105 protein-coding genes (1 of these 105 running past the window's edge) are annotated in these 115343 nt (G+C 48.1%); 47 read left to right on the top strand and 58 right to left on the bottom strand.

From position 1 onward, the window contains the following. Nucleotides 1-169: 169 nt before the first annotated feature. Both MAQ5080_RS02025 and MAQ5080_RS02030 read right to left on the bottom strand, forming a co-directional pair. Complete coding sequence (locus MAQ5080_RS02025) at nucleotides 170-403, bottom strand: hypothetical protein (RefSeq protein WP_067205554.1); 234 nt, start codon at nucleotides 401-403, stop codon at nucleotides 170-172. Continuing rightward, nucleotides 403-1485, bottom strand: coding sequence for a DUF2066 domain-containing protein (locus MAQ5080_RS02030; RefSeq protein WP_082860994.1), 1083 nt, complete (start codon nucleotides 1483-1485; stop codon nucleotides 403-405). The genes MAQ5080_RS02025 and MAQ5080_RS02030 overlap by 1 nt, the downstream gene beginning before the upstream one ends. A gap of 120 nt (nucleotides 1486-1605) precedes the next feature. Between MAQ5080_RS02030 and purM the strand changes: the two genes are divergently transcribed. The 3 genes from purM to MAQ5080_RS02045 are packed head-to-tail and all read left to right on the top strand — an operon-like array spanning nucleotide 1606 to nucleotide 4125. Further along, nucleotides 1606-2661: a phosphoribosylformylglycinamidine cyclo-ligase gene (gene purM / locus MAQ5080_RS02035; RefSeq protein ID WP_067205552.1), complete on the top strand. Its 1056-nt coding sequence runs from the start codon at nucleotides 1606-1608 to the stop codon at nucleotides 2659-2661. Further along, nucleotides 2658-3317 carry a phosphoribosylglycinamide formyltransferase gene (purN, locus tag MAQ5080_RS02040; RefSeq protein ID WP_067205549.1) on the top strand — a complete coding sequence of 220 codons (660 nt, stop codon included), beginning with the start codon at nucleotides 2658-2660 and terminating at the stop codon, nucleotides 3315-3317. Before purM ends, purN begins: the two co-directional genes overlap by 4 nt. Nucleotides 3318-3327: 10 nt before the next feature. Then, complete coding sequence (locus tag MAQ5080_RS02045; protein ID WP_067205547.1) at nucleotides 3328-4125, top strand: DUF3108 domain-containing protein; 798 nt, start codon at nucleotides 3328-3330, stop codon at nucleotides 4123-4125. A gap of 11 nt (nucleotides 4126-4136) precedes the next feature. Here the strand turns inward: MAQ5080_RS02045 and mobA are convergent, their stop codons facing one another. The 4 genes from mobA to MAQ5080_RS02065 form a co-directional block, all read right to left on the bottom strand. Beyond that, nucleotides 4137-4718: a molybdenum cofactor guanylyltransferase gene (gene mobA / locus MAQ5080_RS02050; protein ID WP_067205545.1), complete on the bottom strand. Its 582-nt coding sequence runs from the start codon at nucleotides 4716-4718 to the stop codon at nucleotides 4137-4139. 205 nt (nucleotides 4719-4923) lie between these two features. Further along, nucleotides 4924-5514, bottom strand: a complete 591-nt coding sequence (locus MAQ5080_RS02055; protein WP_231870770.1) for a helix-turn-helix transcriptional regulator — start codon at nucleotides 5512-5514, stop codon at nucleotides 4924-4926. Between the two features lie 189 nt (nucleotides 5515-5703). Next, nucleotides 5704-7047, bottom strand: coding sequence for an HlyD family type I secretion periplasmic adaptor subunit (locus MAQ5080_RS02060; RefSeq protein ID WP_231870769.1), 1344 nt, complete (start codon nucleotides 7045-7047; stop codon nucleotides 5704-5706). After that, a complete protein-coding gene (locus MAQ5080_RS02065) occupies nucleotides 7047-9461 on the bottom strand; it encodes a type I secretion system permease/ATPase (protein ID WP_082860997.1) in 2415 nt (804 codons plus the stop codon). Before MAQ5080_RS02065 ends, MAQ5080_RS02060 begins: the two co-directional genes overlap by 1 nt. A gap of 255 nt (nucleotides 9462-9716) precedes the next feature. Between MAQ5080_RS02065 and MAQ5080_RS02070 the strand changes: the two genes are divergently transcribed. Continuing rightward, nucleotides 9717-10067 (top strand): hypothetical protein, encoded by a 351-nt coding sequence (locus MAQ5080_RS02070; protein ID WP_067205542.1) that lies wholly within the window; start codon nucleotides 9717-9719, stop codon nucleotides 10065-10067. An 18-nt stretch (nucleotides 10068-10085) separates the two neighbouring features. On the opposite strand, the gene MAQ5080_RS02075 is transcribed toward MAQ5080_RS02070, so the two are convergent. From MAQ5080_RS02075 to MAQ5080_RS02095, 5 genes are read right to left on the bottom strand one after another with little or no spacing between them, the layout of a single operon-like run. Further along, nucleotides 10086-12038, bottom strand: a complete 1953-nt coding sequence (locus MAQ5080_RS02075; RefSeq protein ID WP_067205541.1) for a bifunctional diguanylate cyclase/phosphodiesterase — start codon at nucleotides 12036-12038, stop codon at nucleotides 10086-10088. A 10-nt stretch (nucleotides 12039-12048) separates the two neighbouring features. Beyond that, complete coding sequence (locus tag MAQ5080_RS02080; RefSeq protein WP_067205538.1) at nucleotides 12049-12744, bottom strand: transglutaminase-like cysteine peptidase; 696 nt, start codon at nucleotides 12742-12744, stop codon at nucleotides 12049-12051. Between the two features lie 4 nt (nucleotides 12745-12748). Next, nucleotides 12749-13045 carry a DUF1244 domain-containing protein gene (locus MAQ5080_RS02085; RefSeq protein WP_067205535.1) on the bottom strand — a complete coding sequence of 99 codons (297 nt, stop codon included), beginning with the start codon at nucleotides 13043-13045 and terminating at the stop codon, nucleotides 12749-12751. An 11-nt stretch (nucleotides 13046-13056) separates the two neighbouring features. Beyond that, the gene (locus MAQ5080_RS02090; RefSeq protein WP_067205532.1) at nucleotides 13057-13662 is read right to left on the bottom strand and encodes a tRNA-uridine aminocarboxypropyltransferase; all 606 of its coding nucleotides are present in this window, start codon (nucleotides 13660-13662) and stop codon (nucleotides 13057-13059) included. Next, on the bottom strand, nucleotides 13659-14384 hold the full coding sequence (locus MAQ5080_RS02095; RefSeq protein WP_067205529.1) for a pyridoxine 5'-phosphate synthase: 726 nt from the start codon (nucleotides 14382-14384) through the stop codon (nucleotides 13659-13661). The genes MAQ5080_RS02090 and MAQ5080_RS02095 overlap by 4 nt, the downstream gene beginning before the upstream one ends. Nucleotides 14385-14515: 131 nt before the next feature. Here MAQ5080_RS02095 and MAQ5080_RS02100 point away from each other — a divergent pair, with 131 nt between their 5' ends. Together MAQ5080_RS02100 and MAQ5080_RS02105 are read left to right on the top strand one after the other, a co-directional pair. Continuing rightward, nucleotides 14516-15190 (top strand): DNA-3-methyladenine glycosylase I, encoded by a 675-nt coding sequence (locus tag MAQ5080_RS02100; protein ID WP_067205525.1) that lies wholly within the window; start codon nucleotides 14516-14518, stop codon nucleotides 15188-15190. 10 nt (nucleotides 15191-15200) lie between these two features. Then, nucleotides 15201-15845: a DsbA family oxidoreductase gene (locus tag MAQ5080_RS02105; protein WP_067205522.1), complete on the top strand. Its 645-nt coding sequence runs from the start codon at nucleotides 15201-15203 to the stop codon at nucleotides 15843-15845. Between the two features lie 13 nt (nucleotides 15846-15858). On the opposite strand, the gene MAQ5080_RS02110 is transcribed toward MAQ5080_RS02105, so the two are convergent. After that, complete coding sequence (locus MAQ5080_RS02110; protein WP_082860996.1) at nucleotides 15859-17187, bottom strand: IS4 family transposase; 1329 nt, start codon at nucleotides 17185-17187, stop codon at nucleotides 15859-15861. Between the two features lie 240 nt (nucleotides 17188-17427). On the opposite strand from MAQ5080_RS02110, the gene MAQ5080_RS02115 reads away from it, so the two are divergent. Further along, entirely contained in the window at nucleotides 17428-17625 is a 198-nt protein-coding gene (locus MAQ5080_RS02115; protein WP_067205518.1) for a (2Fe-2S)-binding protein, read from the top strand. Here the strand turns inward: MAQ5080_RS02115 and bfr (MAQ5080_RS02120) are convergent. From bfr (MAQ5080_RS02120) to parC, 3 genes are all read right to left on the bottom strand, one after another. Further along, nucleotides 17622-18104, bottom strand: coding sequence for a bacterioferritin (gene bfr / locus MAQ5080_RS02120; RefSeq protein ID WP_067205516.1), 483 nt, complete (start codon nucleotides 18102-18104; stop codon nucleotides 17622-17624). The two genes, MAQ5080_RS02115 and bfr (MAQ5080_RS02120), sit on opposite strands and share 4 nt — an antisense overlap. 12 nt (nucleotides 18105-18116) lie before the next feature. Next, nucleotides 18117-18584, bottom strand: a complete 468-nt coding sequence (gene bfr, locus MAQ5080_RS02125) for a bacterioferritin (RefSeq protein WP_067205515.1) — start codon at nucleotides 18582-18584, stop codon at nucleotides 18117-18119. Between the two features lie 77 nt (nucleotides 18585-18661). After that, nucleotides 18662-20932 (bottom strand): DNA topoisomerase IV subunit A, encoded by a 2271-nt coding sequence (parC, locus tag MAQ5080_RS02130; RefSeq protein WP_067205512.1) that lies wholly within the window; start codon nucleotides 20930-20932, stop codon nucleotides 18662-18664. Between the two features lie 188 nt (nucleotides 20933-21120). Here parC and MAQ5080_RS02135 point away from each other — a divergent pair, with 188 nt between their 5' ends. Then, a complete protein-coding gene (locus MAQ5080_RS02135; protein WP_067205509.1) occupies nucleotides 21121-21795 on the top strand; it encodes a hypothetical protein in 675 nt (224 codons plus the stop codon). Between the two features lies 1 nt (nucleotide 21796). Here the strand turns inward: MAQ5080_RS02135 and MAQ5080_RS02140 are convergent, their stop codons facing one another. The 13 genes from MAQ5080_RS02140 to MAQ5080_RS02200 form a co-directional block, all read right to left on the bottom strand. Further along, nucleotides 21797-22675, bottom strand: coding sequence for a GNAT family N-acetyltransferase (locus MAQ5080_RS02140; RefSeq protein ID WP_082860992.1), 879 nt, complete (start codon nucleotides 22673-22675; stop codon nucleotides 21797-21799). A gap of 321 nt (nucleotides 22676-22996) precedes the next feature. Then, nucleotides 22997-23956: a lipoyl synthase gene (lipA, locus tag MAQ5080_RS02145; protein ID WP_067205505.1), complete on the bottom strand. Its 960-nt coding sequence runs from the start codon at nucleotides 23954-23956 to the stop codon at nucleotides 22997-22999. 6 nt (nucleotides 23957-23962) lie between these two features. Then, a complete protein-coding gene (gene lipB, locus MAQ5080_RS02150) occupies nucleotides 23963-24601 on the bottom strand; it encodes a lipoyl(octanoyl) transferase LipB (protein ID WP_067205502.1) in 639 nt (212 codons plus the stop codon). Nucleotides 24602-24604: 3 nt separating this feature from the next. Continuing rightward, entirely contained in the window at nucleotides 24605-24910 is a 306-nt protein-coding gene (locus tag MAQ5080_RS17465; RefSeq protein ID WP_067205498.1) for a YbeD family protein, read from the bottom strand. Between the two features lie 20 nt (nucleotides 24911-24930). Then, nucleotides 24931-26079: a D-alanyl-D-alanine carboxypeptidase family protein gene (locus MAQ5080_RS02160; RefSeq protein ID WP_067205494.1), complete on the bottom strand. Its 1149-nt coding sequence runs from the start codon at nucleotides 26077-26079 to the stop codon at nucleotides 24931-24933. 83 nt (nucleotides 26080-26162) lie between these two features. Continuing rightward, nucleotides 26163-27104: a septal ring lytic transglycosylase RlpA family protein gene (locus tag MAQ5080_RS02165; RefSeq protein ID WP_067205491.1), complete on the bottom strand. Its 942-nt coding sequence runs from the start codon at nucleotides 27102-27104 to the stop codon at nucleotides 26163-26165. Then, nucleotides 27091-28062, bottom strand: a complete 972-nt coding sequence (mltB, locus tag MAQ5080_RS02170) for a lytic murein transglycosylase B (RefSeq protein ID WP_231870767.1) — start codon at nucleotides 28060-28062, stop codon at nucleotides 27091-27093. The genes MAQ5080_RS02165 and mltB overlap by 14 nt, the downstream gene beginning before the upstream one ends. A gap of 56 nt (nucleotides 28063-28118) precedes the next feature. Then, nucleotides 28119-29240 (bottom strand): rod shape-determining protein RodA, encoded by a 1122-nt coding sequence (gene rodA, locus MAQ5080_RS02175; protein WP_067205485.1) that lies wholly within the window; start codon nucleotides 29238-29240, stop codon nucleotides 28119-28121. After that, nucleotides 29237-31114 (bottom strand): penicillin-binding protein 2, encoded by a 1878-nt coding sequence (gene mrdA / locus MAQ5080_RS02180; RefSeq protein ID WP_067205482.1) that lies wholly within the window; start codon nucleotides 31112-31114, stop codon nucleotides 29237-29239. The genes rodA and mrdA overlap by 4 nt, the downstream gene beginning before the upstream one ends. Before the next feature lie 9 nt (nucleotides 31115-31123). Continuing rightward, nucleotides 31124-31591 carry a 23S rRNA (pseudouridine(1915)-N(3))-methyltransferase RlmH gene (rlmH, locus tag MAQ5080_RS02185; RefSeq protein ID WP_067205479.1) on the bottom strand — a complete coding sequence of 156 codons (468 nt, stop codon included), beginning with the start codon at nucleotides 31589-31591 and terminating at the stop codon, nucleotides 31124-31126. 9 nt (nucleotides 31592-31600) lie between these two features. Next, on the bottom strand, nucleotides 31601-31954 hold the full coding sequence (gene rsfS / locus MAQ5080_RS02190; RefSeq protein WP_067205477.1) for a ribosome silencing factor: 354 nt from the start codon (nucleotides 31952-31954) through the stop codon (nucleotides 31601-31603). Between the two features lie 14 nt (nucleotides 31955-31968). Next, entirely contained in the window at nucleotides 31969-32631 is a 663-nt protein-coding gene (gene nadD / locus MAQ5080_RS02195) for a nicotinate-nucleotide adenylyltransferase (protein WP_231870766.1), read from the bottom strand. Continuing rightward, nucleotides 32621-33877, bottom strand: a complete 1257-nt coding sequence (locus tag MAQ5080_RS02200; protein ID WP_067205473.1) for a glutamate-5-semialdehyde dehydrogenase — start codon at nucleotides 33875-33877, stop codon at nucleotides 32621-32623. The genes nadD and MAQ5080_RS02200 overlap by 11 nt, the downstream gene beginning before the upstream one ends. 132 nt (nucleotides 33878-34009) lie before the next feature. Here MAQ5080_RS02200 and tsaA point away from each other — a divergent pair, with 132 nt between their 5' ends. Then, nucleotides 34010-34750, top strand: a complete 741-nt coding sequence (tsaA, locus tag MAQ5080_RS02205) for a tRNA (N6-threonylcarbamoyladenosine(37)-N6)-methyltransferase TrmO (RefSeq protein ID WP_067205470.1) — start codon at nucleotides 34010-34012, stop codon at nucleotides 34748-34750. Beyond that, nucleotides 34728-34988: a hypothetical protein gene (locus tag MAQ5080_RS02210; RefSeq protein ID WP_067205467.1), complete on the top strand. Its 261-nt coding sequence runs from the start codon at nucleotides 34728-34730 to the stop codon at nucleotides 34986-34988. Before tsaA ends, MAQ5080_RS02210 begins: the two co-directional genes overlap by 23 nt. A 144-nt stretch (nucleotides 34989-35132) precedes the next feature. Here MAQ5080_RS02210 and rpsA read toward each other — a convergent pair whose 3' ends face one another. The 6 genes from rpsA to gyrA all read right to left on the bottom strand — a co-directional run bounded on the left by rpsA (nucleotide 35133) and on the right by gyrA (nucleotide 44902). After that, nucleotides 35133-36815: a 30S ribosomal protein S1 gene (rpsA, locus tag MAQ5080_RS02215; protein ID WP_067205465.1), complete on the bottom strand. Its 1683-nt coding sequence runs from the start codon at nucleotides 36813-36815 to the stop codon at nucleotides 35133-35135. 157 nt (nucleotides 36816-36972) lie between these two features. Next, nucleotides 36973-37662: a (d)CMP kinase gene (gene cmk / locus MAQ5080_RS02220; RefSeq protein WP_067205461.1), complete on the bottom strand. Its 690-nt coding sequence runs from the start codon at nucleotides 37660-37662 to the stop codon at nucleotides 36973-36975. 15 nt (nucleotides 37663-37677) lie between these two features. Further along, nucleotides 37678-39882 carry a carboxyvinyltransferase gene (locus MAQ5080_RS02225; RefSeq protein ID WP_067205458.1) on the bottom strand — a complete coding sequence of 735 codons (2205 nt, stop codon included), beginning with the start codon at nucleotides 39880-39882 and terminating at the stop codon, nucleotides 37678-37680. 33 nt (nucleotides 39883-39915) lie between these two features. Beyond that, nucleotides 39916-41037: a prephenate dehydratase gene (gene pheA, locus MAQ5080_RS02230; RefSeq protein WP_067205455.1), complete on the bottom strand. Its 1122-nt coding sequence runs from the start codon at nucleotides 41035-41037 to the stop codon at nucleotides 39916-39918. A 22-nt stretch (nucleotides 41038-41059) separates the two neighbouring features. Next, a complete protein-coding gene (gene serC, locus MAQ5080_RS02235) occupies nucleotides 41060-42142 on the bottom strand; it encodes a 3-phosphoserine/phosphohydroxythreonine transaminase (protein ID WP_067205452.1) in 1083 nt (360 codons plus the stop codon). 72 nt (nucleotides 42143-42214) lie between these two features. Further along, nucleotides 42215-44902, bottom strand: coding sequence for a DNA gyrase subunit A (gene gyrA, locus MAQ5080_RS02240; protein ID WP_067205449.1), 2688 nt, complete (start codon nucleotides 44900-44902; stop codon nucleotides 42215-42217). Nucleotides 44903-45239: 337 nt separating this feature from the next. Between gyrA and ubiG the strand changes: the two genes are divergently transcribed. The 3 genes from ubiG to MAQ5080_RS02255 all read left to right on the top strand — a co-directional run bounded on the left by ubiG (nucleotide 45240) and on the right by MAQ5080_RS02255 (nucleotide 49623). Beyond that, nucleotides 45240-45968: a bifunctional 2-polyprenyl-6-hydroxyphenol methylase/3-demethylubiquinol 3-O-methyltransferase UbiG gene (ubiG, locus tag MAQ5080_RS02245; protein WP_067205446.1), complete on the top strand. Its 729-nt coding sequence runs from the start codon at nucleotides 45240-45242 to the stop codon at nucleotides 45966-45968. Between the two features lie 10 nt (nucleotides 45969-45978). Beyond that, nucleotides 45979-46725 (top strand): YciK family oxidoreductase, encoded by a 747-nt coding sequence (locus MAQ5080_RS02250; RefSeq protein WP_067205443.1) that lies wholly within the window; start codon nucleotides 45979-45981, stop codon nucleotides 46723-46725. A gap of 141 nt (nucleotides 46726-46866) precedes the next feature. Then, nucleotides 46867-49623 (top strand): insulinase family protein, encoded by a 2757-nt coding sequence (locus MAQ5080_RS02255; protein ID WP_197464547.1) that lies wholly within the window; start codon nucleotides 46867-46869, stop codon nucleotides 49621-49623. 24 nt (nucleotides 49624-49647) lie between these two features. On the opposite strand, the gene MAQ5080_RS02260 is transcribed toward MAQ5080_RS02255, so the two are convergent. Together MAQ5080_RS02260 and fabV are read right to left on the bottom strand one after the other, a co-directional pair. After that, a complete protein-coding gene (locus MAQ5080_RS02260; RefSeq protein WP_067205438.1) occupies nucleotides 49648-50247 on the bottom strand; it encodes a hypothetical protein in 600 nt (199 codons plus the stop codon). Between the two features lie 97 nt (nucleotides 50248-50344). Further along, nucleotides 50345-51547 carry an enoyl-ACP reductase FabV gene (fabV, locus tag MAQ5080_RS02265; protein WP_067205435.1) on the bottom strand — a complete coding sequence of 401 codons (1203 nt, stop codon included), beginning with the start codon at nucleotides 51545-51547 and terminating at the stop codon, nucleotides 50345-50347. 143 nt (nucleotides 51548-51690) lie between these two features. Between fabV and MAQ5080_RS02270 the strand changes: the two genes are divergently transcribed. Continuing rightward, complete coding sequence (locus tag MAQ5080_RS02270; protein WP_067205432.1) at nucleotides 51691-52932, top strand: glycosyltransferase family 4 protein; 1242 nt, start codon at nucleotides 51691-51693, stop codon at nucleotides 52930-52932. Here the strand turns inward: MAQ5080_RS02270 and MAQ5080_RS02275 are convergent. Genes MAQ5080_RS02275 through MAQ5080_RS02285 form a run of 3 tightly spaced genes read right to left on the bottom strand, consistent with a single transcriptional unit; the run spans nucleotide 52929 to nucleotide 54111 of the window. Next, the gene (locus MAQ5080_RS02275) at nucleotides 52929-53144 is read right to left on the bottom strand and encodes a DUF1289 domain-containing protein (protein WP_067205429.1); all 216 of its coding nucleotides are present in this window, start codon (nucleotides 53142-53144) and stop codon (nucleotides 52929-52931) included. The genes MAQ5080_RS02270 and MAQ5080_RS02275 overlap by 4 nt on opposite strands. A gap of 1 nt (nucleotide 53145) precedes the next feature. Beyond that, nucleotides 53146-53340, bottom strand: coding sequence for an oxidoreductase-like domain-containing protein (locus tag MAQ5080_RS02280; protein WP_067205600.1), 195 nt, complete (start codon nucleotides 53338-53340; stop codon nucleotides 53146-53148). Between the two features lie 54 nt (nucleotides 53341-53394). Next, nucleotides 53395-54111, bottom strand: a complete 717-nt coding sequence (locus tag MAQ5080_RS02285; protein ID WP_067205426.1) for a YebC/PmpR family DNA-binding transcriptional regulator — start codon at nucleotides 54109-54111, stop codon at nucleotides 53395-53397. A 265-nt stretch (nucleotides 54112-54376) separates the two neighbouring features. On the opposite strand from MAQ5080_RS02285, the gene MAQ5080_RS02290 reads away from it, so the two are divergent. The 8 genes from MAQ5080_RS02290 to MAQ5080_RS02325 all read left to right on the top strand — a co-directional run bounded on the left by MAQ5080_RS02290 (nucleotide 54377) and on the right by MAQ5080_RS02325 (nucleotide 63473). After that, nucleotides 54377-56161 (top strand): SulP family inorganic anion transporter, encoded by a 1785-nt coding sequence (locus MAQ5080_RS02290; protein WP_067205423.1) that lies wholly within the window; start codon nucleotides 54377-54379, stop codon nucleotides 56159-56161. A 118-nt stretch (nucleotides 56162-56279) separates the two neighbouring features. Further along, nucleotides 56280-57686: an ATP-binding protein gene (locus tag MAQ5080_RS02295; RefSeq protein WP_067205421.1), complete on the top strand. Its 1407-nt coding sequence runs from the start codon at nucleotides 56280-56282 to the stop codon at nucleotides 57684-57686. 16 nt (nucleotides 57687-57702) lie between these two features. Then, entirely contained in the window at nucleotides 57703-58380 is a 678-nt protein-coding gene (locus MAQ5080_RS02300) for a response regulator (protein WP_067205418.1), read from the top strand. Nucleotides 58381-58429: 49 nt separating this feature from the next. Then, nucleotides 58430-59380, top strand: a complete 951-nt coding sequence (locus MAQ5080_RS02305; RefSeq protein ID WP_067205416.1) for an AEC family transporter — start codon at nucleotides 58430-58432, stop codon at nucleotides 59378-59380. Between the two features lie 94 nt (nucleotides 59381-59474). Continuing rightward, nucleotides 59475-60350: a hypothetical protein gene (locus MAQ5080_RS02310; protein WP_067205413.1), complete on the top strand. Its 876-nt coding sequence runs from the start codon at nucleotides 59475-59477 to the stop codon at nucleotides 60348-60350. Nucleotides 60351-60363: 13 nt separating this feature from the next. Continuing rightward, nucleotides 60364-60897: a flavodoxin FldB gene (gene fldB, locus MAQ5080_RS02315; RefSeq protein ID WP_067205411.1), complete on the top strand. Its 534-nt coding sequence runs from the start codon at nucleotides 60364-60366 to the stop codon at nucleotides 60895-60897. A gap of 216 nt (nucleotides 60898-61113) precedes the next feature. Next, entirely contained in the window at nucleotides 61114-61428 is a 315-nt protein-coding gene (locus tag MAQ5080_RS02320; protein WP_067205408.1) for a DUF3301 domain-containing protein, read from the top strand. Between the two features lie 155 nt (nucleotides 61429-61583). Then, nucleotides 61584-63473, top strand: a complete 1890-nt coding sequence (locus tag MAQ5080_RS02325; protein ID WP_067205405.1) for a methyl-accepting chemotaxis protein — start codon at nucleotides 61584-61586, stop codon at nucleotides 63471-63473. A gap of 67 nt (nucleotides 63474-63540) precedes the next feature. Here MAQ5080_RS02325 and gltX read toward each other — a convergent pair whose 3' ends face one another. Then, on the bottom strand, nucleotides 63541-65022 hold the full coding sequence (gene gltX / locus MAQ5080_RS02330; protein ID WP_067205402.1) for a glutamate--tRNA ligase: 1482 nt from the start codon (nucleotides 65020-65022) through the stop codon (nucleotides 63541-63543). A 147-nt stretch (nucleotides 65023-65169) separates the two neighbouring features. Continuing rightward, nucleotides 65170-65958, bottom strand: a complete 789-nt coding sequence (xni, locus tag MAQ5080_RS02335; protein ID WP_067205399.1) for a flap endonuclease Xni — start codon at nucleotides 65956-65958, stop codon at nucleotides 65170-65172. Between the two features lie 109 nt (nucleotides 65959-66067). On the opposite strand from xni, the gene MAQ5080_RS02340 reads away from it, so the two are divergent. Both MAQ5080_RS02340 and MAQ5080_RS02345 read left to right on the top strand, forming a co-directional pair. After that, nucleotides 66068-67321 (top strand): hypothetical protein, encoded by a 1254-nt coding sequence (locus tag MAQ5080_RS02340; protein WP_067205396.1) that lies wholly within the window; start codon nucleotides 66068-66070, stop codon nucleotides 67319-67321. 204 nt (nucleotides 67322-67525) lie between these two features. After that, complete coding sequence (locus MAQ5080_RS02345; RefSeq protein ID WP_067205393.1) at nucleotides 67526-68842, top strand: TolC family outer membrane protein; 1317 nt, start codon at nucleotides 67526-67528, stop codon at nucleotides 68840-68842. A 78-nt stretch (nucleotides 68843-68920) separates the two neighbouring features. On the opposite strand, the gene MAQ5080_RS02350 is transcribed toward MAQ5080_RS02345, so the two are convergent. Next, complete coding sequence (locus MAQ5080_RS02350; protein ID WP_067205389.1) at nucleotides 68921-70222, bottom strand: M18 family aminopeptidase; 1302 nt, start codon at nucleotides 70220-70222, stop codon at nucleotides 68921-68923. A gap of 123 nt (nucleotides 70223-70345) precedes the next feature. On the opposite strand from MAQ5080_RS02350, the gene MAQ5080_RS02355 reads away from it, so the two are divergent. Continuing rightward, nucleotides 70346-72364 (top strand): carboxy terminal-processing peptidase, encoded by a 2019-nt coding sequence (locus tag MAQ5080_RS02355; protein ID WP_067205385.1) that lies wholly within the window; start codon nucleotides 70346-70348, stop codon nucleotides 72362-72364. 35 nt (nucleotides 72365-72399) lie between these two features. Here MAQ5080_RS02355 and MAQ5080_RS02360 read toward each other — a convergent pair whose 3' ends face one another. After that, complete coding sequence (locus MAQ5080_RS02360) at nucleotides 72400-72609, bottom strand: DUF2788 domain-containing protein (RefSeq protein ID WP_067205381.1); 210 nt, start codon at nucleotides 72607-72609, stop codon at nucleotides 72400-72402. A 34-nt stretch (nucleotides 72610-72643) separates the two neighbouring features. Between MAQ5080_RS02360 and ybfE the strand changes: the two genes are divergently transcribed. The 4 genes from ybfE to MAQ5080_RS02380 all read left to right on the top strand — a co-directional run bounded on the left by ybfE (nucleotide 72644) and on the right by MAQ5080_RS02380 (nucleotide 75731). Continuing rightward, nucleotides 72644-72934, top strand: a complete 291-nt coding sequence (gene ybfE, locus MAQ5080_RS02365; RefSeq protein ID WP_067205377.1) for a LexA regulated protein — start codon at nucleotides 72644-72646, stop codon at nucleotides 72932-72934. A gap of 6 nt (nucleotides 72935-72940) precedes the next feature. Further along, entirely contained in the window at nucleotides 72941-73519 is a 579-nt protein-coding gene (locus tag MAQ5080_RS02370) for a thymidine kinase (protein ID WP_067205374.1), read from the top strand. Nucleotides 73520-73522: 3 nt separating this feature from the next. After that, entirely contained in the window at nucleotides 73523-74425 is a 903-nt protein-coding gene (locus MAQ5080_RS02375) for a recombination-associated protein RdgC (protein WP_067205371.1), read from the top strand. A gap of 145 nt (nucleotides 74426-74570) precedes the next feature. Then, nucleotides 74571-75731, top strand: a complete 1161-nt coding sequence (locus MAQ5080_RS02380; protein WP_067205368.1) for a cation diffusion facilitator family transporter — start codon at nucleotides 74571-74573, stop codon at nucleotides 75729-75731. On the opposite strand, the gene MAQ5080_RS02385 is transcribed toward MAQ5080_RS02380, so the two are convergent. Next, nucleotides 75728-77038, bottom strand: coding sequence for a DNA recombination protein RmuC (locus MAQ5080_RS02385; protein ID WP_067205364.1), 1311 nt, complete (start codon nucleotides 77036-77038; stop codon nucleotides 75728-75730). The two genes, MAQ5080_RS02380 and MAQ5080_RS02385, sit on opposite strands and share 4 nt — an antisense overlap. A 70-nt stretch (nucleotides 77039-77108) precedes the next feature. Between MAQ5080_RS02385 and MAQ5080_RS02390 the strand changes: the two genes are divergently transcribed. Genes MAQ5080_RS02390 through MAQ5080_RS02400 form a run of 3 tightly spaced genes read left to right on the top strand, consistent with a single transcriptional unit; the run spans nucleotide 77109 to nucleotide 81187 of the window. Continuing rightward, nucleotides 77109-77726, top strand: a complete 618-nt coding sequence (locus MAQ5080_RS02390) for a YigZ family protein (RefSeq protein WP_067205361.1) — start codon at nucleotides 77109-77111, stop codon at nucleotides 77724-77726. A gap of 2 nt (nucleotides 77727-77728) precedes the next feature. Then, a complete protein-coding gene (gene rapA, locus MAQ5080_RS02395; RefSeq protein ID WP_067205359.1) occupies nucleotides 77729-80560 on the top strand; it encodes an RNA polymerase-associated protein RapA in 2832 nt (943 codons plus the stop codon). Nucleotides 80561-80569: 9 nt separating this feature from the next. Beyond that, on the top strand, nucleotides 80570-81187 hold the full coding sequence (locus MAQ5080_RS02400) for an RluA family pseudouridine synthase (protein WP_067205357.1): 618 nt from the start codon (nucleotides 80570-80572) through the stop codon (nucleotides 81185-81187). A 27-nt stretch (nucleotides 81188-81214) separates the two neighbouring features. Here the strand turns inward: MAQ5080_RS02400 and MAQ5080_RS02405 are convergent, their stop codons facing one another. Beyond that, entirely contained in the window at nucleotides 81215-81505 is a 291-nt protein-coding gene (locus MAQ5080_RS02405) for a cysteine-rich CWC family protein (RefSeq protein WP_067205354.1), read from the bottom strand. 187 nt (nucleotides 81506-81692) lie between these two features. Between MAQ5080_RS02405 and MAQ5080_RS02410 the strand changes: the two genes are divergently transcribed. Continuing rightward, nucleotides 81693-83054: a GGDEF domain-containing protein gene (locus MAQ5080_RS02410; RefSeq protein ID WP_067205351.1), complete on the top strand. Its 1362-nt coding sequence runs from the start codon at nucleotides 81693-81695 to the stop codon at nucleotides 83052-83054. Nucleotides 83055-83121: 67 nt separating this feature from the next. On the opposite strand, the gene MAQ5080_RS02415 is transcribed toward MAQ5080_RS02410, so the two are convergent. The 3 genes from MAQ5080_RS02415 to MAQ5080_RS02425 all read right to left on the bottom strand — a co-directional run bounded on the left by MAQ5080_RS02415 (nucleotide 83122) and on the right by MAQ5080_RS02425 (nucleotide 84999). Then, complete coding sequence (locus tag MAQ5080_RS02415; protein WP_067205348.1) at nucleotides 83122-83775, bottom strand: peroxiredoxin; 654 nt, start codon at nucleotides 83773-83775, stop codon at nucleotides 83122-83124. Nucleotides 83776-83959: 184 nt separating this feature from the next. Next, nucleotides 83960-84607, bottom strand: a complete 648-nt coding sequence (locus MAQ5080_RS02420) for a DUF2959 domain-containing protein (protein ID WP_067205344.1) — start codon at nucleotides 84605-84607, stop codon at nucleotides 83960-83962. A gap of 152 nt (nucleotides 84608-84759) precedes the next feature. Then, on the bottom strand, nucleotides 84760-84999 hold the full coding sequence (locus MAQ5080_RS02425) for a hypothetical protein (protein WP_067205341.1): 240 nt from the start codon (nucleotides 84997-84999) through the stop codon (nucleotides 84760-84762). Nucleotides 85000-85200: 201 nt separating this feature from the next. Here MAQ5080_RS02425 and MAQ5080_RS02430 point away from each other — a divergent pair, with 201 nt between their 5' ends. Beyond that, nucleotides 85201-85683: an NYN domain-containing protein gene (locus MAQ5080_RS02430; RefSeq protein ID WP_067205596.1), complete on the top strand. Its 483-nt coding sequence runs from the start codon at nucleotides 85201-85203 to the stop codon at nucleotides 85681-85683. A 126-nt stretch (nucleotides 85684-85809) separates the two neighbouring features. Continuing rightward, nucleotides 85810-86127, top strand: a complete 318-nt coding sequence (locus MAQ5080_RS02435; protein ID WP_197464545.1) for a cupin domain-containing protein — start codon at nucleotides 85810-85812, stop codon at nucleotides 86125-86127. Nucleotides 86128-86137: 10 nt separating this feature from the next. Here MAQ5080_RS02435 and MAQ5080_RS02440 read toward each other — a convergent pair whose 3' ends face one another. The 3 genes from MAQ5080_RS02440 to MAQ5080_RS02450 form a co-directional block, all read right to left on the bottom strand. Continuing rightward, complete coding sequence (locus MAQ5080_RS02440) at nucleotides 86138-86410, bottom strand: hypothetical protein (RefSeq protein WP_067205338.1); 273 nt, start codon at nucleotides 86408-86410, stop codon at nucleotides 86138-86140. 90 nt (nucleotides 86411-86500) lie between these two features. Further along, complete coding sequence (locus MAQ5080_RS02445) at nucleotides 86501-87421, bottom strand: histone deacetylase family protein (RefSeq protein WP_067205336.1); 921 nt, start codon at nucleotides 87419-87421, stop codon at nucleotides 86501-86503. Nucleotides 87422-87463: 42 nt separating this feature from the next. Then, nucleotides 87464-88570: an HD domain-containing phosphohydrolase gene (locus MAQ5080_RS02450; RefSeq protein ID WP_067205333.1), complete on the bottom strand. Its 1107-nt coding sequence runs from the start codon at nucleotides 88568-88570 to the stop codon at nucleotides 87464-87466. Nucleotides 88571-88698: 128 nt separating this feature from the next. On the opposite strand from MAQ5080_RS02450, the gene MAQ5080_RS02455 reads away from it, so the two are divergent. Further along, nucleotides 88699-89160 carry an EVE domain-containing protein gene (locus MAQ5080_RS02455; protein ID WP_067205330.1) on the top strand — a complete coding sequence of 154 codons (462 nt, stop codon included), beginning with the start codon at nucleotides 88699-88701 and terminating at the stop codon, nucleotides 89158-89160. 16 nt (nucleotides 89161-89176) lie between these two features. Here MAQ5080_RS02455 and MAQ5080_RS02460 read toward each other — a convergent pair whose 3' ends face one another. After that, a complete protein-coding gene (locus tag MAQ5080_RS02460; protein ID WP_067205328.1) occupies nucleotides 89177-89869 on the bottom strand; it encodes a hypothetical protein in 693 nt (230 codons plus the stop codon). A 188-nt stretch (nucleotides 89870-90057) separates the two neighbouring features. Between MAQ5080_RS02460 and miaB the strand changes: the two genes are divergently transcribed. The 5 genes from miaB to lnt are packed head-to-tail and all read left to right on the top strand — an operon-like array spanning nucleotide 90058 to nucleotide 95377. Continuing rightward, nucleotides 90058-91416 (top strand): tRNA (N6-isopentenyl adenosine(37)-C2)-methylthiotransferase MiaB, encoded by a 1359-nt coding sequence (miaB, locus tag MAQ5080_RS02465; protein ID WP_067205590.1) that lies wholly within the window; start codon nucleotides 90058-90060, stop codon nucleotides 91414-91416. Nucleotides 91417-91424: 8 nt separating this feature from the next. After that, the gene (locus MAQ5080_RS02470) at nucleotides 91425-92474 is read left to right on the top strand and encodes a PhoH family protein (protein WP_067205325.1); all 1050 of its coding nucleotides are present in this window, start codon (nucleotides 91425-91427) and stop codon (nucleotides 92472-92474) included. A gap of 2 nt (nucleotides 92475-92476) precedes the next feature. Beyond that, entirely contained in the window at nucleotides 92477-92938 is a 462-nt protein-coding gene (gene ybeY, locus MAQ5080_RS02475; protein WP_067205321.1) for an rRNA maturation RNase YbeY, read from the top strand. A gap of 11 nt (nucleotides 92939-92949) precedes the next feature. Next, the gene (locus tag MAQ5080_RS02480; protein WP_067205317.1) at nucleotides 92950-93816 is read left to right on the top strand and encodes a CorC family transporter; all 867 of its coding nucleotides are present in this window, start codon (nucleotides 92950-92952) and stop codon (nucleotides 93814-93816) included. A gap of 1 nt (nucleotide 93817) precedes the next feature. Continuing rightward, entirely contained in the window at nucleotides 93818-95377 is a 1560-nt protein-coding gene (gene lnt / locus MAQ5080_RS02485; RefSeq protein WP_082860991.1) for an apolipoprotein N-acyltransferase, read from the top strand. 140 nt (nucleotides 95378-95517) lie between these two features. On the opposite strand, the gene MAQ5080_RS02490 is transcribed toward lnt, so the two are convergent. Further along, nucleotides 95518-95925, bottom strand: coding sequence for a hypothetical protein (locus tag MAQ5080_RS02490; protein WP_067205314.1), 408 nt, complete (start codon nucleotides 95923-95925; stop codon nucleotides 95518-95520). 159 nt (nucleotides 95926-96084) lie between these two features. Here MAQ5080_RS02490 and leuS point away from each other — a divergent pair, with 159 nt between their 5' ends. From leuS to MAQ5080_RS02510, 4 genes are all read left to right on the top strand, one after another. Further along, nucleotides 96085-98532 (top strand): leucine--tRNA ligase, encoded by a 2448-nt coding sequence (leuS, locus tag MAQ5080_RS02495; RefSeq protein ID WP_067205311.1) that lies wholly within the window; start codon nucleotides 96085-96087, stop codon nucleotides 98530-98532. Between the two features lie 47 nt (nucleotides 98533-98579). Beyond that, nucleotides 98580-99089 carry an LPS-assembly lipoprotein LptE gene (locus tag MAQ5080_RS02500; RefSeq protein ID WP_067205308.1) on the top strand — a complete coding sequence of 170 codons (510 nt, stop codon included), beginning with the start codon at nucleotides 98580-98582 and terminating at the stop codon, nucleotides 99087-99089. 2 nt (nucleotides 99090-99091) lie between these two features. After that, entirely contained in the window at nucleotides 99092-100117 is a 1026-nt protein-coding gene (holA, locus tag MAQ5080_RS02505) for a DNA polymerase III subunit delta (RefSeq protein ID WP_067205305.1), read from the top strand. 125 nt (nucleotides 100118-100242) lie between these two features. Further along, a complete protein-coding gene (locus MAQ5080_RS02510) occupies nucleotides 100243-102258 on the top strand; it encodes a methyl-accepting chemotaxis protein (RefSeq protein WP_067205303.1) in 2016 nt (671 codons plus the stop codon). A 69-nt stretch (nucleotides 102259-102327) separates the two neighbouring features. Here the strand turns inward: MAQ5080_RS02510 and MAQ5080_RS02515 are convergent, their stop codons facing one another. Genes MAQ5080_RS02515 through MAQ5080_RS02525 form a run of 3 tightly spaced genes read right to left on the bottom strand, consistent with a single transcriptional unit; the run spans nucleotide 102328 to nucleotide 107098 of the window. Beyond that, nucleotides 102328-103851: a SpoVR family protein gene (locus MAQ5080_RS02515; protein WP_067205300.1), complete on the bottom strand. Its 1524-nt coding sequence runs from the start codon at nucleotides 103849-103851 to the stop codon at nucleotides 102328-102330. Beyond that, on the bottom strand, nucleotides 103835-105127 hold the full coding sequence (locus MAQ5080_RS02520; protein ID WP_067205297.1) for a YeaH/YhbH family protein: 1293 nt from the start codon (nucleotides 105125-105127) through the stop codon (nucleotides 103835-103837). Before MAQ5080_RS02520 ends, MAQ5080_RS02515 begins: the two co-directional genes overlap by 17 nt. A gap of 48 nt (nucleotides 105128-105175) precedes the next feature. After that, nucleotides 105176-107098, bottom strand: coding sequence for a PrkA family serine protein kinase (locus MAQ5080_RS02525; RefSeq protein ID WP_067205294.1), 1923 nt, complete (start codon nucleotides 107096-107098; stop codon nucleotides 105176-105178). A gap of 520 nt (nucleotides 107099-107618) precedes the next feature. Here MAQ5080_RS02525 and MAQ5080_RS02530 point away from each other — a divergent pair. Beyond that, nucleotides 107619-110270 (top strand): cyclic nucleotide-binding domain-containing protein, encoded by a 2652-nt coding sequence (locus MAQ5080_RS02530; protein WP_231870765.1) that lies wholly within the window; start codon nucleotides 107619-107621, stop codon nucleotides 110268-110270. Nucleotides 110271-110346: 76 nt separating this feature from the next. Here MAQ5080_RS02530 and MAQ5080_RS02535 read toward each other — a convergent pair whose 3' ends face one another. Further along, nucleotides 110347-112962, bottom strand: coding sequence for a sensor domain-containing protein (locus MAQ5080_RS02535; RefSeq protein ID WP_067205288.1), 2616 nt, complete (start codon nucleotides 112960-112962; stop codon nucleotides 110347-110349). Between the two features lie 345 nt (nucleotides 112963-113307). Between MAQ5080_RS02535 and dapA the strand changes: the two genes are divergently transcribed. Further along, a complete protein-coding gene (dapA, locus tag MAQ5080_RS02540) occupies nucleotides 113308-114180 on the top strand; it encodes a 4-hydroxy-tetrahydrodipicolinate synthase (protein WP_067205285.1) in 873 nt (290 codons plus the stop codon). A 71-nt stretch (nucleotides 114181-114251) separates the two neighbouring features. Here the strand turns inward: dapA and MAQ5080_RS02545 are convergent, their stop codons facing one another. Next, nucleotides 114252-115343 carry the 3' portion of an NAD+ synthase gene (locus MAQ5080_RS02545; protein WP_067205282.1) on the bottom strand. Its footprint extends 546 nt past the window's final position, so the window shows 1092 of its 1638 coding nt (coding positions 547-1638); its start codon lies beyond the right edge, outside the window — the gene reads right to left on this strand; its stop codon occupies nucleotides 114252-114254.

Raw genomic sequence — 115343 nt, forward strand, 5'->3', positions numbered from 1 at the left:
TCAGGGATATGTAATTTGTTTTTGGAACAAAAGAAAGCGAGGCCTAATAGGCCCCGCATGGTAAAGCAATCAAAGACAAGATATCCGGTATCTCGTAATGCTGTTTCGCTTAAGTGAACAGCATTAGGCCATAGGCCGCTTTTTTTGTTTCAAAACAATCACCGGATGATTATTCTTCGTCGTCTTCAAACACTAATTCAGTGATAATTTTAGTGCCACACTTGACGCACTCACCTTCAATCCAAGTACGATCACCCGCCTCAAACTCTTGCGGATTCTTCATACCCAAATCCATTTCCATACATTCGTTACACCAAGTCTGCTGTAAGAAGTCTTGCTGTTCTTCGACTGGGCGCGCAAAGAAGTCCTTTAGTACTGGCTTTACTTCGGCTGCATTGGTCATCAGTTATTACCTTCACCTATATATTGATATTCAACAATGCTCGCAGGGACCGTATTCATGCCCGTTAAAGGCTTAGCCACTAACATACTGTTTAAAGCGACACTGTTTCGAAATTTGTCAGCCGTACCATTAATTAGTACATTGAACTCGACTTGGCCGTCGACAATGTTGCGCAATTGAATCTGCTGGACAACACCAATCGAAGCAAGATAGTTTTTCAACGTCGCCATGGCACGGTAACTTTGTACGCCGTCCACTTTAACAGACAGTGCGCTCTGACCAGACATTTTAGTCGAAGCGTATCGATCAGACAAAATCGCAGAGAGTCGCATAAGCACCTGACGCAAGGCATCCGCCTGAGTCGCTCCTGAGCCAGACACCGTTCGTGACGACTGACCTGGCGACAACAGCATACTGTCGACCACAGTCCCCCCCTGAGAATCACGCACTCGAACCGCCAATACCGCATCGGTTTGATAGCGTTGACTGGCCTGTAAAATATCGCCTTCAAAAAAGCCCCATAGGGCACTGCTATTTAAAGCATTACGATCCACATTGTCTAACAATGGCGCATACACCGGCAAACCGTACTGTTGGGCATCGTTAAACAGCGAAGACAACGCATTGGATGAATTGTTCGCCCCTAACATTTGCCTAGAACCAGAACCTTCTTCCACCATCCACACTAGGATACTGGGGCGATCTGCTCCCCAAACAGGTAAATTCTGCTCAAATAAGAAGCGATCCACCGACTCCTGGTAAAAGCTAACGCTCACCTCTTTGAGCGCCTCAACGCCCTCTGCCCCCGCTCTAACATCCGCCACATCTCGCACTGAGTGTTGCGCCACCCAACTGCCTGAGGCACGCTGAGCACTGTTTAGCACCGAGTTAGATAACTGAGCCTCCTGTCCAGATACACGCACCAAGACATCCTTGATGGCTTGACTGAATGCTTGCTCTAATAAGCGTTGATCTCCAAGACTGGCCGGCACTTGCACCACCGACGAATATAAGTTGGATACCGGCACTGCAAAACTAAATGAGGACAACAACAGTAGCCACATATAGAAAATACGCTTCAAAACAATCCCCTTACTTATCGTATTTGCTCTATTCTACTGTCTTCTATGCAAAGAACCATAGCCCTTATTTTCCACTGTGTTAAAATGCCGTTTTTCCCACACCATGATAAGGCTTAGGCAATGACCGAATCGAAAAAAACCTCGATTAGTTACAAAGACGCAGGCGTAGACATTAACGCAGGCAACGAACTTGTTGAGCGCATTAAAGGCGTTAGTAAAAAAACACGCCGCCCTGAAGTACTCGGTGGACTTGGTGGCTTTGGCGCCCTAACTCGTCTACCACAGAAGTACAAAAACCCAGTTCTAGTATCAGGAACTGACGGCGTGGGTACTAAATTGCGTTTGGCAATGGATCTAAACAAGCATGACACAATCGGTATCGATCTAGTGGCAATGTGTGTAAACGATCTAGTTGTTGCGGGTGCTGAGCCACTACTTTTCCTAGACTACTACGCAACCGGCAAACTGGACGTAGATGTTGCGGCTGACGTTGTAACCGGTATCGGTGAAGGCTGTCTACAATCTGGCTGTGCCCTAGTTGGCGGTGAAACGGCTGAAATGCCGGGTATGTACCACGATGGTGACTACGATCTAGCAGGCTTCTGTGTTGGCGTGGTTGAAGAAGATCAAATCATCGATGGCAGCCAAGTAGAATCTGGTAACACGCTTATTGCACTAGGCTCATCTGGCCCACACTCAAACGGCTACTCTTTGATCCGTAAGATTCTAGAAGTTAGCGGCGCGAAGCTTGATGAAGAAGTCGACGGTGTTGCACTGAAAGATGCCCTACTAGCACCGACTAAAATTTACGTTAAATCCATCCTTAAATTGATGGAATCAGTCAACGTAAAAGCATTGTCTCACATCACTGGTGGCGGCTTGCTAGAAAACATCCCACGTGTATTGCCAGAAGGCGCAGCAGCTTACATTGACGCTGCCAGCTGGACTCGCCCAGCTATCTTTGACTGGCTACAAGAGCAAGGCAACGTTGAGCAAGAAGAAATGTACCGCGTACTGAACTGTGGTGTTGGTATGGTACTAGCGATTGACGCTGCTGACGTAGACAATGCACTTGCTATCCTAAAAGCGGAAGGTGAGAATGCTTGGGTGATCGGTGAAATTCGTGACAAAACAGGCAAAGAGGTTGTAATCTCTGACCTTGAGGCGTCTGCATGAGTTTTCCAGTCGTTGTTTTAATTTCAGGCAGCGGCAGCAATTTGCAGGCTTTGATTGATCAAAGCCTGCAAGGTAATCTCGATATTGATATTAAAGCTGTGATCAGCAACAAAGCGTCTGCCTTCGGATTGGAGCGCGCGGCGAAAGCTGGTATCGCAAGTCATGCATTGGATCATAAGCAGTTTGAGAGTCGCGAAGCGTTCGATCATGCGCTTATGGAACTGATTGACCAGTATCAGCCTAAGCTGGTTGTACTTGCAGGCTTTATGCGTATTCTTACGGAAGACTTTACGCGTCACTACGAAGGCCGAATGCTTAACATTCACCCTTCACTGTTACCAAAGTACAAAGGATTAAACACTCACCAGCGTGCGATTGACGCCGGTGAAGCGGAACATGGTGTGTCCGTTCATTTTGTTACTTCGGAACTGGATGCTGGCTCTGTGGTCTTACAAGCAAACACCGAAATATCGTCAGATGAAACTGCTGACTCGCTGGCTCAGAAAGTTCACGCGCTGGAGCACATCATTTATCCCCTAAGCGTTAAATGGTTCAGCTCCGGTCGATTAACTTTTCAACATGGTCAAGCCGTTCTAGACGGTGAGGCTTTACCCGAGTCAGGTGTGCGTTATACAACGGAATTAAACGAACACTAGGAAATTTAAGATGGGTATTATCAAAAAGATTGTCGCCATTGCACTTATCTCACAGATAATACCCTCTTACACTGCTTTCGCTGCTCATGGCACCTCTACCATCCAACCCTATGCTTCTGATCAAAACGCCGCAGACCTGACCGCCAGTGACGCTCAAGAACACACTGCTGAGACTTTTTTTACGCCCTATCGCGCCGTCTACAGCACAGTGTATAAAAAAGGCATTACTCTGAAAGTGGAAGGCAAGCAAACTCTAACGGCAACGGCTGAAGGAGACTATCGGTTTGATTTTGTGGTCGACACCCTACTTGCTAGCTTAAAAGAATCCAGTCAATTCTCACTTCAAGGGGATAGCCTGCGCCCTACCAGGTACCATTATTCCTCACGTATTATTGGCAAGCGCAAAGATGTCACTGTGACCTTCGATTGGGAGGCGATGACCGCCGTCAATCACGTTAAGGGCGGGCCATGGACAATGCCCATTAATGACATCAGCCTGGACAGACTCACACTTCAGTTACAGCTACGACAAGACCTCAAAAGCCATAGAGAGCAGTTAAGCTATGACATTGCCGACGGCGGCCAACTCAAACGCTACAGTTTTGAAAAGCGCGATCACGAACTGATCAAAACCAAGCTCGGTCAGCTCGACACCATCAAGGTTGTGCGTACAGACAACCTATCTGATAAGCGCCATCAATTCTTTTGGTTCGCTCCCGCATATGACTATTTGCTGGTTAAAATGGAGCATTTCGAGAAAGGCGAGTCCTATACTCTCAACCTTGATAAGATCGCCGAGCTACCTTAAGCTCGACGTCATTAGGGCGCAAGCTGGTCAAGGTAGTTTATATTTACCAGTTCCTCATCATGCTCCCAATACACCGCCTGTCTACCAATTTGCTTATAGAAACTCATCACGCCAAAATGCTCAGTTTGAGCTAAAAAGATAGGCAGTGACTGCTTTAATGCCGCTACGGGTAGCACTGCATGCAGTGGTTGAGGTCCCGATTCTGTTTCAATAAAATGAATCAACTCGGGCGCTTGCTCAGCCGCTTGCAGCAAACATTTCAAAGCCTCGGCAGAAAAACGCGGCGTATCACAGGGCAGCAATAAAAGATGACTGGTAGTCAGTCGGTCTAATATCGCAAACAAGCCACCAAGTGGACCAATGCCCTGCCATGGAGCCACATCCGTCACCACCGTATTAGATAACGTTTGGTAAACGACGAGGCTACGATTGGCACTGATAAATTGCTGTTGTGACACAGGCTTGACCAGTGCCATCATAATTTCAATTAAGGTACGCCCTGCATAGAGTTGTAAGCCTTTATCAACCCCTCCCATACGCTGCGCTTCACCACCGGCCAGCACTAATGCTGTCACATCAAACTTATCGCTCATGAACTAATGTCGTTTCCCTATCAGTAACAAAACCCTATGCTTCGCCGAGAGCATAGGGCAACAGAAGCACTATGTTACCTCATAAACTAAAAAAGCACCTACGGCACTCAAGCCGTAGATGCTTTTTTGTTACAGGCGTTAATTACATCAGCAACACTGAAAAGCGCCCCGACTTAAGGAGATGTCGGCCGCATTGAAACAACCATTAGTGAGATATGGATTGCGCTTCCTGATCTAAATGGCCACGTTGAACCAATAAAGCCAAGGAGATACGGTCTTTAATATGCAACTTTTTGAAGATCGCCGTTAGATGGGCCTTGATAGTGCGCTCAGTGACATCTAAGTGACGCGCAATCTCTTTGTTTGAAACGCCCTTGGCAACCCAATTGACCACATCAAGCTCTCGTTCTGACAGCAGCTCTGCACCTGTGAACGTCTGCGGCGCATCGGTCGCTGCGGACTGCTGGGAGGAGCTTTGAATCAACTGCTGAATCAGCTCCTTTCCACCCCAAATCTCACCAGAGTTGATCACAGATAACACAAGCCCCAGCTGCTCTTTAGCAATATAAGGCGAGCATTGCCCATTGACCCCCATTGAAAGCATGCGAATGGCGGCGGACTGACTACGAAGAAACGGGAAAGCAATGATCTTAAGATCAGGAAACTGCTCGCGTAGCTGAACCACCTGCTCAACTTGACGCGAAAACTCATCGTTATCTAAGTAGACAAAGCAGTACTCAAAGGAGTCCTGTTCTAATTGTTCAACGGTTCCTTTGAAGTCAAAGCTCTGCGCCAAAAGTGTTCCTGATGGAGAAACTTTTTTCCAATGTTCGAAGACTGACCCATTTGCATTCCAGCACAATACTTTCAAGATCGGCTCCTTATAGTCTAACGACACTCAATTGACCTTTGATTATATTAGTGAGACGTAATACCAGTTGTTAACTTTTGTAAAAAACGACTTCCCTAGATCAAGACTTTGTAATTATCTCTCACGCAAGGCATTCTGACGTGCCTTAAAAATAGGCTTGAGTATATAGTCTAAAATGGTCTTTTTGCCGGTAATAATATCAACGGTCGACTGCATACCTGGAATAATCGAGAGCGGTGAATCGACAGGCCCTAGATAGCTTTTCTCGGTACGGACCCTAACGACATAAAAGCTATTCCCTTCTTCATCTAGAATAGTATCCGCAGAGATATTTTCCACCTTAGCTTCCAAGCCGCCATAGATAGAAAAGTCATACGCGGTCAGTTTCACAACCGCAGGCAGCTCTGGCTTAATAAAGCCAATGTCCTCAGGACGAATTTTAGCCTCAATCAGTAAAGAATCTTCTACCGGCACGATTTCCATCAAGCTCATACCTGGCTTAATCACACCGCCGACCGTATTGATTTGCACCTGCTTGACGATGCCTTTTACGGGAGAGCGCACCAGAGTCCGGTCCACCTTATCTTCAAGAGACACACTGGCTTCTCTTAGCTGATCCAGCTGCGAGCGTACTTCCGTCAGCTGCTCCTGTGCTTCGGCACGAAACTTAGCCGTACTCTCCGCCAATTTGGTGCGCGCTTCCTCTAAAGCAGACTGTGCTCTTGGTAACGCTAACCGAGTGGCCTGCAAATCCCCTTGCAATTGGTTAACCTGACGTTCTAACTGCAGCAACTCCACACGTGATACAGCCCCTCGCTCAAAGGCGGGGCGTGTCAGCCGCAATTCTTCATTGGCTAATTCATAGCTGTCTTGGAAGTTACCCAACTTGGCACGCTGCTCAACGATTTCTTGTTGTCGTTGTGCGATCTGTTGTTCGAAAATGGCTTGGTTTGCCTGTAACGAGGTTAATCGATTGCGGTACAAGTCCATCTCACGGTTAATCACATCCGGGTAATCTTGTTGAATAAACTCCGCAAAAGACGGCTCTTTGCTATTCGCCTCGGCTTCTAAACGGGCTGCACGAGCCATCAAATTGGCACGCTCTACTTGCCTTTCACGTAACGAGGACACCGCCTCCGTGTTCTCGATGGTCATCAACAGGGCGCCTTGAGCAACCACTTGACCCACCTTGACGTTAATCTCCTTAACGATACCCCCTTCCAAGTTTTGAATAACCTGAACTTGGCTTGAAGGAATGACTTTGCCCTGCCCCACCGTCACTTCATCCACGGCGGTATAATTGGCCCAAACCAAAGCACAGATAAGGAAGGCGAATACTCCCCAAAGAATAATTCGACCTCCTTGTGGAGCCTTCAACATAATGGCAGCGTTACGGTCGGTGAGAAACTCCAAGTCTGCCTGATCAACTTTCTTGCGTTCGTTACTTCTAGACATCATTAGCTCACTTTTAACTTACCTTGACGCAGTGCTTCGAACACATGCTCTTTCGGCCCATCTGCGACGATTCGACCACTGTCCATAACAATCAAGCGATCGACTAGATCTAGCATGGACGACTTATGGGTGATCAAAATCAGGGTTTTATCCTGCATGATTTTCGCTAAACGGCGGCGCATACGGGTCTCAGTGGTGTTATCCATGGACGCGGTTGGCTCATCCAATATCAGGATACTCGGGTCAAATAATAGCGCTCGAGCAATCGCAACGCTTTGACGCTGACCACCTGACAAATGATGGCCGCGCTCACCGACTATGCTGTCTAAGCCTGCGGCGCGCAGGTTGGCAAACTCAGACACACCAGACAGATCCGCTGCGCGCACAATCGCCTGATCATCAACAAAGGGCACGCCAAAAGAAATATTGTCTTTGATAGAGCCATAAAACAGCGTCACATCTTGTGATACAGCACCGATATTACGCCTGAGATCCACGGGATTGATCTGTCTTAAGTCAATGCCATCGATACGGACTGAGCCCTCTTTGGGTTCGTATAAGCCCATCATCAGCTTACCCAGCGTGGTCTTACCAGAGCCAATACGACCAATAATGGCGACTTTATCACCGGTTTTAATTTTTAAATTAATAGCAGAGACCGCATTCTGATCTTGGTCTGGGTAACTAAACGCCACGTTTTCAAATTCAAAGCTGCCATCAAATCGATCGCGGTGAACAAACTTCACATCGTCCGGCTGCTCTACCGGTGAAGCCATAATCGAATTGATGCCATCAAAAGCAGATTTGGCATGATTATAACGCGCCGCTAACGCGGCAAACTGCGCCATCGGCGCTAACGCTCGGCCGGTTAACATCACGCAAGCCACCAGAGCCCCCATGCTCATTTCTCGCTCTGAGATCATGTAAACACCGAACACAACCATGGCAACAGTCGTCATCTGTTGCGCCACCATGGCAAAAGAGGAACAGGACTGAGCCAACTGGCGAGTTTTAAGCCCCCAATCAGCAATGTTGCCAACTGCCTGCTCCCAGTTCTGTTGCAACGCTCCCTGAGCATTATTCAATTTGACACTTTCAGCATTTGATAAGCTTTCGATCAGCACGGCGTTCTTTTGCACCGCCGTTTTTTGCCCTTCCTCGATTGAGCGCTTCAAAGGCTTTTGAATCGCGAACGAATACACCAGCACAGCGACAATCGTGACGATAGGAATCAGCCCCAAAGGGCCGCCAATCATATAAATCACTGCAACGATTAAGAACATAAACGGAATATCGACTAGCGTCGTGATCGATGCGGAAGTGATAAAATCTCGAATGCTGTCAAAATCCTGTAGATTCTTGGCAAATCCCCCCACTGAGCGGGGACGCGATGCCATGGTGATATTATTGACCCGCGAAAAGATATTAGAAGAAATCAAAATATCGGATTTCTTGCCTGCAATATCGATAAAGTAAGCCCGTAATATGCGTAGCAAGAAGTCAAAGAAATAGACCACACTGACGCCAGCGGCCAACACCCACAGTGTTTCGAAAGCGTTGTTTGGTACCACGCGATCGTAAACATTCATGACAAACAGCGGGCTGGCGAGCGCAAATACGTTGATCAAAAGCGATGCGATAAAGACATCACGATAAATGCGCCATGAGGCCGATAAGGTTCCCCAAAACCAGTGCTTATGACTCTCTTGCTCGGCCTCGAAGCCTGAGCGTTTATCAAAACGGAATTGTGGGCGAATAAAAAAGCAGTATCCAGAATATTGCGCCTCAAGCTCCGCTAAGGACATGGTCACTTCACCTGCCCCAGATTCTGGCATCAGCAAGGTCACACTGTCCGCTTGCGTATCGATACGTAACAGAACGCAGGCATTCTTGCCCTTTAGTAATAGCACCAAGGGCATCAGCTCCTGCGCTATTTTGTTAAGTGGTCGTTTTACAAAACGTGAAACAAAACCTATGCGATTGGCCGCCCGGGTAAAAATGGACGGTGTCATGCCCTCGGCAGAAGTTGGCAAGCCAGACAAAATCCCTTCGGCGGTGTAGGGGTTATTGTAGTGTTTCGAAAGCAGCACCAAGCAGTCTAATAAGGGATCAACACTCTCCAATTGGTCAGAGTAATCTTCCCAAGAAGAACCATCGCGCTGCTTACTTTTGTTTTCTGGCGCCGAATCAGGCTCTGACGGCCTATGCTGATTAGATGACGTTGTATGAGAGTCGTTTGTCAGGTCTTCGCTCGAAGAAGACTCTGTTGCGGCAGCTGCCGGCTTTGGAGAAGTGGTTTGTGCAGTGGATTTATGAACACTCGGCTGCGGTGTTTTTCCCGGCGTTCGATTGGTCGACGTTTTACCTTCAGTAGGCTGAGCAGCCGTTTGATGCGGCCTTGCTGAGCTTGGAGTCATGTCACCTTGGTCATCACTCTTTGCGTTCGCTTGATCACTTTCAGAATGTAACCAACGCTTTGTATTTTCCTTAATGCGCTCTTCTTGAGACACGTTTTGATCCCTATCGCTTGTACTCTTATTTTTCCGAAATAATGGCATAAAGAGCGGCTCTCATAAAGAATCTATATTCAGCACACTGAACTAGATAAAAGATAACATAAATATAATACTATGATTTACAATCGACCAATGCGTAACACAGAGGAATGAAGCATGCTCTATGCAAAAGTCAACGAACAGGGCGATATTGTCGATGTTGCCCCTTATCAAGATCACGACTACACAGTATTAGTGTCGCCCAACGATCCGCACGTGGCGGAGATTCTGGCGCAAACACTGGACCATGATTCGTCCCAAGAGCTGCTGACCTCCTCCGACCAAGAGATGATGCGTGTGCTAGAAGATTTGATTGATCTTCTTACTGAGAAACACTTAATTCATTTCACTGAACTGCCCATGGCCGCACAAAAGAAACTGTTAAGCCGAAAATTCGTACGTGGTATACACAATGGCAATAATGAAATCTTGATTGGTGATATCCGCGCCGATGACGCTTTAATTTAAAGCGTCATCGTAATCACTCTACTCTTCAAATGCTACTGGTCGGCCCACGCCATAACCTTGCACACCACTGATATCAAAGCGCTGTAACACTTCCACCTGCTTATCGGTTTCCACACCCGTTGCAATCACATCGATATTCAAGCTGTTAAACATCTTACACAGGGTATGCATAAAGAAAGATTCAGAATCTTTGCCAATCGCCAATTTGGTGTAAGACGGATCAACTTTGACATAATCTGGCATCAAAGTTTGTAAATATTGGAAAGCGGAAAACTGCTTACCCACATTATCAATACCAAACTTCACTTGATGTCGCTTCAGCGTTTGCACCAACAAAAACGCATGGTCTTCGGCCGCCAACACGCTTTGTTCTGAGACTTCAAAAGCCAGCTTTTGTTTCACCTTATCAGGCAGACTTTGCAACACCTTGTCCAGCCAGCTCACAAAAGCAATCTTGGCATAAGCCGAGGTAGACAAGTTCACTACAAACGGGCCAGTTTGATCGGTGGTTTGCACCGTCTCGATGACATTCTTAATAATGACTTGGTCGACTTGCTCACCGAGATCAAATTGTTCTGCCAAGGCAATAAAATAACCTGCGTGATATTGCTTACCTTCAAATTCTAAACTGGCAAATAATTCTTGCTGTAACAATTTGTTACGGTCATTTGCCGCGGCAACGGGTTGGCGACGAAGGACAAAACTGCGATGCTCAATGGCATACTCCAACATCTCTTTCCAAGCAATCCGGCCGATGGCCATTTGCTGACCGGTTTCAGAGTCAAACACTTTAAACTCATTGGCCCCTGCTTGCTTGGCAGCACGTAACGCCGCATCCGCTTGCGCCATGGCGCTGGAACGAGTGACCGAGGCATCCATCACTACGGCACCGATGTTGGCCACCGCGTCCGAATAACTGATGCGTGATCCGGCCAGTTCATGCAGATCGAGCATGATGCCCGACACTAGCTCTTTTAAGCGTGCTAATTCAATATTTGGCACCAAGGCGACAAAATCCGCGCCACTTAAACGCGCTAAGGTAGCATTCGGAAAACTGGTCAGGTGAGTTTCCAAGACACCGGCGGCACTGCGAATAAAGTTATCGGCCGCTTCGTAGCCCATTTCGTTATTGATTTTAGCCAAGTCAATCAAGCTGACTAACATCAGGCCATCATACGTGCGCTCTGTCTCTGAAAAGTGTGCCGCGGCCTGGCTTTCAAAAAAGTTACGGTTACCCAAACCACTGACGGGGTCTTTAAAGGCTTTCGCCTGTAGCCACTGGGCCGTCTGAGCCTCCGCTGCAAACTCACGTTCGAGCTTGGCCGCCATGCGGTTCATAGACTCCACTACAGACTTCAGTTCACGGGTTTTGGGGAGCTTTTCCATCTGCACAAAACGACGCTGTTGGATGGCTTCGGCTTGCTTTTCCACTTCAGATAATGGTTTAAACAACCAGCGCAACAACAAACCGCCGATTAAAATGGCCACCGAGCCAATAGCAAGAAAGGAAAGCAATAAGTCACGACTTGCTAACCAGAGTTGGTAGTAACCGTATCCTGCGCTCCCCGTAATGTAGACCTGACCGAGCTCATTCCAACCGTTGGAAATCACCGCATTGGCGGTCGGCACTTCAAAGTCGATGGCATTGATAAACCAATTCGGCACTCCCGAGATCTTAGTCACATTAGAACGCGTAATGTCGGCATCTGTAGCGTAGGCATGAACCCGCACTTCGGAGAAATAGCCACTATCAAACACAGCATTCACGTAACTTTCTACGGACACATAGTCTTCAAGTGCCATATAGTCTGATACCTGCATACTCAGTGAGGTGGCAGAGTCCTGTGTCGTCGAATGCAGCTGTTCAATCAAATAACTCTTGGTCGTTTGGAAATTAATCGCCATAACCACCATAAGCATCAGAGACAGCAGAAAAACAATAGTAAGTAGTAATTGTCGAAAGAGTGTCACAGTATGTCTCCTAGCCCTCTAAATCCGTTAATCGGTTATTTAAGTCAGTCCACAGACTTAAACGAGATGAACCACCCACAAGCTGACCACGGCCTTTTTCTTTGGCCAGCCATAAGTTCTCAGCATTAAATGAATAGATCGGCAACAAATCGTTGCGCTGAATCGCAGGTTTAATTGTTTTATCTAGATTATCCAGCAGCACTGGCACTGATGTCGGCGTGTGGTAATAGGCCAATACCATATGATGCTGATTGAGTCGCAAGGCTTTGACGTACACTAGCCTAAGCTTTTCGTCCGGTACACCAAGCTCTCTTAAGGCAAAATATTTGGCAATGGTAAAGTCTTCACAGTCACCACCGCCACTGCCAAGAAATTCAATTGGTGTCGCCCAATAGTCATTTTTGCCCCAATGATCGATGTCGTTAACGAACTGCAACATGTTAAAAAAGCCATTAACATTTTGTAACTGCTGCTCTATTGGTAAGCCTCTGGATTCTTCAACGGTGCGACGCCACGCCATGATGCGCAGCTCGGCCCGCGGGCCATATTGAGCACCTATCCGCTTTGCCAGAGTGACATATTTTTGAGAAATATCGGCGACAAGCCAAGGAGAGGCTCCCACGGTAACTAACAAAAGCGTGAACACCAGCCCGTAATAGAACCAGTGATGTACTCTCTGCCAGATCCATGGAAGCGTATTGAGCATGGGATTACTCGGCTGGGGCGTTTTTAGCAAATTCAGCTAATTTTTCAGCACTGGCTTCGGCTTGATATTTGGCTTTCCAATCCGCATAAGGCTCTTTATAAACCACCTCACGGGCTTGTTCATAATCCATTTCAACACCGCGCTCTTGCGCCGCTGCCGCATACCATTTACTCAAACAGTTACGACAGAAACCCGCTAAGTTCATTAGGTCAATGTTTTGCACATCTTTGCGTTCGTCTAAATGTTCTACCAAACGACGAAACGCAGCCGCTTGAACTTCTAACTCTGTTTGCTTATCCATGAAAACCTCCATTAAGAGCGATGCTTATGCTCTTCTGGTTGCTTAGACCATTGTAGTGCAATTACGTCACTAAAAAAGTCTCTAATGTTTGAAATTTGTGCGTTGCCGCAGCACTCTAAGGCGTACACTGCCGCTTCTAAGGTAGATAACGCCTCGGCATTAGGAGATTTGCGAATCTCATATTGCGAACGCGGTGCGTGGGTAAACTTACCCTGCTTAAAACACCCCAGGCGCTCCTCGAGCCAGAGCATTTTCTTTGCCTTAGGCCAAGTACCGTCCAGTAAAATCAGATGCTTAATGGCGGCTATCTTCGCTTGGCTAAGTGACTCCACTGCTAGGGCCTGCTCACCAGGAAATAGCAGCAACGCCTGCTCAGGGTCGACCGCGTCCATAAAGGCAGACAACTGCTCTGGCTCAGCAAACGACACAATTCGAGTCTTGTCGTAACATAAGGCAAATAAACGTGCGCTGTTTTTCGCATGCTTTGCCTCATGTTTATCTTGCAGTACCCACACGGTGACGTCACCAGTCACAGGCGCTATCAAATGACAGACACACTGCCCTGTAGGATATCCACAGTGGGCACATAGTGAGCGTTTGACTGGGGGCTGGCTCAAGCCATTTGCCCCAAGTATTTCTTCACCACATTGTCCCAGCCGAACTCTAATGCTTCGACCGTCAAGGCATGGCCAATAGACACTTCAGTAATGCGCTTGTCAGCACATAGTAAACCGACATTCTCGAGGTCTAGGTCATGGCCAGCGTTCACACCTAAACCTGCCTCCAGTGCAGCTTGTGCCGCTTCTTGGTAGGTAACGTTGACCTCATCACGTTGCTCTGTGTGGTAGGCATTGGCATACGCCTCAGTGTACAGTTCAACACGATCTGCCCCCACGCTTTTCGCCAGGGCCATGTTGTCGGCCACTGGATCCATAAACAGCACCACACGAATGCCTTTCTCTTGAAGTTTAGCAATCACTGGACGCAATGCATCTTGATCTCGGCCAATGTTCCAGCCATGGTCAGAAGTCAGTTGATTGGGATCGTCTGGTACCAAAGTACACTGCTCTGGCTCAACCTCGAGTACCACTTCCAAGAATTTTTCATCGGGGAAACCTTCAATATTCAACTCACGACCAGGGTACTGTTTCAGCAGCTCCTTTAAATCATAAGCATCTTGATAAGTAGCATGACGTTGGTCCGGACGTGGGTGAATGGTAATACCGAAGGCACCAAGCTCAAGCGTGCGTTGTGCCATGGTCAACATATTTGGGTAATCACGGCCACGTGAGTTACGCAACAGGCCAATCTTATTCAGGTTTACACTTAGGTGGGTCATGGTACTTCCTATCAGTAAATTTACCCCTAAAGTATACGCGATCCCCCCCTAGAACTTTAAGAATTAAATTTGACGGATCAACTGCATAGCCCGAGCTATGTTACAATTGCGACTTACTTAAGGAGCTTATTGTGACCTACGAACCTTTTGACCATATTTATCAGCGAGCGGTCACACGCTTTAATAGCGAGTCACTGCTACAAGCCAGCCTAGCCACACCTAAATCGCACCAAGCATTAGCGGCGATAAGTGACGACCGCTGGCTCGCAGCGTTTACCCAGAAAGTGTTTCAGTCCGGCATGAATTGGCAGGTGGTGCGCAATAAGTGGCCCAACTTTGAAAGCGCTTTCTTTGGCTTTGACATCGAAAAGATGCTCTTAATCCACGATGAAATGTGGGAAGAGAAAGCCAAAGACCCAAGTATTATTCGCCACCTAGGTAAAGTCATGACGATTCGCGATAACGCCATCATGATGGCAGAAGTACAAGCCAAGCATGGCAGCTTCGCCAACTTCGTCGCTGAGTTCCCTAGCGATAATATTATCGAGCTTTGGCAGTATTTGAAAAAGCATGGCGCTCGCTTAGGTGGCAACACTGGGGCCTACACCTTGCGCATTATGGGCAAAGATACCTTTCTTCTTAGTAAAGACGTAGAAGGTTACCTACGTCACCAGAACATCATCAGCACTGGGCGCGATACGCAAGCCGCCCTAAAAGCCGCCCAACACGCCTTTAATCATTGGCACGAACAATCCGGCTTGCCTTACTGTCAGATCAGTCAGTGCATTGCCTACAGCGTTAATTAACGGAGACATTATGGCCGACCTAACCATCGATATCGTTGCAGATCCCGTATGCCCTTGGTGCTACCTGGGCTACACTCGCTTGAAAGCCGCTATGGAGCATTTAGGCGATGATTTCCGCTTTGATATCCACTGGCTTCCTTTTGAATTGCACCCTGAGGTACCCGCGGCAGGCGTACCACGCTCACAGTATCTGGGACAAAAGTTTGGCAGCCAAGAAAAGTTAAACGAAGTCACTCACGCCCTACAGAACGTCGGCATTGAAGCTGGTGTTGAATTTAACTTTTCTGATAAGGACGTGATCCCGAATACGAAACTGGCCCATCAGTTTATTGCGCAAGCCAGCCGTATGAGCCTAGCCACACCTATGATGACAGCGCTGTTTTATGCTTACTTCAGCAAAGGCGAGAACATCGGTGATCAGGACATTCTTGTGCGTATTGCCAAGGAAGTAGGCTTACAAGAAGAAGACATTGAAGATGCTCTCTCGCGCGAAGCCGAGCTATTGGTGGAAGAGAAAATGGAGCGCCTAGCCAAACTGCAAATTCAATCGGTTCCCACTTACATCATCAACGAGAAGTTTTTGGTACAAGGGGCGCACCCACCTGAAACCTTCGCTGAAATACTGACCGATATCACCAAAGAAGATGGCGCCTAAGGCGTAATGCTGTTCACTTAAGTGAAACAGCATTGCGAGATACCGGATATCTTGTCTTTGATTGCTTTACCATGCGGGGCCTATTAGGCCTCGCTTTCTTTTGATCCAAAAACAAATTACATATCCCTGACCTTAGGTCCTTAAGTCGCATTCCTGTCTTTGATTCTGGCTTAGCTGCTGCCATCACAATTAGATTCGAAGCAATATAAGTAAAGGCCATTTTAAAACGTATCTCACTTGCGCGCTGACCATGTGCCGCCGCGGCATGACTCGCTTCTCGGCGCACAACATTATAAGCCAACAACATTCCCCACATTTCCTGGTAGATTAAGTCGACCGTTTTACTGCGTAACGTAATCGCGTTATTAAGCATCGAGGATTTGATATCACGGAACCCTAACTCAATTTCCCAGCGTTGCTGATACAACAGAGCTATTTGGTCGGCTGCGTAGTCACTATGAGGAAGAGAAGTCAGTACAGTTTTGGCCTTTCCTTGAACTTCATAAGTAACGGCTCGTACATCCCAGTATGCTGGCAACTCTGGGTTCTTTTTACGAGCTTGAGGTGAGACGGTCATACGCCATAAAGCATCTCCGTCACCGTATTCTTCAACAACTTCGTACACAGCATTGCTGCGCTTAGGTATCAACCAATGCCGCTCATTGCCTCCATTCATTAAGGTATGCATTAGATTAGCACTCCAGAAGTTCCGATCTAGCAGAGTGATACTGCGATCAGGAATCTTATCTAACATGGCTTCTGCCAGAGGTGTTTCTGCTGTTCGATAGTTGCCCACTTGAGCATCTAAAATGACATGGGAATGAGTATTCATCAGTGCAACACAACGCAGTAGCGGATAAGCACTTTGTTTTACGGTTGCATTGCTAGCACTTCCAAAATGCTCTTGCAGATCTGGCGTGTCCGGCGTACGGAAAACAACGCCATCAATAGCGAACACTTGCAACCCTTGCCAATCATCCTTAGTAAATCGTTCATTAGCCCAGTGCTCACCAGTGCGCTGAAAAAGCCATTGCATTGGATTAGACCCTAGGCGTTGCCTTGCTTGAGATATCCCGCTTTTAGCGATTAGTTGTTCAGAAGATAGCCCTTCAGAGCAGATATTTAATCGTCTAGCCACTTCCTCAATCGACTCATCTCGAAAAAGAGCCATCCCTAGCACTAACCATAGAACTTGATCTTCAGGTAAGCGTCGACGCCTGAAAGTCGCTTTTGAAGAGAGTGTCAGTGCGGACTCAATCCATTCGACCGGTATGTTTTGAGTGAACGTTGAGTGATTTGAGAAGGAATGAAGTTCATCGATACTAAGTAAGAGCTGCTGAATAGACACAAAAAAATCCGATTAAGAATGCTTAATCGGATTTTCTGGGGCTATTCAATTAAATTCAACACTTAAGTGAACAGCATTACGCCTAAGGCGCCATCTTCGTTTCACTTTAGTAAAGACTTATTTATTAGAAAAAATCTATTAAAGATAATACTTAAATAAATAATATTTTGTTGATAACCATTATCACTCCACATAAAATCGATCTCAAATAGAATTGAGAGTGATTTTCATTTTATGTACGTTTGTCTTTGTAGTGCCGTATCCGATAAAGCCATTAAAAAATCCATCGCCAATGGTGCCACCACCATGCGTGAACTTTACAGTGAGCATAATCTGGGAAACCAGTGCGGGAAATGCTGTAAGGATGTGAAGGGGATTTTAAACGAGGAGTTGCTGAAACTAGCAGACGAACTCCTCGTTCAAGTAGCTTAGTCGATGGACGACTCGCCCATTTGTGACTGTAGGTAGTTTTGCAGGCCTGCAGTCTGAATCAGACTCTGTTGTGTCTCTAACCAATCAATCTGCTCTTCTTGCTCGTCTTGGATCTTCTCCAACACATCACGACTGATAAAGTCTTTTTTGGCTTCACAGATTTTGATACCCGCTTGCAAATCTGGCAAAGTCGCCATTTCAAACACTAGGTTTGAATCGATCATCTCTTGGGCATCCTCACCAATGCGCAAACGACCTAGGTCCTGCAGGTTCGGTAGCCCTTCTAAAAATAAAATACGCTCAATCAAGCGATCGGCATTTTTCATCTTCTGGATAGAGGTTTTGTAATCCGCTTTATCCAACAGTTCAAAACCTTGGTCTTTAAACATGCGTGCATGCAAGAAGTATTGGTTAATGCCTACTAATTCGTTTGCTAGTACCTTGTTCAGACTAGCGACTACGTCGCGATCACCTTTCATGACAACTCCTGCTTACATTTGCGATTGAATGTAGTTTTGCTCGCCAATGGTATCCATCAGACGTAGCTGTTTTTCTAACCAGTAAACGTGATCTTCTTCTGTATCAAACAGTAGTTTCTCAAGCATTTCACGAGTTTGGTAATCGCCTTCTTGTTCACACGTCGCGATCACATCACGTACCGCTTCCACCACCTCAAGCTCTAGAGTCAGGTCGTTTTGCATAATAGAACGCACATCCGTTCCGACTAGCAAATCACGGCGTTTCGTTAGACAAGGCGTACCTTCCAAAAACAGAATACGTTTGATCAACCAATCACAGTGATCTTTTTCTTCGTCCATTTCATGGTTTAAGCGCTCATACAGTTTGCTCAATCCCATGTCTTCATACATACGAGAGTGAATAAAGTATTGATCGATTGCCGCTAATTCGTTTTCCAATAGCGCATTCATGCTATCAATGACTTTCTGACTACCTTTCATCGGGGTATTCCTCTTTTTTTAGTGGCTACTAATAACGTAGCATGAAAATATTTCTGTGCGAGTCGTAGGCTGACAAATTACGACTCGCTTGGCTTCCCTTCACCCACTTTCACTTCTAGCTGATCAATACGCTGGAAGCCACGTGGAAGTTTCAAGCCGCGGCGGCCACGTTCGCCAATGTAGTCCGCTAGCTCCTTCTCGGTAAACGAAGTGAAGCGTTTGCCGCTATGCGCCAACAGCAGATCTTCGGGTTGAACCGATGCCATGGCACAGACCCACTCTTCACGATCTTTGGCACGGGCCGCAGAGATGCTGAGCATCTTGTTCCCCTTACCTTTGGCCATCTGCGGTAATGATGCCACATTAAAGGCCAACATTCGTCCCTCGTTTGAGACAACGATGGCACGGGCCGTTTCAGGATCTGAAACCTTCACCGGTGGCAATACTTGCGCATTAGCCGGCAAGCTTAAGGTCGCTTTACCGGCCTTATTCTTGGCATGCAAATCCTCAAGCTTCGAGACAAAGCCATAGCCTGCATCCGAGCCAATCAGGTAATAAGCCTCATCATGATCCAACACTGCGGCAACGATATGCGTGTCTTTCTCTAAGCTGATACGCCCTGTGATTGGCTCCCCCTGGCCACGAGCCGAGGGCAATGTATGGGCTTTCACAGAATACGTTCGGCCATTGGAGGCAAACAGTACTAAGGTCTGATTCGAACGCCCTTTGGTAGACAAGAAGAACTCATCACCAGACTTATAGCTCAAACCACGCTCATCGATGTCATGGCCTTTGGCGGCACGAATCCAGCCTTGTTTCGACAAAACCACCGTGATTGGGTCATTGGACAATAGATCTTCTTCGCTGAACGCTTGCGCCTCTTTACGCTCAATGATGGGCGTACGACGCTCATCGCCGAAATCATTGATGGCTTCTTCGATCTCACCAATGATCAGCTTCTTAAGCTTGGCATCGGATGCCAAGTAAGCTTCGAGCTGCTGACGCTCTTTCTCCAGCTCGTCTTGTTCTGCGCGGATACGCATTTCTTCAAGCTTGGCTAAGTGACGTAATTTCAGTTCTAGAATCGCTTCGGCTTGGGTATCGGTCAGCTTGAAGCGCTCCATCAATACCGGCTTTGGCTTATCCTCATTACGAATGATCTCAATCACTTCATCAATATTGAGGAAGGCTATCAATAAACCTTCCAGAATATGTAGGCGCTTTAGTACCTTATCTAAGCGGAACTGTAGACGCTTACGCACCACACCGATACGGAAACGTAGCCACTCACTGATAAAGGCGGTCAATGGCTTCACTTGCGGTAAACCATCTAAGCCAATCACGTTCATATTAACGCGGTAGGACTTCTCCAAATCTGTGGTAGCGAATAAGTGTGTCATCACACTTTCAACATCGACACGGTTCGATTTCGGCACAATCACCAGTCGCGTTGGGTTCTCATGATCGGACTCATCGCGTAAATCCACCACCATTGGCAGTTTCTTGGCCTGCATTTGCGCTGCAACCTGCTCCAGCACCTTGCTACCAGAGACCTGATGCGGCAGCTCATATACCACGATCTCGCCTTCTTCGACCTGATAGCGGGCACGGGCTTTGACTTGACCTTTACCGGTTTCATACAACTTACGGATATCGCTACGTGGCGTAATGATTTCACCGCCCGTTGGGAAATCTGGACCTTGTACATATTCTAAAAGGTCATCCAGCTCCGCCTTAGGGTGTTTGAGCATATGAATACAGGCTTGGCCGACTTCACGTAGGTTATGAGGTGGGATATCAGTGGCCATCCCCACGGCAATGCCTGTGGTGCCATTGAGCAACAAATTTGGCAAGCGAGCAGGCAGCACGGCAGGCTCTTCTAGGGTGCCATCAAAATTTGGCACCCAATCGACTGTGCCCTGATTCACTTCTTTTAACAGGACGTCGGCATATTTAGATAAGCGCGACTCGGTATAACGCATCGCGGCAAAGGATTTCGGGTCATCCGGCGCCCCCCAGTTCCCTTGACCATCTACCAATGGGTAACGGTAAGAAAACGGCTGCGCCATCAGCACCATGGCTTCATAACAAGCACTGTCACCATGGGGATGAAATTTACCCAATACATCCCCGACAGTACGCGCAGATTTCTTATATTTCGCCGTGGCTTTTAGCCCCAGTTCACTCATGGCATAGACAATACGGCGCTGTACCGGCTTCAACCCATCGCCGATATGCGGTAACGCTCGATCCAGAATGACGTACATGGAGTAATTAAGATAAGCTTTCTCAGTGTAATCTTTGAGAGAAAGCGTTTCATTGGCTTCAAAGCTAGTCGTGTCACTCAAAAGCGTTGTCCTTTCTTAAACAGGGAGTCAGGCAAAAAGCCTAAGCATATCGATAACTTAAATATTGCCACCTACTATAATCAGGCACCTTTTGGCCTGCAACCGTTGACCGGTGGGAAATCCAGATTAGTCGTTTTTTTCTTTCCGATGTAAACTGAATAGTATCATTGACAAGGCAGGGCGCCCTCATGAAAACCATGCTTGGACAAGATAGCTGGCAACATATTGTTCATCATTCCGATATTATGCGTGTATACGAAGTACAACTGTCGATGAATGAGCATGCCAATCACAACTTCTGTTTCCCATTCGACAGTTTACTGACGGTGACCGATGGTCAGGTCTTTGTCGAATCGCCGTTCGAGGAAAGCAGCCTAAAAGCCAATCAGGCGTTGTGGTTAAGCCATAATCAAGCGATTCGCTGCGTCGCGGTAACCCCTGTGGTACGACTGTTTGTCGTGGTATTCATCGGCCAAACGAAACGCCAGCAACAAAGGTTTGAGCGTTTTGCCAGTGGTACGGAACATAAGCATGAGTGCTCCAATGGCGTTACCCATTGGCGCGTCGACAATAAAGACCTGGGCAAGGTTGAGTGGGTGATGTTGCCCGCGCATTATTCTGAGCCAAGCTACTATGTTAAAGAATCAGAACAGTTCTTTTTACCGCTCAATTATGACCAATCGCTTTATGTGACCTATGATCATGAACACATGGAGCCCGTCGCTCAAAGCGGATTAGTCATCCCCCAAAACCAGTCTCATAGCCTTTTGAACGTCGCTAATAAGCCCATTACCTATTTGAGTATCACCTCACCCTACCCTCACCTTAGTCGCATTCTAAAGCTGAAACCCAATCCAGCTTAGGCTAACGCAATGTCAATGCGGTTAAGATATGGTCTTCCCATTGGCCATTAATTTTAAGGTAGTTGCGCGCCACGCCCTCTTTCTCGAAGTTTAAACGCGCTAAGACAGCCGCACTTTTATGATTACGCGACATATAACAGGCCTGGATACGATCAATATTTAACTCTTTAGACACATACTCAATACCGGCTTGCAGACATTCCTGCATATAGCCTTGGCCTTGAAGGTCCTGTGCTAGGCTGTACCCTAGAAAACACGACTGCGACACGCCCCGCGCAAACTGCGAATAATTACTGTAGGCCAACATGCGCTCCTGTTTTGGATCAAGCAGACACAGCACGCAACCACGGTCTTCAAGAAAATCACGACGCATTTCTTTAATGCGTAAGCGGCATGTTTCTTCACTGTAGAAATCTTCGCTACGTAGAGGTTCCCACACCGCCAGGTGTTCACGCTGCTCATTGACGTAGGTTTTAAGCAAGGAAACATCTTCAAGCTCCAGCAGCTTTAAAACGCCTCGAGGGGTTTTAATCACTGGAAAGCGCGCGCTATCACGCCAACTTTGATGGTTCACAACGACTTTCTCCTTATGCACTTCCATCAACTTCAAGCTGAATCGTTCGAACCAAAACTGACTGCCAATCGACAAGGTTCGGGTCATCATAGAGTGTGTCATCCAAGCCTCTGCTTGCGACTTTTCACGCCAGTAAAAGGCCAATCTTGAGGCTTCTTCCGCCACCCACTCGTGGTACAAGAATCCCTCTTGCTCTGCGGCCAATTCAATGACTTTTTCAGTCATTACGCGGTACATGACATCGTCGAGCAAGGTCGATGTATCAATGCAAACTGCGTAATATGGGGTCGCAAATTCATGCTCCATTTAGATTTCCCTTAGCGTTTTACTAAATAATGAGAACAGACTCATTTTGATCGCCTATACTATAACAGGCTGGGATTACGGATAGTGAGCTAACTCTCAGCGAGGCTGACACCTAACATGTTTTTTGTGCCAGTCTGAAAAAAACATAGAACGATGTTCAATCATGCATGCGGCGCTTTTCTCCCCTTAGCGTCGGATATGGATAGCTTATTCGCCCGCCTTTCCAGAACAAAGGTGGGCTTTTTTATGAGCGCTCAATCATTGGGCATAAAAAAAGCGAGGCGCTTAGTGCTACCTCGCTTTTATTCGTACTAGTTCAGCTTAGGAAACGCGCTCACCATGGGCTTGCTTGTCTGCATGGTACGAAGAGCGTACCAGAGGACCACAGGCCGCGTGTTTGAAGCCAAGCTCTTTCGCTACTTGCTCGTAGCGTTCAAACTCTTCTGGATGGACGAAGCGATCCATTGGGAAGTGGTGCTTAGACGGCTGTAGGTATTGACCAATGGTCAACATGTCGACATTGTGGGCACGCAGATCTTTCATAACTTCTACGATTTCCTCAAAGGTCTCACCCATGCCTACCATTAAGCCTGATTTGGTTGGCACATCAGGGCAACGTTCTTTGAACTTCTTCAAAAGATCCAATGACCACTGGTAATCCGAGCCTGGGCGTACTTGACGGTACAAACGTGGAATCGACTCTAGGTTGTGGTTAAACACATCTGGTGGCGCAATTTGTAGGATATCCAACGCCACATCCATACGACCACGGAAGTCAGGAACCAAGGTCTCAATTTCGATGCTTGGGCTCTCGGCACGGGTCTCACGAATACAATCGACAAAGTGCTGCGCACCACCGTCACGTAGGTCATCACGGTCAACCGAGGTAATCACAACGTACTTCAAGCGCATATCGCGAATCGCCACCGCCAATTCTTTCGGCTCATCAGGGCTTAGCGCATTGGGACGGCCATGGGCCACGTCACAGAATGGACAACGGCGAGTACAGATGTCGCCCATGATCATAAAGGTTGCCGTACCGTTAGAGAAACATTCACCTAAGTTCGGGCAGTTGGCTTCTTCACAGACAGACGCCAATTTATGCTCACGCAGTGTGCTCTTAATACGAGCTATTTCTGGCGATGCCGGCATGCGCACACGTAACCAGTCTGGTTTACGCGGAATTTCTTCGGTTGGCACTACTTTGACAGGAATACGTGCCATTTTGTCGGCACCACGAAGTTTTTCACCCTGTACAACTCGCTTTTGCTGAGTAGTCATTATTATTCACCCTTGTTGGATAATCGGATGAGAATATCCGAGACGTTCAGCCAATACGTTTGCTAGCTGAACTTTAACTTGCGCCATATTGGTATTAGGCTGCAAGCGCTTCATATCAATCATCTGTAGACCTTGATAGCCACACGGATTAATGCGTAAAAATGGGGACAGATCCATATCAACGTTCAGAGCCACGCCATGAAATGAGCAACCTCTTCGTACGCGCAAGCCTAGCGAGGAGATTTTCATGCCCTTGACGTAAACACCTGGCGCATCTGGCTTTGGATAAGACTCAATACCGTGTTGCTGACACACATCTACGATTGAGTTTTCAATCAGCGTAACCAGATCACGTACACCTATGCCCAAACGCTTAAGGTCAATCATGATGTAAGCAATCAATTGGCCTGGACCATGATAGGTCACTTGGCCACCACGATCAGCTTGCACTACTGGGATATCACCTGCGTCCAGCAAATGCTCTTCTTTACCCGCTTGGCCTTGAGTAAAGACCGATGGGTGTTCCAATAGCCAAATTTGATCGGGATCTTCTTTGGTTCGCGCTTGGGTGAAGTTTTTCATCTCCTCCCAAGTCGATTCATAAGGCACCACGCCAAGATCGCGGCACAAGATAGTTTCTGGCATCGGTTACATAACCATTTTAACCGCTTCAACCACCATCAGGTCTTTGTGCAAGCGAGCCAGTTGGTCTTCACTTTCAGCATTGATACGGAAGCTAAAGCTGACAAAGCGTCCTTTGGAGGACACATTTTTGTTGATCGATGATTCATCGAAGTCAGGTGCGTGCTTAAGCACGCACTCAACTACTTGGATATGGATGTCATCAGCGTCCATCGCCACAACTTTAATCAGGTAGTTGGCGCAAGGAAACTCGATTTTAGGGGCATCTGGCGCATCCTTGGCAACAACACCTTGTTTGTTAATTAAAGTCATATTTTTTCAATTACCGTATTTTAAAACAAGTTCATAAAGAACAATTTTACTTTGTCGAATAGGCGCTTAAAGAAGCCACCCTCTGCAACAGATTCTAGGGCCACCACATCGCGCTCCAGCAAGATGTTTTCTGGTGTGCCAACAATAATCTTACCTAGCACATCACCGGCATTAATTGGGGCTTCAATCTCAGACTTCAACTCTAGTGAAGCAGGAATAGAATCTGCATTCTGACGCGGCATGGTCACCAACACGTCTTCAACAAAGCCAACTTGTACCGTGTCCGCAGCACCACCCCAAACACGAGCATTACTCAACACTTGGCCTGTGCTGTACAGCTTACGAGTTTCGTAGTAACGGAAACCGTAGTTCAACAGCTTTTGCGTTTCAGAAGCACGCGCTTCAGCGGAGCTTGTGCCCATTACGACGGCAATCAAACGTGTGCCGTTACGTACCGCAGACGCAGCCAAACAGTAGCCTGCCGCTTCCGTATGACCGGTTTTAAGGCCATCGACGGTATTGTCACGCCACAATAACTTGTTACGGTTTGGCTGACGAATATCGTTGTAGGTAAAGTATTTCTCAGAGTACATTTTGTAGTTTTCTGGGAAATGAAGAATCGTTGCTCGAGACAACAGCGCAATGTCGTAGGCGCTGGAGTAATGGCCTTCAGCCGGGAACCCCGTTGAGTTAACAAAATGAGAGTTGTTCATACCCAACAGTTTGGCATGCTGATTCATCAGATCAGCAAATGCACCTTCACCACCAGCAATGTGTTCCGCCACGGCCACACTAGAATCGTTACCTGATTGGATGATGATGCCACGCATTAGGTCTTCAAGGCGTACTTGGGTGCCTTCACGAATAAACATACGTGAGCCTTCCATGCGCCATGCTTTTTCACTAATGGTCACTTTATCGTCAAACGTAATATTGCCTTTTGCCAATTCAAATTCAGCAATGTAAGCGGTCATCAGTTTGGTTAAACTCGCCGGTGGTAGCTCTTCACGGCTGTTGTGTTCAACCAGAACATCGCCCGTATAGGCATCCATTAACACATAGCTGCTTGCCGACAGTTGTGGTGGAGCAGGAATCAATGACGGCGCGGCATGCACCAGAGAAGTCATTAAAGAAAGGGTAACAATAAAAAATGATAACAGTCGTTTCATAGTTTTGAACGTCTTAGTCTAATCCGTGAGGCCAGCATGATACTAAAGGGAGCTTTGAATCTCTAGCCTAGTTAAAGTTTACTCTAAGGAGCTAACGCGACTTTTACACTTTTGCCAAAGCCAGCTTGTTCTAATTTCTGCTGCCAAGTTTGCAGCAATTGATCATCATCGTAGGGACCGACCATCACCTTATAGAGTCCGTCTTGGGCATGCACGACCTCAATATTGATGGCGGCATCAAAGTTTTCGAACAATCGTTGCTTCAAACCAGTGGCCGATTCTTGCTTGGAAAACGCCCCAAGCTGCAAATGGCTAAACAACAGATCATTCGACGGAGCGGCTTGTGTGGTTGACGCAACAGGGGTCGCCGCCACTGGCGTTGGCGCAACTGCGGCAGGTGTGTTGACACTTGCTTTCGGAGTAGCAGAAGCCTGGTAACGCTGTCCTGGCTTAGGGGTAATCGCCTCTACACGAACCCTCGCCAAACCTTTCTTGTGATACCCCAGGCGGGCCGCTGCGGCGTAGGATAAGTCGATCAAGCGATCACCATGAAAAGGACCGCGATCGTTGACACGCACGATGACCGAGCGCTGGTTGTCTAGGTTGGTCACTTTAAGGTAAGTAGGCAAAGGCAAGGACTTGTGTGCCGCTGAGAAGGTATACATGTCATAAGTTTCCCCATTTGAGGTCTTATGGCCATGGAATTTCTGGCCATACCAAGAAGCGGTCCCCTCGGCAACATAGCCTTCGGCCGAATTCATCACATGGTACTTCTTGCCCCAAACTTCGTAGGGAGACTTGTTGCCACCACGGCTCTTCGGCTCGAATTTTGGCACCAAGTCAGGTAAGTGATCCACCTTAATATCGCCACTTGGCGCATGGTCTTGCAGAATACTGTAGCGGCCGCCACCAGACGCTTTATCGTAGTCAATCGAAGCACTTTTGCTACCGCTAATGTGCTCAGTACTCATGCAGCCCGTTAGGCCGATGACGGACATTAAGCCCAGCCACTTAGTCACCTTCATGCTGTGCGATCCTATTTGCTAATTCTAAAACGGACATGGCATAACGGCGACTTGGGTTGTAATCCATGATGGTGAAGAAATTGTCGTAGGCTAACCAGTAGTCCACTTCGGTTTCACTCTCACGCAGTCCAATCAGTCCCGCTTTACCAGCATTGTAATCAGTTGTCGCCCAGACCCCTTTAGCACTCCATTCATTCATGCTATGGATCGGCGCTCGACCTTTATTGACCAGCTCTTTCACCGCCTCAGGCTGATCCACCCGCGCCGTTAATGCCGCCGGCTGTTGGTATTGCCAGCCATGATGACGCAGGTAATTTGCAATACTACCAATGGCATCTGCCTCGGAAGCCCACAGATCAACTCGACCATTTTGGTCATAATCCACCGCCAGCTTCATATGGTTACTTGGCATAAACTGGACCATGCCTAACGCCCCACTGTACGAGCCTTTGGTTTCACCTACGCGCCAACCTTGATTGCGCGCCAGCAAAAGATAGGCTTCCAGCTCGCTCTTAAAATAATGGCCTCGTCGTGGGTAATCAAAAGACAAGGTTGTCAGCGAAGTGAACACATCACGGTTACCTGTGACTTTACCGTAGGCGGTTTCCACCCCAAGCAACGCCACAATAATGGGCCAATCCACCCCGTAATCATGCTCGGCTTTATCCAGCCATGCTCGGTTCTTTTTGGCAAAGAGCACGCCTTGTTTGACACGATAAGGGTCAATAAAGTTCGCACGATATTTATGATACGGCACCAGCACTTCTGGTTGGTTATCAGACTTGGTAATTACCTGCTCTCGCTTATAGGTTTTAGAGAACATTTGCGTCAGCAACACACGATCGTAGCGGTGCTCGGCTTCCATATCGTCGATGAACTGACGCACCTCTGGAAGCTCTATATAAGGAACCGTTTTGACACTCTCGGCAGCAGATTGCGCTTCGACCTGATTGCCCACCGACGAACATCCATATAGCCCCAACGCCAAACTTATGGCCAATACTCTTGAAAACATTACCTTGCCCTTTTATGAGTTTGAATCGACATCAATATCCCGAATGTCGCCATGATGGTAATGATCGAAGTACCACCATAGCTCACAAGAGGTAACGGTACACCGACTACCGGCAAGATCCCAGAGACCATGCCAATATTTACAAACATGTACACAAAGAAGGTTAATGTAATACTACCCGCTAAAAGGCGCGCATAGTTATCTTCGGCATTGGCTGCAATATACAGCCCGCGGGCAATCACCAACAAGTAGGCACACATCAACAAGCCACAGCCGACCATACCAAACTCTTCCGCCAATACGGCAATGATAAAGTCGGTATGACTTTCTGGCAGAAAGTTTAATTGTGCCTGAGTGCCTTCCAAATAGCCTTTGCCATACAAACCACCCGAGCCAATCGCCGTTTTTGACTGAATAATATTCCAGCCTGAGCCCAGTGGATCGCTCTCTGGATTAAGGAACGTTAATACCCGCTGCTTCTGGTAATCGTGCATCACATGCCACAGGCTGTAGACCGCCACTGGCGCAGCGGCCGCAGCACCAAGAATGTAGCGCCAGCCAATCCCCGCCAAAAATAACGCAAAGATTCCAGAGACACCAACCAACAAGGCGGTACCTAAATCTGGCTGCTTAGCGACCATCAAGGATGGCACGGCAATGATCACCAAGACGGTTACGATTTCTTTCAATGAGGGGGGTAACGGACGGTTGGCAAAATACCAAGCCACCATCATCGGCATCACGATTTTCATTAACTCAGACGGCTGAAAACGTGGTCCACCAGGGATCTGCAACCAGCGCTGGGCACCCTTGGCCCCCACCCCAAACAGCAACACACCGATCAACAAGCCAACAATCGCGATAAATAGGAAGGGGGAAGCTCGACGCATGTATTTGGGCGGCAATTGCGCCAGTATCAAACACACCACCATACCAATACTGAGACGAACCACTTGGCGCTCGACCATGGCAATGTCCTGACCCGAGGCGGAATAAAGGATCGATAGCCCCCCTGTCATCAAGATCAGTAAGGCCAGAAGTAGCAAGATATCGACGTGCGTCAAGCGCCATAAACGAGCATTGGTAAACGCAATAATGCGCTCATAAAAGGGCATATTCATCGGCCTTGATCCTCAAAGTAATCGTATTCAGCCGGATACTCATCGTATAAGTACGCATCGAACAGTGCCTTGCTCAAATCCGCAGGCTTGGAGCTGCTACCACCGTTTTCGAAAATGGCGAAGATAGCAATCTTTGGCTGATCTGCGGGAGCAAAACCGATAAATAAAGCATGGTCATGCAGGCGTTTATCCAAGCTATCGGCATCGTACTCTTGGTCATCGGCCAAACTGAATACCTGCCCAGTACCAGTCTTACCCGCAATGTCGTATTCCGTTCCTTGTAAACGTCGCGCCGTACCGCGGGAATCGGTCACGACTTTTTCCATGGCATCGACCATACGCTCCCAATTGCGCTGATCTTTTAAGGTGATGGTATGCTCTACCCCATCATTGTCGTCAAAGGTTGCTGTCGCATCATCAATGGTTTCCACCATGCGTGGATAATACATATGACCGCGGGCAGCCAATGCCGCATTGGCCGTGGCAATTTGAATCGGAGTGGCCACCATAAACCCTTGGCCGATCCCGACGTTGACCGAGTCCCCTGGGTACCAAGGTTCTTTATAGCGGGCTTTTTTCCATTCATTAGAGGGCAGCAAGCCGGCACTGGCACCATTAAGATCTAAAATAGACGTCTGACCATAGCCAAACTTAGATAAGAACGTATGGATCGGCGTGATCCCCATTTTGTGGGCTAGCTGATAATAGTAAGTATCAACGGATTCAATGATGGAACGCTCTAGGTCAATCCAACCGTGGCCACCACGCTTCCAGTCGCGATAACGTCGACCATCTGGATTAATCTGATAATAACCACGGGCATAATAGCGTTCAGTCCAAGAAGAGAAACCATATTCAAGGCCCGCCAAGCCCATAAAGGGTTTAATGGTTGATGCTGGAGGGTAACCACCGCGCAACGCTCGGTTAAACAGCGGCAAACGTTTATCATCACGCAACTCGGCGTACTGATTCACGGAAATACCACGGACAAATAAGTTGGGATCAAAGCCAGGCTTGGACACCATCGCCAACACCCCACCCGTATCTGGGTCAATGGCAACCACAGAACCCTTATAAGAGCCTAATAAATCGTAAGCATACTGCTGTAAACGAGCATCCATGTGCAGATGCAAGTCCTTCCCTGGGGTCGGATTCTGACGCTCAATTTCCGACATGATACGCCCCCGGGCATTCACCTCCACTTTGGAAATGCCAGGTTTACCAAATAAAGTCGACTCGTAGTATTCCTCGACCCCGGTTTTACCGATGAAGAGCGCCCCTTGATAGGCCATACGATCAACGCGCTCTAGGTCTTTCGCGGTGATACGCCCAACATAGCCAATCGCATGGGCAAAGGCTTCACCAAAGGGGTAATAGCGGGTTAACTGAGCTTCGACTTGCACACCATCAAGCTTATACAAATCCACCGACACACGAGACCATTCCTCGTCGGAAAGCTGGGATTTAAGGGTGATCGATTGATAAGGGCGGCGGTATTCCTTGAGACGACTCTCGTACTCAGCCCAGTCTTCCTCGGTGATGTCCACCAGAGGATTAAGCGCCTCTTTTAACTCGGCTAAACGGGCTGCTCGCTCAGGAATGACAGTTAAACTGTGAATCGGCCGGTTATCGGCCAACACTACCCCGTGGCGGTCGTATATCAATCCCCGTGGCGGTGGTTCTGTGACAAGCATGACACGATTGTCATTGGCTTTGGTTTGATAAAGTTCGTACTCCATCACCTGCAAGTAGAACAAGCGCCCCATCAAGACACCCACCAATAACAACACAAAAATGGCGGCCACCACAACCCTACGTTTGGTGAGGGCATGTTCCTGACGGTAGTTACGAAAGACTTGATGATGCTTGCCCAAAACAGAACCCTAACGATGGTATGGGTGATTATTCATTAAGGTCCAAGCACGATAAATTTGCTCGGCCAATAGAATGCGTACCATAGGATGAGGCAAGGTAAGCTTGGACAATGACCAAGCCTGATCTGCGCGGGCAGTACAGCGTGGATCTAAACCATCTGGACCACCCACTAACAGGGAAATGTTATAGCCATCCATGCGCCATTGTGCAGTTTGCTCCGCGAGCTGTTCAGTGCTCCATGATTTGCCTAAGACCTCTAAGGCAATCACTTTGTCCCCTGGAGGAATCGCCGCCAGCATTGCATCCCCTTCTTTTTGGATGGCTTTGGCAATGTCGGTATTCTTACCACGGGGAGACATCTGCAACTCAACGAGTTCGAGCGAGAAATCCTTTGGTAAACGTTTGGCATACTCGTCGTAACCCTCCGTAACCCACTTTGGCATTTTCGTGCCAACTGCAATCAATCTAACGCGCATTTCTAAGCCTTAACGTTGCTCTGGTTTGATGTCCCAAAGTTTTTCAAGGTCGTAGAACGAACGAGCTTCTTCCGTCATCACGTGAACGACTACGTCGTATAGGTCAACCAGCACCCAGTCACTGCCCATATCACGGCCTTCACTACCTAGTGGCTGAAGGCCTTTGCTTTTCGCGTGTTCTACCACGTTTTGACCCAGAGAGTTCACGTGACGTTTAGACGTACCCGTACAGATGACCATGTAATCCATCATGTCGGTTAGTTCGCTAACGTTAAGTACCGTGATGTTATCGCCTTTTACATCCTCAAGTGATTCGACAGCAATTTCGAGAATTTGATCGGCAGATAATTGAGTTTGGCTCATAGTTTCGGATAACCCTATTTATATAAAGAATGTGCTTCAATGAAGCGTTGTATTGTTTCTGGAACCAAGTAGGCTATAGACGCATTTTTGCGACAAAGGTTGCGTACTTGGCTAGATGAAATCGCAAGTGGCGTGAAGCTTTGCATCCAAATCTTACCAGCGGGCGCGCATTGTAACTCAGCCGCGCTCTCGGCTCGATGTTTTTCATAAAAAGACTCTAAGGTCGAAATAAAGTCCGGCTCCCAGCCAGGCCTTGAAATCACCAAGATGTGCGCCACGTCCAGCAACTCCTGCCAGCGGGCCCAAGTTGGCAAAGACAAGAAACTGTCCATGCCGACCACCATAATCAGTGACTCCTCTTGACCCAGCTCTTCACGCAACTGGATCAAGGTATCAATACTGTAACTGCGCCCTTCACGCAGGATCTCACGGGCATCAACACTCAAGCGAGTGTCTGCTTGAATGCCCAACTCGACCATTTTCAGACGTTGCTCAGCACTCACGCTTGGCTCCCCTTTGTGCACCGGCTGGTAGCAAGGAATCAAACGCAGCGTTTTAAACTGAAAATAGTCGAGAATGTCGACCGCAGAACGCAAATGGCCGTGATGAATGGGGTCAAAGGTCCCCCCCATCACGACCGTACCTTTATGCGCAGTATTCGAAAACTCAGTTGTCACGGGTGTGACCGTCCCCCAACACCACGTATTTTTGGCTAGTTAAACCAATCAAACCGACTGGACCACGGGCATGGATTTTATCGGTCGAAATACCGATTTCCGCACCGAGACCGTATTCAAAGCCATCCGCAAACGCCGTGGACGCATTTACCATGACAGAAGAGGAATCCACTTCTGCCATAAAGGCACGTGTTTTTGAATAGTTTTGCGACACGATGGCATCCGAGTGATGTGAACCGTATTGATTGATGTGGGCAATGGCTTCATCCATATCCGCGACCACTTTAATCGACAGCTTAGGCGCTAGGTATTCAGTGTACCAATCTTCTTCCGTTGCTGGTGCCGCTTCAACAATGGCACGCGTCTGCTCACAACCTACGAGCTCAACACCTTTTTCAGCCAAGGCATCGGCTAAACGTGGCAAGATCTCTTTTGCTACCGAAGCGTTTACCAACAGTGATTCCATCGCATTACACACGCCGTAACGACGTGTTTTAGCGTTCATGGCAATTTTAAACGCTTTGTCTAAGTCCGCTTCATCATCGATGTAGACATGACAGTTACCATCTAAGTGTTTGATCACCGGCACGCGAGCGTCTTTACTAATACGCTCAATCAAGCCTTTACCACCACGTGGCACGATCACATCAACAAACTCTGGCATGCTAATCAATAGGCCTACCGCCTCACGGTCTACCGTATTGATCACTTGAACCGCATCTTCCGGTAAACCAGCTGTTGCTAGACCAGATTGGACAGCCTGTGCAATCGCTTGGTTTGAGTAAAAGGCTTCACTGCCACCACGCAAAATGGTCGCATTACCCGATTTCAAACATAGGCTGGCCGCATCAATAGTTACGTTCGGACGAGACTCGTAGATAATGCCGATTACACCTAGCGGCACTCGCATTTTACCCAGCTGAATACCAGATGGGCGGTACACCATATCGGTAATCTCACCGACTGGGTCTGGCAAGGTCGCCACTTGCTTCAAGCCTTCAATCATACCGTCGATGCGCGCATCGTTCAGTTCCAAACGGTCCAATAAAGCCGCATCCAAGCCTTTTTGTTTACCGTTTTCTAGGTCCTTAGCGTTCTCTTCTTTCAATCGAGGTCGTGCGTGCTCCAAAGCATCTGCCATGGCAAATAAGGCTTTGTTCTTTTGCTCTGTGGTAGCACGAGTCAATTGGCGTGACGCAGCACGGGCCTTTTGACCAACTTCGTTCATGTAAGATTCTAAGGACATTCGTTTCTCTCTTCTTTATCCAGCGATGTCTTTTCCCGTTATGGGACGCTATAAAAATAGATAGGCGGTATACTATCACATCTTATTCATTCTGATTCTCAAATATTCACCGTCTTAACGATTAATTTACCCATGACCAGCACATTCCAATTCCAGCAAATCGGCGTCGTTCACTCTTGTTACAAACAGAAATTTGGCATCCCACGCCAACCTGGACTGGTCACCGAGGCCTCCGGATCGATTGAGCTTTTACCGCCTTTTAATCGGCTCGACGTACTAGATGGCCTAGATGATTTCTCTCATATTTGGGTGCACTTTATTTTCCATGAATGCATGAACGATACCTGGAAGGCGAAAATTCGCCCGCCCCGCCTAGGTGGCAAAGAGAAGATGGGCATTTTTGCGACGCGCGCCACCCATCGCCCCAACCCATTGGGTTTATCTGTGGTTGCCATAAAAGGCGTCCGCAAAGAAGGCAAGCGCGTGTTTATCGACATTATTGGTGCGGATCTGCTGGATCAAACCCCCATTGTCGACATCAAGCCCTACCTCCCCTATGCCGATGCCCTACTGGAAGCGAAAGGCGGCTTTGCCCCACTCCCCACTATACTCAAACCAGTCATGTTCTCCGAACTGGCGCTCGAGCAGGCCAACAGCTATAAAGAAACCTATCAACGAGATTTAATTCCACTGATTGAGCAAGTCATCAGTCAAGACCCTCGCCCCTCTTATTTAGCTGGCTTAAAAGGTCGTGACCATGGCAACCTGCTGTGGAATGCTAATATTAAATGGACAGCGAAAGAAGATCACTTCCTAGTGACGCAAATAGAATTTCCGATAGGTGAAGTAGATGAACAAGTCAAAGATGCTTAATGCTTACAAGACTGTGAATAACTTAAAAAAGCCACAGGCCAATGAGCCTGATTCCAGTCAAAACGAACCTAAGCTATATCGCTCAGATTACGATGAAAAGTTGATAAAAGACTACCATTTCGCCAAGTTTCAGAAGAATTTAGACCAGATTCAAAACAACCCAGAGCTGGCTGAATTATTAGAAAAACCTGAATGGAATGAAGAAGATATCAAGAAGCTGCTGGCCTCATTTCGTTAGCAAAGAGCTATACCCACGTTTATCCACATCTTCTGTGCATAGTTTATTTGTCAATCCGATCTGCAAAAAAACATAAAAAAAGCGGACCCAAATGGGTCCGCTTTTTCATAAAACACTTTCTATTAAACTAAGGTCTAATAAAAATTAGTTTTGGTTCTCAAGTTGAGCTTTGATTAGGTCACCGATTGTAGTCGGGCCGCTAACTTCAGCTTGTTGCTTCTCAGTGTGAGACTTAAGAGCAGCTTTCTCTTCAGATGCATCTTTCGCTTTCACAGAGATAGCGATAGTGCGTGCTTTACGATCAACGTTAGTGATCGCAGCTTCTACAGAGTCACCTTCTTTCAGTACAGAAGAAGCATCTTCTACACGGTCACGGCTGATTTCAGAAACTTTCAAGTAAGCTTCAACACCTTCAGCTAGAACAACTGTAGCGCCTTTAGCGTCAACTTCAGAAACAGTACCGTTTACGATAGCGCCTTTGTCGTTTTCAGCAACGAAAGCAACGAATGGATCTTGCTCAAGTTGTTTAACGCCTAGAGAGATACGCTCACGCTCAGCATCGATAGAAAGAACAACAGTTTCTAGAACGTCACCTTTCTTGTACTTACGTACTGCTTCTTCACCAGCTTCATCCCAAGATAGGTCAGATAGGTGAACAAGACCGTCGATACCGCCGTCAAGACCGATGAATACACCGAAGTCAGTGATAGACTTGATGCCACCAGAGATCTTGTCGCCTTTGTTGAATGACGTTGCGAACTCTTCCCATGGGTTTGGAGTGCACTGCTTGATACCTAGAGAGATACGACGACGTTCTTCGTCGATGTCTAGGATCATAACTTCTACTTCGTCGCCGATTTGAACAACTTTAGATGGGTGGATGTTCTTGTTTGTCCAGTCCATTTCAGACACGTGAACAAGACCTTCAACACCTTCTTCTAGCTCAGCGAAGCAGCCGTAGTCAGTTAGGTTAGTTACGCGTGCAGTAACTTTAGTACCTTCTGGGTAACGAGCTTTGATTGCTACCCATGGATCTTCACCTAGTTGCTTAAGACCTAGAGATACACGGTTACGCTCACGATCGAACTTAAGAACTTTAACGTCGATCTCGTCACCTACAGCGATGATTTCGCTTGGGTGCTTGATACGTTTCCAAGACATGTCAGTGATGTGTAGAAGACCATCAACACCGCCCAAGTCAACGAATGCACCGTAGTCAGTAAGGTTCTTAACGATACCTTTAACTTCTTGACCTTCTTCAAGGTTAGCAAGAAGAGTTTCGCGCTCTGCACTGTTAGTAGCTTCCATAACAGCACGACGAGAAACAACAACGTTGTTACGTTTTTGATCAAGCTTGATAAGTTTGAACTCAAGTTCAACACCTTCAAGGTGAGATGTGTCACGGATAGGACGAACATCTACCAAAGAACCTGGCAAGAAAGCACGGATGTTAGCGATGTCAACAGTGAAGCCACCTTTAACTTTACCGTTGATGATACCTTTAACGATTTCACCTTCTTCGTATGCTTTTTCAAGCACAGACCAAGTTTCAGCGCGCTTAGCTTTCTCACGAGAAAGTTTAGTCTCACCGAAGCCGTCTTCAACAGCGTCAAGCGCTACTTTAACTTCGTCGCCGATGTTAAGAGTGAATTCGCCAGTCTCGTTAAGGAATTGAGAACGTGGGATAACGCCTTCAGATTTAAGACCTGCGTGAACAGTTACCCAGTCGCTATCGATGTCAACAACGATACCAGTAACAATCGAGCCTGGCGCCATTTCTACGCTTTTTAGGCTTTCTTCAAACAGTTCTGCGAAGCTTTGAGTCATTGTGATTCCTATATACACGGAACAACTAAATGTTCCCTACCACATCGCCAGCTTATGTGGGGTTAATTTGCATTGATTGCGATTTGGCTAGCGCTGGCACCAAATCGACTTACTTTAATCGATCTATTTTAGCACAAAGTTTGAACATAAATACAGATCAAACTGCAATGTATGCTGCTTTTGCTGCTTCGGTCATAATTACATCAACCACCTGCTCGATAGCCATATCCGTACTATCGATCACCAGAGCACCTACCGCTGGCACTAATGGCGCCACAGGACGGTTTGCATCGCGCTCATCGCGCTCTTTGATGGTTTTTACTAACTCATCAAAATTGACCACATCACCTTTTTGCTCTAACTGCAGCAGGCGACGCTGAGCACGCTCTTCTGGACTCGCGGTTAAAAACACCTTAATGCTAGCGTCTGGAAACACCACGGTTCCCATATCACGGCCGTCCGCGACCAATCCAGGCGTTTGCACAAAAGCGCGCTGACGCAGCAGCAAGCCATCACGCACATCCGGAATGGCTGCCAACTTTGACGCTTGATTACCAATGGTTTCAGTGCGAATCGCCTGGGTAACTACTTCCCCCTCCAGGACGATCTCAACTTCTTGGCTATCCGTTTGCTGGAATTGAATGTCTAAATGTTCTGCCAAGACTTTTAGCGCCTCCACATCATCGGTTTCAATACCGTGATGGGAAGCCGCTAATGCTAATAACCTGTAAAGCGCGCCACTATCAAGCAAATGCCAACCCAGCTTCTCTGCGACCAATTGACTGACTGTGCCTTTACCAGCACCACTTGGGCCATCAATCGTAATAACTGGGGCTTGATTCATCATAACTGTTCCTCTTATTTAGCTATGCACTGAACACTTAAGGCCCAGCACTGTAGCAATTTCTTCTAAGTTTGGAATTTGCGCTAACAATTTTTGACAATCCCTGACTGTCGCACCATTGCGGCAACGTGCAGCGAGTAATAGGAAGGCCATCGCCACCAACTCGTTTCCTGCACTGTCCAAATCCCCACCCTGAGGGGGACATCCTTTTATTATTAGTGTACCGGCCTGCCACTCTATGGCACCGCCGATATGATTCACACCATCCATCAAAGTGGTGATGCGATCTTCATAGAAATAAGGCAACTGAGGAATCCCCTCAAATTGACTTTCACCTTCTGCATACACCGCCAGCACCGCCAAAAGAGATACGAACTCGCGCAACTCATAAGACTGCTCTGGCGTTAATGCGAACGCTTTTAAAGGCGCAAAACTGACGCGCAACGTTTGAGTCTTGAACACCCCTAAAGGTTCACCTAACCAAACAAACTTCGCGCCTGCTTGCTGTAGCACCTCAAGCAACACATTCATGCGCCCATGACGTGCCACACTCTCCAATTGTAATGTTGAGCCTGGCAAAATAATCGCCAGCAGCACGCTCCATAACGCTTGCTGCATATCTGCAGGCAATTCTAGGCTTGCCCCAGTGATGGCATCAGTGCTCACTGTGAACGCCTGATCTCCCTCAATACGAACCCCGAATGATGCAAACAGAGCCCGCACCTGTTGATCAAGATGCAGCGTCGACTCAAATTGACCATCTTGTTCGACGAACAAACTCAAAAGAATCGCAGAAGACATCAAACGAGAGGACGCCGGCCCAGGCAACACTCCAGATAAAGGCAGCAATTGGGCAGGTGTAAACTTAAATGGCAAACAATCTGCCGCCGCCGACACCACATTCGCTTGGGCATTCTTGAGCAGGGCCAATAAATGTGTAAACGGGGTATTTAATAAAGAATCTTCACCTACCACTTCGACAGGAAATGCTTGCCCAGCCAAAACCGGTGCCAGCAAATACAAACTTGTTGCAGAGTTATGCACATTGATCGGTGCAATAGGCGCTCGCAATCCTTTTCGTCCGACACCGTAAACACGCACCGAGCCATAACCAAACTCTTCGATCACCACCCCCATATCCCTTAGGGCCTGCATGGTCACTTTAACGTCACCTGCCAGATCAATATTACCTAATTCACTGACACCTTCCGCTAGGGCCGCCATTATAAGAGCTCTATGTGACAAAGATTTGTCACCGATCAACTTAACCTCACCATGAATGGCTGACGCAGGACTGACCGAAATAGATACCTGTTTCTCTTGCGGCTTACCTAAGGTGCGCTGCTCTAACAGGCGTAGAAAGTGATCACGTGCCGATTTCGCTCGGGTGAACACACCGTACATAGAGGCGCCATCACCATCGACGATCGCTTGACGCATTTCCGCCAAACGATCGGTAAACAAATCAAGCGTGGTCAAAGTGGCGTCTTTATTGGCCAAGAACACATCACGCCACATCACCGGATCACTGGAAGCAATGCGCGTAAAGTCACGAAAACCACCGGCGGCAAAACGGAAGATATCCTGACTGCGTTCAGCGTTGGCCAAGGCATCCACCAAAGTGTAGGCCAGCAGATGCGGCAAATGACTGGATGCAGCCAAAACATGGTCGTGATGATCCACATCCATACTCACCACCTCCGCACCCACTGCGCGCCATAGACGATGCAGGCGATCCAGTAATTTAGGGTCGGAATAAGGCAATGGCGTAATAATCGCCATATGCTTTTCAAATAAGTTGGGGTTGGCCGCTAACACGCCACTCTTCTCAGCACCGGCTATCGGGTGCCCAGGAATGAAGTTTGCTGGCGCCTCACCAAAGACTTTGACTGCCGCGGCCACCACACTGCCTTTCGTGGAACCTACATCCGTCACCAAAGTAGTCGACTTAATAAACGGCTTAATTTCAGATAACACAGACTCCATCGCGCGCACGGGCGTCGCTAGGATAATAATATCCATGTTTGAAATCGTGGCTTCATCCAGCTGAGCGGGATGATCGATTACCCCAGTCGACACACCAAGCGTCAACTCTCCGGCGCGACGATCTGCACCATACAGAGTCGCCAAACCTTGCTGCTTAAGGCTTTTCGCAAAGGAACCACCAATCATGCCCAATCCGACGATTAAGACATTACCAAACTCTTTTTTACTGTCTTGCATAATAAGCGCCTTATGACCGAATATAGTTAGCGCTTACAGCACTGCCACTGGGTAAGAACCCAGCACTTTCACTTCGGAGGCACGCTCACGCAACTCTTCGATCACAGCTTTGCAAGCCTCCTCTTCACAATGACCCCAGAAGTCGATGTAGAACACGTAACCCCATTTACTGATCAAAGAAGGGCGTGTTTCAAGGCGCGTCATGTCCACACCGTGACGCTCGAATGACTCAAGCAAACGGTAAAGAGCACCCGGCTCGTTCTTCGCACTCACCAACAGTGACGTCTTATCTTTACCACTTGGCGGTGTTTTCTCATTACCGATAATCAAGAAACGCGTTGTGTTTTCTGGGTGGTCCTCAATGTTGGCCGACACTACCTCTAGGTCGTACAACTGGCTGGCAATCTCACCGGCAATGGCCGCAACCGCTTTGCCATTTCTACCTGCTTCGGCCGCAAGACGCGCACCTTCTGCATTGGAGCTGACTGCGACACGTTCAGCGTGGGGCCAGTAACGATCCAACCAAGCACGACATTGCGCCAGTGACTGCTGATGAGAGTAGATGTGCGTCACATCATCTGGATTAATGTTTGGCGCCACCAATAGGTTATGGTGGATACGCACTTCTACTTCGCCACAGATTTTCAAACGTGAGCCACGGAAACTGTCTAAGGTATGATTGACCACACCTTCAGTGGAGTTTTCCACTGGCACCACACCATAGTTCGCCGCGCCCGACTCTACTTCACGGAACACCTCATCAATCGCCGCCATCGGCGCACTGACGATGGATTGGCCAAAGTGCTTCAACGCCGCCTGCTGGGTAAAGGTCCCTTCAGGGCCTAGAAAAGCAATGCGCATCGGACGCTCCAGCGCCAAGCAAGAAGACATCACCTGACGGAAGATCTTGGCCATTTCTTCATTGCCTAATGGACCTTTATTGCGCTCCATTACGCGGCGTAACACCTGAGCTTCACGCTCCGGACGATAAAACACGACCTGCTGATCACCTTGCTCGGCAAGCTTTACTTCCGCCACCTTTTGCGCACATTCTGCGCGCTCATTAATCAAGTCTTGAATCTGTGCGTCGATCGCGTCAATTCGATCACGAAGCATTGGCAGCGTAATCGGAGTAGTATCGTTTTTAGTCGTCATAGAGCGTGTATCCTAGTTACAATTAGCCGTAGCGTTTCTCGAATGCCTGCATGAAATCAATCAATGCTTGAACCCCTGCAAGAGGCATTGCATTGTAAATACTTGCACGCATCCCCCCCACGGAACGATGTCCCGCCAAGGTGCGAAGCCCAGCTTCTTCAGACTCTTTTAGGAAAGTCTTTTCAAGAGATTCGTCTGCCAAAACAAATGGCACATTCATACGTGAACGGTAACGAACATCAATCGGGGTGGAATAAAAGTCACTGTTATCGATTGCCTGATAGAGCAATTCAGCTTTCTGAATATTTACTTGCTCCATCGCCGAGACGCCCCCTTGGGCATCAAGCCACTCAAACACCAAGTCAGCTAAGTAAATCGCAAACGTTGGTGGCGTATTGACCATGGAATCGTTTTTAGCAAGGTTTTCAAAAGACCAAACACTGGGCAGCGCATCATTGTTACTGCGGGCCAACAGATCTTTACGAATAATATTGATCACCACCCCTGCCGGCCCAATGTTCTTTTGCGCACCGGCATAGATCATACCGTACTGAGACACATCAATTGGGCGAGAAAGAATGGTAGAAGACAAATCCGCCACGATTGGCAAATTCGTCTCTGGCAAATCCGCAAACTCTAGACCACCAATGGTTTCATTGGGCGTCAGGTGCAGGTAAGCCGCTGTTTCATCTAGGTTTAAGGTTGAGAAATCAGGAACCGTGGTGTAGTTCACATCTTTTGAGGAGCCCGCCAGTACGACGTTGGTGTACTTTTTCGCTTCTTTAAGCGCCTTCGTCGACCAAGCTCCCGTATCTAGGTAACAGGCCGACTCAAAGCCATGGCTTAGATTGGCTGGAATCTGGGCAAAGGAGGCTGAAGCGCCACCTTGAGTGAAGATAATGTCGTAGTCATCAGGAATATTCAGAAGTTGAGAGAGTCGCGCCTTAGCGGACGCTAAGATCGACATAAACTCTTCACTACGATGACTCATTTCCATCACTGACACACCCTTACCGTGCCAATCAAGAAGTTCTGCTTGCGCTTTTGCTAATACAGCCTCTGGGAGCGCGGCGGGACCAGAACAAAAGTTGTAAACTCGGCTCATTCTGCCTTAAACCTCATTTAAAAGTGTGTCTTACAAGACAAAAGAAGGCGCACTCAAGGTGCGCCTAGGATTTTATTCTTCCGAGCTTGGGGGAGTGCTCGTCAGTTCATCCGTTGCTTCTGGCTGCTCTACGTCCGTCTCTACCGTTTCGATATCGACCTCCGCATCATCGTCTTCCACAACACGTTCAACACCGACCAAACGTTCATCATTTGCTAGACGAATCAAGGTCACACCTTGCGTATTTCGACCCTGGCATGAAATCTCAGAAACGCGGGTACGCACCAGTGTGCCCATATCGGTAATCAAGATCACTTCGTCCGACTCTTCAACTTGCGTCGCGCCCCTCACAGGACCGTTACGCTCGGACACTTGAATACCTATGACACCCTGACCACCACGACCGTAAACTGGGAATTCACTGATCATGGTGCGCTTACCGTAGCCATTTTCACAAGCCATCAGTACCGCGGTTTCTTGCTCTGCACTAGGCACAATCAAAGACACCACTTTGGCCTCTTCGGCTAGCTTGATACCACGCACACCGGCCGCCGTTCGACCCATAGCACGCACGTCCGTTTCTTTGAAGCGGATCGTCTTACCAGAGCTAGACACCAGCATAATGTCGTCGTTACCAGATGTCTGAGCCACACCAACCAGTGCATCGGTCTCATCCAATTTCAACGCGATCAAGCCGCTTGAACGAGGACGTGCAAAATGCTCCATGGCGGTTTTCTTAACCGTACCATTCGCCGTTGCCATAAAAATGTAGCTGCTTGCAGCGATCTCTTCGCCATCTTCTAGCTCTACATCGACATCACTGTCGGCATCTGTTTTCTCAGGTGCAGTCAACGGCAACAGCGCTGAAATGTGCTCGCCTTCTGCCAATGGCAATAGGTTCACAATTGGGCGACCTTTCGAGGCACGGCTACCCACAGGGATTTCAAATACGCGCAACCAGTAAACTTTACCGAAGTTACTGAACAGCATCACGGTATCATGACTGCTGGTCACCAATAGGTGACTGATGTGGTCTTCGTCTTTCATACCCGAAGCAGACTTACCACGACCACCACGACGCTGTGCTTTGTACTCTTCTAACGGCTGTGTCTTGGCATAACCGGTATCAGAAATGGTCACTACCATTGGCGCTTCGTCGATCAAATCAGCAATGGTTAGATCCTGCTTAGACGTTAGAATTTCTGTGCGACGCGCATCGCCAAACTGATCGCGGGCTTCTTCGAGCTCTTCACGAATCACTTCCATTAGACGATCAGGGTTGCCAAGGATTTCTAACAACTCAGCGATCAAATCAATCAAAGATTTGTATTCGCCCAGCAATTTCTCATGCTCAAGACCGGTTAGACGGTGCAAACGCAGATCCAAGATTGCTTGCGCTTGCTCAGGAGAAAGGTTGTAAACACCATTATTGAAACCGTACGCCGCATCGAGGTCGTCAGGACGACAAGCATCTGCACCGGCACGCTCAAGCATGGCCATAACATTGCCAGGCTCCCAGGTTTCAGAAATCAGTTTTTCTTTTGCTTCAGCGGCCGTTGGTGACTGACGAATCAACTCAATCACACGATCGATGTTTGCCAGTGCCACGGCTAGACCTTCAAGAACGTGACCACGTTCACGGGCTTTACGCAATTCAAAAATCGTACGACGCGTCACCACTTCACGGCGGTGCTTCACAAAGCACTCAAGCACTTGTTTTAGGTTCAACAACTCTGGACGACCATCAACCAAGGCCACCATGTTGATACCAAAAACAGACTGTAGCTGAGTCTGCGTGAAAATATTGTTCACCACGACATCTGGGTTTTCACCACGACGCAGCTCAATTACGATGCGCATACCATCTTTATCAGATTCGTCGCGCAGCTCGCTAATGCCTTCTAATTTCTTTTCTTTTACCAACTCAGCGATTTTCTCAATCACTTTTGCTTTGTTTAGCTGGTAAGGAATTTCGGTAAAGACGATCGCTTGGCGATTGCCTTTTTCCATGTCTTCCACATGGTGGCGGGCGCGCATGTAGATACGGCCACGACCAGTCTTGTAGGCTTCAACAATGCCTGCACGACCATTAATAAAAGCGCCTGTTGGGAAATCAGGACCTGGGATGTACTCCATCAATTCATCGATGGTCACCTCAGGGTTATCGATCACGTTTAAACAGCCATCGATGACTTCACCTAGGTTATGGGGTGGAATATTGGTTGCCATACCAACCGCGATACCCGCGGAACCGTTTACCAGCAAACCTGGGATACGAGTTGGCAACACTTCCGGCATAAACTCAGTACCATCGTAGTTGGGTACGAAGTCTACCGTTTCCTTTTCCAAATCCATCAACATATGATGCGACATGCGCGCCATACGAATCTCGGTATAACGCATTGCTGCTGCGCTGTCGCCGTCAACTGAACCAAAGTTACCTTGGCCGTCAACTAGCATGTAACGCATAGAGAATGGCTGCGCCATGCGGACGATGGTTTCGTATACAGCAGAGTCACCATGAGGGTGATATTTACCGATCACATCACCGACGATACGCGCCGATTTTTTGTAGGGCTTATTCCAATCGTTCTTCAGTTCGTTCATCGCGTATAGCACACGACGGTGAACCGGTTTCAAACCATCTCGAACATCAGGCAAGGCACGCCCAACGATTACGCTCATGGCGTAATCAAGATAAGAACCTTTCAGCTCATCTTCGATACTGACGGGAATAATTTCTTTGGCTAATTCACCCATAGATACTACCGTTCCTTATGTTTGGAGCGAGATAACATGACAACTGCTCCGGCCATCTTTTTGTAAGCGCGGCATTATAACACAAGCAAATCGCGAACACCCATCATCTATCACGCTTTTATTTTCTAGCAGCAGGCGCCAAACCACCTGTACAAAAAACCGCCAACCTCTTGGTGCGGATCAAATTTCACCAAAAAGCGACACACCAATGCAGTTCCCAGTTTGTCGCCACCCACAGAAACGCTATAATGCACTGATCCACATAGCGGCGATCGCTCGAATAATAGGAATTGACCTAATCGTTAATGCAGTAGCCACGATACAATAGGAATAAGAGATGACCTCAAACCAACACAACACCACCAACGTAGATTTAGATGAAGTTGCTAAATTTGAAGCGCTAGCAAGCCGCTGGTGGGACAAAAACAGTGAGTTCAAACCTCTTCACGACATCAACCCACTTCGAGCAAATTACATCAACGAACGCGCCTCTCTAGACGGCAAAAAAGCCATTGATGTAGGCTGCGGCGGCGGTATTTTATCGGAAGCGTTGGCGCAAATGGGCGCAACCGTCAAAGGCATCGACATGGGCGAAGCGCCACTTGCAGTCGCCAAACTTCACTTAGAAGAAAGCGGCCTTGAAATTGATTACGAGCGCATCACCGCCGAAGAGATCGCCGAACGTGAAGCCGAGCAATACGATGTGGTTACCTGCCTTGAAATGCTTGAGCACGTGCCAGATCCAGCATCTGTCATCAAAGCCTGCATGAAACTTTGTAAGCCAGGCGGTCACGTTTTCTTCTCCACCATCAACCGCAACCCCAAGGCCTACCTGTTTGCCATTGTAGGTGCCGAATACGTACTCAAGATGCTACCTAAAGGTACGCATGATTACGCCAAGTTCATTCAACCGGCAGAGCTTAGCAACTTTGCTCGCCAAGCGGGCCTTGATGTCACGCACATGACCGGCATGACCTATAATCCACTTACTAAGGTCTACAAACTGAATGACCGTGATGTGTCTGTGAACTACCTGATGCACACGCAAAAGCCGACACAAAACTAGGAGGTCAACGATGCTGGATTACCAAGCGCCGAGCGATCTATTAAAGGACAAAGTTATCCTAGTCACTGGAGCCGGAGACGGCATTGGCAAACAAGCGGCATTAAGTTACGCCGCTTGTGGTGCTACCGTGATTTTACTGGGACGCACCACCAAGAAACTGGAAGAGGTCTACGACCAAATCGAGAACTTGGGCTACCCCCAAGCCGCGATTGTGCCGCTAAACTTAGATACGGCCGTTGAGCACGATTACATCGAGCTGGCCAATACCATAGAAACGGAATTTGGCCGCCTAGATGGCATTTTACACAACGCTAGCCAACTGGGTGATCGCACCCCATTAGCGAACTTTGAACCCAGTACCTTTGAGCAAGTCATGCGCGTCAACGTGACCGCCGCCTTCTTGCTTAACCAAGCCTTAATCCCGTTACTGCAAAAGGCGCCAAAGGCCTCGATTATCTTCACCAGCTCCAGTGTTGGCCGAAAAGCCAAAGCCTACTGGGGCGCCTACGCCGTCTCTAAATTTGCCACTGAGGCTATGATGCAGCTGCTGGCAGATGAACTGGAAAACATTTCCAACATTCGTGTCAACGCCATTAACCCTGGCGCAACGCGAACCAATATGCGTGCCCACGCCTATCCTGCCGAAGACCCTAACACACTGAAAACCCCAGAACAGATTATGCCTCTGTACCTCTACCTGATGGGCGATGACAGTGAAAAAGTGAATGGTCAGTCACTTGATGCACAAATCAAATAGGTAAAGGGCTTGCACTGAATCATGGGAACAGGCTAATCTGTGCCCATGATTAAATTTCGACCAACTTTTCGCACCCCACTGATGGCGCAAATTGTATTAATTTGCACCATGTTCGTTAGCATCCCAGCTGTAGCTACTCCCATGAAACTTATCTCAGGCAAAGGTCAATCTGACCAACACGATTACGCACACCTGACACTGGAGAACGGACTCACCGTTATTCTGGTCTCGGACCCCATGGCGGAGCGCTCGGCAGCATCTTTGGCTATCAAAGCAGGCAGCTACCACGATCCTGAACAACATCTTGGCCTAGCCCACCTGCTTGAGCACATGCTATTTTTGGGCACTGAAAAGTACCCTGAGGCAGGCGCTTATCAAGAGTTTATTCGCCAAAGTGGCGGCTCACACAATGCTTACACCAGCACCCAGATTACCAATTACTATTTCGACACCCTGCCGGCGTCGTACCTAGAGGCACTGGACCGCTTCGCACAATTCTTTATTGCGCCTACGCTTGATCCACAATACATCGAGCGCGAAATCAGTGTGGTCGATTCCGAATACCGTGCCAAACTGGATGACGAAGGCCGTCGCAGTAACGAAGCCTTTAAAACACTCTACTCAGACAAGCACCCTGCTAGCCGCTTTACCGTGGGCAACCAGGACACCCTTGGCAATGTTCCTGCGGAGCAACTACAGGACATGTTGCTTGGCTTTTATCACCGTTATTACACGCCAGAGAACATGGCACTCACCTTGGTTGCGAATCAGCCTTTAGCGACCTTGGCCGAATACGCCCGCGATTACTTTGCTGCGGTACCCGCACGCCCTAGTGTCGAACAAGAACTGTTCGCCCCTATGATTGATCAAGGCGGCGCGGTACAGGTATTCAAAACGAACACCGAGCAGAATGTCGTTAAGTTCTCTTTTCGAATTCCAAGCCAACTGCAGAACTATGCCACTCAGCCAGCACGCTATTTATCCTACGTTTTAGGTGATGAATCAGAGAACTCTTTGTTTGCCAACCTAAAACAGCAACACTGGGTTCAGGCGCTACATGCCGGCACGAATCATGACGATGGTCAGCAGGCGTTTTTCACAATTTCTATGACGCTTACTGAAGACGGTGTGGCACACCGTACAGAGGTCCTTGAGCAACTGTTCAAAACCATTGATAACCTGCAGCAAACACCTATCTCCGAGCAGTATCTAGCAGAAACTCAAACCCTAAGCCTGCTTAACTTTGAGTACCATGATTACATTCAGCCGGTGAGATTGTCACAAATCCTAGCCAGTCGTGCGCTCGACATCCCCGCCGAGCAACTAATGCGCAGCTTTCACATTGCAGAGCATGCCAGCAAACAGGACATCCGTAACCTGTTAGGCGCCCTACAACATGACAACCTCATCATTCAATGGCTAAGCCATCAGCACTTCCCATCGGAGTGGCTTGAAGGCGAGATCGATTGGTCCCATGAGCCACTTTACGATAGCCAATATGCCAACGCGGACATTGCCTTTGATAGTCGCGAGTTGGTGGCACAAAGCACACTGTCATCTGAGTTTGGCCTACCTCATGCCAACCCATTTATGCCAGAGAGTCTTGCCTTAATTGAGCAGCGCACACACGCTGAGCCAAGCATTATCGATTCGAAAAAAGGCTTTGATTTTTGGTATAAACCCAACACGCAATTCGACAAGCCAAGCGGCATGATCTTTGGCTACTTTGGTTTCTTAAAGAACCCAGATAACCGCGATCGCTTGTTGCTACAACTTTGGGCACGCTTATTCAATGACGCCGCTGGCGAAAGCACCTACCAACCTTATATGGCTGGCCTTGGCTATCAGCTATACGCCCACAGTAACGGTTTGACGCTGCGCACCAACGGCTACAACGATAAGCAAAGCGACTACTTTTATGGCTTAGTTGAACAGATCATGTCTTTCCGCGCCTCGAGCAAACGCCTAGATATTGCCAAGCAGGAAGTCTTAAAAGGCCTCAACAACCTTGAAAGCCAACCGCCTTATGCGTTAGCACGACACTACTTTAGCCAGACGGCGATTAAAGGCAATGCACCGGTGGAAGTACTGCAGAGTTTGATCGCTGAGATCACCTTAGAAGATGTGAACGCTTTTATCGATCAACATGTACAACGCTTTCAGTACGTCGGCTACATGACAGGCAATTTCAGCGAAGCCGATGCCCAGCAATTGTCAGCAAAGCTGAACGACAAGGTGGATTCATGCCTGCATAATCACCCTTACCGTAATGTGGAGCTAAAGAATTTCCGCTCGCAAAAAAACTATCTGTACAACTTCGATACTCGCAGTGGCGACAGCACCGTACTGTACAGCTTGATTGCCACCGACAATAACGATGCCACCTACACTCAGCGCGCCTATGTTCGTGTCTTAGCCCAGCTACTCGGGGCCAAGTTCTATAACGAATTCCGCACTGAAAAACAGTATGGCTACATCGTGGCGGTGACCAATCAAACGATTGAAAAGACGCCCGCTATTGGGTTCTTGGTGCAATCGCCAAATACCAGCACACAAGTACTGGTCAATGAGATTGAGCGCTTTATCCAAGACACCAAGTGGGGTAATGAGGATGTCAGCGACCAAGAGTTTGAACAAGCACGTCAAGCGGTGTTGGCAGCTTACATGAAACAGCCTACCAACCTTAAAGAAGAAGCCTTGGAAGAGTGGCCACACATTGTGGCGCCAGAACATAACTCCAATGATCGCAAGCAATGGGTGGCAGCGTTAGAGCAACTTAACAAAGCCGAGTTTTTGGAGTTTATGCGTGAGAAGGTAGAGCAGAACCAAGCGGCGCGCCTCTTGATCACTAATGATTGGAATAACTCTGAAAGCTGGACGGCCTTGAACATTGAGTAGCCGCCAGCGATAGGCTAACGGCCCCTAACCACCAATGAGCTGTTCTAGTTTCTGCTCATTGGTGAGTTCGGCCTGATTGACCGGTTCTGACTCAGGCGCTTGAGGCGCAGCATCAGAAGGTTGAACACGATTACCTGGCACAACTTCCGTAAACTCCCCTTCATCCAGTGATGCATTTTCTTCAGGATAAAGCTCAGCTTGATCTTCCTCGAGCTTTTCCTTCTGATCCCCAAAAATACCAATTTCAGGCATCATACTGAGACGCTTTTGCTGGATTTCTTCTGGAATGTGACCAGTGAACAACACGGTAAACGGGGAATCCTTGGTACGCTGATTGACCTCGCGGTAGATTTCCTGCTCGCGCTTGGCGATCGCCGATTCTTCTAGGTAAGACAATTTACTGGGATTGGCGGACACCACCATGTTAGCCAATATACTATTCTTGGGCTGCTGCGCAGGAATAATGGTGACATCCTCAGGGGAACTAAGCACCACTTGATGCTGACCACTAAAAATCTGATCGCCGTACATGACCTCTACAGGTTCCACGCGGATCGTTTGCGCATACAGCGTGGCGCTGGTGAGAGACAGTAAACTAACAGTCGTGATTTTATTCCAAAACATTCAAGTGCTCCTAAGACTCCCACCACTATAGAAGAATCTTTAGACAAAAAAAAGGAGACCAATGGTCTCCTTTTATATCGTCCTGTAAACGAATGTCTTAAAGTGTAATGACGTCGAACTCAACCTGAGGGTCAACTTCAGCTTCGTAATCGACACCGTCAACACCAAAACCAAACAGTTTCAAGAACTCATCTTTGTAAAGTTGGTAGTCTGTTTCAGCAAATAGGTTTGCGTCAGTAATTTGTGGCCATAGATCACGACAAGCTTGCTGTACGTCTTCACGTAATTCCCAGTCGTCGAGACGTAGACGGTTGCTGTCATCGACCAATTCCGCTGGGTTATTGTCGTTGTACAAACGCTCAGCAAACATGCGGTAAATTTGGTCCATACAACCTTCGTGCAGACCTTTTTCACGCATCACTTTGAATACCATAGATAGGTAAAGTGGCATAACAGGGATCGCTGAAGACGCTTGCGTGACAACCGACTTAAGTACCGCAACGTTGGCACCGCCACCTTGTTTCGCCAGCTCAGAGTTAATCGCTTGTGAAGCGCGATCCAAGTCTTCTTTCGCTTTACCTAGGGCACCGTGCCAGTAGATTGGCCAAGTGATGTCAGAACCGATGTAAGAGTAAGCAACGGTACGCGCACCTTCCGCCAGCACGCCGGCTTCAGACAGCGCAGACATCCATAGCTCCCAGTCTTGACCACCCATAACGGTGACAGTCTGATCCACTTCTTCCTGCGTCGCTGGTTCGATTTCAGCGTCGATGATGACATCGCGGTTAGTATCGATTGCTGTTGAGCGGTATGGTTCGCCAATTGGTTTTAGCACTGAGCGAATCACTTCACCAGACTCAGGCATTTTGCGAACAGGAGAAGCCAGAGAGTAAACCACTAGGTCGATTTCACCTAGGTCTTCTTTGATCAGCTCAATCACCTTGTCGCGCGCTTCATTAGAGAAAGCGTCGCCGTTGATGCTTTTCGCGTAAAGGCCTGCTTCGTGGGCAGCTTTATCAAATGCCGCCGCATTGTACCAACCCGCTGTACCAGGCTTCTTCTCAGTCGCTGGCTTCTCAAAGAATACACCGATGGTTGCTGCGCCTGAACCAAACGCCGCTGCGATACGAGAAGAAAGGCCGTAACCGCTTGATGAACCAATCACCAATACTTTTTTCGGGCCATTTTTGATTTCGCCGTTAGCTTTCGTTTTAGCAATCTGGTCTAAAACGTTTTTCTCACAACCTGTTGGGTGAGTTGTCGTACAAATAAATCCACGAATTTTCGGCTTAATGATCATAGTTAAGTCTCAACGTCATGTTTCCATAGCATGTTGCTGCGTCCTATCGATGGGCAACAACACAAAGTTGGCGCCCATGATACAATACCCTGCAATACTTGTCCCTTTTCTTTATTTCTCTGTAGATCAATCACTCACCTGCTATGAATATTTTAATTATTGGTTACGTCTGGCCCGAGCCAAACTCTTCTGCGGCCGGCAGCCGCATGATGCAACTTATCAAAACGTTTCGCGCCCAAGACTGGCAGGTTGAGTTTGCCTCCCCAGCCCAGCTCAGCGAACACATGGAAGATTTATCCCAATATGGCGTGAGCACAGCGGCCATCGAGCTCAATAGCGATAGCTTTAATGAGTATGTGGCGGCATTGCAACCAGATATGGTGCTATTTGATCGTTTTATGATGGAAGAGCAATTTGGCTGGCGTGTGGAAAAGTATGCTCCCGAAGCTCTGCGCGTATTAAACACGGAAGACCTACATTCTTTGCGTGATGCACGACACCAAGCGGTAAAACAAAACCGTACCTTTGCGCAAGCTGATATGTACAGCGACCTAGGAGTGCGTGAAATTGCATCGATTTATCGGAGCGATCTGACCCTGATGATCTCGGAATATGAAACAGAGCTGTTGCAAAACTCGTTTAATGTGCCCGATACCCATGTAATGCACCTGCCTTTCATGTTGGACACCGATACACTGAGCGCCAAGCCGTTCGAGGAGCGCCAAGACTTTGTCATCATCGGTAACTTCCGCCACGCACCTAACTGGGATGCGGTGCTGCAGTTAAAGCAGGTGTATTGGCCCAAAATCCGCAAACTGCTACCTGAAGCCAAACTCAATATTTACGGCGCCTACCCGCCCCCTAAAGCCACTCAGCTGCACAATGAAAAAGAAGGCTTCCTTATCAAAGGCTGGGCTGACAATGCCTTTGAGGTGATTGAAAACGCGCGCATTATGCTCAGCCCGATTCGCTTCGGTGCTGGCATCAAAGGCAAGCTAGTGGAAGCTATGCAAGTGGGCACACCGAGCATTACCACTTCAGTCGGGGCCGAAGCCATGCATGGTGCTATGCCTTGGAATGGGGTTGTGAGTGACGAGGTGGAGGAGTTTGTGAACGCTGCCGCTAGCCTTTATCAAGACCAAAACAGCTTTGAGCTGATGCAGAAAAATGGCCACGCCATCATCCAGCAGCGCTATGAAAAAAACCAATGGCAAGAAAAGCTGGTCACGCGCTTAAAGGTTCAGCAGCAGTTAAAAGGCCGCTTACGGGAAAACTTTTTCTTGGGCAAGTTAGTGCGCCATCACTCGATGAAAAGCACTCAGTATATGTCCCAGTGGATCACCTTAAAAAATGGCCAAGCGGCTAGCAGCGAAACACAAGATTAATTTACCAAGCCGTTTTCACTTTCACGCTGGTGGACTTTTTTCATGACCGCCAGCTGCTCTTCTCGCGTCATTTTCCCCCAACGACTGATTTCTTGCCCCGTGCGGTAACACCCTACACAAACGTTCTCTTCATTCAACTCACAGATATTGATACAGGGTGAACGTACCGCCTTTTGCTTTGCGGAAGCTTTCTTTCGGTTGGTGTTTTTCATCTTAATTCTCGTTATTAGAATCCGACTCAGGAGTCGCGTCAGACAAGGCCTTTTGCTGAGCATTCCAGTCTCGTAATGCTTCGTAGTAAGTATCCCAAACGCATGGCTCACAGCCACTTTCACAGCATTCCCAATCTTCTGGTGGGCTTGGCTTGTTATTCATATGAGGCCCCTTAAAACAAAAAATCCCTCGCATCACAGGCCATGCTGACACAGCATCACCCAATACGAGGGATTTCGCGACGAACGATTAGAATTCAGCGTTGTGGTAAACGCGTTGCACGTCGTCTAGGTCGTTTAATAGATCAAGGAAGCGTTCGAACTGTTCAACATCTTCACCTGAAATTTCAGTGGTCATTTGTGGGATGAATTGGATTTCATCCACATCAAAGTCCACTTCACCGAACGCATCGATGATGGCTTGACGTGCTTTACCGTATTCCGTGTTTGGTGTGAACACAGATACTTTGCCGTCTTCTGACTCAATATCAGACACATCAACATCTGCTTCTAATAGAGCTTCCATCACTGCATCTTCGTCTTCTGAAGCGAACACGAAAATCGCAGAGTGGTCGAACATGTGCGACACGCTGCCTTGCGTACCGATTTTGCTCTTAACTTTGTTGAAACAAGTACGAACATCACCGAAAGTACGGTTTGGGTTATCAGACAGGCAGTCAACGATTACCATTGTGTTGCCTGGGCCAAAACCTTCGTAACGTGCGGTATCAAAGTCTTCACCGCCGCCACCTTTGGCTTTGTCGAGGGCTTTATCGATAACGTGCGTTGGTACTTGGTCCTTTTTAGCGCGTTCGATCATGCTACGCAGTGCTAGGTTTCCGGCAGGGTCAACACCACCTGATTTCGCACATACATAAATTTCACGTCCGTACTTACTGTAAACCTTGGCTTTTTGATCCGAGGTTTTCGCCATGGACTCTTTTCGGTTCTGAAAGGCTCTGCCCATTAGATATTCCTACTCTTTTAAGTCGTTTAGAAAGCGGAAATTCTAACGCTAAGTGCCCCCTTAGGAAACTCCCCTAGCTCTATTTCAAGCATATTTACCTTGTTTAGTTCACCATTTTGTCCTAACAAGCCTCTACAATAGCCCCTCAAAGAAACTTTCAATGAAAGCTGATCTTAGAGAATGGTTCATGGTATGATATCTTTTATTAAACGAACGTTTAATAAAAATGTTTTTTTAGCGTCAACATTAGTAATGGAGATTCGCGATGTCACAAACCCTGCATAAATGGTTGCCTTGGCTTACTTTTGTCAACAGCTCAACGGTAAAGGCAGACTTTATTGCAGGAATTACGTGCGCCTCCATGTCGATCCCCCAAGGGATCGCCTTTGCTGCCATTGCTGGTTTACCGGCAGAGTATGGCTTTTACAGCGCCATTGTGGCGCCCATCATTGCCGTACTGTTTGGCTCCTCATGGCATATGGTGTGTGGCCCAGCCACGGCTATCTCTGCCCTGCTGTTCTCTTCCTTGTCTGGCCTGTACGCACCAGGCTCGGCAGAGTTTATTCAGGCGGCTCTCGCGATCACTTTTTTAGCGGGACTGATTCAGCTGGCACTGGGGCTCGCCAAACTGGGCAACCTGACTAACTTTGTCTCCCATGCGGTGATGGTTGGCTTTATCACCGGGGCTGCATTTTTAATCATGCTAAGCCAAGTACAGCATGCTTTAACTGCTGACTTGCCCCGACCAGAGAACCTGCTGAGCTTTATCAATGCCTTGCTCCATGTTGGTCCACAGATCAACCTGTATTCGCTGTCCATCTGTGGCGTCACCATCGTCTCGGCCATGGTGATTCGGCAACTCTCCAAGAAGCTGCCGCATTATCTATTAGCTCTGATCGTAGGCAGTGTGTTTGGTTACTTTATGCAAGCTGGTACTCACGGTGTGCCATTAGTCGGCGAATTGAGCGAAGCCATCCCCCCCTTTGCTCTGATTGAGTTGTCTGGGGATACCTTGAGAGAGCTCGCCCCGGGGGCCGTGGTACTGGCATTGATCGGCCTACTTGAGGCAGCATCTATTTCAAAAGCCATTGCCTTAAAGACCCATCAAGAAATCGACACCAACCGCGAATTCATTGGCCAAGGCATGTCCAATGTGGTCGGCAGCTTGTTCTCTAATTATATGAGCTCAGGCTCCTTTACCCGCAGCGGTATCAATGTCGAAGCCGGCGCCAGCACGCCACTGGCGATCATCTTCTCGAGTGTCTTTTTGCTACTGATTTTAAGCTTGATTGCGCCCCTGTTCTCACACTTGCCGATTCCCGCTATGGCCGGGATCATAATGTTAGTGGGCTGGCGCCTAATCGAGTTTAAAGAACTGCTGCACTACGCCAAAACCAGTCGCGCTGAAATCAGCATCGCCTTAGTAACATTACTAAGCACCATAGGTATCAGCCTTGAATTCGGAATCTTGGTGGGTGTTGGTTTAAGCTTGGCGCTGTTTTTAAATCAAACCGCCAAACCCAATGTGCGTATTTTGGCACCGATGGATACCAATGAAGGGCGCTATTTCCATAACATCATGCATTTCGATTTGGAAACCTGTCCGCAAATTCACTTTATTCGTCTCGATGGACCTTTGTATTTTGGCTCCGTAGACTATATGGCCAAACAATTCCAAAACATTGAGCAGGAACTGCCGCACAAAGACCATTGGGTCATTTTGTGTCGTGGTTTATCGGCCATTGATATGCAAGGGGCGCACTTCTTAAAACAATTAGTCGATCAACGTCGTCAGTCACACACGCAAATCCACTTGGTGGTGCGTTACTTATGGCAACTTGATTTATTAAAACGTTTTGGCGTCCTCGATAAAGTCGGCGCAGCACACATTTACCCTGGTAAAGGGATTGCCATCGAGAAAATCGAGCGTGATATGGACATGCAGCAATGTGCACGATGCGATAAAAATGTATTTAAAGAATGCCACCAACGGAAGCAAAAAGGCTTAGCGTTAATCGCCAAGGTACCACTATCAGCTGATGGGAATTAATAGTTACTCCTCATTATTTACTAAGGTAATGAATAGTCACCATCTGGTTAACATTATACTATTATCAAACGATAGGTTAGATTTTTATGACTCTTAAAACGATGATGATCAGGGCATTATGATTGGCGCCAAAGGTTTTCAAATTCGTCACAAATTGTTCCTCGTATTTGTCTTGAGTAACATTTTGTTGATTGTCTCCATGTGGCAAGTTTTCCAATGGAGTTTTGATCGCGGCTTTGTCACGTATGCGACCGAACGGGATCGTGATTTCTTGCAGCAAATGGCAAACCGCACTGCCAATCTCTACATTTATTACGATGATTGGTATTTTTTAGTGCAAGAAAGCCGTCTTGAAAAAGAGTGGCAACAAGCCAAGCTGGAAAACATCCGCGACCTCATACCACCACCAAGTACCCCAAACTTAGACCTTATTTATCCGTCGCAATATTACCGTCAGCGTTTCTTACTCTTTAGCAAAGATAAGTTGCCTTTGATTGGGGATATTAAATTCAACGAAGCGGAAACCCATGCCGTCATGGTGGATGACAAACTGGTGGGGTATGTTGGGCTGCGCTCTATGCGGGCGCTGGTACAGGACCAAACCTTGCGTTTTGTGCGCCAACAGGGGGAAGCCTTCCTGTTGATTTCAGCCTTTATGCTGACCATCGCCGCCTTGCTGACTTGGCCGCTGGCACAATGGCTCAGCCGCCCGATTTGCACGGTGCGTCAGGCGACTAAGCAACTGGCAGCTGGTGAGTTCGAAACGCGCATTAAAATCAAAGGCACAGACGAGTTAGCGGACTTAGGCCGCGATTTTAATAACCTTGCCTCAACCCTTGAGCGCATGCGTGATGCCCGCAAAAAGTGGGTCGCAGACACCGCACATGAATTACGTACGCCGGTGGCGATTTTGCGTGGTGAAATTGAGGCCATGCAAGACGGTATCATCAAGGTCAACGATAACTCGCTCGCCTCGCTGCAACAAGAAGTGGTGCACATTGCGCGATTAATTGATGACCTGAACCAGCTATCCATGCATGATATGGGCAGCCTGAGCTACCGTATGGAAGAAGCCAACCTCAATGATATCCTTGAGCAAACCGTTTCTTCGATGCAACTACCCTACGATGAAGCGGGATTGGAATTAGAACTTGTAATTGAGAAAAAAGTACCAATTATCATTACCGGTGACGACGACCGCTTACATCAGTTGTTTGCCAACCTAATGAACAACACACTGAAATACACCAATGCACCCGGCAAACTCACGGTCACTCTAACCCGTGACGGCAAGAATGCTCTAGTGCTATTGGAAGACACGCCGCCAGGCGTCAGTGATGAAGACATTGAACACATATTTGAGCAATTTTTCCGCGTGGAAAACTCACGCAACCGTGCGACTGGCGGGCGTGGCCTTGGCCTTGCCATCTGTACGAATATTGTCGATGGACATCAAGGCTCTATTTCCGCTTACCACTCTCCATTTGGTGGGTTGGGAATACGTGTAGAATTCCCTTTAAATTGATATGGAATCGATAACTATGAGCAAAGTACTGATTGTAGAAGACGAACCAAAATTAGCTGAGTTGATGGCGGCTTATTTAGAACAAGCTGGTTACGAACACCACCATATTGATCGTGGTGACCAGGTAATTGATTATTTAAAAAATAACCAAGTAGATCTTATGCTGCTAGACCTTATGCTTCCGGGTCTAGACGGTGTTGAAGTATGTAAACAAGTTCGTCAGTTTAGCGGTATGCCAATCATTATGGTGACAGCAAAAGCTGAAGAAATTGACCGTCTAATCGGTCTTGAAATGGGCGCTGACGATTACGTATGTAAACCATTCAGCCCTCGTGAGATCGTTGCACGTGTGAAAGCTAACTTACGTCGTGTTGAACTTGACCAAACAGAAGCACCTAAGACCGATGGTTTCGATCTAGATGCGGATCGTCTACGTGCGACTTACAAAGGCGAGCTGATCGACCTAACCACGGTAGAGTTCCAGTTGCTGCAACTATTGATCAAAGAGCCAGGCCGAGTATTTGGTCGTGACTTGATCATGAAAAGCATCTACACCGATAGCCGTGTTGTCAGTGACCGCACTATCGATAGTCACATCAAGAAGCTACGTAAGAAAATCGCAGTCGTTGCACCTGAGTTAAACGTGATTCACTCTGTTTACGGCGCCGGTTACCGCTTCGAAAATAACGATTAATTTCGGTTAATCGTTACGCTTTATCTTGTTTGAAAATTAGGCAGTTCTCATGGACGACTTTTTAGCCGTAGTGGAGTTTTCGCTCTCCATTACCGCCCCGATCTTTTTGGTACTCATCGTTGGTGTGGTATTGGAAAGGATTGGAATGATTAACGACAACTTCGTCGAAGTTGCCTCGAAAGTCATCTTCAACGTAGCCATGCCTGCCTTAATTTTCATCAATATGACGCAACGCAACACAGATCCAGGCAACCACCTGCCGTTGATGCTGTACGCATTATTTGGCACCCTTGTCACCTATTTTGTCCTCGAACTTCTTGCCGCAAAGCTGATCAAGAATAAAAGTGACCGAGGCATCGTCATTCAAGGGGCATTTCGCTCCAACATGGCCATTATCGGCCTAGCATACTGTGTTAACGCCTATGGCAATGACGCCCTAGCGGTCGCTTCGGTGTATTTAGGCGGCGTTATGGTGCTTTATAACGTGCTCGCGGTGATTACCATCAATCGCTCAATGAACGCCAATAAGAGCATCGCTGACTCCCTCAAATCGATTGCAAAAAACCCCTTAATCATCGCCATTGTTATCGCTTGGGTCGCCAACCAGCTTAACCTTCAATTACCTGACATTATCACCCAAGCAGGCAGTTACTTTGCCCGTATGACATTACCCTTAGCGCTCTTATGTGCCGGCGCATCATTGCGTTTCCAAGCCCTGAAGCAAGACATTGCACCGTCTCTATTCGCCACAGTGGGTAAGTTGGTCGTGATTCCCTTTGTACTGACTTTGGGCGGCTACTTACTAGGATTTCGAGGCATTGAACTGGGCATCCTATTCCTGATGTCTTCTGCGCCCTCTGCATCAGCCGGTTACATCATGGCTCGAGCGATGAATGGTAATGCGGTATTGGCAGCGAACATCATCGTCTTAACCACCCTCTTCTCACTCCTCACCACCAGTCTTGGGGTGACCATTCTGCGCGGACTTAATCTCATTTAAAAATAATTTCACTTTTTAAATGAGAAGCACTTGCATTTAATTCTCATAGGCTTTTAAATAGTAATCATTCTCAGGATTGAACGGATGACTACTCATGATCGTACAAGCAAGCCAGCTATTTGAAGCCGACGGCATGACCGACCAACGCTACGCCTACTGGCTCTCTGGTCGTCAGCAGGTACAAAAGCCATTGCCAGAGGTTCAGCTTATTCAGCAACAGCTGCATGTATTCGAGCCGGTTACGATCCAAGAACAAGTGCAGGCAGGGGTATACATCACCTTCAATACCACTGGCTCGGCCAATAAGGTAGCGAACAGCACACCGATTCAAGTATTGCCGGTGTACGAAGCGGCTCAAGTAGACTGGGAAGTGTCCCAAGAGGCGCAGTTTAACTGGACCCAACTTTACATCAGCTGGAGCCAATTAGCGGCCATCACGGGCGAAAATCCACAACAGGTGCAAGCTTTCTTTAAACGCCGAGTGAGTAACGACACTGGTACCCCATTTAGCCTAACGTTGACCAGCGCACTGCATCACGAATTCAGTCTCTTAATGAAGCGCGACAGTAAGCAACTGGCTATAGTTGGCAAGATCTATAACATCATCTTGCAGACCCTTGAACATGTACAAATCCAGCATCACATTAGCCAATGCGACGACTGCCAGAAGAAGCTTTATGCCAGTCAAAACGCCCTGGAAGCAGAGCCATTTAACAGCACTGATGCGTTGGCAAAACAAGTCGGCCTAACACAAACCGCACTCGAGTTAGGTTTCAGTGTGATCACTGGCATGAGCATTGGAGAATACCAAATTGAAGTGGCCTTTCGACGTGCACTGGCACAGCCACATACAGGACAGTCTTTGGTAAATCGCTTGACCGCGGACACCGGCTGGACCCAACAAGACATTGAAAAAGCCTGCCTTAAGCGTTTTGGGGTGATGAGTCACCAGCTTGGCAGTATGCAGTAACATCGAGGATATTATGAGCAACACCATTGGCCTATTTTATGGCACGGACACGTCTAACACGGAAATGATTGGACAAAAAATTCAGCAACAGTTTGCCGAGCTCGGTGACAGCGTTGAGCTGCACGATGTTAAAGACAGCGACATCCAAACCATGCTCGATTACGAGTTTTTGATTCTCGGCATCCCCACTTGGGACTTTGGCGGGATTCAGAGCGATTGGGAAGACATTGGTGACGCCCTGTCTGAGCTCGACCTCAGTGGCAAAACCATTGCACTTTACGGTCTGGGCGACCAGTTTGGTTACGGTGATTACTTCGTCGATGCCATGGGCTGGTTACACGAGAAACTAGTGAATACTGGCGCTACGTTTGTTGGCCAATGGTCGACAGAAGGCTACGATTTTGAAGCCTCGCGTGCCGTTAATGAAGATAAATCGGAATTCATCGGCCTTGCCATCGATGAAGACCAGCAATTTGACCTGACTGATCAACGAGTTGAACAGTGGGTGATACAGCTTTATGCAGAGCAGGCACTGGCAGCCGCCTAAGGTTAGATAGACTGGCTCACGACTTTGCACACGACTCGTTTGGCTTCCACTCATTCGCTGCCCCGAATGACCAAATTCGTGCAAATAGTGATTAACCAAAGGTTAATTTCTGCATAAAACGCGCTTCCCCTTTCTCTCTCCTGCTTTTGGGGAAGCGTGTTTTCTTTTTTTCCATCCTTTTGTAAGCTTGCTGAATCACTTTAATGACCAAACAGCATGAACCTTACACTTCTTGATACCACCCTTATATTTGTCGTCTTTATTTTTGTCCTGTTGATCTGGCAGCATTTTAAAGTCCGTGAATTTACTCTTAAAAGAGTCAAACAACAGTGCGCCAAGATGGAGCTACAAATGCTCGACGATTCCATCTATGGCAGTTTTTGGTGTCCGACTTTTGCCAACGGACAACTAAAAGTTCGCCGCCGCTATCGGTTTTATTTTACCGCGACGGGTGAAGGCCGTTACTTGGGAGAAATTGAAATGCTGGGCATGCAGCAAACTCGCATTTACTTTGAGCCCCATGCTTTTTAAGAGATGAGCGCCCATACGGTTACATAAAAAAACAATTCGCCCCAATATGATTCGGCTATTTACAAAAGTTACATTACGTTAAATACTCTATTGGCAAAAATGCAGATTTAAAGCTGCAAATAACTATAAGTACAAATAATCATAGGTGGATTAACATGCTGGCTAATTTAAGCTTTAGGGCCAAACTCTTAACGTTACTGATCTGTAGTATATTAGGGTTTATCATCGTAACCATTGTTGCATTAAGTGGGATGAGCGCCCAAACCTCAGCCTCGGAACGCTTTGAAGTCATGTCTAAAGTTCAAAACGACCTGTCTTCTTTAGTCATTGCCAATATGGAATTGTACGAGAAAGTCGATAACCTCGATGACCAAAGCTACGCTGGCTTCATCGAAGCATTGAATAATAACCAAGAAAACTTTTCCAATATCATTCAGCAAGATGCCAATGTCGTCGATCATGCTGAAACGGAAGCAATGCTTGCCAATATTTTAAGCTTATTAGAGCAATACTCAGGCACATTGAGTGATTTAGTGAGCTTAAACCAAACATTAGGCTTCAATGCCAACTCGGGCATGAAAGGTGAAATCACCTTATTAGGTGAAGACGTTGTTGAAAAGGTATCCTTCCTAAGCTTGGTCAAACAAGAATTCCTACCGGTTCGTGAAGCCGAAAAGAACTTTATGTTCGAGCCAACCGCTGAAAACAAACAAGTGTTTGAAGATCGCTACGAAAAATTCTACCAACGCGTGATTAACTTCGGTCTAGAAGAACGTTTCAGTGAGGTGATTAAAACCTATTACGCTAAGGTGCAAGAGTATGGCCAAACGGTTGGCAACTTAACGGCTTTGCAAAACCAATTTGATCGTATTCGCACGGAATACAACTCAAGTACCGACCAGGCCCAACAAAGCCTACGCCAAATCGTTTCCAATGCACGTCAGCAAGCCGCAGCACAATCTCAGCAAGCCAGCATCAGTGTGATTGTGGTCAGTGTGATTGTGGCAGTCATTGCCGGTTTGATGATGTTGGGCATCGGTCGCAGTGTGAATCAAACCCTAAGTCAGATCATTCGTGATCTGGGCAAGGTGAAAGGTGGTGATCTAACCGCACGCTTATCGATCAACCATAAACGCAATGATGAATTCGACTCCCTCTGTGGCTCGGTGAATGAGATGACAACTGGATTAGGCTCAGTCATTGGCGATGTAGTGTATACCACCAATGATGTCAGCAATATGGTCGGCCAATTGAACAGTGCGGTGGTCAACATTGCTGACAGTAACCGCTCCGTAAGTGAGCAAACCAACTCCCTAGCGGCAGCTACTGAGCAGATTTCCACTACCATCAGCAGTATCTCCCATACTACGGAAGAGCTGAGTGAACAGTCTAAGAATACTTATGAGTCTGCACGTGTCGGCGCCGATACCATTAAAGGCGCCCTATCGAATCTTGGTCAAACCATCGAGGTGGTCAATCAAACTGGTCGTCAGCTGAACGAATTAGGTCAGCTATCGAAAGACATCGATAATGTCATTGGTATGATCAATGATTTGGCCAACCAGACCAACCTGCTAGCGTTGAACGCCGCTATTGAGGCAGCCCGAGCGGGTGAAGCCGGTCGAGGCTTCTCTGTGGTGGCCGATGAAGTTCGCTCCTTGGCGGAGAAAACCGTGGACGCCACCGCCAAAATCACCGATATCGTGGGTACCATTCAGACCTCAACGCAGTCAGCGATTACCACCATGAACAGCGGCCAAGAGAACTTGCGCTCTATCGAAGAGTTTAGTGAAAAGGCTGAACTGGCAATTCGCGAAATCGAGCAAAATGCACGCACCAGTTCCGCTTCATCGGTGGACATGGCCCGCTCTATCCAAGAAGTAGCGAAAACCGCGGTGCATATGAGCGAAGAAATGGACCGCATCGCGCAGCAGCTGCAACGTGATAGCTCTGACATTGGTAGCATTGAAGGCAATACCCGTCATATCCATGATCAAGTATCCGCCCTTGAGAAGAAAACCAACGTGTTCACCACTCCAGCTTAGTGCCAACTCACCATAAAAAAACCGGCCATTTGGCCGGTTTTTTTATGCTCTGAAAAAGACGGGCTAATTAAAGCTCAGCGAACTCTTTTTCCCAGCGCTTGGCTTCTTTCTTAGAAGGGCCACCAACCACGTTTACCGCATGACGCAGGCGTGCACGAGTCATATCTGGGCCCAGAATACTCATCGAGTCAAACACAGACACAGACGCTGTGGTACCCGCAACCGCGACGAACAATGGGGCGAAGAAGTCTTTTGGTTTCACTTCCATTGCTTGCGCAAGGGATTTCATTTCCGCAAAGATGTTATCTTTTTCCCAAGCACGCAGTGCTTCGAGTTTCCACAGAGCAAACTGCAATGCTTTACGTAGAGTTTCTTGTTCCATCTTGATCTCAGCGAATGATTCCGCTGTTACATCTAGCTGGCCTTTGAAGAAGAAGCCCGCCACGTCAGCCACGTCCGAGAAGGTATCGATACGTGGAATGATCAACGGCAGGATAGCGTTCACGTAGTCGCTGTTTAAGCCCCACTCGGCAAATTTCTGCGCGAAATCCGCCACCGATAGATCTTCACGAATCCAAACGCCATTTAGCCACTTAAGCTTCTCAACATCAAAGACTGGACCGCCAAGCGAAACACGCTGAATATCGAAGTGTTCAATCATTTCAGACAGCGCAAATTTTTCACGCTCGTCTGGCATAGACCAGCCCATACGGCCTAGGTAGTTGATTACCGCTTCTGGCAAAAAGCCCATACGTTGGTAGTACAGGATAGACGTCGGGTTCTTACGCTTAGACAGCTTAGATTTGTCTGGGTTACGCAACAGAGGCATGTGGCATAGTGTTGGCATTTCCCAACCAAAGTATTGGTATAGCAAGATGTGTTTAGGCGCTGAGTTGATCCACTCCTCACCACGAATCACATGGGTGATCTTCATCAGGTGATCGTCCACCACGTTCGCTAGGTGGTACGTTGGTAGACCGTCTGCCTTTAGCAGAACCTGCTGGTCGATCTGCGCCCAATCGATCTCGATCGTGCCACGAAGCATGTCTTGCACCACACAAGTGCCTTCTTCTGGCACCTTCATACGAATTACGTACGGTACGCCTGCTTCTAGCTTCGCTTGCACTTCTTCTTGGGTTAGCTTAAGTGCGCGGCCATCATATTTTTGCGGCAAGCCTTGCTCTTTCTGCTCGGCACGCATTTGGTCTAGCTCTTCAGGCGTTTCAAAGGCATAAAAAGCGTGGCCTTTTTCAACGAGCTCTAGCGCGTAATCTTTGTAGATATCACCACGTTCGCTCTGACGGTAGGGACCATATGGGCCGCCCACATCTGGACCTTCGGCCCAATCCAAGCCCAACCAACGTAGGGCATCAAGGATCATTTTCTCCGATTCAGGGGTACTGCGTGTTTGGTCAGTATCTTCGATACGTAGAATAAATTCGCCGCCCATTTTCTTAGCAAAAGCCATGTTAAACAGTGCGATGTATGCAGTACCAACGTGAGGGTCGCCAGTTGGAGAAGGCGCAATACGAGTTCTTACCTCAGACATATCCTATCTCATTAATCGGGTGAATAATGGCGCATATTATATGCCTGTTGGCAGGTATCGGTAAGGGCTATTCGTGATCTTTTCTGTGTTTGCATGCAACTAATAAGAATTTGCTCGGGTCGCAACTGAGCCTGACAGAGTGCCCCGTCAATGGTGACTGCCCTTTCGTTCCAGTTGCGAAAGACGAATTCCTATTTCGACATCTAGTTTAAGCGTCACCATGGCGCGAGCAAATTGGCAATGCTCGAGCTGCCCCTGCAACAGTTTTTGGTATTTTGCGGGATAGTCGGTTAAATCGGCGAATACGTCTTCTAAAGACTGTTTGCCTTGTAAAATCTCAACAGAGGACTTGGGGCCTACGCCCTTCACCCCAGGAATATGGTTGGTGGTGTCTCCGACTAATGCCCAGTAATCCGGCAATTGTTGCGGCTTAACGCCGTACTTTTGCTCCACCCAGAAGGCGTCATAGCCAAGCTTGGCAAAGTAGTCGTACTGTAAAATATGCGGGTACTGTAACAGCTGAGTATAGCCTTTATCGGTCGAGACTATCATCGAAGCAATGTCATGCTGGCTGGCTTTATAAGCCAAGGTCGCGATCAAATCATCCGCTTCCCACCCCTGTAGGCGAAGACAAGGCCAGCCATTAAAACGAAACACCTCGGCAAAGCTGGCCATCGCGTCTAGCAAGCTGTCGTCCATCGGCGGACGGCCCAGCTTGTACTCAGGAAACATTTCATGGCGCCATGTTTTAGCAGGTGAATCAAAGACAATGGCCATATACTTGGGTTCAAACTGATGAACAAGTTTTGCCAAGGCATCGATACACAGGCTTTGCGTGCGTTCAATACGTCTTACATCATCAGTTTCACTGTCCAGTGCCGCGTGTAAGCGTCTTATCAAATTTAAGCTATCAATCAGTAAAAGCCCGTTCTGCACTGCTACCTTCCACTTTGTGTCCTATATATCTGTCGCCATTCTACGTTATTCTGAAACGCAATGGGGAGTTTGCTAGCCCTTGTATGTTAAGTTCAACGGAGGAAACGTTATGGACACAAAAACAATTCTAACCAGTGCCACCGTCACTGGCTTGCTGCTCACCGCCTTGCCGACCTTGGCCTCCCCCGAAGCCATCGTCATTGAGCGCCAAGGCAGCCAAGTCACCGAACACTTGAGTAAAGCCGCCGAACTCAGCTTTACGCCCATTGAAGGCTCGATCATTCCGATCGCCAAAAACTACACGCCATTTCAGCTTCCCGAGTTTTATAACAGTGAACGCCGCCATTGGAGTGACCACTTAGGCCAGCCGGTCCGAGTGGAGCACAAAAGCCGTGATCTTTCCCTAGAAGGCACCTTAGAAGCGGTCAATGATCGCTACTTCACGCTTAGCGTTAAGCGTGTGGCCGGCAATTACCCGATCAGCGACTTTTATTTAATACCCACTTTAGCGGCGTCTAAAAGTCGCACCGCGTTAAATTATCAGGGGCTACTTACCTATCAAACCAGCGATATTTTATGGCAACCTGAGCTGACCATGATTATCGATGAGCAAGATGTCACTCTGGTACAGCAGGCCAACATCCAAAACCACTCTTCCCAAGACGTAGACCTAAGCTCGGCGTTACTGCATTACAACCAGAAGCAAAATGTGGCACGTCCGATGTTGATGAAAAGCACCATGGCCAGCGACATGTCATTGGAACGTAGCGCGCCAGCCACGGAATACAGTCACAGTGAAATCACCCTAGAGTTGGAACAGCTGGCATTGCCCGCCGCCAGCCAGACCTTAGTCGATTTAGGCAAAACCAGCAGTCGCATTAGTAACCGCAGCAACGTCAGCACTGTGTACAGCTACCCTTCTTCTAGCAAGCTTCCACTAAGCTTCCAGCAACAAATTCGCTTTGACAGCCCAAAGGATCTGATTCCAGGCCACTACCAAACGCTTTGGCATAAGAAGCCTTACTACTTAAAAGGTAACCCAGTGACCTTACAAGACACCCGTGAAGGGGCGGAAGTGGAAGTGATGCTTAACCGCAGCTTAGACCTAAGCGGTGACATCACCTTGATTACCGAGTCACATAAGCAGCAAAGCACCACGCAAACGTGGGAGTTGACCCTTAAAAACCTCTCTAAGCAGCCGCAAAACTACGCCATTACCCATCGCTTAGAGGCCCCCATTCGCGAGCTGTCTTTGCGCTCTTTGGAGCAAATTGACGCCCAAAGTGTCGCCCTTCAAGGCACGATTGCACCAAACACAACCTACCAAGTGCGCTATACGGCAGAATTGACGCACACTAAATAGCTTCCTTCACTGCCTCCCGATCCAGAGGCCAGCAACGGGCCTCTGGATCACCAGCAAATTTATTTACACAATAGGTCAGGACGTTTTTCTGAATGGGTATGATATGGTCAGTAGTCATACAAGATATAACGAAATTGACGGTATTCAGCGTATGGAGCGTCAGGTAATATAAATTTATTTCATATCGAGGCAGAAAAGGAACCTATGAAAAAGCAAATTATCGCATCGATTATTGCAGCGGCGGCGGCACTGCCGGCAGCCCAAGCGGAAACCTTAAGTGAAGTATACGATTTAGCCAAAGCACACGATCCAAGCCTAAGAGCCGCCAATGCCTCTTACCGCGCTGACAAAGAGCAAGTCGAAGTGACCCGTGGCAACCTGTACCCAAACATTAGCTTCAGTGGTAACTTGGGTTATACCAATACCGACCCTGACAACGGGGAATCCTTCAACAACAAGCAAAATCAGCTGGCCCTCAACCTAGATTACCCGATTTACTCGCCGGCTCTAGATTACGGTGTCGATGCGGTTGAACTGACTTTCAAAAGCTCAGGTGTAGAACTAGAACAAGCCCAAGAGCAACTGATTTACGATACCCTGAATGATTACTTTGCTGTATTAACGGCTCAGGCCACTCTAGATACAACGCGCTCACAAGTGAAAAGCTACGCTGGTCAACTTGATCGAGTGAAAAAGCAATACGAAGTGGGCTTGGTTTCCATTACCGACCTACAAGATGCACAAGCGGCCTATGATTCGATTCTGGTAACAGAGCTGAACGCCGAAGCAGAGCTGACCATTGCTCTGGAAGCCCTTTACCAACGCACTGGCACCAGCATCGAGAACATTCCACGCTTGGCGGAAAACTTTCCCATTGAAGTGGACCCTAACCTGAATGCCAACGACCTAATCCAGCGCGCCATGACTGCCAACAAGAATGTGCGTGTACTGGACCTGTCCGTTGAGTCGGCGCAAAACAACATCAACATTCAAAAAGCCAGCGGTCGTGTCCCCACCGTGGCCGTCACAGGTTCCTTGGCACGTACGGACAACGACTACTCTGTGGAAACCTCGTCTCGCTCTGACGGGGTGACCAACACCTCTTCAATAGGCTTGGGTGTGAATATTCCGCTTTACAGTGGTGGTGCGATCAACGCCTCAGTACGCCAGGCGACAGCCAGTGCCGAAGCCGCCGTGGAAACACGCGCCAACTCCATTCAAGATATTGAGTTGAGCATTCGTAGCGCGGTCCTTCAATTGAAGACCCTCGCAGCTCAGGTGAAAGCTCAGAAACAAGTGATCGTTTCTTCTGAAAGTGCTTTAGAAGCCACACAAGCGGGCTACGATGTAGGTACCCGTAACATTGTTGAATTGTTGGATGCGCAGTCGACTTACTTTGACGCGAAGAACACTTACGAACAACTACGCTACAACTTTGTCCTGCAGCAAATCACACTGGATCAGCTAACGGGTGATCTAGATGAAGCAGACATTGCCGCATTGAACCAATGGTTGATCTAAACCATAGCATTTGATGCCTACACAACTAAAAATGCCCAGCACTTGCTGGGCATTTTTGTTTCTTTTAAGACGTACAGCTTACTTAGTAATTAACTGCTCGCGCTTGGCGAATTCGAGCAAGATTTTGTACAGGTTAAAAGCATCTACGCTGCCCGCCAGCTCACGGATCGAGTGCATTGCAAAAGTCGGCAAACCGATGTCCAAGGTCGCCACGCCAATTTCACCGGAAGTAATCGGACCAATGGTACTGCCACAAGCCATATCGCTGCGCACGACAAACGTTTGCGCCGGTAAGTCCAACTGGTTGGCAATGTCTTTGTAGACCGCAGCCGTTTCACTGTTGGTGGCGTAGCGTTGGTTATTGTTCACCTTGATCACCGCCCCTTGGTTAATCAAAGGGGCATGCTGTTGATCATGCTTCATTGCATAGTTGGGGTGCAGCGCGTGGGCATTGTCCGCTGAGATCAGCATCGACTGCTGTACCGTTTGCGTGTATTGCTCAGGGACTGGCGTCAGACGACGTAATACGTCCTCTAGGAAGGGACCATTGGCGCCGCAGGATGACAAACTTCCCACTTCCTCGTGATCGGTACAGATCAATAAAGTTGGACGATTAGAATCTGCGTTTAATAGCGCTTGCATGCCGACGTAACAACTCAATAGGTTATCCAGACGCGCCGCACTGATATAGTCACCATGTAAGCCGGTAATAGCAGCCTTTTGTACGTCGTACAGGCTTAACTCAAAGCTCAGTACCGATGCCACAGAGACATCATTATGTTGACGCAGGATTTGCTCAGTCAGCAGTTTTTCCAACTCAAAGGTGTGCTCCGCACCGCATAACACCGGCAGGATTTCTTCCTGTGGGTTGACCTTAAAGCCCTCAGTATTGACCCCGCGGCTTAAGTGAATAGCCAGATTCGGAACCAAGGCAATCGGGTCTTTAAAATCGATCAGACGACTTTTCAACTCACCGCTTTCAGTTTTAAAGGTCACACGGCCAGCAATCGACAGGTCGCGGTCTAGCCAGGTATGCAACAACGCGCCACCGTACACTTCAACCCCCAATTGATGGTAGCCGAAGCGTTCTACATGGGCATTTGGCTTCAACTTCAAGCAGGGGCTATCAGTGTGAGCACCAATCATGCGGAAACCTTGATGGGCAAAATCCAGCGTTGGCGTAGTGAAAGCGATGATCGATGAGTCGTTGCGGGTAACGAAGTATTTACCGCCTTCGCTAATAACCCACTCTTGTTGCTCATCTAGCGCTTGGTAACCTGCCGCCAGCAGATCACGCTTCATCGTCGCTACTGCGTGAAAAGGTGTGGGGGAATCATCAAGAAATGACAATAAACAATGATTAAAGCTGGCTTGATTCATATTTTCCTGCTGAGTCAATGAGATAAAAAACGACTTTTTCACCACTGGACTGGTCTTGTCGATACGAGTCTAATATGATTTTAGGGAATCACAGACAAATCAGTTTAAGGGAACCAATCGCGGATGATCTACAAACGCCTGTTGTTAAGTTTACTTCCAAGTATCGCGTTAGCCAGCGGTTCCGTTTCGGCCTATGAAAAACTTGAACCACCGCACGATTACGACCAAGTGGCACAAGAAATCGTAGCAACATTGGAAAGCGTTCACTATAACAAAACTCTGATCGACGATGAAATTTCAGAGCAAGCTTTCGATAACTACCTAGATGCCTTAGACCCATCACGCAGTTTTTTACTGAAACGAGACGTCGAGTCTTTGTCTCAATACCGCAACACCTTCGATGACGCCCTACGTAACGGCGACTCGCAAGTCGCTTACGACATCTACAACCTTTATCTAGAGCGCGCGGAAGCGCGATTAGAAAAAGTGCTGGCCGAGATTCCAGACATGGTCAAAAGCTTTAGTTACGATGTCGATGAAAGCCTCAATGCCGACCCAGACAAACTGGCCTGGGCGGAAACCGAGACCGAACTGGATAACTACTGGCGTAAGCGCATTAAAAACCGTGCCCTGACACTGAAACTTAACGGTGAAGAGCAACAGGATATCATTGATGCCATTGAACGACGTTATCGCAGTCAGCTGCGTCAAATTGATCAAACCAATGCGGTGGATGTGTTCCAAAGCTTCGCCAACTCGGTGACGGCAGCACTCGATCCACACACCAGCTATTTCGCACCGCGCGCATCGGAAGCCTTCAACATCAATATGAGCTTATCCCTAGAAGGGATTGGTGCGGTACTGCAAATGGAAGATGACTACACCAAGGTGGTGCGTCTGATCCCCGGCGGTCCAGCCGAAGCACAGAACGAACTGGCACCGAATGATCGTATCATCGCTGTTGGCCAAGAAGGCGAACCTATGGTGGATGTGATCGGTATGCGTCTTGATGACGTGGTCGATATGATTCGTGGTGAACGCGGTACCAATGTGGTACTAGAAATCATTCCCGCCACCAGCAGTACCCAGAACAGCAAGAAGATCACCATCACGCGCGAGAAGGTCAAACTCGAAGACCAATCAGCGCAAAAGAAAATCGTTGAAGTAGAACGCGGCGGTGAAACCTTTAAAGTCGGCGTCATTGAACTGCCTACCTTCTATTCAGACTTTGCCGCGATCCAACGCGGTGATCGCGACTATAAGAGCTCTACCCGTGATACGAAAAAGCTCATCGAAGAACTACAGGAAGAAGGCATCACCGCCTTGATCCTTGACCTACGTAACAACGGCGGCGGCTCACTGCAAGAAGCCAACTCTTTAACAGGCCTCTTTATTCCGGCAGGTCCTGTGGTGCAAATTCGTGATGCCTCAGGCCGAGTGAGTATCTTAGGCGACCAGGATCGTGATGTGGCCTACAGTGGCCCAATGGCAGTAATGGTCAACCGTATGAGCGCCTCAGCCTCGGAGATCGTCGCCGGAGCCTTGAAGGACTATGGCCGCGCCATCATTGTTGGCGACCAAACCTTTGGCAAAGGCACGGTACAAGTGCTGCAAGAAGTCGACAAAGGCCAGCTTAAGATTACCCAAGCTAAGTTCTACCGTGTCTCTGGTGAGAGTACCCAGCATCAAGGCGTGATGCCAGACATCAACTTCCCATCTTTAATCAACACTGATGAAGTGGGTGAAAGTGCCCTAGAAAAGCCATTGCCTTGGGACAAGATTCACGAGACACGCTACCCAGTCTACTGGCACTTTGACGAGTATCTAGCCGACCTCACCTCATTGCATGAGAAGCGCATCAAACAGGATGCTAACTTCGTCGCGCTAGAAGATCAGATTGCTTACGTGAAACAGCAAAACGAGCACTTCAAGTCGATTTCATTGAATGAGCGAACGCGTGAACAGCAACGTGAAGAAAGTGAACAAAGCGGACTCGATCGTGAAAACAAACGCCGCCAAGCGCTGAATTTGCCGACCATTGAAGATGTCGACGATATCGAAGCACCGGAAGAGGATGTTTACGCCCATGAAGCGGCGGAAGTCATCCTAGACTTCATCAGCCTCTATCAACAAAACCACTAAAAATTGGCCATCTGTTTAGGCTATCTGGTGATAGTCTAAACAGAACCCCCAAGAATTAGCTCAATCACAACACCTTTTAGCACAAAAGCTAGCATTCCAAGGCCCAAACCACCGATAATAATAAAGGTGCCAAGTTTACCGGCATTTGATTTACGAGCTAAGTCCCACATGATGAACAACATAAACAGGCAAAAGCCTGTGATAAGCACGGTCATCATCAAGGATTCAAATTCTTCTATTTCCATTTACAACCTACTGATTAGATATTCATTTTACGTTATGGCTAAAGCTTCTTCTGACCGCAATACCATCGACCTATTTGGCACGGTTCGCGGCCGCCCCCGTACTCATCCACTGCCACGCAAAGACCAACTCAAAGCCAATAAGCGCGTCCAACGCGAAAAGGAAAAATCGCTCGGGATGAAACGTGTCGAATTAGTAGTCGATGAGGATACCGTAAAAAAGCTCGACATGCTGTGTGAAATGTCAGGTATTAAACGTGCAGATTGGTTAACCATGCAAGTGGCCCTTGCCTTCAATAAAGCCAAAGTTCCTAACAAGGAAGGCTAACCGCTGATGGCCAAGCTCTACTACTATTATTCTGCTATGAATGCGGGTAAATCAACGACCCTACTCCAGTCCGCTTACAACTATCAAGAGCGCGGTATGAACACCTTGCTGTTGACGGCGGCACTGGACGATCGCTATCGCCAAGGTCGTATTACCTCGCGCATTGGCATCGCCGCGGAAGCAGAGCTTTTTGACGCCAGCACGGAACTGTATCAGCTCATCAAAGACAATCACCAGCAAGCCAGCATTGGCTGTGTGCTGGTGGATGAAGCGCAATTTTTAACCAAACAGCAGGTCTACCAGCTGTCCGAGGTGGTGGATCGATTGGGCATCCCCGTTTTGGCGTTTGGTATTCGTACCGATTTTCAGGGCGAGTTATTTCCCGGCAGCCAAGCTCTCTTGGCTTGGTCTGACAAGTTGATCGAACTGAAAACGATCTGCCACTGTGGCAGCAAGGCCACCATGGTCATTCGAGTGGATGGCGCAGGTCAAACAATCAAGGAAGGCACACAGATCGAAATTGGCGGCAATGATCGCTACATTTCTGTGTGCCGTAAACATTTTAAAGACGCGATGAAGGACTGATACATGTGGTTTAAGAACATACAAATATTCCAACTCAAAGACACGGAAAACTTCAGCAGTGCCGATTTGATCGCCAAACTTCCTGAGTTCCCATTGCGTGAATGTGGCTCACAGGATGAGTTTACCTTTGGCTGGATGCCACTGATTCGTAACAGCGAACAGTGGTCCGTTGCCAGTGACCTGTGTTTACTGATCCGTGCTGGCAAAGAAGAAAAAGTGTTGCCAAGTGCGGTGGTTCGAGAAGAACTCGAAGCCAAAGTCTCCGAAATCGAAGTGGTCGAAGGCCGCAAAGTCGGTCGTAAAGAGAAAGCCGACATCAAAGAAGAGTTGGTGTTCAGCCTGCGTCCGAAAGCGTTCGCAAAACGCACCGACATCTGGGCTTATATTGATTTAAAAGCCAAATTACTGGTACTTAACAGCACCAATGCAGGCATGACAGAGCAATTGTTCAAATTGCTGCAAACGACACTGGGCAGCTTTCCAATGGTGCCACTGCAAGCACAAGCCTCTCCAGCTATGGTGATGACCGATTGGCTGATGAAAAACGACGTGCCAGCGAGCCTTGAAACCGGCGATGAGTGTGAAATCGAAGATTCTTCAGAGGACAAAGCTAAAATCCGTTTTAAATCACTCGAACCGCTGTCAGAGGACGTGACCCGTCACCTTGAACAAGGTATGACGGTAAAAAGCCTGGCACTGCGTTGGACTGACAAGATGTCTTTTGTGTTGAACAGTGACCTGACTTTGAAGAAAGTAAAATTCGACGACACCCTAAAAGAATCGGCGTTTAATGATTCACAAGGTGGAGCCCTATCCGATATGGACGCTAACTTCTCACTTATGTCATTAACCATCCGTGAGTTTTTTGAGTCATACAAATTGTGGTTTGAAATCGTCGACGAATAACAGTTTTCCACAGTTTGGGTGGATAACCATGGGGAGAACGATGGCAATGCCAACAACCGTAAGCATCTGCCCTCTTAGCCCCTTATTTACCCGTAACATGAGTTCCATATCAACGCACTAGTGAACCCGCGTAGGACCCAAAACCATGTCAAAATTGCAGCAAGAAAAGCAAATAGCTCAACGAGTTACCATCGTTGGGGCATTTTGGGATGCAGTCTTAGGAATAGCCAAAATCATTGCTGGTTGGCTGTCTCAATCACAAGCCCTTATCGCTGATGGTATCCACTCCTTATCGGACTTGGTCACCGACGTATTCGTCGTGATCGCCTCCAATAATGCGCGCCAGGCGCCGGATAAAAACCATCCCTATGGTCACCTTAGGTTTGAAACCCTAACCACCGTGATTTTAGGCGTCATCCTCATTGTCGTGGCCACTGGTATTGTGTTTGAAGCCTTCAACGCAGAGACCACGCCTGTGGCCACTTGGTATGGTGTGGGAGCGGTTATTTTGACCATTGTCGTCAAAGAAGCCATCTTCCACTACACCAAACGTGCTGGCGATCAGATCGGCAGTAAATTATTGGTGGCCAACGCTTGGCACAGCCGTAGCGATGCGCTTTCTTCTGTAGCGGTATTGATTGGCCTTATTGGCGTCTACTTTGGCTACGCATGGGCCGACAAAGTGGCATCGGCAGTGGTCGGCTTTTTCATCGGCAAAATTGCCGTGGAAATGATCTGGGATAACCTCAAAGAATTGGTCGATACGGCACCGGATCCGAAAACCATCGAGCAAATCAAAGAGACCGTTTCGGGCCTTAAAAACGTCATGGCGCCACACGATATTCGTGCCCGCTCTATGGCCGGTAAGATTTTCCTAGATATGCACATTCACGTACCTGCCCACGCCACCGTAAGTGAAGGCCACTATCTGAGTGATTTGGTGGTTTACACCATTAAGAAGGCTCACCCTCAAGTACAGGACGTGATGGTGCATGTGGACACCGACGATCACATTCAATCCGATACCTTCGAGCATGAACACAGCGGCCGCCCACCTGCGCTGCAGTTGCCGGCCCGTGATCAGATTTTGGCGGATTTGGGCTTTATGCTTCGTACCCACCGAGCTTACATTGACCTAGAGTTAACTCAGCTGCATTACCTAAACAAGACGCTGAACATTCATATCGTTGCCAGAGCCTCGCAGGCTCCGAGCACTGATTTAAGCAAGGTGACACAAAGCATTTTATTTGATCTACAAAACATTCCTTACGGCAAAGAGCATAAGGTACTGTGGCTGCAAGACTAATCGTCTAGCTGTTCTTGAAAGTCTGGATCTTCTTCAGGGAGCGTTAACTGCTTGTTGGTTTTCGCTCCCATCAGACGCAAGCGCTCCGCTCGATTCATCAAGTTGCCACGCCCTACCGTCAATTTCTTCATCGCTTGTTCATGGCTGCGTGACAACGCGTCAATACGCGTGCCAATCTCATCCATATCTTGTACAAAGCCGGCGAATTTATCGTACATGGCCCCTGCTTGACGGGCGATTTCCAGCGCGTTTTGGCTTTGCTTTTCATTGCGCCAAATATTTTGTACGGTGCGTAGGGTAGCCAATAGGTTGGATGGCCCAGTGATGATAATGTTGTGCTCAAAGGCTTCTGAGAACAGGCCATTTTCAGCCTGCAAGGCCAAGCCATAAGCGGCCTCGATCGGGATAAACATAATCACAAAATCAAGCGACGTGATGCCTTTTAGATCATGATAATTCTTAGCACCTAGCTCTTTCATATGACGGCGAATCGCTTCTAGATGCTGGCGCAACGCTTGCTGCTTTTGCTGCTCGTCTTCCGCTTCCACATAGGCCAAATAGCTCACCAACACCATTTTTGAGTCGATGATGATTTGCTTGCTCTCAGGCAAATGCACAATCACATCCGGCTGATAACGTTTGCCCTCTTCGGTGTTCAATGACACCTGAACTTCGTACTCACGACCCTTTTCCAAACCCGAGCGTTCCAGTATGCGCTCTAAAATCACCTCGCCCCAGCCACCTTGCACCTTGTTTTGGCCTTTTAATGCCTCCGTCAAACTCATGGCATCGTCACTGATACGCTGATTCAGCAGTTGCAGATTTTTGATCTCTTTGACCAGCGAAAAGCGCTCGCGGGCTTCTTGGTCATAGCTTTGTTCAACCCGTTGTTGGAACTCATGGATCTTCTGACCCAGTGGTGTCAGCATGGCATGCAGTTGACGTTCATTCTCACTCGCTAACCGTGCACCCTGCTGCTGCATGATGTCCTGGGCTAACTGTTTGAACTGCACTTCATTCTGGTGTTTTTGCTGCTCGAAGAACTGTTCTTTTTGCTGCCAGATTTCCTGCGCCGCGGCAAACTGCTGCTCCAAGGTTAGGGCTTCTTTTTCGAGTTGATGCACTTCTTGCTGGGAACGTTCCAAAAGCTGTCGTGTTTGAATCAATTCCTGCACAGAATTTTCATGCTCAGCCTGCCACTTACGCTGGATTCTCTGTACAATACCTGCCGCGATGGCGGTCGTGATGGCAACACCTACAACACATCCCAAAGCAATCCACACAGATTGTTGCAACCAGTCTGTCATTATATTCAACCCGCCACTTTACGTTTAAAAACAAGAGCTTTTGTATAAACAATCGCTAAGCGAAGTTTACATGGATTACTACCAGAGCCCAACACACGAGCAGCGCTTTGATCTGGAAATTAAGAACAGCCAGTTCATCACCACGGTGCGCCGCACCCGAGGCCGTGACGAGGCCAAGGCGTTTATTGCCGATATTAACCAGCGTTACCCTGATGCGAACCATAACTGCTGGGCGTTTGTGGCCGGCGCCCCGAACAATGTTCATCTGTGGGATCAAAGTGACGACGGTGAACCCAAGGGCACTGCGGGCAAGCCGATGCTGAACGTGTTACAGCATTCCAACTTTGGCGAAATCACTGTGGTGGTGACCCGTTATTTTGGCGGTATAAAGCTAGGGGCCGGAGGCTTGGTGCGCGCCTACAGTCAAGCGGTTGTCGAAGCACTGGACAAGCTTGAATGGCAAGAAATTTACCCACGTCAAACCGTTTTCATCAAGATCGCCTATCCTTTGTTAGGTAAGGTGGAGTATTGGTTAGAAAACAGCGATATCGATGTCGATGACAAACAATTCTCCGAAGACATCGAAATGACCCTTGCCGTCATTGAACGTACTTGGCCTGAACAAAAGCAGGCTCTGATCGATTTATGTCAGGGCAACATTAAGATTATTGAAGACGACAAAGAGTAGTTATGTACCAAATTGGACAACGTTGGAGCAGCCGAAACGAACCTGATCTAGGGATCGGCATTATTATCGAATTACAGCCAAAATCTTTTGTCTTATTTTTTTCCGATGCTGAGAGTGAGCGCAATTACGCCGTCTCGCAAACCAGTTTAGTGCGCCGTACCCTGACCCCTGGCGACCAACTGATCTTTGAAGGTGAAGCGCACACGGTTGAGGAAGTGCGTGAGTTTGACGGCCTGATGGAGTACAACATCGGCGACGAATGGATCGACGAATCCGAAATTCAATTTCCACGTAACGACAAGAACGAGCTGGATTCCATCCTAGCGCTGTCCCCTGCACGTCGTATGTGGTTTGACCTACGCCGCAATACCCTCGAGCATCAAGCGGCGCATGCCGCCAGCCCAGTGCGTGGCTTAATGGGCTTGAAAGCCGAGCTGTTACCGCACCAAATCTACCTTGCCCACGATATTGCCAACCGACCTGCGGCACGTGCCTTGTTGTGCGACGAAGTGGGTATGGGTAAAACCCTAGAGGCCGGTTTGATTCTGCATCACCGTGTCCTCAATGGTTTGTCTGAGCGTGCTTTGATTCTGACACCGACCAACCTTCAGCACCAATGGTTAGTGGAAATGCTGCGTCGCTTTAATCAGCCATTTACCTTGATCAACGAAAGCGCCTACGAAGATTACATGGATGGCGACGACAACCCATTTGAAGGTCAGCCTTTTGTGATCGCGCCGATCGATTTTGTTTCCACAAACGGTAAAGCAGCGAAGCACATGCTGTCTGCAGAGTGGGATATGGTGATTGTCGATGAAGCCCACCACTTGGCTTGGGACCCAGAGACCCCAAGTATTGCCTACCAGCTGGTTGAGCAATTGGCACTGACCACAGAGTCTTTATTACTATTAAGCGCCACCCCAGAACAAACCGGTGAACGTGAGCACTTCTCTCGCCTACAGTTGCTGGACCCTGAGCATTACCACAGCTTTGAGGTATACCATGCTCAGCAAAGCGAATTTAAGCGCGCCGCAGAGCTGGCGGAGCAAATCTTACCCTTCACCAATGAAGACTCGACGGCAGACCTGCCAGATTGGGGTGATATCTTTTCTGACTACTTCCATGACGTGCAGTCAAAAGAATGGTTTGCCGACCTCGTTTCCAACGATGAAGCTAAACTGGTCAGCGCCGCACAAGATGCAATTAACTGGCTGATTGACCGTCATGGTACTGGCCGTGAGATGTTCCGTAACACCCGTGCGGCCATTGGTGGCTTCCCAGAGCGGAATCTAAACGTTTACGCCTTAGAAACCAACGACACCTTTGCCGACAGCGCCGCGCACCATGTATTGCCAGAATCTCAAGTAGACCACGGTTACTGGGAGCAAGACCCGCGCTGGAACTGGCTAAAAGAATTCCTCGGTGACCAAAAAGTAGGTAGCAAGGTATTGGTGATTTGTCACACGGCTGATATGGCACAATGGCTGAACGACCAGCTAACCTTTGCCGGCTTCCAGAGTGCGGATTTCCATGAACAAATGCCTCTGATCCACCGTGACCGTGCCGCAGCCTACTTTGCCGACCCAGATGGTGCGCAAGTGCTGGTATGCTCGGAAATCGGCAGCGAAGGCCGTAACTTCCAGTTTAGCCACAACTTGGTGATGTACGATCTACCGGAGCACCCAGACCTACTGGAGCAACGCATTGGCCGTTTGGACCGCCTTGGTCAGCGTAATACCGTGCAAATTCATGTTCCTTACCTAGAAGGTAGCGTGCAAGAGCGCCTCTACAAATGGTACCACCTCGCTCTGAATGCCTTTAACCGTACCACCGGTTCAGGCGACAAAGTGAAGTCAGCGTTCCAAGCCCCACTGCAGGCATTCTTGTACGGCAATGATGATGACGATGCCTTGCTTGAAGAAGCGCACATCTACCACGAAGCCCTGCTAAAACAAATGGAAGAAGGCCGTAACCGCCTGCTTGAGCTATCCTCTTGCCGCCCTAATGTCGCCCAGGCACTGATTGATCAAATCCAAGATCAAGAAACCCATGGTCTACACGAATACATTGAGCAAGTAACCCATGCCTTTAACATCCATGCGGAGTGTTTAAATGACGTACCAGAACTTGGTTCTTGGTTTATCCGCCCTTCGACGGACATGATGCTTGAAGCCCTGCCTGGCATTGAAGAAGAAGGTAAAACCTTGATGTTGGATCGTCGCCAAGCGAGCCAACGTGAAGACGTGGCGTTTGCGACTTGGGAACACCCATTGATCACCATGCTGATGGATGAGGTGCAAGGCTTTGACTCTGGCAAACTGACTTCAGCTATTTTGCCAATTGCCGCGCTGCCAGAAGGCACCGTATTGGTCGAAAGTATGTTCGTGATTGAAACCACAGGACACGCCCGCTTGAAGCTTGCTCAGTCGTTACCGATGACGCCGATTTGGCAGCTATCGGACGCCAACGGTAAATTCCTACAAAGCCAATTCACCCCTGAGAAGTGGGCGGAGAAGCTAAAAGGGGTGCCAAACCGCGTGGCCGAGCAATGGGTCGCAGCCCTCCGCCCGCAGCTGCTGGAGATTCTGCAAGCTCACCAGCTAAGCGCCCAAGAGCAAGCTCGACCGACAGTTCATAACGCCAAGGAAACGTACCAACGTAAGTGGCAGGCGGAGATTGAGCGTCTACGTGAACTGCAGCAGCAAAACCCGGCCATTCGCGATGAACACATCGCCGAATTCGAAAGCTACTTAAGCGAAGGCTTGGTACGAATTGATGAGCACCAAATCCGTTTGGATGCGATTCGTATCATCTTGACGACCAAGCCTGAGTAACTTTCGCAAGTGCTGAACATTCTCTATGAAGACCAATGGCTGGTGGTGGTCGACAAACCAGCCAAGTGTTTGTCTGTGCCCGGTCGCGGCGCAGACAAATACGACTCCATTGTGGCTCGGGCGGAGCAGCTTTACGGCGAAGCCCATGCCATTCATCGTCTTGATTACGCCACTTCTGGCTTGATTCTGATCGCTAAAGATCTAGAGTGCCAAAAGCGTATGTACGCCCAGTTCCGAGAACGCCATGTGCAGAAGGAATATCGCGCCATCATTCGTGGCGAAATCAAAGGCCAATGGGGAGAAGTACGTAAGCCATTACGCTGTGATTGGGAGCGCCGCCCGCGACAAATGATTTGCACCGAATGGGGCAAAGACGCCATCACACAGTGGACGCCTTTGAGTTTTGAAAATGGCCACACCCGAGTCAGCTTAAAGCCTATTACCGGGCGCTCACACCAGCTACGAGTGCATATGCAGAGTTTGGGGCACCCGATTCTAGGGGATGAGTTTTACGACTCGGAACCGACAGCGGAACAAGATCGACTATTGCTGCATGCTTATCGCGTGGAGTTCTATCACCCGTTTACCAGTGCTTGGGTAAAGTTTGTCGCCCCCTGCCCGTTTTAAGCATCGCTACGCAACCCGCCACGCTTACTAACTGTTGCCCGCATCAAAGAAGCTATCCATATGTCGATCACTCGAGAGTTTGACTGGTTGCGGTTTGATTTGCCCCGTAGCTTGTTTCTGCTGTGCATCTTGTGTGACACAGTGCTGGCAAATGCAGGCTTTGCCCCGTGCCGCAGTGGGCAGTTTGGCCAATAGGTCACTGTCAATCAACACATCAGGCTGATGGCACCAGCATGTGGAGGGGTCTTGCTTAAGCGTGACAGCACAATGGTTGTCAGCGCCACACAGCGGGCAACGGTTTGGATCGATGGAGCTCATAATTTCGACACTCTTACCTGTTAGTCATAAAGACTATATCGTGCCCCAGCCGCATTTGTTTAGCGCTCTGATCAAGGAAATTGTAATAAAGTCATTTCCTTAGCAGCTTGATATGCTGACTGTAATGTTATGTAATCAATCTCAGATTTGTAAATGACTCTTATTTAACCAAAGTCACTGGGACCCTATGCTTACTAACACGGCCGCGGAAAAACCATGGGTACTTATTAAAGTCGCTCGCTCCATTGTTCCACCACTAGGCATTGCAGGCATTCTATTTAGCTTGGTGGCACTGTTTGGCTACCTCACCTCTTACGAAGTACTTTATCGTCCGTTTACCAATGGACCAGCGACCAATCCCCTCACCGCCATTTGTATCCTATTGCTTGGCATGAGCCTTTGCCTTAAAAAACGATACGCTAAACCACTGCAACTGAGCTTTGCAGGTCTTGTTATTCTGATCACACTGTTGCGCATTGCAGACATTGTCACACATTCAGGACTCACCGCTTACATTTCACCGTTTTATGACCGAGTGTTAATGGACATCGAGCAAGGCCAATCGAATAGTATGGGGCTCAATACAGCGGTCATGTTTTTCTTTATCGCCTTAAGCCAACTGCTCTTCAGCACACGACAATTGGCTTTATCTCAGTTCGTCGCTTCTATCTCTGTGGTTATCCCCACTATTTCACTGACCGGCTACGCTTACAATCTCACTGGTTTTTACGGTCAAATGTCGATGCTCACGACTGTGGCTGGCGGTGCTCTGGCATTGGCCATGCTCTGCTTAACCGCCCACTACGGGGGGCTAAGGGCGATATTAAGTCCTTATCTTGGCGGCAAAATTGCGCGTAAACAAACCATTGCAGGTTACTTAGTGCCGACGGTCTTGGGCTTTATGGTTGCGCAATCGCTTTCCGCTAATGAAGCCGACGAATTTGGTATATTCGTGGTTGTGATGTGTTGGTTCATTATCATCATGGTCAGTGTCTCAGCCATTTACCAAGAGCGAATTGATAGCAAACGCCGAGCAGGTGAACGTCTGTTGGCACAAGCGGCACTTAACGACCCACTGACCAATCTACCTAACCGCCGCATGTTTAATGATTTTGCACAAGCCGAATTGGCCCGTGCCAAAGGGCGAGCAGGCACTTTCTGGCTACTGATTTTAGATATCGATCACTTTAAAAACATCAACGATACCGCAGGCCATGATATGGGGGACGAGGTCCTCATTGCACTAGGGCAACGCCTAAAAGAGTCAGTACGAGATTTAGATTTGGTATGTCGTATGGGCGGCGAAGAGTTCTCGATCATTTTATCAGGCAATTCGCGCCAAGAAGCACAGCAAGTTGCTGAACGAATTCGGCACAGTATTGAACAACTGGAAGTCAAAGGCTGGACCGACCTGCATGGCCCGATCACCACCTCGATTGGCGGTGCTACCAATACACCACAAAACACCATTGAAGACATGGTCAAAGTGGCCGATTCAGCGTTATATCAAGCCAAGCAACAAGGCCGTAACCGAGTGATTTTTGCCTAGGGGTAAGCGGCCGAGTATCTGCATCAAATAAGGCAGCACCTAAATGCTGCCTTGAAGGGCTAGCGGATTATTTTGTTAGGCTGGTGGTTCTTAGGTAAGGCAGTTTGATATCTAACTCACCGTATTTGTCTTTTGCCTGCTCATCATTCAATGACAGCGCAACAATAACATCATCCCCTACTTGCCAGTTTGCTGGCATGGCCACAGGCTCACCGTAACTGGTTTGCAGGGCATCGAGTGCACGTAATACCTCTGCAAAATTACGCCCCACAGACATTGGGTAGGTCATGGACAACTGCAGCTTTTTATCTGGGCTGATAATGAAGACGACACGAACACTGGCAGAGTCAGCCGCGGTACGACCATCCGGTAAGTAAGCGTCCGCAGGCAACATATCAAGCGCTTTGGACACTGCTAACGATTCATCGGCAATAATTGGAAACGTTGGTTTCGCGCCTGAGAATGTTTCGATGTCAGCCTTCCATTGTTTGTGTTCTTCAACACCGTCCACAGATAGGCCAATCACTTTAGTACCACGCTTTTGCCACTCTTCAGCAAGTGTCGCCACCGCACCGAACTCTGTGGTACAAACTGGGGTAAAATCTTTTGGATGACTGAATAGAATCGCCCAGCTGTCACCGATCCAGTCATGTAAATTAAAAGTGCCTAGATCTGTTTCAAGCTCTAAATTTGGAACGATGTCATTGATACGTAGTGCCATAATGCTTTCCTCACAGTAGTGTTTATTACAGTCTCTTTCTATATTCAAATATAGAATATACTTATTGCATTTAGAAATATATAGTTTAAATGATTGAGATAGACTGAATTAATAACAGCGAAAGCAAGGAGTCAAAAACAGTAAACTGGCTTACCCAAAAGATAAGCCAGCACCATGCCTATAGTTATTGCTTAAGTGTCGCAATAAATTGATTCGACTCATCAATGGCCTTGCTCATATCGCTGATCAAACCAGAGATATCCGTTTTCAAGTTCGCAAATTCCCCTTTGATCGCACTGACTGCCGCTGCATTTAGGTTATGCTTTAAATACAAGACGTTGTCATTTAGCGTTGCCAGCACTGGCGCCATTTTCGATTCGGCTTGATGCATACTGCGCAGCATCTGATTGAACTGGCGCTTGGTATCATTCAGTTTGGCTTCACTGGCACGACGCAACTTAGCGTTTGTGTACTGATTCAGCTCGTCTTCCCATTCATCGAATAGGTCTTCAGCCACGTCTTCTACTTCATCAATGCGCTGCGACACACGCTCAGCGGCACTCTTACTGCTTTCGTAGTCATCATTCAGATCGTCATAGACATCTTCTAAATCGCCTCCGTCGAAGTCCGTTAACATTACCAGACGCTGATAGGCGCTTTGGAATTCTTCTTGGCTGTCTTGCTGGCTGTCACGTACATTTTCAACACGGTCGACTAAGATGTCGCGTTTGTCGATCCCTATTTTTTCCATGGCACCGTAGTAGGCGGTTTGACATCCAGCAAGTGACATCAACAAGAGTGCGCCAGCGGCTTTGATGGCCAGAGACTTCATAGTGGCTTCCTTATATGTGGTTCTAGAAAAACAACATTTTTGCCACTGTTGCTTTGGATTACAACCGCTAAAAGCGACTTCCTCATCAAATTAAGCACTCGGGCATAAAAAAGCCCTGCTCAATTGGGCAGGGCTTTAGCACTTGGGGTGGCTCATTGCATCACTTCTGCAAACCAATCTTCTAGTTTGGCTCGGTCAGAAGCTTGCTGCTTGCACTGGCCTATTTGCTGAATACTTCGCTCTAGTGCTTCATCCAGTACGTCTAGCTGGGTTTGATAGTCATCTAATAGCGTCAGCGCTTCCTCTAGCAACATTTGATCGGACACCACAAATGGCTTTTTTTGTGTATCCATCCCATCTTGCTTAGGGGTTAAAGACTTTGAGGTTTTCATAGCACATCCCTCCCGCTGGCAGTCAAATAAGCTTAGCAGGCAATTTTTATTTGTGTTAATGGCCAAAAAGTAATTGCTTCCGCCCCTGTCATAGGTCAATTTTGTCCTAAGCGTGAAATAACCTATAAATCAATGTAATACCTATCCCCCCTTAGAATCAATTGATTCTAAGGGGAAAATTCGTCAATGGATGAGTAAATGATGAAAAACGTTGCCCTATTCGTGGATGTGCAAAATGTCTACTACACCACCCGCCAAGCTTACCAGCGCCATTTTAACTATCAGGCTTTTTGGCAACGCGCGACCCATCAGCGTCAAGTCGTGAAAGCCTTTGCTTACGCCATCGATCGCGGAGACCCAAAGCAAAAAGCTTTTCAGAACATTTTGAAAAATATTGGCTTTGAGGTGAAAACCAAACCTTACATTCAACGCGCTGACGGATCCGCCAAAGGCGACTGGGATGTAGGCATTACGCTTGATGCGATGGAATTCGCCCAAGCGGCCGATGTGATCGTGCTGGTCTCAGGGGACGGCGACTTTGATTTATTGGCGCAAAAAGTACGACATCAGCTAGGAAAAACCGTTGAAGTCTATGGTGTCCCCGCCCTGACCGCCGCCTCACTGATCCAAGCGGCCGACCAATTCATCGCGATTGAAGAAGACTTACTGCTGCCCCAAAAATAAATTCTTGACCACCCTGTTAAAACATTAGAATTGAATAATATTTCGTAATGTGATCAATTTGTCATGTTAACTATTTAATATCGCGATAGTTTTTGGTTTAAACAACATAATAACAAAGGATGTGCGGTGAAGATCGAGAATATTTTTAGTAACCTGTCAGCTCATTCAGATAAAGAACAATTTGAAGACCTTATCAAAGCCGATAATGTTCGCATCGAACGAATCCATTCTCCGGCGAACTGTGAACTAAGTAACGAGTGGTACGACCAGCCAGAAAATGAATGGGTAACCGTACTGCAGGGCTATGGTGTGATTGCGTTTGAAGATGCGCGCATCGTGACGCTAAAGGCGGGCGATCACCTACTGATTGAAGCCCATGAAAAACATCGTGTGATTAAAACCTCAGCGCAAAAAACCACTGTTTGGCTCGCGGTCTTTTTTTGATCGGATCAGGCTAGACTTGGATGTCAATTAAGGTTCCTAGCATATCATCCGATGTGGCAATGACTTTAGCATTGGCTTTGGCGTTCAATTCACTGACGTTGGCATTGATTAGCCCCTCTTGAATATCGGCCGCTGGGCGACTGCTATTAGCTGTGTCCGAGGGAGTGCTTTGTATTTGCGTACTGGCGCTCGCCACTTCGGCACTGGCCTGCTGTAGGTTATCCTGACTGCGTTGTAAGCCTAGTTGGCCATAGTAGGCGCTTCCAGCACTGGAAATTTGCATAACGATCACCTGATGAATATTCAATCAATGAGTCTATAATAGACATCTGAATACGCTTGTCTAGATTCTTTGCATGGGCGCTACAAATCACTACTGAGCATTACGTTGTTGCCACACATCGCTGGCCGCTTGATGCAACAATCCATGCCGTGCCGCCACTTTAGCATGGTCATGGTCGTAGCCACCACCGATCACGCAGGCAATGGGCACCTCTGCCGTCATCACCAAGTCAATCACATAGCGATCGCGCGCCAATATCCCCGCATCCGATAGATGCACATGCCCTAAACGATCCTCTATATGCACATCCGCTCCGGCATCGTAAAGCACAAAGTCTGGTCGATGCTGCTGCAGCAAAGCTGGAACATGCTGCTCTAATAAGGCTAAATACTCGCCATCATTTGTGCCCCGAGGGACATGAACATTAATACCAGCCGATTGCTTTGCCACAGGGTAATTGTCTTCACAATGGAACGACACTGTGATCACTCGAGGATCCTGTTCAAAAAAGGCGATGGTGCCATCTCCCTGATGGACATCGCAGTCGAGAATCAACACTTTCTTGGCTTGCCCAGAATCGACCAACGACTTGGCCGCCACGGCCAAATCATTGAAGATGCAAAACCCCGCACCGCGGTCGGGGAAGGCATGGTGTGTGCCACCGGCCAAATGACAAGCCAAACCGTGTTGTAATGCCAATTCGACGGTCAATAAGGTACCGGAGACGGCTCTTAGGGTTCGCTCTACCAGCCATTCGCTCCAAGGCAAGCCGATGTCCTTCACTTCCTGCAAAGTTAATTGTCCGCGAATAAAACGCTGCACATAGCCGGGATCGTGCGCCCGCATCAGCGTGGTGAGCGATAGGGGCGCGGGGGCATGACAGTTGCTTTCGTCCATAATGCCTAACGCTTGTAAATGTTCTGCCAGACGCTGGAACTTGGCCATCGGAAAACGATGGCGTTCAGGAAAAGGGATGCTGTAATGAGGATGAAAAACCAGAGGTAACTTCACAATAGCCGATCTTGCTGGAGGTAACGATGCCCTACCTTAGCGCTATCGACGTTTGGCGACCAGCAGTTTTCGCACGGCGCGGTTAAATGCGTCCACCAGATGTGGCGGTATGCCCTTACCACTTTCACTGTTGACCTTTTGGATGGCGCGCATAGCACTTTTTTTGTACTCATCCCCTGATTTGCCCCATACCACGTCAATAAAGCGCACTGCCATGGACAGAATGAAAGCACCTTGTGGAATCATGCCACCGACTAACCCTTCTGGGTAACCAGAGCCATCAAAGCGTTCTTTGTAAGTGATCACCATTTCCGATGCTTGGTCCCAGCCTGGGTGTTTACTCAGTAATTGTGCACCAACCATCGGGTGATTTCTCTCAGCACGCTGTTTTGCGGCTTCATCTTCAGCACATTTTAAGATCATCGCCATGCCCATATTATGCATGTAAGCCGCCGCCGACAGTTGTGCTTTATCCACCGGATCCGAGCATTCTTGGTTGATCAACAGGCTCAGTTTGAGAATGCGTTCGCCGCGCTCTGGTGAGTAACCGAGCAATTTGTTTAAGCGATGACTGAGCTGGCGGAAATGCTCAATGTCTTGCTGTTGTGCCTCATCAAAGGTCACTTTGACCAGCAAGCTTTCAGGCTCCTGCTTGGCTTTCTCTTCTTCCACGGCCTCATCATCATTGATCTTAGCGAAAAAAGCTTCCGCGTAACGAATCCTGCCCTGATGGTCGTCTTCGGCGTAAATCTTATCGAGATAGGATTGCAACAGGTTTAACAGCGCCGTATCCGCACCATGGTATTGGTGCAGTTGGCGCAGAAGGTGCAGGATTTTATCTAATACAAGGTTTATCAGTTCACCGAGTAGAGAGTCATAGGCGATATAACCACCACGCATGCCGTCGACGATTTCTTCCAAGCGGTGCAGAGCATCCACCAGAGGATCGAGAAAACAAACCGAGCAGTTGCCTTTCATACTGTGAAGAGAGCGGAATAAATTATCCAGCTTTTCATGGGAAAAACCGCTTGATTCAATGTCATTGACGATCGCTTCGATTTCTTGCTGCGCTTCAATGTAGCATTCCAACAAGTCATCTTTGAGTTCTTGATCCAATGCAGAAAAATCTTTACAAGCAAATTGCCCCATATCTGTTCCAGCCACACTTTCATTAGGGTTATTTCATACAACCCTTACAATTGTAGAGGCTATGCTTGGCTTAATGAATAAAATCTATGTATCTTTCTGCAAAATTAACAATTTAAGAATGAGGAAGCATGGCTGTTTGGTTAATGAAATCTGAGCCGGACGAGTTTTCCATTAACGATTTGAAACATCGTCAACGGGAAAATTGGGATGGCGTACGCAACTTTCAAGCACGTAACTTTATGCGTCAAATGGCACTGGGAGATACGGTACTCTTCTATCACTCTAGCTGCAAAGTCCCTGCGATTGTTGGCACCGCCACCATCTCAAAAACCGCTCACCCTGATCCAAGCTGCTGGAACCCTGAGAGCAAGTATTACGATGCGAAATCCACGCTCGAGCAGCCCCGTTGGGAGCAAGTGGAACTGAGCTTTGCAGGTAAACTAAAGCGCCCGATTACCTTGACGGTGTTAAAAGCCATGCCGGAATTAGAGGGCTTTGCCTTAGTACAAAAAGGCAGCCGCTTGAGTGTCATGCCAGTGGCGGAGCCCTACTGGCATACCATTCAAGCTAAAATGCTGTTTGAGTCCTAGCGTTTGAGATGGCGCCTTAATGGAACAAGCGGTCACGCTGTTTGATACTGAAACTACGATCAAAGTAATAGCGTAGCTCTGCACCTAAGTATGGAAAACCAGCCCCTTTGCCATCACGGAAGATGGCCCCATAGGCGACCCGTTGTCGGTGTTTTTCTGGTTGGAAGAATGCCTCAACACGCCAGCCTGTGCCACGCTCCTGATCTTCTGCATAAATCGCCAAACGACGGTTATCATCTGGATACCAGACCGCCCCCAGCTCCATCGAGACAGCACGATCAAAATCTTCGTTATAGTTGGCGTAACGCCAGTCTAGCGTCATCTCTTGCCAATAATACGCCGCTACAGCATGGCCGATACCCACACGCTCTGCGGCAAAGGAATCGTCTCGGGACTCTTTTTCTAACACACCGAAACCACCACCGATACGCCAGTTGTCATGGCGATAGAAGCCCATCACATTAAATTCTGAGGTCGAGTAATCTTCGTAGATGGGATCGTCAAACACATAATCACTGTCCAAATTGATCGCCGTGCTGAAACGCTCTGAAATCGGCATATTAATGGTCAGATCAATATTGAACATCGGCTCACTTTTGACCAGCCCGCCCCCTAACGCCACCTCAAAGTTGGGCAATTCCACATCCGCATACAACGGTGGTGTTAGGGCTACCAAGCCAGCTAATAGAGAGTTTTTTAGGTACTTCATAGGCTCTGTCATGTCTCTGTGAATGAACGCAAGGATCAAGCAATCGTTACTTTTATCAGGTTTTCTCGGCCCTAGAATTAGAAAATCCTATGGCTGCCTTTCGACACCCTATGGGAATCGAGCCAAAACCTCAATATAATGTGCGCCAAAGTCACACGACGCACAAATTTATTAGGTTTACTTTTTACATGGCGAAAAAACTCTTTATCCAAACCCATGGCTGTCAGATGAACGAATACGATTCATCTCGAATGGCTGACCTTCTTGGCGACTCACACGAGATGGAACTGACAGACAACGCAGAGGAAGCGGACGTTCTACTGTTAAATACCTGCTCCATTCGTGAGAAAGCACAAGACAAGGTATATCACCAGCTAGGCCGTTGGAAAAAACTGAAAGAGAAAAACCCGAACCTTAAAATCGGTGTCGGTGGTTGTGTAGCGTCTCAAGAAGGCGACAACATCCGTAAGCGTGCCAAGCACGTAGATATGATCTTTGGTCCACAAACACTGCATAAACTACCAGAAATGGTGGATGCGGCGGCGAATGCCATTCCGATTACTGACGTGACCTTCCCTGAAATCGAGAAATTCGATCACCTACCTGCGCCAAAGGTAGAAGGGGCTGAGGCGTTTGTATCGGTGATGGAAGGTTGCAGTAAATACTGTACTTTCTGTGTGGTGCCTTACACTCGTGGTGAAGAAGTGAGTCGTCACTTTGAAGACATCATGAAAGAAGTGGTGCAATTGGCCGAACAAGGTGTCCGTGAAATCCACCTTTTGGGGCAAAACGTAAACGCTTACCGCGGTGAAAACGAAGACGGCGATGAAATGGATCTGGCCGATGTGATTCACTCTGTGGCATCGATTCCAGGTGTTGAGCGCATTCGATTCACGACTTCGCACCCAGTTGAGTTCACTGACAGCTTAATCGAAGCGTTCCGTACTGAGCCGAAACTGGTAAGTCACCTACACTTGCCGGTACAAAGTGGTGCCGACTCTGTTTTGTCTAATATGAAGCGTGGCCACGATCGCCAGTTCTACATCGACAAGATCAACCGTATTAAAGAAGCACGTCCAGGTATCAGCCTATCGTCTGACTTCATCATTGGCTTCCCTGGGGAAACCGATGACGACTTCATCGATACCATGAACCTGATTCAAGAAATCGGCTTTGACCACTCTTTCAGCTTTATTTACAGCCAACGTCCTGGTACACCAGCGGCACAGCTGGATGACACCACCCCAGAAGACGTCAAGAAAGAACGCTTAGCCATTCTGCAACGCCGTATCATTCAACAGGCTTACGATATTAGCCTGAGCATGGTGGGTAACATAGAGCGTATTTTGGTCAGCGGCTACTCTCCGCGTGATCCAGGCAAGCTACAAGGCCGTACTGAAAATAACCGTATCGTTAACTTCCCAGCGGACAATCCAGCGTTGATTGGCAAGTTTGCTGACGTGGTGATTTCAGATGCTTACCCAAACTCATTGCTAGGCGAATTGGTCGGCTCTGAGTTGGATGCAGATTTCGAATTAACTAAGTAAGGTCTATTTTGGACACATCATCTGTAATTTCTCAACAAATTCGCTTGGAGCCCGCTGAGGCTCCAGCGTTGGCGGCATTGTGCGGCCAATTCGATGAACACCTTAAACAAATCGAACAACGCCTTAGTGTGAGCATTTCTCACCGTGGCGAGCTGTTCGAGATTTCGGGCGAAGACAACGATCGCGTTGCCGCCGCTAAAGTCTTGCTAGAAAGCATTTATCGCGAAGCGCTAGCGCAGAAAGAAATCACCAAAGAAGCGATTCATTTGTACCTACAGGAAAGTGCCATTGAGTCTCTTTCCAAAGGTAAATCTGACAATGGTCAGGTGGTGATCAAAACCCGCAAAGCCTACATCAAGCCAAAGGGCAAAAACCAACAGAACTACGTGCAACAGATTCGTAAGCACGACATCAACTTTGGTATTGGCCCCGCTGGTACAGGTAAAACCTATCTGGCAGTCGCGTGTGCAGTAGAAGCCCTAGAAGCCGATCGTGTAGAACGTATTATGCTGGTGCGTCCTGCGGTCGAAGCAGGTGAGAAGCTAGGCTTCCTACCAGGCGATCTTTCACAAAAAATCGACCCTTACCTACGCCCGCTGTACGATGCCTTGTACGAAATGCTGGGTTTTGAGCTGGTCGATAAACTGATCGAAAAGAACGTCATCGAAATCGCACCGCTGGCCTTCATGCGTGGTCGTACCCTGAACAACTCCTTCATCATTTTGGATGAGAGTCAGAACACCACTCGTGAACAAATGAAAATGTTCCTGACCCGTATTGGTTTTGGTTCAACCGCAGTGATCACCGGTGATAGGACGCAGGTCGACTTGCCACGCGGCACCAACTCTGGTTTGGCGCACGCCATGCACGTGTTAGACAACGTCAACGGCATCAGCATTACCGAGTTCTCCTCTTCCGATGTGGTACGTCACCCATTGGTACAGCGCATCGTTGAAGCCTACGATAAGTTTGACGAAGAAGCGGAAGCTGAGCGCAAAGAAAAAGAAGCGCAACGTAAAGCCGAACGTGACGCACAACAAAACGAACAGGGTCAATAATCGTGGCAGAACTCTTTTTAGATCTCCAGATTGCAACCGAAAACGAAGCCGGCTTACCCAGTGAAGCCGACTTCCAACGCTGGGCTGATGCAGCCCTACCAAGCGATGGCGAATTTGAAATGACCATTCGCTTGGTGGACGAAGCGGAAAGCCACGAGCTGAATCACGAATACCGCGGCAAAGACAAACCAACCAATGTTTTATCATTTCCGTTTGACGTGCCTGAAGGCATTGACCTGCCGTTGCTCGGCGACTTGGTGATTTGTCGTCAAGTGGTTGAGCAAGAAGCGCAACAACAACAAAAACCTTTACTGCATCATTGGGCGCATATGGTTGTTCACGGCGTATTGCATTTACGCGGTTATGATCATATAAAGGATGATGAAGCAGAGGAAATGGAAGCTCTAGAAACGCTGATTTTAGCGTCGCTTTCCATTCCTGACCCTTATTTAGTTAACGAGTGAGTTTCACCACTATGAGCGAAGACCGATCGGGAAGTTCTAACGATCAACAGAAATCTTGGTTTGAACGATTAGCACAAGCCTTTCATGACGAGCCACGTAACCGCCAAGACATCATTGAGCTGCTGCAAACAGCCGTGAAGTCCGAAGTGATTGATCGCGATGCTTACACCATCGCCGAAGGTGCGTTAGAAGTATCTGAAGTTCAGGCCCGTGACATCATGATTCCACCATCGCAAATGGTGGTCATCAAGTCCGAAGATGATCCAAAAACTTCCATTCGTAAGGTAATTGATTCCTCTCACTCGCGTTTCCCTGTTGTCGGGGAAGATTCAGACGAGATTCTAGGTGTCCTTCTTGCCAAAGACCTCTTGCCTTTGCTGTTCAAAGAAGGCGACATCACCCTAGAAGACATTCTTGACCGTCTTCGTCCAGCAAACTTTATTCCGGAAAGTAAACGTCTTAACGTATTGCTGAATGAGTTTCGTACCAAACGTTACCATATGGCTATTGTATTGGATGAATACGGCAGTGTATCGGGCTTAGTAACGATCGAAGACGTTTTGGAACAGATTGTTGGCGAAATCGAAGACGAAACAGATCGTCTTGAGAATGAGAATATCCAAACCACTAGCCAAGAAGGCATTTACCTAGTGCCAGCACTGGTATCGGTCGAAGATTTCAACGAATATTTCCACGCCAATATCAGTGAAGAAGAGTTCGACACCATTGGTGGCATCATCGTACAGCAATTTGGCCATGTGCCGTCGCGCGGCGAGGAAATCACCTTTGAAAACTTCCATTTTAATGTAGTGAAATCCGATGGACGACGCGTGAAGACACTACAGGTCTGCAAAGTTAGCGAAGAATCAATATTGTAATATGAGCTACACCGCCACCTTCACAACGGATGTAACAGGGTGGCGTTTACGCCTCCTCCACTCGCTTCAAACTCGCCCTGCACTGCACTGTCTGGGCCTGCTGCTAGCGGGAGGACTGTCCACCCTGAGCTTTGCCCCCTTCTATATTTGGCCCATTTATCTGTTAGCACTCAGCTATTTGATGCTGGCTTGGCAAGGTGCTAACTCTTGTAAGCATTCCTTTCTGTTTGGTATCAGCTTTGCCTTAGGTCTGTTTGCCAGTGGTATCTCTTGGGTCTATGTCAGCATTGCAAATTTTGGACAGGTCGGTTTTGCGGTTGCCATTCTGATTACCTTTGGCCTGATCGCGGCCGCATCCTGTTATTGGGGCATTGCGGGGGTCGTCTACAACACACTGCGCAGACGCCTTAGAACCCCCTTTCGTGTACCACTGTTCGTCGTCATCATTTTGTTATTTGAGTGGCTAAGAAGCACTTTATTTACTGGCTTTCCCTGGTTACTGCCCGGCTATATTGTCGAAAAAAGCTGGTTGTTTGAGGCTCTGCCCATTGGAGGTATTTGGTTCGCCAGTGCCTTGGTGTTGCTGACCTCGGCAGCCATCGGCATGGCCCTTCTGCTCGCCCAACACTACCGTTACTTACTCTTGGTGTTGACTCTCTGGGTGGGCGCAGCAGGCTTGCACTTCAGTGCACCGGACTATGTGACTGAGACAGACACGCATAACGTAACCCTGATTCAAGGCAATGTGGCACAGGATGAGAAATGGCTACCGGAAACCGCTGCTCCAACTCTGACCTATTACCAGCAAGCCACGTTTGAGAACCTCGAAAGCGATATTGTGGTCTGGCCGGAAACCGCGATCACTTATGTATTGCACCAGGTAGAACCTTACCTTGAGCCCTTCTCTAAGGATCTAGAACATCTTGGCACGACGGTCATCACCGGCGTTCCGGTTTGGGACGAGGAACGCAGCAGTTACTTTAACGGCGTCTGGGCCACTGGCAATGGCTTTGGCGTGTATGAAAAACAAAAGCTGGTGCCCTTTGGTGAATACGTTCCCTTAGAAGATTGGTTTGGCCCCATTTTTGACTTGTTTGGCATGCCCATGTCCCAGTTCCGCAAAGGACCCGCGAATCAACCCACTCTGCAAGCAGGTGAGCTAAGCATAGCCCCCTTTATTTGTTATGAAGTGGTCTATCCCGATTTGGTGCGCGCCATGGTGCGCGACAGTGATGTATTACTGACGATCAGTAATGATGGTTGGTTTGGCCGCTCCATTGGTCCCTTGCAGCACTTGCAAATCGCACAGTTTCGCGCCAAAGAAGCGGGGCGCTATATGATTCGCGCCACCAATACCGGGGTTAGTGCCCTGATTGACACTAAGGGGCAGATTGTCAGCGAGCTACCACAGTTTGTGCGCGCCACTCTCACCGGCAGCATTGCCACCGTAACGGGCAACACGCCCTATGTGATGCATGGCAATCTAGCCCTTTGGCTATTGCTTGCCTTATTGATTGGCCTTAGCTTTTTACCAAGCTTCAGACTCTTCAAACATAGATAACACCCCGTCGTACGACCCGATTCCATCGGGGATGCAATGCCTTATCGCCATCAGGAGATGGCTCGTACGACCTAATTCCATCGGAGATAAAAGCCTGGAACCTAATCGTACGACCCGATTCCATCGGGGATAAAAGCCTCTTACTCACCTTGGTAATACATCAAGCCATAGTGACAGACTTCACAGGTATTTAAGGTACCGCCATCGTGGCTGTTTTCGTGCCCGCAATCCATACAGATGTAGCGCCCAGCTTGAGCCTCTTTGCCAGCTACGACACATTTTTCCAATGGTACTGGGTTATTGTTGGCGTGATTGATCAGCCACAGCAAGGCGATGTCTTCTTGCTCGTCTAGATTTTCCACCAGCTCTTCGCTTTGATCCATCACAAGATGCCAATTGGCATCCACCCAAGCTTCCATATAGCCCATTTTATCGTGCCAGTAAGCTTTCATCAGTTCGACGTCTTCAAGCAACCAATCTTTGGCGCCAACTAGGGTTTTCTTGGCTTCTTCCACTAAATCTAGGTCTTGATCAGTATCTTTTTTCATAGATTGTACAACTCCATCGTTATGCGCCTTCTATTGTGCGCCCCATCTATATAAAATAGCGGATATTTCATTTTTCTGTTGGCGAAACTCGCGACAAAGCGATGTACAGTATGCTCTCGCCAAACAAACTTAACGCCTATTACGGGATGATCAAAGCACATGCAAGAACAATATAGTCCGCAGCAGATTGAAACCGCTGCACAAAGCTATTGGGATGAAAACAAAGTATTTAAAGCCGTTGCCGATTCCAGTAAAGAAAAATACTACTGCCTATCCATGTTCCCTTACCCAAGTGGTCGTCTCCACATGGGCCATGTGCGTAACTACACCATTGGTGATGTGATCTCTCGTTACCAGCGTATGCTGGGTAAAAACGTAATGCAACCAATGGGTTGGGATGCGTTCGGTATGCCAGCTGAAAACGCTGCGATTAAAAACAAAACAGCGCCTGCCAAGTGGACCGATGAAAACATCGCCTACATGAAAGGCCAGCTGAAAAAGCTAGGTTTTGGTTACGACTGGGATCGTGAGATCGCTACTTGTAAACCTGAATACTACAAGTGGGAACAGTGGTTCTTCACTCAGCTTGTAGAAAAAGGTCTAGCCTACAAAAAAACTTCTGCAGTTAACTGGTGTCCAGAAGACCAAACCGTACTTGCTAACGAACAAGTAGAAGACGGTGGTTGCTGGCGTTGTGGCACACAGGTGGTGCGCAAACATATTCCTCAGTGGTTCATCAAAATCACAGATTACGCTGAAGAACTACTAAACGACCTAGATCAACTAGACGGTTGGCCAGAGAAAGTTAAGGCGATGCAGCGTAACTGGATCGGTCGTTCAGAAGGTCTAGAATTCAGCTTCGGCGTAGAAGGCAAAGAAGAGCGCCTATCGGTTTACACGACACGTCCTGACACTGTGATGGGTGTCACTTACGTTGCTGTAGCTGCAACACACCCTCTTGCACTAGAAGCGGCAGAAAACAATGCTGAGCTTGCAGCATTCGTAGAAGAGAGCAAACACACTTCTACAACGGAAGCAGACCTTGCAACCGTTGAGAAGAAAGGCATGGACACAGGCTTTAAAGCCGTTCACCCAGTAACCGGTGAATCTGTACCCGTTTATGCTGCAAACTTCGTATTGATGGACTACGGCTCAGGCGCAGTGATGTCCGTTCCTGCACATGACCAGCGTGACTTCGAATTCGCAGAAAAATACGGCCTTCCAGTTAAGCAAGTGATTCAACCAGCGGGTGACGAAGCCATTGATCTAGCAAAAGAAGCCTTTACTGAAAAAGGCATCCTTTGCAACTCAGGTCAATTCGACGGTCTAGATTTCGCAGCGGCGTTTGATGCGATTTCAGCGTTCATGACAGAGCAAGGCATTGGTGAGCGTAAAGTAAACTACCGCCTACGTGACTGGGGTGTAAGCCGTCAGCGTTACTGGGGCGCACCAATCCCTACGATCAACCTTGAAGATGGCACTGTTGTTACAACACCACATGACCAATTACCTGTAGAACTGCCTACAGACGTTGTCATGGATGGTGTGAACTCACCAATCAAGAACAACCCAGAATTCTCAGCAACGACTTATAACGGTCAACCCGCTGAACGTGAAACCGATACGTTCGATACTTTCATGGAGTCGTCTTGGTACTTCGCTCGTTACTGCTGCCCAGAGTCTGACGATGCCATGCTAACCGAAGAAGCAAACTACTGGCTTCCGGTTGACCAATACATCGGTGGTGTAGAACACGCGATCCTGCACTTGTTGTACGCGCGTTTCTTCCATAAATTGCTACGTGATGCCGGTCTTGTGACTTCTGATGAGCCATTTAAGCGTCTATTAACGCAAGGCATGGTAAACAAAGACGGCACCAAGATGTCGAAATCTAAGGGCAACACAGTTGACCCGCAAGAAATGATTGAGAAGTACGGTGCCGATACCGTGCGTCTATTCATCATGTTCACAGCGCCACCAGAGCAATCTCTAGAGTGGAACGATGCTGGTGTTGATGGTGCATCACGTTTCCTACGTCGTCTGTGGTCGTTGGCTTACCGTCACAACAATGCTGGCACGCCAGGCCAACTGGACGCTGAAGCATTGAATGGCGAACAAAAATCGCTACGTCGTAAAACGCACGAAACCATCAGCAAAGTAAGCGATGACATCGAACGTCGTCAGACATTCAACACTGCCATCGCTGCGGTAATGGAGCTTTGCAACGAGATCAGCAAGTTCGAAGACAAGTCTGAGCTAGGCCTTGCGGTTGAGCGTGAAGCATTAGAATCAGCAGTGCTATTGCTATCACCGATCGTGCCACACATTGCTCACCAACTTTGGAGCGAACTAGGTCACGGCAATGATGTTGTCAATGCACCATGGCCACAAGTGGACGAAGCGGCGCTTGTTAAAGACGAGCTAACCATTGTTGTACAAGTACTTGGTAAGAAGCGTGCTGAGATGACGGTTTCTGCCAGCGCGGACAACAAAGAAGTGGAAGCTCAAGCACTTGCTAACCCAAATGTTCAGAAGTTCATCGAAGGTAAAACGGTACGTAAAGTCATCGTGGTACCAGGACGTTTGGTTAACATCGTTGCTAACTAAGTGACACAAGGGGTGGCTTAGGCCATCCCTTTTTTTATGGAATTGATATGATTTTGCAAGCTCGTACTCTTTGGTTCATTCCTGTTCTATTACTGACACTACTGCTGTCTGCCTGTGGTTTTCAGCTACGCGGCCAAACCCAGGTTCCGCCTCAATTGCAATCATTGACCTTATTACTGGGCACAGGATCACAGGACTTTGATCGCGACCTACGTATTGCCTTGGCCCAAGCTGGCATTCGTATCGTTGACAGCCAACCGAGTGCGGAGCTACACCAGTTGAAGGTAAACCCGCTGGAGCTAGACGATACCGTGATGGCCCGAGCATCGGACAATGACATCACTCAAGTTGAGCGCCGCATTAAGGCGACTTACTTTATCCGTGATGAAGAAGGCAAGGCACTATGGGGACCTCGTACAGTGAGCATTTCCATCATGCTCAACAATCAGGATGCTGAGCAAAGCCTAAGATCCGCTTATAACGCCGAGCAAATGCAGCGCGCCAGTCACCAGCTGGCGGATGAATTAGTGTACGATTTGAACTACGCTACCTTCTAACCATGAAAATTCGTCCCGATCAGCTACAACAGTCCTTAGACAAAGGGCTGCAACCTATCTATATCGTTTCCGGTGATGAAGTATTACTGTGCCAAGAAGCTTGTGACAGTGTCCGTCGTTCGGCCATGCAACAAGGAATTGAAGAACGTTTGCGTTTTGTCGCCGATGCCCAATTTGATTGGCAGGAAGTGATCAATGAAATGCAAGCCTTGTCGTTGTTTTCTTCTCGCCGCCTATTTGATATTCAAATTGATAAGCTGGGTGAGAAGCACAGTAAAGCCCTAGCTCAAGTGGTGCAGCTACTTAGCCTCGACAATGTGGTCTTGCTGTCATTGCCAAAAGTGGATGCCAAAACCCAAAAAGCCAAATGGTTCAGTGCCCTAGAGCAGGCAGGCGCTTTTGTTCAGGTCTGGCCCATTGACGCCAACCGTTTACCGGCATGGGTACAACAACGTGCCAAGTCGTTAAACCTCAGCCTTTCTCGAGATGCGGCAGCGATTATGTGTGAACGGGGTGAAGGTAACCTTCTCGCCTTGTCACAAGAGTTGGAGAAGCTACTGTTGAGCCATGGCCCCGGCAGCCAATTGGATGAACAAACCATCGCTGAAAGTGTGGCCGACTCCAGTCGTTACTCGATTTACGATCTCAGTGATCGTTTATTAACCGGCAAACTAAAAGACGCCCTGCATTGTTTGAGTCAGCTGCGCGCCGAAGGGGTCGAAGACAGCATCATGCTATGGCTTTACAATCGTGAATTGGCCACCCTGACTCAGCTTTCCCAATTGGCTCAACAACAAGGGCTTCGTAATGCTTGTCAAAAGCTGCGTATTTGGGATAAACGCATTCCCATTTATGAAAGTGCCTACCAACGCCTGCCGCTCAACAGCTTAGCCTACATGCAGCGTTATATCGCCCTCTTAGACCAAAGCATTAAAGGCTTAGATGGCCCAGATATCGAGCTGGGGTTTCGTAATCTCACATTGATGTTCTGCGGTGTGAAGCCAGTTGCGACAGAGCTCGATCTATAACGATTTGCCAACCTTTATCATTGATACTTATCAAAAAGCCACGGATCTTTACATAATGACGGTTTGATTCAGTTGGACAGGCACATAGACTGTCCAAAAGAACAAATAACATTAGGTTGGCAAATATGGCTTGGTTTAAACGCACGCCTCAGATTGAGAAAGAAATATCCAGTAACGAGTTCTCTAACTTAGTTCAGATAAGCTCCAACCAGATATCCAGTGAGTCGCTAAAGCCGCTGGCCTTCCAAAACGCTCAAACCCAGCTGATCTTAGCTTATATATCCCCCCACCTTAATTTTGAAGCCACTGTTAACAAGATAAAATCCGCGGCGCCATTCTGCTCTAAGGTCATCGCTATAATGACGGCGGGGGAGCTGAATAGTGGCAAAGCCAATATGTATCAAGCGGCGGAGAGCACATGGGACAATATCGTGCTGCAGAGCTTTAGCAGTGACTTGTTTGAAAGTGTTAGCATTCAGTCAATTCCCTTGCACTGTGAGGACCTGCGTTCTGGCAACATTAAACTGTCCAAAGAGCAGCGCATTAAGGCAATTCAAAGTGAGTTGGGGCGAGTAAAACTGCCCTTCCCTGTGCATTTTAATAACACCATCGCTCTGACCTTTGTCGATGGCCTGTCTTCCTCCGAAAACTTCTTTATGCAAGCCATGTACGCAACGGATGAGTTCCCTTGCCACTTCCTTGGTGGCTCTGCAGGCGGCAAGCTCGACTTTCAACAAGCCTTGGTACATGACGGCAACAAAGTTGCCCACAATTGTGCGGTCATTGCGTTCGTCAAAATGAAAGAGGATGCTCGCTTTGGCATTTTAAAAACTCACAATTTCGAAAGTACAAACGAATCCTTTGTCATTGCCGAAGCCGATGCCATGCGCCGTAATGTGCGCAGTATCATTAGCAAGCAAACGGGGCAATTGGTCAATATTGTTGAGCACCTTTGCCAGTACTTTCGCTGCCAGCCCCATGAACTTGAGAGCAAACTTGTCGGACATACGTTCGCGGTAAAAATCCGTGATGAGCTATTTATCCGCTCCGTCGCCGCTATCGACACCAGTGAAGGCTTGATTCATTTCTTCTGTGACCTAGATTTTGGTGACGAATTGATCTTGGTGAAAGCAAAAGATTTTGCCGGTTCGACCGAGCGTGCGTTCAAAGAATTTATGCAAGATAAGCCGTCTAAGCCTGTCGCCATGATTGCCAACGACTGTATTTTACGTCGTTTAAATAACCCAAATGAATTGAATAAAATCACCAGCTTTAAAGACATAAAAGCGGCTGGTTATTCAACCTTCGGTGAAATTCTCGGCATTCATATGAACCAGACTCTCACTAGCTTGTTCTTCTTTAAAGTAGAAAAAGGGCAAACCTTTAAAGACTATTTCGTCGATAAGTTTCCGGTACATTATGCAAACTTCCGCGAGTACTTTTTGCTTACTCAACTCAACAGTGCTCAGCAGCTCAATAAGCTACAAGATCATTTGATCAACCACTTGTCGGAGTACCGTCCGTTATTACAAGAAGTCACAGGTAGTTTTGAACGCGTCACCCACTACTCAAGCTCTACCCAAGCAGTCGTCACAGGGGTAACCTCTGAGTTCTCTAGCTTCAGTCAAGCCATTCATGCGCAAGAGAAAGATCGAGCTGAAATGGTCACTAACGTGAAGCAGTTAAAAGAAAATGCCGATCGCGTGCTGAGCATCTTAAAAGTCATTTCCGGCATTGCCGATCAAACCAACCTGCTGGCGTTAAATGCTGCCATTGAAGCGGCTCGAGCTGGAGAAGCTGGCCGAGGTTTTGCCGTAGTCGCGGATGAAGTGCGCCAATTGTCTCAAAATACCCAGCAAAGCCTCGATCAAACCGGTGAGACCATTAACGCCGTCGACACTTCCGTTGGTTCAATCGAAAAGAGCATTGAGAAAATTGATGCCTTTATGAGTCACCTATTAGACAGTACCTCCACTCTTTCCGAGCAGATTAGTAGTCTAAGCGAGACGTCGCAAGTCGCCAGTGAAGATGTACAAGGCAGTATTGCCTCCATTCAAAGTATGAGTGACCGCATCGAGGAAATTAACAACGAAGTCGACATGATTGAGCGCCTTAAAGCAAACAACAACCTGTCTATTTAAGAAAATCCGGACTAACAAAAAGGCTATCCTAGGATAGCCTTTTTCAAGACGCACAGGGGGTAAATGACATTACAACTCACCGAGTGTGTCACTGCTGTAAACCTGGGCCAGCTGATCCCCTTCCCAAGATTCTAATCGTACATCAAAGCCCCATAAGCGTTTAAAGTGCTTTACCACCTCAATGGTGTCATCATTTAAAGGTCGACCATGATCCATCGTGTGCTTGAGAATCAAGCTACGATCACCGTATAAATTGACTTTTTGTACCTGAATATTAGGCTCACGGTAACTAAGGTTGTATTGCTGCGCTAGGCGCTGACGTAGACCTTGGAAGCCATTGTCGTTGTGGATTTCTTTGACTTCGATAAAAGACTCTAAGACATCATTTTCGACACCAAAGAAGCGGAAGTCGCGCATGACCTTAGGCGATAAGAACTGCAAAATAAAGCTCTCATCTTTAAAGTTACGCATGGCAAAATCCAGCACCTCCAACCAAGGTTTGCCGACCACATCAGGAAACCACTCACGGTCTTCATCGGTTGGCTCTTCACACATACGCTTAAGATCAGAGTAGATCGCAAAGCCTAAGGCGTAGGGATTGATACCGGAGTAGTAAGGGGTATCAAAACTAGGTTGGAACACCACATTGGTATGGGATTGCAAAAACTCTAAAATAAAGCCCTCATCGACTTTACCGCGGTTATACAACTCATTCATGAGTGTGTAATGCCAAAAAGAAGCCCAGCCTTCGTTCATCACTTGTGTCTGACGCTGCGGGTAGAAATACTGCGCCATCTTGCGCACGATACGAATGATTTCACGCTGCCAAGGTTTTAGCAAAGGGGCATTTTTTTCCAGAAAATAGAGCAAGTTTTCCTGTGGCTCACTTGGAAAAAGGCGCTCTTTTTTCTTTTCCTCTTCCGAATGCTCCGTGATGGGAATGGTGCGCCACAAATCATTAACTTGTTGTTGTAGGATTTGCTCGCGCTCATCCTGACGCGCTTTCTCTTCGGTCATTGAAATTGGCACTGGACGCTTGTAGCGATCGACACCAAAGTTCATCAAGGCATGGCAAGAGTCGATGGTATTTTCGACTTCTTCGATGCCGTATTTTTCTTCACACTCCAAGATGTATCGCTTAGCAAACACCAAATAATCAATGATGGCGGTGGCATCGGTCCAAGTACGGAACAGATAATTGCCCTTGAAGAAGGAGTTATGACCGTAACAAGCATGGGCAATTACCAAGGCCTGCATCATCATATTGTTTTCTTCCATCAGGTAAGCAATACAAGGAGAAGAGTTGATGACGATTTCATAGGCTAGGCCCATGCGACCACGTTTGTAGTTCTGCTCAACCTCTAAGAATTGTTTGCCGTAGGACCAATGATGATAACCCAGCGGCATCCCCACCGATGCGTAGGCGTCCATCATTTGCTCTGAGCTGATCACCTCAATTTGATTAGGGTAAGTATCCAAGCCAAACTCGGCAGCGATTTTTGCAATCTCTTCATCGTACTTTTGAATCAGCTCAAACGTCCAATCGGGACCTTGAGAAAGGTAGTCGGACTTCTTACTACTGGTTCGACTCATGTGGCCTCCTTTGGAATAAATCTCGGAATACTGGGTAGATATCACCGACTTCCACTATGTGGCGCATGGCAAAACTCTTAGGGTGATTGGTCTGCACTTCCTCGTAGGCATGCCACAGACTCTGATGATCACGGGGCGTGATTTCGATGTAAGTAAAATATTGCACCAGATCGACCAGTTCTTCTTCCATCAGCTTACGACAGATACGTGAGTCGTCGTCCCAGTTGTCACCGTCTGATGCCTGTGCCGCGTAAATGTTCCATTGATCAGGAGAGTAGCGGTCTTTCACTATTTTCTCCATCAATCGCAGTGCACTAGACACTATCGTACCGCCCGTTTCACGAGAGTAGAAAAACTCTTCCTCACTCACTTCTTTCGCGCTGGTATGGTGGCGAATAAATACGACGTCGATTTTTTCATAATTCCGGTTTAAGAACAGATACAGCAAAATGAAGAAACGTTTGGCCACATTCTTAGTTTCTTGCGTCATTGAACCGGAAACGTCCATGATGCAAAACATTACCGCCTTGCTACTTGGACGTGGTTCTTTAACGTGATGGTTGTAGCGCAAATCGTAGGTGTCCAAAAAAGGTGTTTTTTCGATTTTTTGCTTCAATAAACTGATTTGTTCATCCAACCAAACTAATTTTGCTTTTTCCTCAGATGCGGCAGAGCTATCCGCTAAAATCGCATCACGTTCAGCTTCCAACTCCGCCAATTTCTTGCGTGAGCTACTGCTCATCACCATGCGTCGTGCGTAAGCGTTACGCATGGAACGCACGATATTCAACTTAGAAGGCGTTCCTTCTGAGACGATGCCGGCATGCTTAAGACTGAACTCTTTAATTTCCTTCAGCTCTTTACGTACCAAATTCGGCAGAGCCAGATCTTCAAAGACGAAGTTTAGGAACTCTTCTTGGGAGATTTGAAAAACGAAATCGTCTTCCCCTTCCCCTTGGTTGGAGGCATTGCCTTGGCCAGCGCCACCGCCGCCCCCCCCTTCAGGTTTAGGAATACGATCGCCGGTGGAAAACTCCTTATTGCCTGGATGCACCACCGACCCCACGCCACCTTTGCCATGGCCAAAGTGGGGTTCATGGATATCGCGTTTAGGGATCGTGATTTGCTCACCACGATCCAAGTCTTGAATACTGCGTTTATTGACGGCTTCTTCGACGGCTTTACGAATGTGCTCTCGATAGCGACGCAAAAAACGCTGACGGTTGACGCTACTCTTGTGCTTCCCATTCAGGCGGCGGTCAATTATGTAAGACATGCTCGCACCTCCTCTCTCAAGCTATTTAGGCAACTTCATCACTTCTACCTACTGGGATTTACGCACACGTAGATACCATTCAGACAACAAACGCACTTGTTTTTCGGTGTAACCGCGTTCCACCATACGTTTCACAAATTCATTGTGTTTACGTTGATCTTCTTTAGAGGATTTGGCACTAAAGGAAATAACTGGTAGCAAGTCTTCGGTGTTCGAGAACATCTTACGTTCGATCACCACACGCAGCTTTTCATAACTCAGCCAACTTGGGTTAGAACCGTTATGGTTGGCTCGAGCACGCAGCACAAAGTTCACTACCTCATTACGGAAGTCTTTCGGATTGCTGATGCCAGCAGGCTTCTCGATTTTCTCTAGCTCATCGTTAATCGCTGACCGATCAAGAATGTCACCGGTTTCAGGGTCGCGGTACTCTTGGTCTTGGATCCAGAAATCCGCATAGGTGACGTAACGATCAAAGATGTTCTGACCATACTCAGAGTAAGACTCTAGGTAAGCGGTCTGAATCTCTTTACCAATAAACTCCACATAGCGTGGTGCAATGAACTCTTTCAGTGCTCGCAAGTAACGATCATGGCGCTCTTGATCAAACTGCTCTTGCTCTATCTGTTGCTCAAGCACGTACATCAAGTGCACGGGGTTGGCCGCCACTTCGGTAGGATCAAAGTTAAACACACGGGATAGGATTTTGAAGGCAAAGCGCGTCGATAAGCCATCCATCCCTTCGTTCACGCCGGCGGCGTCTTTGTATTCTTGCAATGACTTCGCCTTTGGATCGATGTCTTTTAATGATTCACCATCGTAAATACGCATTTTCGAGAAGATACTGGAGTTTTCAGGCTCTTTGATGCGCGACAGGACTGAGAATTGTGCCATCATTTTCAAGGTGTCTGGCGCACATGGGGCATGATTTAGAGAGGAGTTTTCCAGCAGTTTTTGATAGATGCTCATCTCCTCGGTCACACGCAGACAGTACGGCACTTTAACGGTATAAACGCGGTCAATAAAGGCTTCATTGGTTTTGTTGTTTTTGAAGGACTGCCACTCAGATTCGTTTGAGTGGGCTAAGATAATGCCATCAAAAGGAATGCCACCAAGTCCCTCAGTACCGTTGTAGTTACCTTCTTGGGTCGCGGTTAACAATGGGTGCAGCACTTTAATGGGTGCTTTGAACATCTCCACAAATTCCATCAGACCTCGGTTACCACGACATAGCCCACCGGAGTAGCTATAGGCATCAGCATCATTCTGCTCAAAGAATTCCAACTTACGAATGTCCACCTTACCGACGAGTGCGGAAATATCTTGGTTGTTCTCATCCCCAGGTTCCGTTTTAGAAATAGCAATTTGCTTAATCGCCGATGGGTACACCTTCACCACTCGAAACTGCTGGATATCACCATTGAACTCTTTGAGGCGCTTAGCGGCCCAAGGTGACATGACGCTTTTTAAGTATCGTTTGGGAATGCCGTACTCTTCGGCCAGAATGTCGCCATCTTCGTTTACATCAAACAGCGACAGCGGTGATTCAAATACCGGCGACCCTTTGATGGCGTAGAACGGCACCGTTTGCATCAACTCTTTCAGTTTTTCCGCTAACGAAGACTTACCACCTCCCACAGGACCAAGTAAGTACAGCACCTGTTTGGACTCTTCCAACCCTTGGGCAGCGTGGGTCAGAAACGAGACGATTCTTTCTATCGAGTCTTCCATGCCATAGAAATGCTCAAACGTTGGATAACGCTTGATGACTTTATTGGAAAAAATACGGCTGCTACGCGAATCTTTAGAGGTATCAATCACCTCCGGTTCCCCAATCGCCATCAACAGGCGTTCAGGCGCTGACGCAAAAGCAGATGGGTCTTTCTTACAAAGGCTTAGGTACTCGTCGAGTGACATTTCTTCTTCTTTTTGAGCATCATAACGAGATTGAACATGATCAAAAATACTCATCGCGGTATCCCCTTATATACAGTCTATGGGCACGCACAAGTCGCAACGTCTACCCAGGAAGTCAACCAAACGTCTTGGTTAAAAGCAGTTAAAAGTCTCGGAAGATAATTAAGGTTTAGCATAGTCTGGCGACTACTCAAGTAAGAAAGGGGAGGATTTACAAAAATAAATCTTCGGTAAAACAAAGTGATAAAAATTTAACTCGCTGATAATTAAGCGATTCAAATGTAGTTTTTTGAAATAAGGATTTAATCGGTAAGGTCATGCCTAAAGGATCAAGAAAACAAAGCACAACATGGGGTAAATTCACTTAATCCACCCGCTCAGCCCTTCCCTAGCATGGGAAATTTGTAGTAATTTAACTAAATAATTTGGGCTAATAGACCGAATCAAAGCGCCTACTGCACGATATATAGGAATATATTTTGCATTCATTTATAGACAGTTTTGCTCTCAACCCGTGGCGCCTTTCACTCGCACTGTCACAATTGTGCGGCAATATGGTTGTCAGCAACTTTCAATGCCAACATCTCGTCATCAAGGTGGTTTAATGGATTTATCGAGCTATGTGAGTGCCCTTCCTTTCTTGGAAAATGCCTCAAAACACGTCATTCAAACCCTTAATGAGCTTGCCCAGATCAAGGAACTCAGTGCTGGCGACATGCTGGCACAGCAATTTGAAGTTGGTCACTCTCTGTACTTTTTACTTTCCGGTGAGATCTCGATTTCGATCCCGTTACAAGAGTCTGGCAAGTCGTATCATGTAGGGCTGATCAATCGCCCATACGCCCCCATTGGTTGGTCCGCTTTTCGTCAGCCATCCCGCTACGCCACCAGCTTTCAAGCGACCCAGAACACGCAATTAATTAGTTGGCCCATTACCGAATTACAAAAAATTCTTGATGAAGAATTAGCCCTCGCCGAGCATTTCCTTGCCTTTGTTTATCGCGAGTCGCTGCCGGTCCTCACTGGGATTCAAAACCAAACACGCCCCTTCTTCGCCAACGAATCCTTAGCGTTTGAAGAAACAAGACCACTGCTCAATCCTGAACTACAAAAGCAGTCGATTAAGCAATCGGTTGCACTGTTATCGAACACGGCGTTTTGTGAAACGTTCACACAGAACGAAATCCATGGCATGGCGAAAGCGGCACACGTTATCCTATCTCATCAAGGGGATATTTTATCGCAGCAAGATCAACCCGAAGATGGCTTGTATTTCTTGGTGCAAGGCAAAGCCGTGGTCAGTTACCAAACTGAGGCCGGCGAAGTCATCACCACACGCACCATTTCTCGCCCTGGTACCGTGTTAGCGTGGTGCACCAATGGCACACCGCAACGAAACCGCGCCACCATTATTAGCTCACGGGATTCCACCGTGCTGTTTATTGCCCGTGATGACTTGTTAGCCTTGTTTGAAGAGCAGCCCAAGTTTGCCATTAAGTACTGGTACCGTTTGATCTGGCTAGTGGGCACTCATCTAGTCTCCGCTCGCATGCGCTACCTGTCTCAGATCGCCAGCGATGAAGCGCTAGCGGTGCACGGTATGATTGAACAGAACGCGGCTATTCTACCGGTCAGCTCACCTTTATATAAAGTGGGTTCCTTGCTGAAAAACGCCGTCACGACAGATGAAGCCTTCGGTGTTCTATACCGCTGCCTGCATTACGGTACACGTATTGAGCGCACCATCGCCGGTATGAGCTTGGACATCCTTAAAGACCTACAACGGGAAAATGCGTTTTACCGTAAACTGGCGCAAATTTACGACACCGTAAATGCCCTGCCAGCGGAACTGAACGCCACCGATGTACGCCGTTTTGCCACGGAGCAATTCACCCAAGCGTTTAAGCAAGTCCCTTACATCATCAAAGGCATGGAGAACCTGCCGAAGAAGCAAGGGTGTGTGTTTATATACAACCACCTATTAGGCTCGGCAAGCAACCAGCTAGCCAATGGCTTCCGCTATTCGCTAGATGCGCAGTTTATTAGCTCCATGATCATCTACAAACAATACGGTATTGCCGCCCAGCGTGTGGTCCGTCGCAGTAAAGAGTTTGAGTTTTGGCGCGACGCATATTACGAGCGCTTTGGTAATATTTTCGTCGACAGTTGGAATGCCCTCACCACAGGCACTGAAGTCCACGACAAATTCTTAGCCGATGGCCAGGCCACCTTGCAAGCGGATATACCGTTGCTGATATCCCCTGAAGGCAAAAGCTTTGCCACCAGCGATTCCCCTGGCGAGCTCTTACCCTATGTCTTTGAACTGGCTGGCTCTCTACAAGATCAAGAAGAGCCCTGGATTGTCCCCATTGCGGTGGCCAACTTTGATAAACGCGCCGATCACAACATTTACACGGCGGTGATCAAACCGGCGTTTCGTCTGTCAGATCGCGTCGACATTAATGACCCAGACGCTGTAGCAAGCTTCCTTAAAGCGTACCAAGAGGAATTCCGCCAAGCCGTGAAAGAAGCCGAAGACTTGGCCCAAGAAATCAAAAAGCACCCGGTACTGAGTCGACGTCAAGGCTGCATCTCTAACGTGCGCAGCGTGAATCAGATCGACGTGGAATTCGAATCCGATGTCCGAGAGCTCGAGTTCCGCCAAGCTCATCGCCGCTTTGACGAGCGCCCGGTGGCCTTTTACGGCAGCTCGACGATCAAAAACTGGGCCGATTATGAGGCCCCCTTCGACAGTAAACAAACCGTTAATCTTGGCTTTAATAGCGCCACCATTGACGCTTGTGTGTACTACTTTGAACGCATTGTACTGCCGTACAACCCTCGCTCATTGGTACTCTATGCGGGTGATAATGACATCGGCAATAAGCACAGCAGTAACAAGGTGATTGATCGCTACGTCAGCTTGCTCGAGAAGGTTGATCGCCATTTACCGGGGATTCCTGTGACCATTTTGGGGGTGAAACTCAGCCCGACTCGCCAGAGCATGCGCGCAACAGTGGCTAGCACCAATAAGATGCTGCAGCAACTTGCCCGCACACGCCCGAATACTGTCTTTATTGATAGCAACGACATCCTGTGTGACACGCAAGGTAATATTGACGAAAGCCTGTTTGCCAGCGACCGCTTACATCTCAATGCCAAGGGCTATCAAAAGATGGGACAAGCCTTGTCTCAATTTAGCGATCATATTTATACCCCGCGCTAACCCACAGTCGAACGCACGAAAAAGGCTCATTGGTCATCCAATGAGCCTTTTTTCATAAACCGTGGCGTGAGTGTGATTAGGCTTGCAACTGCAGCGGACGCAGATAGTCGCTTTCGATGTCTTGGGCACACTGGGGACGGGAAAAAAAGTAACCCTGCAGGTATTTACAGCCAAAAGCCTGTAACAAATCCCACTGATCTTGGGTTTCTACCCCCTCGGCAACCACATCCATCGACAGACTGGATGCCAGCGCAATAATGGCCTTTGCCACATCGCGATCGTAAACATCATAGGTGATGCCATCAATAAAACTGCGATCGATCTTAAGCGTGTGGGCATTGAGTTTTTTCAAATAACCCAAGGAAGTATAGCCAGAACCAAAATCATCGACCGAGGCTTTGACACCCCATTCTCGTAGCTTGTTTAACACCACAGTGGCTTGATCTGGGTCCGCCATGATGGCGGTTTCAGTCAGCTCAATTTCCAAACACTCTGATAAGTAAGGGTATTGATCCAAGAAAGAACGGAACACATCTAGTAGCCCTAAGCGTGTTACGTGGGCGGCCGAGATGTTCACCGAGACCTCAAGGATCGGCAGACCACTCTGGTGCCACTGAGTTAGCTGAGACACCACAGCGTTTAATACCCATCGGTCCAATTCAATGATTAAGTTGGACTCTTCAGCAATGCCAATAAAACGGTCTGGATAGACGAGGCCAAGACGTGGGTGATTCCAGCGAACTAATGCTTCGAAGGCGTATACTTTGCCGGTCTGGGCTTCGACCTTGGGTTGGAAGTGGAGTACTAACTCATCTTTTAAAATGGCTTCACGCAGCTCAGACTCCATTTGCACTCGCTCTGGCGTGGAACCTTTCAAGAAATCACGCTGCCAAAAGACATAACAGCCCTTACCGGATTTCTTCGCCTCATAAAGAGATATATCAGCATAGCGCATGGCCGTTACTCGATCTTGGGCGTCTTGCGGTAGATTGACCACACCGATACTGGCACCAATATAGACCTGGGTATCAAATACCGTAAACACCTCAGATAACTGAGCAATCAAATGCTCCGCCACCTGCTCTTGCTGTGCTCGAGTGAGTTGCCCAGTGAGCAGCATCACGAATTCATCACCACCTTGACGCGCGACCAAGGTAGCATTGGGCACCGCCGACATAAGTCGTTGCCCCACTAGGTACAACAGTTGGTCCCCAGCATGGTGCCCAAGAGAGTCATTAACAAACTTAAAGCGATCCAAGTCGAGGTAGAACAGGGTCATAGGGTGACTGGCAAGGTTCGCGGCTGACAACTTCTGACTTAAAAACTGTTCAAACTGAAAACGATTCGGTAATGCCGTTTGCGCATCAAAATAGGCCATATGATGGAGCTGTTCTTGAGCATTTTTTGACTCGGTAATATCGTTAAAAATGGCAATAAAGTTGACCACTTTGCCCTGGTTATCACGCAACGCTTCTAAGGATAACCAGATGGTTTTATCGACCAGCTCAGGGCAAGTAAAATACACCTCACCAGCCCAATGATTGGTTTCAATTACGGTCCGCCAAATATCATTAATCGGCATCTCATGGGTCCATGCGGTCGCCAATCGCTCAGCGATACGCGACGAGAACTCCTGAGCAGATAACTTAAAAATACCGCAAGCCACTTCATTGAAATCTAGAATGTCCCGGTCACGCCCCATCAACACATTGCCCTGCATCGAGGACTGAAAAAAGTGCGAGGATATTTTCACCAGATGTTCAGAGGTACGCAAATCAGAAATGTCCTGCAGCACACCTTGAATGATGTCGCCTTGCCCGCGACTCCCTACTTTTAGCCGACCACGCAGAATGACGTAACAATCACGCCCCTCTAGATCAAACTGCAACTCTGCTTGAATGGTCTGGCCATAGACCTGACAGTGGCGAAATTGTTTAGCAAGATCGCGCCCGTGCTCATCCTCTAGTAACGCCAAAAACGCATCTAATGTGAGGGATTTATGACTCTCTGACAAACCAAACAGTTCCAGCACATCATTTGTAAAGACAAAGGTTTGCTGGCTGCAGTCAAACGTCCACTCCCCTATCTTTGCTAACTCATGGGCATGTTTTAATTCTTGTTGAAACTCAACAATCTGACGTTCAGCCTGCTTTTTCTCCGTCACGTCCGCTAAGGTCCACAACCGCCCCACCATCTCGCCAGCGCGTATTATGGGCTGTACATTGTAGTACAGCCAGCGACTGTCTTTGAGCAACAGCTCCCCCGTAAACGCAGCATGGTTGTCATGACTGTGACGTAAGAAACTGAGGAAGTTTTCGGGGGTTTCTAGCTGGCTCGATAAGTTTTGTAGAAAATCGGGCATGGTCATTTCACCGCCAAAGCGATTCGGTATCGACATCAGCTCGCCCAGCACAGCGTTGTAGCGCACACTCTCTTTACGAAAATCGACGATCAACATGGCCTCAGAAGACGCTTCAAAGGTGATCTCAAACAGCTCTTGATGTTCCACCGCCGCATCCTCTCGCTCCAACATGGCATCTGAGGCCAGATCAATGGAGCGCTCCAGCAAGGTGATTTCATTTTCTTGCTGTTGAAATAACAGATCCAGCTCCGAAGCCAATGTCCGCAGTTTGTCGGTTCTGGTGTCATCTGGAAAATGCAGGTCTAGTAACTGTTTGATCTTTTGATGCATAGCGAAACTCTAACGACTTGTTTCCACAATGTTTTTAGCGAAAAATTAGAAAAATTTATGCTAATAAATTTAGCCATCAATTACTAATTAAAATGCAGTTTTTAGTTATTGACTCTGACAAAAAAAACCTTCAGCATGACCTGAATCGTTTTTACAGATACAGACTTTCAAAAATGAACACCTTTGCATTCACAATTAAACGCAACGGCGATAAACGTAAGGCTAACAAACCTTGCGACGCTGACGTGTGGATGTAATCTAACAATTTACCCTCGGCAGCATGTTTGCCGATGGGAGCTTCCAGTTAGCCAAACATGTTGTCGATACTTACCAAGAGGTAGCAATATGTTCCAAGGCGCAATCACAGCACTGATCACCCCATTCTCAAATAACCGGCTTGATGAAGACGCTCTGCGACGCATTGTGCGTTGGCAAATCGATTCTGGCATCAATGGTCTGGTACCTGTTGGTACCACAGGTGAAAGCCCCACCTTAAGCGAAGCTGAACATAAGCGTGTGATTGAAATTACGGTTGAGGAAGCCAATAAAGCCGTTCCGATTATTGCTGGCGCAGGCTCCAACAATCCCCTTGAAGCCGTGACCTACTCACGCCATGCGGCCGAAGCCGGCGCTGATGCTACACTGCATGTAGCGGGCTACTACAATCGCCCTAACCAGCGTGGCCTGTACGCCCATTATGAGTACGTGCATAACCACACTGACTTGCCGATTATCGTTTACAACATTCCACCCCGCGCAGTCGTTGGCGTCGACGTCGCGACCATGGCCGAGCTTGCCAAACTCGAGCGTATTGTGGGTGTCAAAGACGCCACTGGGGATCTGACTCGCCCCATTCGTGAACGCGCCTTGATCCAGAAGCCGTTCAGTTACCTAAGCGGTGACGATGTCACCTGTGTCGCTTACAACGTCAGTGGTGGCAATGGCTGTATTTCTGTGACCTCAAACATAGCCCCAAAACAAGTGGTAGAAGTTCATCGCTTATGCCGCGAAGGCAACTTTGTGGCCGCCGCTGAGCTTCAGGACAAACTGTTTGCACTGCACACGGCATTGTTCATCGAGCCCAACCCAGCGGGCCCTAAATACGCGATGTCGCTATTAGGTTTCTGCTCTGAAGAAGCGCGCTTGCCAGTGATGCCGTTGCTCGACAGCAGCAAAGAGACCATTCGTCATGCTATGCAAGCATTAGAGCTGATCTAAGTATTACGCATGCCGCAAAACAAAAAAGCAGCTCACTGGAGCTGCTTTTTGATGGGTAAAGTGCAATGGCTTTATTCGCCAATATGCCAACCGTTGGTGATTGGGTAACGACGGTCACGACCAAAGCCTCGCTCCGTCACTCGCACACCGGTAGGCGCTTGACGACGCTTATACTCATTCAAGTCAACTAAACGTAATACGCGGTACACCGTATCATGCTCAAATTCACCAGAGGCTAAGATGGCTTCCGCACTCATGTCTTGCTCAATGTACATGTGCAGAATTTGGTCCAGTACCTCATAACTTGGCAAAGAGTCCTCATCAACCTGATCTGGCGCCAGCTCAGCACTTGGTGGACGTGTAATGACACGTTCGGGGATCACATAGCCCAAGCTATTGCGGTAGCGACTTAAGCGGAATACCAAGGTTTTAAAGACGTCTTTTAAGACGGAGTAGCCGCCGACCATATCGCCGTAAAGGGTGGCATAGCCCACCGCCATTTCACTCTTGTTACCCGTGGTCAGCACCATGTAGCCTTTCTTATTGGAAATCGCCATCAAGGTCACACCACGAGTACGAGCTTGTAAGTTTTCTTCCGTGGTATCACGGCCGTAGCCTTCAAACTCTGGCGCCAGCGTGTCCATAAACGCAGTCACCATTGGCTCGATTGGCAAGACACTGTATTCCACACCCAGTAACTTGGCTTCTTCTTCGGCGTCTTCCAAACTCATCGAAGAGGTGTAAGTGTAAGGCATCATCACCGCCTGCACGCGCTCAGCACCAATCGCATCCACCGCAACCGCCAGCGACAACGCCGAGTCGATCCCTCCGCTTAAGCCTAATACGATGCCTTTAAAACGGTTCTTCTCGATGTAATCACGCAGGCCCGTTACCATAGCTTGGTAGACACTGGCTTCCACATCTAATGTCGTTGCCACCTCTCCTGCCAGCACGGCGACACGTGGGTCGCGATCTTCTTCCACTGTTACATCGACACAGTATAAGCCGGCTTCGTACCAAGGCGCCTGACGCACTTTATGCCCTTGGGCATCTACTACGAATGAGCCACCTTCATAGACTAACTCGTCCTGTGCACCCATGTAGTTGACGTACACGATCGGCAGTTGGTTTTCACTGGCACGACGTTGCAACAGCTGCTCACG

The sequence above is a fragment of the Marinomonas aquimarina genome (assembly GCF_900089755.1).
Taxonomy (GTDB): domain Bacteria; phylum Pseudomonadota; class Gammaproteobacteria; order Pseudomonadales; family Marinomonadaceae; genus Marinomonas; species Marinomonas aquimarina.

What these genes read in the sequence shown, in the direction of transcription:
- MAQ5080_RS02325 (WP_067205405.1), top strand. Translation starts at nt 61,584, where the DNA reads ATGCTGGCTAATTTAAGCTTTAGGGCCAAACTCTTAACGTTACTGATC.
- MAQ5080_RS02415 (WP_067205348.1), bottom strand. Translation starts at nt 83,775, where the DNA reads ATGGCACTACGTATCAATGACATCGTTCCAAATTTAGAGCTTGAAACA.
- MAQ5080_RS02520 (WP_067205297.1), bottom strand. Translation starts at nt 105,127, where the DNA reads ATGTCTTACATAATTGACCGCCGCCTGAATGGGAAGCACAAGAGTAGC.
- MAQ5080_RS02480 (WP_067205317.1), top strand. Translation starts at nt 92,950, where the DNA reads ATGAGCGAAGACCGATCGGGAAGTTCTAACGATCAACAGAAATCTTGG.
- rapA (WP_067205359.1), top strand. Translation starts at nt 77,729, where the DNA reads ATGTACCAAATTGGACAACGTTGGAGCAGCCGAAACGAACCTGATCTA.
- lipB (WP_067205502.1), bottom strand. Translation starts at nt 24,601, where the DNA reads ATGCCAGAAACTATCTTGTGCCGCGATCTTGGCGTGGTGCCTTATGAA.
- MAQ5080_RS02080 (WP_067205538.1), bottom strand. Translation starts at nt 12,744, where the DNA reads ATGCTCAATACGCTTCCATGGATCTGGCAGAGAGTACATCACTGGTTC.
- tsaA (WP_067205470.1), top strand. Translation starts at nt 34,010, where the DNA reads ATGACCAGCACATTCCAATTCCAGCAAATCGGCGTCGTTCACTCTTGT.
- MAQ5080_RS02510 (WP_067205303.1), top strand. Translation starts at nt 100,243, where the DNA reads ATGGCTTGGTTTAAACGCACGCCTCAGATTGAGAAAGAAATATCCAGT.
- MAQ5080_RS02165 (WP_067205491.1), bottom strand. Translation starts at nt 27,104, where the DNA reads ATGAAGGTGACTAAGTGGCTGGGCTTAATGTCCGTCATCGGCCTAACG.
- MAQ5080_RS02370 (WP_067205374.1), top strand. Translation starts at nt 72,941, where the DNA reads ATGGCCAAGCTCTACTACTATTATTCTGCTATGAATGCGGGTAAATCA.
- MAQ5080_RS02530 (WP_231870765.1), top strand. Translation starts at nt 107,619, where the DNA reads ATGCCAACATCTCGTCATCAAGGTGGTTTAATGGATTTATCGAGCTAT.
- MAQ5080_RS02225 (WP_067205458.1), bottom strand. Translation starts at nt 39,882, where the DNA reads ATGCAAGACAGTAAAAAAGAGTTTGGTAATGTCTTAATCGTCGGATTG.
- MAQ5080_RS02275 (WP_067205429.1), bottom strand. Translation starts at nt 53,144, where the DNA reads ATGAAAAACACCAACCGAAAGAAAGCTTCCGCAAAGCAAAAGGCGGTA.
- MAQ5080_RS02320 (WP_067205408.1), top strand. Translation starts at nt 61,114, where the DNA reads ATGAACCTTACACTTCTTGATACCACCCTTATATTTGTCGTCTTTATT.
- lipA (WP_067205505.1), bottom strand. Translation starts at nt 23,956, where the DNA reads ATGACTACTCAGCAAAAGCGAGTTGTACAGGGTGAAAAACTTCGTGGT.
- MAQ5080_RS02065 (WP_082860997.1), bottom strand. Translation starts at nt 9,461, where the DNA reads ATGACTCCAAGCTCAGCAAGGCCGCATCAAACGGCTGCTCAGCCTACT.
- MAQ5080_RS02410 (WP_067205351.1), top strand. Translation starts at nt 81,693, where the DNA reads ATGCTTACTAACACGGCCGCGGAAAAACCATGGGTACTTATTAAAGTC.
- MAQ5080_RS02460 (WP_067205328.1), bottom strand. Translation starts at nt 89,869, where the DNA reads ATGAAGTACCTAAAAAACTCTCTATTAGCTGGCTTGGTAGCCCTAACA.
- MAQ5080_RS02060 (WP_231870769.1), bottom strand. Translation starts at nt 7,047, where the DNA reads ATGATGTCTAGAAGTAACGAACGCAAGAAAGTTGATCAGGCAGACTTG.
- ybfE (WP_067205377.1), top strand. Translation starts at nt 72,644, where the DNA reads ATGGCTAAAGCTTCTTCTGACCGCAATACCATCGACCTATTTGGCACG.
- MAQ5080_RS02405 (WP_067205354.1), bottom strand. Translation starts at nt 81,505, where the DNA reads ATGAGCTCCATCGATCCAAACCGTTGCCCGCTGTGTGGCGCTGACAAC.
- pheA (WP_067205455.1), bottom strand. Translation starts at nt 41,037, where the DNA reads ATGACGACTAAAAACGATACTACTCCGATTACGCTGCCAATGCTTCGT.
- MAQ5080_RS02455 (WP_067205330.1), top strand. Translation starts at nt 88,699, where the DNA reads ATGGCTGTTTGGTTAATGAAATCTGAGCCGGACGAGTTTTCCATTAAC.
- MAQ5080_RS02280 (WP_067205600.1), bottom strand. Translation starts at nt 53,340, where the DNA reads ATGCGAGGGATTTTTTGTTTTAAGGGGCCTCATATGAATAACAAGCCA.
- purN (WP_067205549.1), top strand. Translation starts at nt 2,658, where the DNA reads ATGAGTTTTCCAGTCGTTGTTTTAATTTCAGGCAGCGGCAGCAATTTG.
- MAQ5080_RS02340 (WP_067205396.1), top strand. Translation starts at nt 66,068, where the DNA reads ATGGACACAAAAACAATTCTAACCAGTGCCACCGTCACTGGCTTGCTG.
- MAQ5080_RS02160 (WP_067205494.1), bottom strand. Translation starts at nt 26,079, where the DNA reads ATGAAACGACTGTTATCATTTTTTATTGTTACCCTTTCTTTAATGACT.
- MAQ5080_RS02025 (WP_067205554.1), bottom strand. Translation starts at nt 403, where the DNA reads ATGACCAATGCAGCCGAAGTAAAGCCAGTACTAAAGGACTTCTTTGCG.
- MAQ5080_RS02525 (WP_067205294.1), bottom strand. Translation starts at nt 107,098, where the DNA reads ATGAGTATTTTTGATCATGTTCAATCTCGTTATGATGCTCAAAAAGAA.
- rsfS (WP_067205477.1), bottom strand. Translation starts at nt 31,954, where the DNA reads ATGAGCCAAACTCAATTATCTGCCGATCAAATTCTCGAAATTGCTGTC.
- MAQ5080_RS02285 (WP_067205426.1), bottom strand. Translation starts at nt 54,111, where the DNA reads ATGGGCAGAGCCTTTCAGAACCGAAAAGAGTCCATGGCGAAAACCTCG.
- MAQ5080_RS02115 (WP_067205518.1), top strand. Translation starts at nt 17,428, where the DNA reads ATGTACGTTTGTCTTTGTAGTGCCGTATCCGATAAAGCCATTAAAAAA.
- bfr (WP_067205515.1), bottom strand. Translation starts at nt 18,584, where the DNA reads ATGAAAGGTAGTCAGAAAGTCATTGATAGCATGAATGCGCTATTGGAA.
- MAQ5080_RS02430 (WP_067205596.1), top strand. Translation starts at nt 85,201, where the DNA reads ATGAAAAACGTTGCCCTATTCGTGGATGTGCAAAATGTCTACTACACC.
- MAQ5080_RS02375 (WP_067205371.1), top strand. Translation starts at nt 73,523, where the DNA reads ATGTGGTTTAAGAACATACAAATATTCCAACTCAAAGACACGGAAAAC.
- ubiG (WP_067205446.1), top strand. Translation starts at nt 45,240, where the DNA reads ATGACCTCAAACCAACACAACACCACCAACGTAGATTTAGATGAAGTT.
- MAQ5080_RS02535 (WP_067205288.1), bottom strand. Translation starts at nt 112,962, where the DNA reads ATGCATCAAAAGATCAAACAGTTACTAGACCTGCATTTTCCAGATGAC.
- fldB (WP_067205411.1), top strand. Translation starts at nt 60,364, where the DNA reads ATGAGCAACACCATTGGCCTATTTTATGGCACGGACACGTCTAACACG.
- MAQ5080_RS02085 (WP_067205535.1), bottom strand. Translation starts at nt 13,045, where the DNA reads ATGGATAAGCAAACAGAGTTAGAAGTTCAAGCGGCTGCGTTTCGTCGT.
- MAQ5080_RS02210 (WP_067205467.1), top strand. Translation starts at nt 34,728, where the DNA reads ATGAACAAGTCAAAGATGCTTAATGCTTACAAGACTGTGAATAACTTA.
- leuS (WP_067205311.1), top strand. Translation starts at nt 96,085, where the DNA reads ATGCAAGAACAATATAGTCCGCAGCAGATTGAAACCGCTGCACAAAGC.
- MAQ5080_RS02310 (WP_067205413.1), top strand. Translation starts at nt 59,475, where the DNA reads ATGATCGTACAAGCAAGCCAGCTATTTGAAGCCGACGGCATGACCGAC.
- cmk (WP_067205461.1), bottom strand. Translation starts at nt 37,662, where the DNA reads ATGATGAATCAAGCCCCAGTTATTACGATTGATGGCCCAAGTGGTGCT.
- MAQ5080_RS02440 (WP_067205338.1), bottom strand. Translation starts at nt 86,410, where the DNA reads ATGCAAATTTCCAGTGCTGGAAGCGCCTACTATGGCCAACTAGGCTTA.
- miaB (WP_067205590.1), top strand. Translation starts at nt 90,058, where the DNA reads ATGGCGAAAAAACTCTTTATCCAAACCCATGGCTGTCAGATGAACGAA.
- MAQ5080_RS02255 (WP_197464547.1), top strand. Translation starts at nt 46,867, where the DNA reads ATGAAACTTATCTCAGGCAAAGGTCAATCTGACCAACACGATTACGCA.
- lnt (WP_082860991.1), top strand. Translation starts at nt 93,818, where the DNA reads ATGAGCTACACCGCCACCTTCACAACGGATGTAACAGGGTGGCGTTTA.
- MAQ5080_RS02450 (WP_067205333.1), bottom strand. Translation starts at nt 88,570, where the DNA reads ATGGGGCAATTTGCTTGTAAAGATTTTTCTGCATTGGATCAAGAACTC.
- MAQ5080_RS02425 (WP_067205341.1), bottom strand. Translation starts at nt 84,999, where the DNA reads ATGAAAACCTCAAAGTCTTTAACCCCTAAGCAAGATGGGATGGATACA.
- fabV (WP_067205435.1), bottom strand. Translation starts at nt 51,547, where the DNA reads ATGATCATTAAGCCGAAAATTCGTGGATTTATTTGTACGACAACTCAC.
- MAQ5080_RS02345 (WP_067205393.1), top strand. Translation starts at nt 67,526, where the DNA reads ATGAAAAAGCAAATTATCGCATCGATTATTGCAGCGGCGGCGGCACTG.
- MAQ5080_RS02140 (WP_082860992.1), bottom strand. Translation starts at nt 22,675, where the DNA reads ATGGAGCATGAATTTGCGACCCCATATTACGCAGTTTGCATTGATACA.
- mobA (WP_067205545.1), bottom strand. Translation starts at nt 4,718, where the DNA reads ATGAGCGATAAGTTTGATGTGACAGCATTAGTGCTGGCCGGTGGTGAA.
- MAQ5080_RS02515 (WP_067205300.1), bottom strand. Translation starts at nt 103,851, where the DNA reads ATGAGTCGAACCAGTAGTAAGAAGTCCGACTACCTTTCTCAAGGTCCC.
- purM (WP_067205552.1), top strand. Translation starts at nt 1,606, where the DNA reads ATGACCGAATCGAAAAAAACCTCGATTAGTTACAAAGACGCAGGCGTA.
- MAQ5080_RS17465 (WP_067205498.1), bottom strand. Translation starts at nt 24,910, where the DNA reads ATGACTTTAATTAACAAACAAGGTGTTGTTGCCAAGGATGCGCCAGAT.
- MAQ5080_RS02250 (WP_067205443.1), top strand. Translation starts at nt 45,979, where the DNA reads ATGCTGGATTACCAAGCGCCGAGCGATCTATTAAAGGACAAAGTTATC.
- MAQ5080_RS02420 (WP_067205344.1), bottom strand. Translation starts at nt 84,607, where the DNA reads ATGAAGTCTCTGGCCATCAAAGCCGCTGGCGCACTCTTGTTGATGTCA.
- MAQ5080_RS02305 (WP_067205416.1), top strand. Translation starts at nt 58,430, where the DNA reads ATGGACGACTTTTTAGCCGTAGTGGAGTTTTCGCTCTCCATTACCGCC.
- MAQ5080_RS02295 (WP_067205421.1), top strand. Translation starts at nt 56,280, where the DNA reads ATGATTGGCGCCAAAGGTTTTCAAATTCGTCACAAATTGTTCCTCGTA.
- MAQ5080_RS02380 (WP_067205368.1), top strand. Translation starts at nt 74,571, where the DNA reads ATGTCAAAATTGCAGCAAGAAAAGCAAATAGCTCAACGAGTTACCATC.
- rlmH (WP_067205479.1), bottom strand. Translation starts at nt 31,591, where the DNA reads ATGCGCGTTAGATTGATTGCAGTTGGCACGAAAATGCCAAAGTGGGTT.
- MAQ5080_RS02045 (WP_067205547.1), top strand. Translation starts at nt 3,328, where the DNA reads ATGGGTATTATCAAAAAGATTGTCGCCATTGCACTTATCTCACAGATA.
- MAQ5080_RS02070 (WP_067205542.1), top strand. Translation starts at nt 9,717, where the DNA reads ATGCTCTATGCAAAAGTCAACGAACAGGGCGATATTGTCGATGTTGCC.
- MAQ5080_RS02260 (WP_067205438.1), bottom strand. Translation starts at nt 50,247, where the DNA reads ATGTTTTGGAATAAAATCACGACTGTTAGTTTACTGTCTCTCACCAGC.
- MAQ5080_RS02390 (WP_067205361.1), top strand. Translation starts at nt 77,109, where the DNA reads ATGGATTACTACCAGAGCCCAACACACGAGCAGCGCTTTGATCTGGAA.
- gltX (WP_067205402.1), bottom strand. Translation starts at nt 65,022, where the DNA reads ATGTCTGAGGTAAGAACTCGTATTGCGCCTTCTCCAACTGGCGACCCT.
- MAQ5080_RS02105 (WP_067205522.1), top strand. Translation starts at nt 15,201, where the DNA reads ATGGCCGACCTAACCATCGATATCGTTGCAGATCCCGTATGCCCTTGG.
- MAQ5080_RS02270 (WP_067205432.1), top strand. Translation starts at nt 51,691, where the DNA reads ATGAATATTTTAATTATTGGTTACGTCTGGCCCGAGCCAAACTCTTCT.
- MAQ5080_RS02360 (WP_067205381.1), bottom strand. Translation starts at nt 72,609, where the DNA reads ATGGAAATAGAAGAATTTGAATCCTTGATGATGACCGTGCTTATCACA.
- MAQ5080_RS02135 (WP_067205509.1), top strand. Translation starts at nt 21,121, where the DNA reads ATGAAAACCATGCTTGGACAAGATAGCTGGCAACATATTGTTCATCAT.
- serC (WP_067205452.1), bottom strand. Translation starts at nt 42,142, where the DNA reads ATGAGCCGAGTTTACAACTTTTGTTCTGGTCCCGCCGCGCTCCCAGAG.
- bfr (WP_067205516.1), bottom strand. Translation starts at nt 18,104, where the DNA reads ATGAAAGGTGATCGCGACGTAGTCGCTAGTCTGAACAAGGTACTAGCA.
- MAQ5080_RS02385 (WP_067205364.1), bottom strand. Translation starts at nt 77,038, where the DNA reads ATGACAGACTGGTTGCAACAATCTGTGTGGATTGCTTTGGGATGTGTT.
- MAQ5080_RS02500 (WP_067205308.1), top strand. Translation starts at nt 98,580, where the DNA reads ATGATTTTGCAAGCTCGTACTCTTTGGTTCATTCCTGTTCTATTACTG.
- MAQ5080_RS02300 (WP_067205418.1), top strand. Translation starts at nt 57,703, where the DNA reads ATGAGCAAAGTACTGATTGTAGAAGACGAACCAAAATTAGCTGAGTTG.
- MAQ5080_RS02095 (WP_067205529.1), bottom strand. Translation starts at nt 14,384, where the DNA reads ATGACCCACCTAAGTGTAAACCTGAATAAGATTGGCCTGTTGCGTAAC.
- holA (WP_067205305.1), top strand. Translation starts at nt 99,092, where the DNA reads ATGAAAATTCGTCCCGATCAGCTACAACAGTCCTTAGACAAAGGGCTG.
- dapA (WP_067205285.1), top strand. Translation starts at nt 113,308, where the DNA reads ATGTTCCAAGGCGCAATCACAGCACTGATCACCCCATTCTCAAATAAC.
- MAQ5080_RS02355 (WP_067205385.1), top strand. Translation starts at nt 70,346, where the DNA reads ATGATCTACAAACGCCTGTTGTTAAGTTTACTTCCAAGTATCGCGTTA.
- rodA (WP_067205485.1), bottom strand. Translation starts at nt 29,240, where the DNA reads ATGAATATGCCCTTTTATGAGCGCATTATTGCGTTTACCAATGCTCGT.
- MAQ5080_RS02350 (WP_067205389.1), bottom strand. Translation starts at nt 70,222, where the DNA reads ATGAATCAAGCCAGCTTTAATCATTGTTTATTGTCATTTCTTGATGAT.
- rpsA (WP_067205465.1), bottom strand. Translation starts at nt 36,815, where the DNA reads ATGACTCAAAGCTTCGCAGAACTGTTTGAAGAAAGCCTAAAAAGCGTA.
- gyrA (WP_067205449.1), bottom strand. Translation starts at nt 44,902, where the DNA reads ATGGGTGAATTAGCCAAAGAAATTATTCCCGTCAGTATCGAAGATGAG.
- MAQ5080_RS02490 (WP_067205314.1), bottom strand. Translation starts at nt 95,925, where the DNA reads ATGAAAAAAGATACTGATCAAGACCTAGATTTAGTGGAAGAAGCCAAG.
- MAQ5080_RS02200 (WP_067205473.1), bottom strand. Translation starts at nt 33,877, where the DNA reads ATGTCCTTAGAATCTTACATGAACGAAGTTGGTCAAAAGGCCCGTGCT.
- MAQ5080_RS02290 (WP_067205423.1), top strand. Translation starts at nt 54,377, where the DNA reads ATGTCACAAACCCTGCATAAATGGTTGCCTTGGCTTACTTTTGTCAAC.